The sequence below is a fragment of the Malonomonas rubra DSM 5091 genome (assembly GCF_900142125.1).
GTDB classification, from domain to species: Bacteria; Desulfobacterota; Desulfuromonadia; order Desulfuromonadales; family Geopsychrobacteraceae; genus Malonomonas; species Malonomonas rubra.
Genome location: NZ_FQZT01000011.1, coordinates 1 through 115,343, shown reverse-complemented (window position 1 = coordinate 115,343; position 115,343 = coordinate 1). Strand labels below are relative to the sequence as shown.

At 48.8% G+C, this 115,343-nt stretch carries 106 protein-coding genes (1 of these 106 running past the window's edge); 56 read left to right on the top strand and 50 right to left on the bottom strand.

All coding sequences use genetic code 11. The features are described 5' to 3' along the window. A protein-coding gene (locus BUB13_RS14085) for an ATP-binding protein (protein ID WP_072909409.1) crosses the window boundary here: on the top strand, positions 1-1,080 show its final stretch. Its footprint begins 1,212 nt before the window's first position; only the last 1,080 of its 2,292 coding nucleotides appear in the window; its start codon lies off the left edge, out of view; the stop codon is at positions 1,078-1,080. 198 nt (positions 1,081-1,278) lie between these two features. Here BUB13_RS14085 and BUB13_RS14080 read toward each other — a convergent pair whose 3' ends face one another. Further along, the gene (locus BUB13_RS14080; RefSeq protein WP_072909408.1) at positions 1,279-3,006 is read right to left on the bottom strand and encodes a methyl-accepting chemotaxis protein; all 1,728 of its coding nucleotides are present in this window, start codon (positions 3,004-3,006) and stop codon (positions 1,279-1,281) included. 667 nt (positions 3,007-3,673) lie between these two features. Here BUB13_RS14080 and BUB13_RS14075 point away from each other — a divergent pair. From BUB13_RS14075 to BUB13_RS14065, 3 genes are read left to right on the top strand one after another with little or no spacing between them, the layout of a single operon-like run. After that, positions 3,674-4,411 (top strand): membrane-associated sensor domain-containing protein, encoded by a 738-nt coding sequence (locus tag BUB13_RS14075; RefSeq protein WP_072909407.1) that lies wholly within the window; start codon positions 3,674-3,676, stop codon positions 4,409-4,411. Further along, positions 4,411-6,315 carry a sensor histidine kinase gene (locus BUB13_RS14070; RefSeq protein ID WP_072909406.1) on the top strand — a complete coding sequence of 635 codons (1,905 nt, stop codon included), beginning with the start codon at positions 4,411-4,413 and terminating at the stop codon, positions 6,313-6,315. The genes BUB13_RS14075 and BUB13_RS14070 overlap by 1 nt, the downstream gene beginning before the upstream one ends. Then, entirely contained in the window at positions 6,305-6,964 is a 660-nt protein-coding gene (locus tag BUB13_RS14065; protein ID WP_072909405.1) for an ANTAR domain-containing response regulator, read from the top strand. The genes BUB13_RS14070 and BUB13_RS14065 overlap by 11 nt, the downstream gene beginning before the upstream one ends. A gap of 194 nt (positions 6,965-7,158) precedes the next feature. On the opposite strand, the gene BUB13_RS14060 is transcribed toward BUB13_RS14065, so the two are convergent. Next, positions 7,159-7,845, bottom strand: a complete 687-nt coding sequence (locus tag BUB13_RS14060) for an SOS response-associated peptidase (protein ID WP_072909404.1) — start codon at positions 7,843-7,845, stop codon at positions 7,159-7,161. 415 nt (positions 7,846-8,260) lie between these two features. Here BUB13_RS14060 and BUB13_RS14050 point away from each other — a divergent pair, with 415 nt between their 5' ends. Next, the gene (locus BUB13_RS14050) at positions 8,261-9,133 is read left to right on the top strand and encodes an ArdC family protein (RefSeq protein WP_072909402.1); all 873 of its coding nucleotides are present in this window, start codon (positions 8,261-8,263) and stop codon (positions 9,131-9,133) included. A 265-nt stretch (positions 9,134-9,398) separates the two neighbouring features. On the opposite strand, the gene BUB13_RS14040 is transcribed toward BUB13_RS14050, so the two are convergent. Beyond that, a complete protein-coding gene (locus tag BUB13_RS14040; RefSeq protein ID WP_072909400.1) occupies positions 9,399-9,599 on the bottom strand; it encodes a hypothetical protein in 201 nt (66 codons plus the stop codon). Between the two features lie 170 nt (positions 9,600-9,769). On the opposite strand from BUB13_RS14040, the gene umuD reads away from it, so the two are divergent. From umuD to BUB13_RS14010, 6 genes are all read left to right on the top strand, one after another. Continuing rightward, the gene (umuD, locus tag BUB13_RS14035; protein WP_072909399.1) at positions 9,770-10,201 is read left to right on the top strand and encodes a translesion error-prone DNA polymerase V autoproteolytic subunit; all 432 of its coding nucleotides are present in this window, start codon (positions 9,770-9,772) and stop codon (positions 10,199-10,201) included. Then, positions 10,198-11,457: a translesion error-prone DNA polymerase V subunit UmuC gene (gene umuC / locus BUB13_RS14030; RefSeq protein WP_072909398.1), complete on the top strand. Its 1,260-nt coding sequence runs from the start codon at positions 10,198-10,200 to the stop codon at positions 11,455-11,457. Before umuD ends, umuC begins: the two co-directional genes overlap by 4 nt. A 103-nt stretch (positions 11,458-11,560) precedes the next feature. After that, complete coding sequence (locus BUB13_RS14025; protein ID WP_072909397.1) at positions 11,561-12,028, top strand: mobile mystery protein A; 468 nt, start codon at positions 11,561-11,563, stop codon at positions 12,026-12,028. Then, positions 12,028-12,612 (top strand): mobile mystery protein B, encoded by a 585-nt coding sequence (locus tag BUB13_RS14020; protein ID WP_072909419.1) that lies wholly within the window; start codon positions 12,028-12,030, stop codon positions 12,610-12,612. The genes BUB13_RS14025 and BUB13_RS14020 overlap by 1 nt, the downstream gene beginning before the upstream one ends. Before the next feature lie 268 nt (positions 12,613-12,880). Further along, on the top strand, positions 12,881-13,843 hold the full coding sequence (locus BUB13_RS14015) for a type IV toxin-antitoxin system AbiEi family antitoxin domain-containing protein (protein ID WP_072909396.1): 963 nt from the start codon (positions 12,881-12,883) through the stop codon (positions 13,841-13,843). 5 nt (positions 13,844-13,848) lie between these two features. After that, positions 13,849-14,730, top strand: a complete 882-nt coding sequence (locus BUB13_RS14010; RefSeq protein WP_072909395.1) for a nucleotidyl transferase AbiEii/AbiGii toxin family protein — start codon at positions 13,849-13,851, stop codon at positions 14,728-14,730. A gap of 69 nt (positions 14,731-14,799) precedes the next feature. Here BUB13_RS14010 and BUB13_RS14005 read toward each other — a convergent pair whose 3' ends face one another. From BUB13_RS14005 to BUB13_RS19000, 9 genes are all read right to left on the bottom strand, one after another. Continuing rightward, positions 14,800-15,084 (bottom strand): integration host factor subunit alpha, encoded by a 285-nt coding sequence (locus BUB13_RS14005; protein WP_072909394.1) that lies wholly within the window; start codon positions 15,082-15,084, stop codon positions 14,800-14,802. 685 nt (positions 15,085-15,769) lie between these two features. After that, positions 15,770-17,104 carry a hypothetical protein gene (locus BUB13_RS14000; RefSeq protein ID WP_072909393.1) on the bottom strand — a complete coding sequence of 445 codons (1,335 nt, stop codon included), beginning with the start codon at positions 17,102-17,104 and terminating at the stop codon, positions 15,770-15,772. Positions 17,105-17,151: 47 nt separating this feature from the next. After that, complete coding sequence (locus BUB13_RS13995; RefSeq protein ID WP_072909392.1) at positions 17,152-17,877, bottom strand: DUF2726 domain-containing protein; 726 nt, start codon at positions 17,875-17,877, stop codon at positions 17,152-17,154. 22 nt (positions 17,878-17,899) lie between these two features. Next, complete coding sequence (locus tag BUB13_RS13990; protein ID WP_072909391.1) at positions 17,900-18,481, bottom strand: hypothetical protein; 582 nt, start codon at positions 18,479-18,481, stop codon at positions 17,900-17,902. A 23-nt stretch (positions 18,482-18,504) separates the two neighbouring features. Beyond that, entirely contained in the window at positions 18,505-19,581 is a 1,077-nt protein-coding gene (locus BUB13_RS13985; protein ID WP_072909390.1) for a PDDEXK family nuclease, read from the bottom strand. Between the two features lie 3 nt (positions 19,582-19,584). Further along, complete coding sequence (locus tag BUB13_RS13980; RefSeq protein ID WP_072909389.1) at positions 19,585-19,818, bottom strand: hypothetical protein; 234 nt, start codon at positions 19,816-19,818, stop codon at positions 19,585-19,587. Between the two features lie 18 nt (positions 19,819-19,836). After that, the gene (locus BUB13_RS13975; protein WP_072909388.1) at positions 19,837-23,121 is read right to left on the bottom strand and encodes a type I restriction endonuclease subunit R; all 3,285 of its coding nucleotides are present in this window, start codon (positions 23,119-23,121) and stop codon (positions 19,837-19,839) included. Positions 23,122-23,190: 69 nt separating this feature from the next. Next, positions 23,191-23,781 (bottom strand): toll/interleukin-1 receptor domain-containing protein, encoded by a 591-nt coding sequence (locus tag BUB13_RS13970; protein ID WP_072909387.1) that lies wholly within the window; start codon positions 23,779-23,781, stop codon positions 23,191-23,193. Positions 23,782-23,809: 28 nt separating this feature from the next. Further along, complete coding sequence (locus BUB13_RS19000) at positions 23,810-24,187, bottom strand: TIR domain-containing protein (protein WP_072909386.1); 378 nt, start codon at positions 24,185-24,187, stop codon at positions 23,810-23,812. A gap of 612 nt (positions 24,188-24,799) precedes the next feature. Between BUB13_RS19000 and BUB13_RS13960 the strand changes: the two genes are divergently transcribed. Further along, the gene (locus BUB13_RS13960; RefSeq protein ID WP_072909385.1) at positions 24,800-25,966 is read left to right on the top strand and encodes an IS4 family transposase; all 1,167 of its coding nucleotides are present in this window, start codon (positions 24,800-24,802) and stop codon (positions 25,964-25,966) included. On the opposite strand, the gene BUB13_RS13955 is transcribed toward BUB13_RS13960, so the two are convergent. The 8 genes from BUB13_RS13955 to BUB13_RS13920 form a co-directional block, all read right to left on the bottom strand. Further along, positions 25,955-26,275: a TIR domain-containing protein gene (locus BUB13_RS13955; protein ID WP_084092149.1), complete on the bottom strand. Its 321-nt coding sequence runs from the start codon at positions 26,273-26,275 to the stop codon at positions 25,955-25,957. The genes BUB13_RS13960 and BUB13_RS13955 overlap by 12 nt on opposite strands. A 2-nt stretch (positions 26,276-26,277) precedes the next feature. After that, positions 26,278-27,717: an SIR2 family protein gene (locus BUB13_RS13950; protein WP_139249392.1), complete on the bottom strand. Its 1,440-nt coding sequence runs from the start codon at positions 27,715-27,717 to the stop codon at positions 26,278-26,280. A 65-nt stretch (positions 27,718-27,782) separates the two neighbouring features. Further along, the gene (locus BUB13_RS13945) at positions 27,783-29,057 is read right to left on the bottom strand and encodes a restriction endonuclease subunit S (protein WP_161947658.1); all 1,275 of its coding nucleotides are present in this window, start codon (positions 29,055-29,057) and stop codon (positions 27,783-27,785) included. A 44-nt stretch (positions 29,058-29,101) separates the two neighbouring features. Further along, positions 29,102-30,025: an Abi family protein gene (locus BUB13_RS13940; protein WP_072909383.1), complete on the bottom strand. Its 924-nt coding sequence runs from the start codon at positions 30,023-30,025 to the stop codon at positions 29,102-29,104. Further along, positions 30,015-30,206 (bottom strand): hypothetical protein, encoded by a 192-nt coding sequence (locus BUB13_RS13935; RefSeq protein ID WP_072909382.1) that lies wholly within the window; start codon positions 30,204-30,206, stop codon positions 30,015-30,017. The genes BUB13_RS13940 and BUB13_RS13935 overlap by 11 nt, the downstream gene beginning before the upstream one ends. Continuing rightward, entirely contained in the window at positions 30,203-32,539 is a 2,337-nt protein-coding gene (locus tag BUB13_RS13930; RefSeq protein WP_072909417.1) for a type I restriction-modification system subunit M, read from the bottom strand. The genes BUB13_RS13935 and BUB13_RS13930 overlap by 4 nt, the downstream gene beginning before the upstream one ends. 183 nt (positions 32,540-32,722) lie before the next feature. Then, positions 32,723-33,229, bottom strand: coding sequence for a DUF6933 domain-containing protein (locus tag BUB13_RS13925; RefSeq protein ID WP_072909381.1), 507 nt, complete (start codon positions 33,227-33,229; stop codon positions 32,723-32,725). A gap of 21 nt (positions 33,230-33,250) precedes the next feature. Further along, positions 33,251-34,363 carry an AAA family ATPase gene (locus tag BUB13_RS13920; protein WP_161947657.1) on the bottom strand — a complete coding sequence of 371 codons (1,113 nt, stop codon included), beginning with the start codon at positions 34,361-34,363 and terminating at the stop codon, positions 33,251-33,253. Positions 34,364-34,777: 414 nt separating this feature from the next. Between BUB13_RS13920 and BUB13_RS13915 the strand changes: the two genes are divergently transcribed. Together BUB13_RS13915 and BUB13_RS13910 are read left to right on the top strand one after the other, a co-directional pair. Further along, positions 34,778-35,641, top strand: a complete 864-nt coding sequence (locus tag BUB13_RS13915) for a ParA family protein (RefSeq protein WP_072909379.1) — start codon at positions 34,778-34,780, stop codon at positions 35,639-35,641. Beyond that, positions 35,638-36,777, top strand: a complete 1,140-nt coding sequence (locus BUB13_RS13910) for a hypothetical protein (RefSeq protein ID WP_072909378.1) — start codon at positions 35,638-35,640, stop codon at positions 36,775-36,777. The genes BUB13_RS13915 and BUB13_RS13910 overlap by 4 nt, the downstream gene beginning before the upstream one ends. Positions 36,778-36,909: 132 nt before the next feature. Here BUB13_RS13910 and BUB13_RS13905 read toward each other — a convergent pair whose 3' ends face one another. Continuing rightward, positions 36,910-37,269 (bottom strand): hypothetical protein, encoded by a 360-nt coding sequence (locus BUB13_RS13905; protein WP_072909377.1) that lies wholly within the window; start codon positions 37,267-37,269, stop codon positions 36,910-36,912. After that, positions 37,262-37,912 carry an AAA family ATPase gene (locus BUB13_RS13900; RefSeq protein WP_072909376.1) on the bottom strand — a complete coding sequence of 217 codons (651 nt, stop codon included), beginning with the start codon at positions 37,910-37,912 and terminating at the stop codon, positions 37,262-37,264. Before BUB13_RS13900 ends, BUB13_RS13905 begins: the two co-directional genes overlap by 8 nt. Positions 37,913-38,766: 854 nt before the next feature. Between BUB13_RS13900 and BUB13_RS18960 the strand changes: the two genes are divergently transcribed. From BUB13_RS18960 to BUB13_RS13815, 18 genes are all read left to right on the top strand, one after another. Beyond that, on the top strand, positions 38,767-38,928 hold the full coding sequence (locus BUB13_RS18960) for a hypothetical protein (protein WP_153305043.1): 162 nt from the start codon (positions 38,767-38,769) through the stop codon (positions 38,926-38,928). 1 nt (position 38,929) lies between these two features. Then, positions 38,930-39,181, top strand: coding sequence for a hypothetical protein (locus BUB13_RS13895; RefSeq protein WP_072909375.1), 252 nt, complete (start codon positions 38,930-38,932; stop codon positions 39,179-39,181). Positions 39,182-39,217: 36 nt separating this feature from the next. Next, positions 39,218-39,619, top strand: a complete 402-nt coding sequence (locus BUB13_RS13890) for a DUF6908 domain-containing protein (RefSeq protein WP_084092145.1) — start codon at positions 39,218-39,220, stop codon at positions 39,617-39,619. 49 nt (positions 39,620-39,668) lie between these two features. Further along, positions 39,669-40,079 (top strand): hypothetical protein, encoded by a 411-nt coding sequence (locus BUB13_RS13885; RefSeq protein ID WP_072909374.1) that lies wholly within the window; start codon positions 39,669-39,671, stop codon positions 40,077-40,079. A 24-nt stretch (positions 40,080-40,103) separates the two neighbouring features. Continuing rightward, entirely contained in the window at positions 40,104-40,769 is a 666-nt protein-coding gene (locus tag BUB13_RS13880; RefSeq protein ID WP_072909373.1) for a hypothetical protein, read from the top strand. A gap of 94 nt (positions 40,770-40,863) precedes the next feature. After that, complete coding sequence (locus BUB13_RS13875; RefSeq protein ID WP_072909372.1) at positions 40,864-41,253, top strand: hypothetical protein; 390 nt, start codon at positions 40,864-40,866, stop codon at positions 41,251-41,253. Positions 41,254-41,281: 28 nt separating this feature from the next. Further along, entirely contained in the window at positions 41,282-42,034 is a 753-nt protein-coding gene (locus BUB13_RS13870; RefSeq protein ID WP_072909371.1) for a ParA family protein, read from the top strand. Continuing rightward, the gene (locus BUB13_RS13865) at positions 42,027-42,983 is read left to right on the top strand and encodes a ParB/RepB/Spo0J family partition protein (RefSeq protein WP_072909370.1); all 957 of its coding nucleotides are present in this window, start codon (positions 42,027-42,029) and stop codon (positions 42,981-42,983) included. Before BUB13_RS13870 ends, BUB13_RS13865 begins: the two co-directional genes overlap by 8 nt. A gap of 65 nt (positions 42,984-43,048) precedes the next feature. Further along, positions 43,049-43,207: a hypothetical protein gene (locus BUB13_RS18955; RefSeq protein ID WP_153305042.1), complete on the top strand. Its 159-nt coding sequence runs from the start codon at positions 43,049-43,051 to the stop codon at positions 43,205-43,207. A 604-nt stretch (positions 43,208-43,811) separates the two neighbouring features. Then, positions 43,812-44,177, top strand: a complete 366-nt coding sequence (locus tag BUB13_RS13860; RefSeq protein ID WP_072909369.1) for a TSCPD domain-containing protein — start codon at positions 43,812-43,814, stop codon at positions 44,175-44,177. Positions 44,178-44,179: 2 nt separating this feature from the next. Then, a complete protein-coding gene (locus tag BUB13_RS13855) occupies positions 44,180-44,389 on the top strand; it encodes a hypothetical protein (RefSeq protein WP_072909368.1) in 210 nt (69 codons plus the stop codon). A gap of 335 nt (positions 44,390-44,724) precedes the next feature. Beyond that, a complete protein-coding gene (locus BUB13_RS19070) occupies positions 44,725-45,114 on the top strand; it encodes a hypothetical protein (protein WP_072909367.1) in 390 nt (129 codons plus the stop codon). A 637-nt stretch (positions 45,115-45,751) separates the two neighbouring features. Continuing rightward, positions 45,752-46,270, top strand: coding sequence for a plasmid mobilization relaxosome protein MobC (mobC, locus tag BUB13_RS13845; RefSeq protein ID WP_072909366.1), 519 nt, complete (start codon positions 45,752-45,754; stop codon positions 46,268-46,270). Then, positions 46,263-47,255: a relaxase/mobilization nuclease domain-containing protein gene (locus tag BUB13_RS13840; RefSeq protein WP_072909365.1), complete on the top strand. Its 993-nt coding sequence runs from the start codon at positions 46,263-46,265 to the stop codon at positions 47,253-47,255. Before mobC ends, BUB13_RS13840 begins: the two co-directional genes overlap by 8 nt. Next, positions 47,252-47,692: a thermonuclease family protein gene (locus BUB13_RS13835; protein WP_072909364.1), complete on the top strand. Its 441-nt coding sequence runs from the start codon at positions 47,252-47,254 to the stop codon at positions 47,690-47,692. Before BUB13_RS13840 ends, BUB13_RS13835 begins: the two co-directional genes overlap by 4 nt. Positions 47,693-47,852: 160 nt before the next feature. Next, complete coding sequence (locus BUB13_RS13830; RefSeq protein WP_072909363.1) at positions 47,853-48,089, top strand: helix-turn-helix domain-containing protein; 237 nt, start codon at positions 47,853-47,855, stop codon at positions 48,087-48,089. A 7-nt stretch (positions 48,090-48,096) separates the two neighbouring features. Further along, entirely contained in the window at positions 48,097-49,356 is a 1,260-nt protein-coding gene (locus BUB13_RS13825) for a type II toxin-antitoxin system HipA family toxin (protein ID WP_072909362.1), read from the top strand. Positions 49,357-49,518: 162 nt separating this feature from the next. Continuing rightward, positions 49,519-51,080 (top strand): IS3 family transposase gene (locus BUB13_RS13815; protein WP_139249391.1). Its coding sequence is split into 2 segments (ribosomal slippage): positions 49,519-49,999 and positions 49,999-51,080, totalling 1,563 coding nucleotides; the frame shifts between segments, so codons are not numbered across the junction. Positions 51,081-51,141: 61 nt separating this feature from the next. On the opposite strand, the gene BUB13_RS13810 is transcribed toward BUB13_RS13815, so the two are convergent. The 16 genes from BUB13_RS13810 to BUB13_RS13735 form a co-directional block, all read right to left on the bottom strand. Beyond that, a complete protein-coding gene (locus BUB13_RS13810; protein ID WP_072909359.1) occupies positions 51,142-51,855 on the bottom strand; it encodes a hypothetical protein in 714 nt (237 codons plus the stop codon). A 596-nt stretch (positions 51,856-52,451) separates the two neighbouring features. Further along, positions 52,452-54,872: a PocR ligand-binding domain-containing protein gene (locus BUB13_RS13805; protein ID WP_072909358.1), complete on the bottom strand. Its 2,421-nt coding sequence runs from the start codon at positions 54,870-54,872 to the stop codon at positions 52,452-52,454. A gap of 334 nt (positions 54,873-55,206) precedes the next feature. Continuing rightward, entirely contained in the window at positions 55,207-56,232 is a 1,026-nt protein-coding gene (locus BUB13_RS13800; protein ID WP_072909357.1) for an LPD7 domain-containing protein, read from the bottom strand. A 29-nt stretch (positions 56,233-56,261) separates the two neighbouring features. Further along, positions 56,262-56,597 (bottom strand): TrbM/KikA/MpfK family conjugal transfer protein, encoded by a 336-nt coding sequence (locus BUB13_RS13795; protein ID WP_072909356.1) that lies wholly within the window; start codon positions 56,595-56,597, stop codon positions 56,262-56,264. A 44-nt stretch (positions 56,598-56,641) separates the two neighbouring features. Further along, positions 56,642-58,516: a type IV secretory system conjugative DNA transfer family protein gene (locus BUB13_RS13790; RefSeq protein WP_072909355.1), complete on the bottom strand. Its 1,875-nt coding sequence runs from the start codon at positions 58,514-58,516 to the stop codon at positions 56,642-56,644. Continuing rightward, positions 58,482-59,501, bottom strand: coding sequence for a P-type DNA transfer ATPase VirB11 (gene virB11 / locus BUB13_RS13785; protein WP_072909354.1), 1,020 nt, complete (start codon positions 59,499-59,501; stop codon positions 58,482-58,484). The genes BUB13_RS13790 and virB11 overlap by 35 nt, the downstream gene beginning before the upstream one ends. A 2-nt stretch (positions 59,502-59,503) precedes the next feature. Continuing rightward, entirely contained in the window at positions 59,504-60,736 is a 1,233-nt protein-coding gene (gene virB10, locus BUB13_RS13780; protein ID WP_072909353.1) for a type IV secretion system protein VirB10, read from the bottom strand. Continuing rightward, positions 60,737-61,546: a P-type conjugative transfer protein VirB9 gene (gene virB9, locus BUB13_RS13775; RefSeq protein WP_072909352.1), complete on the bottom strand. Its 810-nt coding sequence runs from the start codon at positions 61,544-61,546 to the stop codon at positions 60,737-60,739. Next, positions 61,543-62,295 carry a VirB8 family type IV secretion system protein gene (locus BUB13_RS13770; protein ID WP_084092141.1) on the bottom strand — a complete coding sequence of 251 codons (753 nt, stop codon included), beginning with the start codon at positions 62,293-62,295 and terminating at the stop codon, positions 61,543-61,545. The genes virB9 and BUB13_RS13770 overlap by 4 nt, the downstream gene beginning before the upstream one ends. Continuing rightward, complete coding sequence (locus BUB13_RS13765; RefSeq protein WP_072909351.1) at positions 62,285-62,488, bottom strand: hypothetical protein; 204 nt, start codon at positions 62,486-62,488, stop codon at positions 62,285-62,287. Before BUB13_RS13765 ends, BUB13_RS13770 begins: the two co-directional genes overlap by 11 nt. Before the next feature lie 47 nt (positions 62,489-62,535). Beyond that, the gene (locus BUB13_RS13760) at positions 62,536-63,534 is read right to left on the bottom strand and encodes a TrbL/VirB6 family protein (RefSeq protein ID WP_072909350.1); all 999 of its coding nucleotides are present in this window, start codon (positions 63,532-63,534) and stop codon (positions 62,536-62,538) included. 4 nt (positions 63,535-63,538) lie between these two features. Next, on the bottom strand, positions 63,539-63,757 hold the full coding sequence (locus tag BUB13_RS13755; protein WP_072909349.1) for an EexN family lipoprotein: 219 nt from the start codon (positions 63,755-63,757) through the stop codon (positions 63,539-63,541). A gap of 12 nt (positions 63,758-63,769) precedes the next feature. Then, on the bottom strand, positions 63,770-64,435 hold the full coding sequence (locus tag BUB13_RS13750; RefSeq protein WP_072909348.1) for a TrbJ/VirB5 family protein: 666 nt from the start codon (positions 64,433-64,435) through the stop codon (positions 63,770-63,772). A 4-nt stretch (positions 64,436-64,439) separates the two neighbouring features. Next, the gene (locus BUB13_RS13745; RefSeq protein ID WP_072909347.1) at positions 64,440-66,869 is read right to left on the bottom strand and encodes a VirB4 family type IV secretion/conjugal transfer ATPase; all 2,430 of its coding nucleotides are present in this window, start codon (positions 66,867-66,869) and stop codon (positions 64,440-64,442) included. Continuing rightward, the gene (locus tag BUB13_RS19535; protein WP_072909346.1) at positions 66,870-67,184 is read right to left on the bottom strand and encodes a VirB3 family type IV secretion system protein; all 315 of its coding nucleotides are present in this window, start codon (positions 67,182-67,184) and stop codon (positions 66,870-66,872) included. Beyond that, positions 67,184-67,489 carry a TrbC/VirB2 family protein gene (locus tag BUB13_RS13735; RefSeq protein WP_072909345.1) on the bottom strand — a complete coding sequence of 102 codons (306 nt, stop codon included), beginning with the start codon at positions 67,487-67,489 and terminating at the stop codon, positions 67,184-67,186. Before BUB13_RS13735 ends, BUB13_RS19535 begins: the two co-directional genes overlap by 1 nt. Before the next feature lie 206 nt (positions 67,490-67,695). Between BUB13_RS13735 and BUB13_RS13730 the strand changes: the two genes are divergently transcribed. From BUB13_RS13730 to BUB13_RS13715, 4 genes are all read left to right on the top strand, one after another. Beyond that, positions 67,696-67,932, top strand: a complete 237-nt coding sequence (locus tag BUB13_RS13730) for a hypothetical protein (RefSeq protein ID WP_072909344.1) — start codon at positions 67,696-67,698, stop codon at positions 67,930-67,932. A gap of 1,126 nt (positions 67,933-69,058) precedes the next feature. After that, the gene (locus BUB13_RS13725) at positions 69,059-69,562 is read left to right on the top strand and encodes a nucleotide exchange factor GrpE (RefSeq protein WP_244151882.1); all 504 of its coding nucleotides are present in this window, start codon (positions 69,059-69,061) and stop codon (positions 69,560-69,562) included. Positions 69,563-69,633: 71 nt separating this feature from the next. Next, positions 69,634-70,599 carry a DnaJ C-terminal domain-containing protein gene (locus tag BUB13_RS13720; protein WP_072909343.1) on the top strand — a complete coding sequence of 322 codons (966 nt, stop codon included), beginning with the start codon at positions 69,634-69,636 and terminating at the stop codon, positions 70,597-70,599. A gap of 50 nt (positions 70,600-70,649) precedes the next feature. Further along, positions 70,650-71,033, top strand: a complete 384-nt coding sequence (locus tag BUB13_RS13715; protein ID WP_072909342.1) for a chaperone modulator CbpM — start codon at positions 70,650-70,652, stop codon at positions 71,031-71,033. 552 nt (positions 71,034-71,585) lie between these two features. On the opposite strand, the gene BUB13_RS13710 is transcribed toward BUB13_RS13715, so the two are convergent. Further along, positions 71,586-72,392 carry a mechanosensitive ion channel family protein gene (locus tag BUB13_RS13710; protein ID WP_084092135.1) on the bottom strand — a complete coding sequence of 269 codons (807 nt, stop codon included), beginning with the start codon at positions 72,390-72,392 and terminating at the stop codon, positions 71,586-71,588. A 496-nt stretch (positions 72,393-72,888) separates the two neighbouring features. On the opposite strand from BUB13_RS13710, the gene BUB13_RS13705 reads away from it, so the two are divergent. After that, positions 72,889-74,064: a diadenylate cyclase gene (locus BUB13_RS13705; protein WP_072909341.1), complete on the top strand. Its 1,176-nt coding sequence runs from the start codon at positions 72,889-72,891 to the stop codon at positions 74,062-74,064. Between the two features lie 30 nt (positions 74,065-74,094). Next, entirely contained in the window at positions 74,095-75,441 is a 1,347-nt protein-coding gene (gene nhaA, locus BUB13_RS13700; protein WP_072909340.1) for a Na+/H+ antiporter NhaA, read from the top strand. A gap of 180 nt (positions 75,442-75,621) precedes the next feature. Here the strand turns inward: nhaA and BUB13_RS13695 are convergent, their stop codons facing one another. The 5 genes from BUB13_RS13695 to BUB13_RS13675 form a co-directional block, all read right to left on the bottom strand. Beyond that, positions 75,622-76,254: a hypothetical protein gene (locus tag BUB13_RS13695; protein WP_072909339.1), complete on the bottom strand. Its 633-nt coding sequence runs from the start codon at positions 76,252-76,254 to the stop codon at positions 75,622-75,624. A gap of 146 nt (positions 76,255-76,400) precedes the next feature. Continuing rightward, positions 76,401-77,684, bottom strand: a complete 1,284-nt coding sequence (locus tag BUB13_RS13690; protein WP_072909338.1) for an ATP-dependent 6-phosphofructokinase — start codon at positions 77,682-77,684, stop codon at positions 76,401-76,403. A 147-nt stretch (positions 77,685-77,831) separates the two neighbouring features. After that, positions 77,832-78,800 (bottom strand): zinc transporter ZntB, encoded by a 969-nt coding sequence (locus tag BUB13_RS13685; protein ID WP_072909337.1) that lies wholly within the window; start codon positions 78,798-78,800, stop codon positions 77,832-77,834. 251 nt (positions 78,801-79,051) lie between these two features. Next, positions 79,052-82,939, bottom strand: coding sequence for a translocation/assembly module TamB domain-containing protein (locus BUB13_RS13680; protein ID WP_072909336.1), 3,888 nt, complete (start codon positions 82,937-82,939; stop codon positions 79,052-79,054). Further along, the gene (locus BUB13_RS13675) at positions 82,936-84,681 is read right to left on the bottom strand and encodes an autotransporter assembly complex protein TamA (RefSeq protein ID WP_161947656.1); all 1,746 of its coding nucleotides are present in this window, start codon (positions 84,679-84,681) and stop codon (positions 82,936-82,938) included. The genes BUB13_RS13680 and BUB13_RS13675 overlap by 4 nt, the downstream gene beginning before the upstream one ends. A 192-nt stretch (positions 84,682-84,873) precedes the next feature. On the opposite strand from BUB13_RS13675, the gene BUB13_RS13670 reads away from it, so the two are divergent. The 15 genes from BUB13_RS13670 to BUB13_RS13600 all read left to right on the top strand — a co-directional run bounded on the left by BUB13_RS13670 (position 84,874) and on the right by BUB13_RS13600 (position 102,596). Beyond that, positions 84,874-85,758: an LOG family protein gene (locus BUB13_RS13670; RefSeq protein ID WP_072909334.1), complete on the top strand. Its 885-nt coding sequence runs from the start codon at positions 84,874-84,876 to the stop codon at positions 85,756-85,758. A gap of 161 nt (positions 85,759-85,919) precedes the next feature. Continuing rightward, positions 85,920-88,181 carry a mechanosensitive ion channel domain-containing protein gene (locus BUB13_RS13665; protein ID WP_072909333.1) on the top strand — a complete coding sequence of 754 codons (2,262 nt, stop codon included), beginning with the start codon at positions 85,920-85,922 and terminating at the stop codon, positions 88,179-88,181. A 38-nt stretch (positions 88,182-88,219) separates the two neighbouring features. Next, entirely contained in the window at positions 88,220-89,086 is an 867-nt protein-coding gene (locus BUB13_RS13660) for a mechanosensitive ion channel family protein (RefSeq protein ID WP_072909332.1), read from the top strand. Between the two features lie 56 nt (positions 89,087-89,142). Beyond that, positions 89,143-90,204, top strand: coding sequence for a mechanosensitive ion channel family protein (locus BUB13_RS13655; RefSeq protein WP_072909331.1), 1,062 nt, complete (start codon positions 89,143-89,145; stop codon positions 90,202-90,204). 216 nt (positions 90,205-90,420) lie between these two features. Continuing rightward, the gene (locus tag BUB13_RS13650; protein WP_161947655.1) at positions 90,421-91,551 is read left to right on the top strand and encodes a phospholipase A; all 1,131 of its coding nucleotides are present in this window, start codon (positions 90,421-90,423) and stop codon (positions 91,549-91,551) included. 60 nt (positions 91,552-91,611) lie between these two features. Then, a complete protein-coding gene (locus tag BUB13_RS13645; protein ID WP_072909329.1) occupies positions 91,612-94,173 on the top strand; it encodes an amino acid permease in 2,562 nt (853 codons plus the stop codon). A gap of 63 nt (positions 94,174-94,236) precedes the next feature. Continuing rightward, the gene (locus BUB13_RS13640; RefSeq protein WP_072909328.1) at positions 94,237-95,049 is read left to right on the top strand and encodes a hypothetical protein; all 813 of its coding nucleotides are present in this window, start codon (positions 94,237-94,239) and stop codon (positions 95,047-95,049) included. A 13-nt stretch (positions 95,050-95,062) separates the two neighbouring features. Then, positions 95,063-95,953 (top strand): mechanosensitive ion channel family protein, encoded by an 891-nt coding sequence (locus tag BUB13_RS13635; RefSeq protein ID WP_072909327.1) that lies wholly within the window; start codon positions 95,063-95,065, stop codon positions 95,951-95,953. After that, the gene (locus BUB13_RS13630; protein WP_072909326.1) at positions 95,953-96,927 is read left to right on the top strand and encodes a calcium/sodium antiporter; all 975 of its coding nucleotides are present in this window, start codon (positions 95,953-95,955) and stop codon (positions 96,925-96,927) included. The genes BUB13_RS13635 and BUB13_RS13630 overlap by 1 nt, the downstream gene beginning before the upstream one ends. 55 nt (positions 96,928-96,982) lie before the next feature. Further along, on the top strand, positions 96,983-98,002 hold the full coding sequence (locus BUB13_RS13625) for a DUF21 domain-containing protein (protein ID WP_072909325.1): 1,020 nt from the start codon (positions 96,983-96,985) through the stop codon (positions 98,000-98,002). Positions 98,003-98,111: 109 nt separating this feature from the next. Then, complete coding sequence (locus BUB13_RS13620; protein ID WP_072909324.1) at positions 98,112-98,564, top strand: phosphate-starvation-inducible PsiE family protein; 453 nt, start codon at positions 98,112-98,114, stop codon at positions 98,562-98,564. 40 nt (positions 98,565-98,604) lie between these two features. After that, positions 98,605-99,105, top strand: a complete 501-nt coding sequence (locus BUB13_RS13615) for a GNAT family N-acetyltransferase (RefSeq protein ID WP_072909323.1) — start codon at positions 98,605-98,607, stop codon at positions 99,103-99,105. A 2-nt stretch (positions 99,106-99,107) separates the two neighbouring features. Next, a complete protein-coding gene (locus tag BUB13_RS13610; RefSeq protein ID WP_072909322.1) occupies positions 99,108-100,229 on the top strand; it encodes a M20 family metallopeptidase in 1,122 nt (373 codons plus the stop codon). An 80-nt stretch (positions 100,230-100,309) separates the two neighbouring features. Further along, entirely contained in the window at positions 100,310-101,671 is a 1,362-nt protein-coding gene (mgtE, locus tag BUB13_RS13605; protein WP_072909321.1) for a magnesium transporter, read from the top strand. A gap of 334 nt (positions 101,672-102,005) precedes the next feature. After that, positions 102,006-102,596 (top strand): DUF2179 domain-containing protein, encoded by a 591-nt coding sequence (locus BUB13_RS13600; protein WP_072909320.1) that lies wholly within the window; start codon positions 102,006-102,008, stop codon positions 102,594-102,596. A gap of 140 nt (positions 102,597-102,736) precedes the next feature. On the opposite strand, the gene BUB13_RS13595 is transcribed toward BUB13_RS13600, so the two are convergent. From BUB13_RS13595 to dnaK, 5 genes are all read right to left on the bottom strand, one after another. After that, the gene (locus BUB13_RS13595; protein ID WP_072909319.1) at positions 102,737-103,264 is read right to left on the bottom strand and encodes a DUF6691 family protein; all 528 of its coding nucleotides are present in this window, start codon (positions 103,262-103,264) and stop codon (positions 102,737-102,739) included. Further along, positions 103,261-103,791, bottom strand: a complete 531-nt coding sequence (locus BUB13_RS13590; RefSeq protein WP_153305041.1) for a YeeE/YedE thiosulfate transporter family protein — start codon at positions 103,789-103,791, stop codon at positions 103,261-103,263. Before BUB13_RS13590 ends, BUB13_RS13595 begins: the two co-directional genes overlap by 4 nt. 224 nt (positions 103,792-104,015) lie before the next feature. Further along, positions 104,016-105,857, bottom strand: coding sequence for an SLC13 family permease (locus BUB13_RS13585; protein WP_208610176.1), 1,842 nt, complete (start codon positions 105,855-105,857; stop codon positions 104,016-104,018). A 145-nt stretch (positions 105,858-106,002) separates the two neighbouring features. Continuing rightward, a complete protein-coding gene (gene htpX / locus BUB13_RS13580) occupies positions 106,003-106,890 on the bottom strand; it encodes a protease HtpX (RefSeq protein WP_072909318.1) in 888 nt (295 codons plus the stop codon). Between the two features lie 242 nt (positions 106,891-107,132). Continuing rightward, on the bottom strand, positions 107,133-109,049 hold the full coding sequence (gene dnaK, locus BUB13_RS13575) for a molecular chaperone DnaK (RefSeq protein WP_072909317.1): 1,917 nt from the start codon (positions 109,047-109,049) through the stop codon (positions 107,133-107,135). Positions 109,050-109,410: 361 nt separating this feature from the next. Between dnaK and BUB13_RS13570 the strand changes: the two genes are divergently transcribed. From BUB13_RS13570 to BUB13_RS13560, 3 genes are all read left to right on the top strand, one after another. Beyond that, complete coding sequence (locus tag BUB13_RS13570) at positions 109,411-110,628, top strand: RimK family alpha-L-glutamate ligase (RefSeq protein WP_072909316.1); 1,218 nt, start codon at positions 109,411-109,413, stop codon at positions 110,626-110,628. 148 nt (positions 110,629-110,776) lie between these two features. Next, positions 110,777-111,808 carry a succinylglutamate desuccinylase/aspartoacylase family protein gene (locus BUB13_RS13565; RefSeq protein ID WP_072909315.1) on the top strand — a complete coding sequence of 344 codons (1,032 nt, stop codon included), beginning with the start codon at positions 110,777-110,779 and terminating at the stop codon, positions 111,806-111,808. 42 nt (positions 111,809-111,850) lie between these two features. Continuing rightward, complete coding sequence (locus tag BUB13_RS13560) at positions 111,851-114,835, top strand: NAD-glutamate dehydrogenase domain-containing protein (protein ID WP_084092131.1); 2,985 nt, start codon at positions 111,851-111,853, stop codon at positions 114,833-114,835. A 298-nt stretch (positions 114,836-115,133) separates the two neighbouring features. On the opposite strand, the gene BUB13_RS13555 is transcribed toward BUB13_RS13560, so the two are convergent. Next, a partial coding sequence (locus BUB13_RS13555) for a type II toxin-antitoxin system RelE/ParE family toxin (protein WP_072909314.1) occupies positions 115,134-115,343 on the bottom strand: 210 nt, incomplete at its 5' end.

Below are 115,343 nucleotides of genomic sequence, written 5' to 3'. Positions count from 1 at the left end.
TCAATCATCCTGGGGAATTTAGAGCTGGCACAACTTAAATGCCGGTGTTCGGAGCAGGTTCAGGATTTTTTGGCAAACGCAAAAATGGCTCTAATGCGCTCAAGAGATCTGATTCGGCAGGTTATGATCTATTCCCGCACCAGTGGAAGCGATTTACGCACCGTTCCGGCTGTGGACATATTGGAAGAGACCATGAAATTGCTCGCACCGACGATTCCGACTTCAGTCACTTTCAAGCAGGAGGTTTCCCCACTCGTCGGCAGGTCCAGAATTATGGGGGACTTTACCCGGATCCAGGAAGCCCTGATCAACCTTTGCAATAACTCTATTCAAGCCATGAACGAAATGGGAGACCTGACAATCAAACTGGACTGCGTTCAGTTCAATCCCCGTGATCCCATCGCCTACCCCGACGCAAAAGCGGGAACCTATCTTTGCTTCACGGTAAGCGACACAGGAGGAGGCTTTTCCGAAGCTGTCGCAGAAAAAATCTTCGATCCTTTCTTTACAACGAAAGAGGCCGGGGAAGGCACCGGCATGGGCTTAGCCACTGTCCGCGGAATCGTTGATTCGCATAATGGATTTATCAAGGTCAGCAGCGCAATCGGCCAAGGAACCATTATCCAGCTTTACTTTCCTGAGGGATTGGAAGATGAAGATGTTCCTTTAGAAGAACAAAACAACGCTATCCCAAGGGGAACCGGGAGAATAATGATTATCGATGATGATGAAATGGTTCTTGCGACGTATCAGAATATTCTTGAAGAACTTGGCTATCAAGTAACCGCCGAACCGAAGCCACTCAACGCCCTGAAGATGATTGAACAGAATGCAGACAATTTTGATCTCATCATGACCGATCAGACCATGCCCGATTTGACCGGCAAAGATCTCGCTCAGAAGATCAAGAGTATCAGGCCTGACTTACCGCTGATTCTCTGTACAGGCTACAGCTCCCAAGTGTCTCCCAAAGATGCTGAACAACTGGGGATCAGTGCGTTTTGTGTGAAACCACTGGGAAGAGAAGAACTCGCGCAGGTCGTTAAAAATTGTATAATAACAAATCGAACCAACGCCTAAACTATAAACCACGAAAGACTAGGCGAGATATCGAGCCTCATATCCCGTGAGTTGTAAGTTTCAGAACGTAAAAGGCTTAGATTCCAACAACTAAGCCTTTTATATAGTCAAGTCAAGCCACTCACACGGCTATGTAGAGAATGGATTTACCTATTAGTATTTTCCAAATTCGCTATCATCCAATTTGATGTTAAGTTCCTAACTCATCCCACCCCAACCAATTGCTTGATGTTCATTCTGGACCCCCTTGGGTGGCGCTTGAGAAGTTCTATTCGATTCTGGCATTTTGGGAGCAGCAACGTCAACTGTTCCACCAGTGATACTGAAGCAACTGAGCATTTTCTGCAAATAGTTCGTCTGTCCCGACAGTTCTTCAGAAATGGAAGCAGTTTCTTCTGCTATGGCAGTTGAGTTCTGATTGACAGAGTCAAGCTGATTAAGGCCCTCGTTCGCCTGGGCAATCCCTTGAGCCTGCTCATTGCTGGCCGCCGCAATTTCATCGACTAATCCAGAGACCTTAACAACACCGTCGTAAATTTCGCTTAAAGCCTTAGCCGTTTGATCCGCAATCTGTGAACCATTTTCAGTTTTCTCAACTGAGCTGTTAATCAGATCGGTTGTCTCGCTTGCAGCCTTGGCACTACGCGCGGCCAGATTTCGAACTTCTTCTGCGACCACAGCAAAACCTTTCCCGTGCTGTCCGGCACGAGCAGCTTCAACTGCAGCATTAAGCGCCAGAAGATTTGTCTGGAAAGCGATTTCGTCAATGACTTTTATGATTCTGCTAATATTGTCACCAGATTCCTTAATTTCTGACATAGCTTTTACCATCGACTGCATCTGGTCGTTTCCGCGTTCTGCAGACTGCTTTGCCTGTGCGGAGAGAGTACTGACCTGACTTGCATTTCTGGTGTTATTTTCAGTCTGTTCATTCATCTCAGTCATCGAAGCGGAAATCTCTTCCAGCGCGGCGGCCTGTTGGGTTGCACCATCGGCAAGCTCTGTGCTGGTTGTAGCGACCTGGAGAGAGTCAGCAGCAACTTTATGACTTACAGACTGAACGGCTTTAATTGTTTCTGAGAGTTTTTGATTAGCTTCAGAGAGGGGTTTGGCGATAAGCCCTTTCGCCTGGAAAGTAAAATCTCCGGTAGCTAAACGATTGAAAGCAGTCAATATCTCGCTTTTAAGATTTTCAGCAAATAAGTCCATTGCGGTCGCCAGTTGACCAATCTCATCGTTTTGCTTCATGTCAAGACGCTTATCCAGGTTGCCTTGCTCCATCCCCTTCACCATCTCCACCACGTCTCTCACCGGTCTGACAACTTTGCGATTTATGGCAAGCCAGCAAAGCAGGGTAACTATCAGAGCAATCAGCCCCCCAGCATAGAGAACTGTTTTCAACGTACCAACTTTTCCCCGAGAGTGCTTTTCATACATCCCGACTGCTGAGTTCATCTCTTTGAGCAGCGGCACATTGTTCTGCAAGATGTATTCTGCGGCCACACTACGAGCAGCTTCAGTACTTGCAGGGTTAACGAATGTATCGATATGCGGAGAAAAATTGTCCCATAATACTTCGACCTGCCGCATCTGACTTAGAATTTGAGGGTTTTGGGTCGGAGGGAGGTTGAGCTTTTCATCACCATTAATCAGTGAATTTAAACTGCTCGCAAAGAGATCGGCAGTTTGCTTTAGGCTGTCACGGTTCGACGAAACTTCTAGCCCAGCTGCAATAGAGAGAGCCTCTTTTGACATTTTTTGACTAAGCATGCGTTGCCGACCAGCAATGTTGACAACTGTCGAATCATCTTTCTGTCCATTAAGAACGAAAACCGAAGTAAAGACGAGTGCCAGTGTTACAAACGTAATGACTGCAATCGAGGCAGTCAGTTTTGCGCCTAGGCCAAAAGCAGAGGGTCCGTTCATGTCTTCTCCATAATCGAGTAAGTCCACAATAATTAATAAGAGCAAATATAGGGCAACATGTGGTCAAAATCAAGCAAAAATGAGCAATACAGTCATAATTACCTCTTTCTTTTGTAAGCAAGAGGAGGGAACTAAAATACCAACTAGAGATTATCGAACTAACCACCTAGAATCATTAAAGAGATAATTACTGAGTTAAATGACGTATGCCCCTGAAATTTTCAGAGGCATTTCTTATTCAAAGATAAGCTTTGTCAGTAGGCCGATTTTGCCCGTTTTCAGGGCCAAATCTAGTGGTAGGACATCTGAAACGCGCAGATCCTTCAGACTCAGAAACCTAAATACCTGGAATCACAACCAACCAGGCCAAGCTATTCGCATATCTCCTGCCATAGGTCACCGCTCAATCCAGCTTGGCTGTTTTCGGGTATTTACAAGCCGCTCAAAACCCTGCCATAAGTCGGCGATTTTTGAAATGTGGATCTTGAGCGATTTGCCTTAGCTTGCCAATATTCTAAAATCCTAAAATCTCAATCCCCATAGTCTATCCGGGTCGGCTGCAACGACTTTCGCAAAAAAAACCGATAAATGAGGTGACAAAAGTGTCGCAATATACGGGAGAATGGATTAGGGTGTACCAATATATCTTGTTGGAAGTTGAGGAACGATGGAAGCTATTCAGGAAAAAACTTTATTTAAGCTTGATGTCGCGATTCTGCTCGCAACTCTGGGTTTGTTGTTTTTCAATTATCTTGCCTTCCACATCACGGTTGAGTTTCTGTGCGCTTTTTTCGCCATGAATGCTGGTGTTGTCGTATTCCGTAGTGAACAGTCTCTGCGTAGCACCTTCTGTAACATCTTGGCGGTCACTCTCTGTGCGGTTGCTTTGGTTGATATCATGCATCTGCTGGCGTACAAGGGTATGGACCTCTTGCCTGTCCACGAGGCCAACGCTGCAACTCAGTTCTGGGTTATTGGCCGTTATGTGCTCGCTCTAGGTATTCTCGTAGCGACCTTGTGTCAAAAACAGTTGCCAATCGCTGTGATCATTGCTGCCACTGGTATTGTCACAGGCATAGCCGTTGCGGGAGTTTTCAGCGGGCACTTTCCCGATGCTTTTATTGATGGCTATGGTCTGACCCAGTTCAAGGTACTCTCCGAATATGTGATTATCAGCATGCTTATCATCAGTATTTTGCTGATCTCTTTTCGCCAGCAGATTTTTTCAGTACGCGGGCATTTCCTGTTTATTAGCGCCCTAGGCGTAACCATCCTCAGTGAACTGATGTTTACCCTCTACCAGGACGTTTATGGAATTTTTAACGCTGCAGGGCATGTTCTTAAGCTGATCGCTTACCTGCTTCTGCTTCACCTGTTTCATTTTTATTACAACCGGGGGAGCTGATGGCAAAAACACAAAAACGCAGTATTTTGGTTTATTTTTTCAGCATGTCTATCGTGCTGATGTTAATTGTGTTGATTTTCAGCAGCCTTTCCCTGCAGCGTCTTTATAAGGACTATGCTCAAGCCAAAAGCAATAAGGATGCGTTAGTAACCTGTTCAGCTATTTTTCAGACGATTCGCCACTATGGTTTTGAGCGGGGCCGGGTCAACGTGGTCATGAATTTTCGTGGCGACCCGGAAAAGATGCAGAAATCGATCGACTTTCTCAGCAAGCATGGCAGAGATGGAGATCTGGCGTTTGCAGAAGTATTGAGGGACACTCAACCATGGCTTGAAACTGATCAGCCTGAACTCGCGAAAAAAATTGCTGCAACCCTAAACAGGATAAAGTTGCTGCGTGATGATTACCGTGAGCAATTTCAGCTGCCTTTTCAGCAGCGCAATCTGACACTTGATGATCTCTGGTTCAATGCCATGTCAGAGCAGATTGGGCATCTCAAACTTATCCTTTACAGTCTTATGCAGAAGGAACGTTGGTTGCCAGAGCAGCGCCCTGTGGCTGAGGCCTTTTTCTTGCTGTCACAGTTGCGTGATCATACCGGCCCGGTTGTTTCCTACCTGAAAGCGTCTTCCTTCAATATCAGCAGTTTGAGTTCTGCCAGAATGGCGGAGATCAAAAGAAGACGGGCGGCGGTTGAGGTTTATCTGGATAGGCTTGGTATTGTTTCCAATGTCAATCTAGGGCCAGCCCGGCAGGATGAAATCGATGATTTTAAGCATCAGTATCTGGGCCGATTTTACTCTGTCGCAGAATCCTTTATGAACGAATATGATCGAACCGGGATTGCCCCCGTACTTGCTAAAGACTATCTGCCGCAAGGGGTCAAAAATCTAGAGAAACTAAACCTGATTAGCCAAGCATTACTTGAAGATTTTGAGGTAAAAAGCCAAAAGGCAATTGCGGAAGAAAAAAATAAGCTGTGGGTCGGAACCCTGACGTCATTGACATTGCTTTTTCTGATTCTTTTCAGCCTCTATCTCGCCTACCATAACATTTACCGGCGGATTATGCTGAGTTCAGGGATTCTTGAAGAACTGACTCGCGGGAATCTTGATATCGATATTCCGGAACCGAAACTCAATGATGAGATCGATAATATACAAACTGGTCTGCTGCGTTTTCGAGATAACCTGATCGAGTTGAACAACTCAAATCATAAGCTGCTCGCAGAAATGGAGCAGAGGCAGGCGTCGGAAGAGCGACAACGGGGGCTGTCGGAAGAGAGGGGTTTGCTGCTTAAAGAAGTGAACCATCGAGTCAAAAACAATTTGGCTCTCATCATCGGTATGCTCAATCTGGAGGCAAAGAAACGCCAGGATGAAAGCTACTCCCTATTCATTGATGAAATTAAAAGTCGGGTCAATGCTTTGAGTATCCTACACTCACTATTATCAGCCAATCAATGGCAACCTATTGGGCTTAAAGATCTTTGTCACCAGCTTGTTGGAAATACTTTACCACGGGACATTCCACCCCAGATCATCATCAATGAATCAGACTTTGTCATCGAAGCAGCTCAAGCCCATAATGTGTCTTTGGTTATTAACGAGCTTTCGACAAATACGGCAAAATATGCAGCGGAGAACTCACAGATTGTTGTTACCATCCATATTGAAGCCACTGCGGATAACGGAGTTCATCTGTCTTATCAGGACAATGGACCAGGCTATCCACAATCTGTGATAGATGGATCTTTTCCGGACAGTGGTATTGGTATGCAGATGATAAATGGGATTGTAGAGATGAGTCTCTCTGGAAAGTTTAAGATCAGTAATCATGACGGTGCCAGGAGCGATATTTTTTTCCCGATTTTAAGCGTGAAAGAAGAACCACATGAAGCCTGATGCTAAGTTAAGAGTTGTCATAGCGGAAGACGAGTATCTAATCTCGCAGGATGTTGAAAACAAAGTATCTTTAGCTGGTTACGAGCCCGTTGCATTGGCTGCAAATGGTAAGCAAGCCCTGGAACTTATTCGCAAGCATAAGCCCGATGTTACTATTTTGGATATACAAATGCCTATCATGGATGGCTTAGAGGCAGCCAGAACCATTCGTGATGAATTTCAGATTCCTGTCGTATTGATGACAGCTTACGAGTCACCTGAATTTCTTGCTGAAGCGAAAAAGGCAGGTGTGGGGGCGTATCTAGTTAAGCCCCCTGATGTTTATCGGTTGCAAAGAGCGGTTGAACTTGCCGTGGCTCGCCACGATGATTTGATGGAACAGAGAAAATTAGTTCAGGAATTAAGGGCAACCGTAGCAAAGCTTGAAGCGGCAAAAGAAGAAATAGCAGAGCTGCGCGAGATAATTCCAATTTGCTCTTATTGTAAAGATATTCGAGATGATCAGGGTTATTGGCTAAGAGTTGAAGGATATATTGAGGCCCATTCCAACTCTACATTATCACATGGTATCTGCCCTGAATGCATGGAGAAGCACTTTTCAAAATATAGCGACAGGATAAAGGCTAGGCTAGACCCTCAAAAACCGTGAGTTTTTATTTAAATCCGGAAATTTCTAGAGGCAAGTATTTTGTCAAATCTTAGCATTTGTGAAAAGCCAAAATGGCGACCATCAAGTCAGGCCCCATCGTTCCCAAAAGTCCTGCCAAATAGGGCTTGCATATATTCTTAGGATTTTTGATGCGCAAAAAAGTTGGCACTTATCACAGCTACCGGGTCACCGATCTAAAATAAGGTGTCTTTGCCAAAGTAGGAGACAGGCTCAAGACACCGCTCCCCTTCATGACGGGCATTATTGACATAATCGGACACTTGGATTGCCTCAAAGCCATCCCACTCATACGGCAGAAGCAGTCGCATTAAATGCTCAGAATCGCCTGCCAGCCATTCATCGTAGTGCTTTTCCCCAACTATCACCGGCATCCGGTGATGGATCGGCGTCAGCAAAGAATTACTATCGGTCGTAAGAAGGGCACAGGATTCAACAACCTCACCAGAAGCCTTGTCTGTCCAGCATTCCCATAAGCCCGCTACGGTAAACAATGAAGAATCAATTTTCCTGATATGAAATGGAATCTTCTTCTTTTCAGACCGTTTCCACTCGTAAAATCCTGTAATTGGGACCAAACACCGGCGCGATTTGTAGGCAACACGAAAAGAAGGTTTTTCGGAAACCGTTTCAGCCCGTGCATTGATCATTTTGTAAGAAATAGATCGATCTTTACTCCAGGGAGGAATAAGTCCCCAGAAGAGTAGGGCAGGGGCGCGCTCTCTGTTCTCATTCAATCGAATAGCAAGAATGTTTTGCCCTGGAGCAATATTCCAGCGAGGTTTTACTTCAGGAACGCCCGAGACCCTAAGGATCTGGGCAATCGCTTCCGCTGTTGAACCAAGAGAAATTCGACCACACATGAATACAGCATAACTTGGATTGAGATTTGATGTTGAGCCGATTATTAACTTAACGTGGTTTTTCGTTCCATTGGGTTTTGACCCTTCAGAAGAGGAACGGCAATAAGTTCCAAGTCAATGCCTACTATTTTAAAGCCCATCACCAAATATACTGGGCTGGGCTTTTGTTTTATCTCAAACGACCACCATCTCCCCTGAGTTACCGAAAATTGTATTCGCTTCGTCTCACCGGCAATAAAAAATACGGTTTCCAGCTTCGCTAGACCCTCCGCATTTTTAACCGCTCCGCTTTGCCTTTGCTCCTCTGGCTTCTCCTTCTTTTCTCTCAACCTCAGGGGATGAGGTTTTAAACAACCAACCCCCTACAACCTATTAGCCGACATCTACGGTTCGGCCAAACCAAAGGAGAGAAGAGATGAGCCAGGAAATCTATCAAATGATTACCGATCAAATCCTCACTAAGCTCGATCAAGGTGTAGTGCCTTGGCGTAAACCTTGGAACGCTGAAAGCGGCTCCCCTAAGAACCTGATTAGCAAGAAGCCCTACCGTGGAATCAATCCACTTATGCTTTCTTGCAGCGGTTTCGCCTCTCCCTGGTGGCTTTCTTTCAGGCAAATTAAGCAGTTAGGTGGGAAAGTCCTCAAGGGCCAGAAAGGTACTCCCGTCGTTTTCTGGAAGTTCCTGGATAAAGAAATTGAAAAAGAAAACGGTGAAGCCGAGATTCGGAAAATCCCGATGTTACGCTATTACTTGGTCTGGAACCTTGAGCAGACAGAAGGCATTAACCCTAAAAAGATCCCAACTGCTGAAACCAGAGAGGATATGGACCCCATTGAGGCAGCTGAGGCCATCGTTGCCGGTATGCCTAACGCTCCTGAAATTCTTTTTATGGGAACTCAAGCATGCTACTCACCGGGCCAAGATCAGGTCTGGATTCCCAAAGCAAAATACTTCCACACTCAGGAAGAATACTATTCCGCAATCTTTCACGAATTAACCCATGCAACAGGCCACGAGAACCGCCTTAATCGTCCTGGGATCACCGAACGTATTCAATTTGGTTCAGAAAACTACTCAAAAGAGGAGCTTGTGGCCGAGATGGGAAGCGCTATGCTTTGCGGTATTGCCGGTATCGAAAACTCAACTATCGACAATTCAGCTGCCTACATCGATGGCTGGCGTAAGAAGATCTCCGAAGACCCCAAGCTTGTAATCCTCGCTGCCGCACAAGCTCAAAAAGCAGCCGATCACATGCTTGGACGAGAGTTCCAGGCATCTTCAGAATAATTTGATAAACAAATGGGGCAGGGGACCTAATTCCCTGCCTCAAAATTTTCCGGGGCTGCGCCCCGGCGTTGGATTACGATTTGAGTTTAGTGTCAACGCCCTTTACTTTGCCCAGACACTCGGTTAGATTCAACGTTATCAGGAGGGGCGTTAGCTCCGAACTGAAGAGACCAGCCTCGCATCCCCCTCCGCTTGGCTGGTCTCTTTTTTTCGTCTGTTGTAAATCCTTAGCGTACTTTTCCGTTCCATTGGGCTTCAAGTCCATTTAACTGGTAACGTAGCGCCACGACCTGATGGAATCCTCGTCCGATAACAGTTCCTGAAGATAGTTCTCTTCGACCGCCGTAAGCTGTTTAACATCCTCTTCTTGGACAACGTCTGACAAACCCAACTCGATCAACCCCTCGGCGATACTTCTTCCTGTTGCTACTGAAAACGCATGAACCAAAACTTTTGAATATTGCATAGGAATCCCCTCCTTGATTTTCTAATGATAGAGAGGAATCCTGACAGATCTCTGATTGAAGGGGAGAGCTTTATCAAAAAATCTTCCAAAGACCACAGCATAGAATCGTGACATTATCCGACACAATGGCGTGTTCAATTCTGGGAAACACACACCATGGAGAGTTGATTATGCATGCAGTCTTGCTCGGCAAGTCAGATACATTTATGTCCCTGTCGATCCCTTTTTACCTTGATGCCGTTCCTGCTGGATTTCCATCTCCTGCAACAGACTATTGTGAAAAAACTCTCGACCTGAATGAGCTATGCATCAAACGGCCAGCTGCGACTTATTTTGTCCGCGCGCAGGGAGAATCCATGCTCGAAGCAGGGATCTTCTCCGGCGACATTCTCGTCGTGGATCGATCTTTAACAGCCCGTCACGGGGATATTATCATTGCAGAGCTCAGTGGCGAATTGACGGTTAAGCGGCTTGAATTGAAGCCAGCGCTGCGGCTTGTGCCGATGAACAAAAAACATTTGCCGATAACCATTCCAGAAGGGGTGGATCTGGAAATCTTTGGTGTTGTCACAACCGTTATCCACTCGGTCCGCAAACCATGAAAACTTTTGCCCTCGTAGACTGCAATAACTTTTATGCAAGCTGTGAAAGGCTTTTTCGGCCGGATCTAAAGTCGCAACCTGTTGCCGTTCTCTCGAACAATGATGGCTGTATTGTTGCCCGTAGCCAGGAGGTCAAAGACCTCGGTATCAAGATGGGGGAACCTCTATTCAAAGTTCAGGATCTCCTACAGCAGCATGGAGCGCACATTTTCTCTTCAAACTACACACTGTATGGAGATATCTCATCCAGGGTGATGCAGACCCTAGAAACATTCAGCCCACACGTTGAAATCTATTCGATCGATGAAGCGTTTCTGGATCTGTCCGGTTTCCGCGAACTGACAGCTTACTGTGGAGGGATCAAGAGAACAGTCTTCCGTCATGTCGGCATTCCGGTATCAGTCGGGACTGGACCAACCAAAACCCTTGCAAAGCTTGCCAATCACGCCGCCAAGAAACTGTTCCCAGAAGAAGGGGTGGTGGATCTTTCCGATCGCCTGCAATCCACGAAAATCCTTCAACGGGTCCCCGTTTCAGAAGTCTGGGGAGTTGGCCGGCAACATACAAAACGACTTAAGACAATAGGGGTCCACACGGCGTATGACCTGTCACAACTTCAGCAAAAATTTGTCAGAAAACATTTCTCGGTTGTAATGGAACGTACAGTACGGGAACTAAACGGAGAATCTTGCATCGAACTGGAGGAAATTTCTCCGCCCAAAAAACAGATCATCTGTTCTCGTTCGTTTGGTGACAAAATCACCGAATATAGATTGATGCGAGAAGCCATCTGTGAATTCACTGCGCGTGCCGCAGAGAAGTTACGCAGAGAAAAACGGATCGCTGCAGCTCTTACCGTTTTTATCAGAACCAGCCCGTTTGATAACCTGGGGACCTATTACGGCAACGCAGCAACCCAGAGTCTTTTTCAGGCGACCTCAAATACCCAAAACCTGTTATCTCTCAGCACCAAACTGTTAAAAGAAATATGGAAAGATGGCCATCGATACACGAAAGCAGGCGTTATGCTCAGTGACTTCTCCCCAGAAAAGCAGCAACAACTATCTTTGCTCCATGACCCAGCTATCGGCCCTGAATCAAAGAGCTTAATGGAAGCAATAGATCTGATCAATCAACGGGCTGGAGGCATTTGGTTCGGCGGACAAAGGCCGAAAAAAGATTGGTTCATGCGACAAGCACGGCTTTCACCAGCTTATACAACTCGCTGGGATAGTTTGCCGTTTGTAGAATTCTAGCCTGTCTTGATCATTTTTATAATCTATATATTATTTATTTGCTTATATTTTATAACATATGTATTATCAAAAAAGTAAATATAAATAACTTAAAGGTTATATTATGCAATCTAAGCATCGCCGCATTATGCGAGAGCAGCTGGACGCAACTTTCAAGAAGCTAAGCGTTATCAGGACAAGCCAGCCCCCAGTTAAAGGCTGGCTACGCTCAATTCGTGAAGCCCTGGGAATGTCCGGAAAGCAAATGGGCGAACGAATGGGAGTCAGCCAGCCGCGCATTGTGCAGATGGAAAAGGATGAAATTTCCGGTGCCATTACATTGAAGAGCATGCGTCAAGCTGCAGAGGCAATGGACTGTGTTTTTGTTTATTCCGTTGTCCCTCGCGTCAGCCTGGAAGAAACTATTCGAAATCAGGCCCAAAAAGTTGCTGAAAAGCGCTTTTCCCGCACCTCTCATACGATGTTGCTCGAAAATCAGCAGGTCTCAAGTGAGGAACGTCAGAAAATGCTTCAGTCCAAGGTAGATGATCTGGTACGCGACATGCCTAGGGACTTCTGGAGGAAAGAATGATCGATTTTGAGTATCCCGAAGGGGCTACACCAATAGATCCAGACGAAGCAGAGGGCCTCTTGCTGCCGCACATCAGGACCAGAGCTGAGCTTGATCGCTGGGAACAAGAAAATATCCATGAAGCAGAAGACACCGTTTTCAGACGCAAGCAGAAGGATATTTTAACTGAGAAGTACGTTTGCTCGCTGCACAAGAAAATGTTTGGGCATGTCTGGCGGTGGGCAGGCGAGTTTCGCCGCAGTCAGAAAAATATCGGTATTGAATGGGTGCAAATCCCAATGGCTCTACGTCAACTATTTGATGATGTCAGTACCTGGCTGGAGTTTGATACCTATCCGCCGGATGAAATAGCAGCTCGCTTCCATCACCGACTGGTTTCCATTCATGCTTTTCCAAATGGTAATGGCCGCCATGCTCGCCTGATAGCCGACATTGTTCTGGTTCATTTACTAGGGCAGGAACGTTTCAGTTGGGGGCAAGAAAATTTAACTAATGCTGGCGACTGCAGAAGGAATTACATCAATGCACTTCGTTCTGCTGATCAGCACACTTATGACCCCTTACTGGCTTTTGTTCGTTCGTAGCAGGCGGTATGATAGTTGGCCCTAGCAGAAAATCCTGAATGTATCGTGATATCTTGACATGCAGTTCATTATCTTTTATGCTTGCTAGCAAGCATAAAAGATAATGAACTGCAGTAAACTCTCGGCAAGCGCTACATTTCCATCCACAATTTCTTTCTTGTAAAAATGCATTTTTATTCCGTCACTTGACATCAGTGCTTATATCGAATATGCTTGCTAGCAAGCATATTCGATATAAGCACTGATTACCGATATTCAAAGAGGGTCAATGCCAGATCACGCGCTCCCCAAGCAATGGGATTTATTTCTTAAAGAGTTTTCCGACAGGCTAGTTGCCCCGTCTCAAGGAATTCCGTCAACGCGCTGCCTCTCTCGCAATACCTTAGCTTCAATATTCTCTGCTATAAAAAAAGAAAAGCAGCTGCCATCTACATTTCCAAGTGGTCTCAAGATCTTAGAACTGCTGACCTCAATGGGCCTTGCAACTGAAATACCGACAGAGAAAAAGGAGAGCAGCGCTCCCTCCAAAGAGTTCTATCTAATCGGCCTCAGCGCCTCACATGACAAGACCACAGACCCTTTTGAAATGCTACAAGCCCACAAACCCGACGGGGTGATTTGCTACTTCAGCGCGATTTCCTATTATGAGATGTCCACTCAATTTCCAAGCCATCACCACATTGCTACGCTAACCAAATCGCCCAAACCAAGCAACCCCCAAAGTCCTCATCAGGTCATTGATTCTAAACATGAGGACACGCAACCTGAGGCGTCCAAAAAAATTGGCACGCTCAGCTTTTCCTATCAAGGCGTCCCTTTTTACACAACAAAGCGAAATAGCAATACAATCCCAGGAATCAAGACGCGCATCCTGAACCCAAGAACAACTATCAAAATAACCTCTAAAGAACAAACACTGCTCGACACCTTAAGCTACCCTATCCACTGCGGCGGGGCAGAAGTAGTGTTCGAGGCGTGGGAGAACTATATCGACTCAATAGACGAAGAGGCCCTTCTCGATTTGCTGAACAGCATCAAATCCGCTTCGCTCAATCGCAGGCTAGGGGCCTTGCTTGACTTTATTGGCTACCAGCCAAAGGCTGAACTGAACCGATTCCTGGAAAACACAAAAAAAGAGGCAGAAACCTCAGCGGACCAAATCACCATCCCCCTATTAAAGGGACACGCTTTCCAACGAATTAACCCTAGCTGGAATATTTTTATCCCGTAATAGCCATGGAACAAAATTTAATCAACCTATGGAAATATGAGGCCCTCTCCCAAGTTCTTTCAGCCCTGTCAGAAAATGCTGAGATAAGGGATGTTCTGATCTTTAAAGGTGCCCTTATCCTTAATCGTCGGCTAGGAACAGACAGGCTTTCTCTCGACATTGATAGCAACCTGGACACCGACTTCAGCCTACAGGTCCCTGATCGTAGTGATCAGAAGAGCTTTCTAGAAACACACATTCCACTTGCCGTATCAAGATATTTTGAAAAGCAGTCCCCCGTTCGCTTTGAGGTCAGTCGAGTAAAAGTCGATCTCAAACCGCGTGTCGAACACCCAAAGGGCTGGAATGCTTTCCAGGTAAAAATAACCTTGATTGACCATCAGCTGGCTGGAGTTCGAGGGCTACCAGCACTTACAATCGATGTCGCAGCCCCTGAAACCCTTACAGAAGATTCAATTGATGAAATACAATGGAACGGCTCCACCATCAGAGCCTACACTTTGGAAAGAATTGCCGGCGAAAAAGCTCGAGCATTCCTAAGCACTTTACCGTCTTATAGGGAAAAGATGAAAAAGCCAGGGGAAGCGATCAGAGTAAAGGATTTATATGATCTCACCCGGATTTTAGAAAACAAACCCATAACGGACGAAACATTCTGGGCGACAGCAGGAAAAGAATTTCAGTTGGCGTGCGAATCTCGCTACATAGACTGCCGGGGCGGCATCAGCTTTAAGGAAAGCTGGAGCGAAACAAAAGCGGCATTTGAAAATGAATCGATTATCCCTCGCGGCATTGATTTTAAAACCGCCGAGGAAGCGCTTGATTCAATAGTTTCTCTTTGGGAGCAGCAGGGGGTTATACCTTTTGAGTTCGCTCTACCGACATAACACCGTGACCACATAGCTGCGATATGTGCCAACTTTCACTTCAGACAACAATCAGCCCTTCAGGGGAAGTCAGTCTTCGTTAATCTCGTCCCGAAGGCTCATGCTAGGCTTAAATGACACGATCTTACGGGCTGAGAGCTCAATAGCTTCTCCAGTCTGAGGATTTCGTCCAGCGCGAGAATCTTTCTGTTTAACCGTGAAGTTCCCAAAACCAGAGATCTTCACATTCTCCCCAGTCCCCAGGGTGCACTTAATGGTTTCAAAAACTTCTTCGACAATCCCAGAGGATTCTTTCTTCGAAAACCCTGTAGTCAGGTAGACATGTTCAATAAGATCGTTCTTGGTGAGTGACACAACTTCCTCCTTGGCAAAAACTTACCGCCATTATGCACACCTTTGAAATTACTGTCATTCTCCTTCTTTTCAAATAATCATAGTGCCGGCGCTTAGCTTACGATAATTCCACAAAAAGGGGGCTAAATCGTATGAAATTGATTACTAATACGTTAAATCAAGGCTTTTAGTCGCGTAATCTTTTCATACAGTATGAAATTAGTGAAGAAAATAGCCTTCCGATGAGTGGAAGACTGTTTTTGTATGAAAACATTTAAGAGCCGGATTATTACGAGTCCCAATCGGCAACCGGTGAAAAACCTCGGAACCAGCGGACCAGGCCCTCGGGTTTGACAATCTGTAAAAAATTCGAGGAAAGCATCCGCGATGAAGTATACCTGGGTGGGTTTTGAAACAGTGAAAGAGAAAACCGTCCTAGGAAGAACAAAAATCCGCTATCAAAGCACTCCATCCAACCATAATCTTCCAGCACCGCACCCGTTTGTTTTGAAACTATCTGCCAGGTGATCCATAGTGGAGTTTTAACGTAGGGTCAGGCTTTTGCTCTTGCAAAGTTTACATAACCTATCTTATGCGACGGTGAAAAAACATGTGAATTTGCCCATGGGCTAGCTAACAACGTCTCTCCACCGTTCCCTCAAAGCCCGAAAGTCACAATTATATATAGACTCACAAATCTTCAAATCTATTCTTCTTCAATTTCCCCAATCCACTTCCGAGCCAAGCAGACTTCCTTAGTAAATAATTCTCCCGTTGAATATTTCAAAAATGCTTGGAAATCTTCTACAGCTTTTTTTTCATCACCCTTTATCTTCCAGTTAAAAAAACCTAAACAATAGTAAAATTGATATTTATCAGGTTCTTCTTCAATAATCCAAACCAAAAAACTTTCAACCTGGGATATGGTGATAGCGGCAATATCATAATTTGAGCATATCCTATATTCTCTTATTGCTTTTGCAAGGTCACCCTTATAGGCATGAAGAAAAGCAGAGTTGAAATGCCAGATAGGGTCATCAATTTTTTTACACTTTTGAACATATGACAAAGCAAGATCGACATCTCTTGAGCAAAGAAAAACCTTTATACCCTTAAGCAATAAGGTCCCATAATCAGATTCCGCAGAATCATCAACCTTGTCTAAACTTGATATAAATTTTTCTAGCTCATTTTTATCATGTGTTTTTCTCCATTCATTAAGAGATATGTTTGATCTAGCCTTATTTATTTCAGTAATTCTTTTGGGTATTCTATTTTTAAGTTTTTCAAAAACAGGAAAGTCTGTTTGTTTCACTTCTAGACTTTGTTGGACATCTTTATATAGTACTTCTGCATAATCCAAATCGCCAGAAAGAGCAGAAGCAATCCCAATAACATATTTAGCAACAACCTCTGTCCATTCTGTAGTAAAATTAAATGAAAAAAGATCATTTTCAGATTTTATATTAACTCTTCTTGGGAAAAGTTCTCCAAACTCATTTGCTAGTTTTTCACTAACTTCTTTTGGCAAATCTGCATGTGAAACTATCCCTTCTAATTCTAATATATTGCAGTCATTTCCATCTATTTTTCTTATTCTTATCCTGCCATATATAAGAAACTTAGCTTTTGTTTTTGCTCTAAGCAACTGTGCATCATCAATATCATTAATTTTTGAAGAAATGTTTTTTGATATTTCAATAAAATCAACGTTTTTACCGAGAGGACCTCTTTTAAGAAGAGATCTCAGGTTATAGATAAAATCATCACTAATTTTTTTCTGTTCTGCATCACTTGTCCCTCTTATGCTTACTACAAATCCAAGTTTTCCTTTTTCAGTTTTAGGACATAGATTTGCAAAATACCAAACGAGAGAAACAAGGATCGCTGTAAATAAATATGCTATTACAGAGATAAGATCCGTTGATTTAAGTTGTCCTAAAACGACTGAAAGGATCAGAGACGATGCTGCTATTGATAAGAGCAAACCTTTCCATGTGTGCCAGTACTCTTGTGCTATTTCTATAATTTTATCGGACAACGCCCCGCACTTCCTTTCTTCGAAGAAATGACAAATCAAACTCAATTTCAATGATTACATTTAACTACCAAACATTCAGTACAGATCGGAACCTTAGAACAAACCCATTCTCTCCCCTCTCCGTCACCAATCAAATTTGCCTCCATTATGCTTCCACAAGATGGGCATAGCGGCTTGGACTTCGCAGAATACTGAAATTTGGGAGAATCATCAGGCAGCTTGTGGTCGTCACCAAAAATAAAATCTTGGTCGATCTCTTCTGGCTCACCATCTGTCCCAGTATCCAAAATCTGAGATAGTACTCTTTGAACATCCGCTGAAGTATAGCCTTTTTTCGCGGGAACCCGGCCCAAGGGCAAACCTGCCACTTCGAAAACTTGGTTTACAAATTTATCCCGAGCTTTCCTCTTGGCGTGCGTATGACTTTTATCATCCAACTCAATAGCCGCTAACACCTCAATGCTTTCAGGGCTACAAATGACAAAATCTATGTGCTTCGCTGAAATTTTATTGAAAGCTCTCAACTTGTCTTTGTAATCAAGCCCAGACCTGACCTTGAACAGATCGCCAAGCCGAACCTTTGTAAAAATCCGGTATGAATCACCGGTCGCTTGTTCCAGAACGCCAAAGAATGAACGCTCAGCCGGACTGAGGAGCCTAGCTTGCTTTTCATATGGAAAGTTTCTGAGATTGTCATTTTTACGGGAGGAGAATATAACCGTGAGAATTTTAATGATGACCGCAATAACTACAAGAAATATTAGGCCTTCCATTTTCCCCCCTAAAAGTCACCCATCAGAACTTATTCGAATCCTGCTGGACAAAACCATGCTTCTGGTTTTTAGCCTTATACCCCATCTGCTTCAAAGCATGGTCCTTCAAATTGGCATCGACATAGGACAGAACCGGGAAGGAGTACATAGTCAGAATGATTTGATCCCCCTCAGCCGGCTGCCAACGATATGTTTTCCTTAGGCTCAGCAAAGCTTTATTCGGCTGACCATACTTTCCAGCTAGCATTTCGAGTAATTCCGACTTGAACTCCTGACTGCTGCTTTTTCCCGCAAATCTGATTTCGATCTCATAAACTCTTCTTGGCCAGTCGGGGTGAATTTTCAGTACGACTTTGGCTCCCATGCCCAGAAGGTTGGTTACGTACACAACCTCTTTAGCAGACCAGAATCTCTCGTTTAGAAAACTCTTGTCGAAATTCTTATTCGGAGAATGAACACCGGACTGACGGATAGGGACATTGTGCTGGCGAGCGATCTCGACAACATCGGTCAGTGTCATGCCCGTTTCCCATAGATCGAACTGAGCAGACAATACAGTGTCGGGAAAAAACAAAATCATAAGAACAAGATATTTCTTAAACATTGACGCCCCCCCTCTAACAGCGACTACTCCACACCAAAAAGTTTCCTCAACCGCTCCACCGTGTGGTTCCATTTCGTTGTGCGTGGTTTGCAGGCTGAATTCTGATTACCAAAGAAACCAACCTCTGAAACCGCCTGATTGATCGGCTTAGTTTCCAGCCATTCAACCGGAACAAAATATTCACTATTCTCCTCATCCTCGGCATATTGTCTATGATAGCCAGCCTGAGCAATATCGAGAAAATGTTTTCGCTCTCCATCTGCGTCGACCTGAAACTCCGTAGCACGGACGGATTGGCCTGTCACCTTACCAATGCCCACATAACCTTGTCCTGGGACATTGACCCAAACGCGATCGCCTGGAGCCAACTGCGACAATGTTCGTGAATACCAAGCCCCTCCCCCAGCACAAATAAAACCGTACTTGACCGCCTCAGACCAATCACGCTCCGCACTATGTCCGAACGATACATAATACTCGCCGTTCCATTCGCCACGCTCACCAGACTGTACGGACGTTGCACGGATCTCAGTTTCAAAAGGATCGATTAGCCAGGCACGGCTGAGGTACTGACGATCTTCATCTTGGAACACCTGGAAGAAGATAACGTTGATAGCAATGTCCATCCCATTTAGATAGTTTACGATCCGTTCCGTACTAGGATCGAGGGAAGAAGCAACAACGACAATCTGATGAGAACCGTTCAGCTGCTCTTCGTCGAGCGTTTGATTGAACTTCAGCTGAAATGCATCGTCAAGTGCACCACCACCGGAAAAGCGATCATAGATATGTGCGATCTCGTCCGAGGTTAAATTTTTCACCCAGGAAGCATAATCCAGAGCTTGCGCAACCACTTCGCGCGGTGTCTGGTTACGCTTCAACTCAACAACTATCAGCTGGCCGTCTTGGTTAACAGCCAGCAGATCAATAATGCCACCATAGTCTGTTCTGACCTGCTGACCGATGAGCAACCAATGTGGAGAGAGAATGTTGGGATCAGCAACGATCATCTTCTCCAGAAAGGCCTCGCTTTCGAGAGAAACTTCCCTCAATGGCTGTGGTTCCGAAGCGACTTTCCAAACAGCATGGTTAATAGGCATAGCTTATTCCTCGATAGTCACATCTTCAGGAGTCTCTTTGTAAAAATCAGCTCCACACTCCGTACATTTCCAAGCAGGATCATTCAAGCTGACACAACATCCACCCAGCACTACACGGCCACTGTCGAGATCAGCCTGTAATTTCTTATCATAAGCAGGCATGCCGTACATGATGGAGGCAATTCTGCTAGAGGCGCACGCAGGACATTTTCTGGGTTTCTGCTTAAAACTTTCCATTACTCCACCAACAACCGGCTATTCTTTCCCCACCAGCAAATCAAACACCACTCGCGCAAACCCCTTTGCCACTTCCGGGTTAGACAAAACCTGCATCATCTGATTCTGGTGCGCTTCGCTGCTGCTTAGCACCGCGTCATCAAGCGCCTGCGGAAAATCGCCAAGCATCGCCTGTTCCGGGGTGTTGTTGCGGATTTGATCCATAACGCTCTTGTTCTCACGTACTTTGTCGCGAATGGTGTAGGCGTAGTTCACAAGGTCTTTTTCAGTCAGGTTGTCGGTCATAAACAGCTCGTTTAACCGCGCCAGGATCTGCGACAAAAACTCTTCCTTCTTGTCTTTTGGCTTGGCGGTACCTAAATCGCTGCCTGGCTTGAGACCGTTGTCACCTTCAGACTCCATCACCAGGTTCAGCTCGCGCTGTTTGGAAAGCCGGTAATGACTCAGAGCAACGTTGCTCAGATCGATCTCGTCCTCGTCATCCAGCTTTTCCCGCAGCATCGGCCGCAGGTGGCGAGCGTAGAGGGCGAGCTTTTCCAAGTCCTTGCTATCGTAATCAACGATCTGCGACATGAACTCGTAGAAACGGGTAAAGCTACCGAGATCCTTCTTGAAGATCTCCAGCCGGTCTTTTTCTTTACGGCACTCTTTGAAGCTCTTTTCGGCATTGGCGATCAAAACCGCATTGCCAGTCTTTTTCGCTTCTTCGAAGATTGTTTTGGAGTCCCTATAGGCCTCGACCGCCAGTTTATAGCGCCCCTGCCAGCGCTCGACCGCAGGTTTGCAGATATTGCTGATCGCCGCACTACTCTTGTTTTTGGCGAAGAAGGCCACGACGAATTGCTCAACCTCCTGCCAAGTGAAGATCCCCTCGGCACGCAGTTTGTCGAACAGATCGAAAACCAGGTCAGGGTCGGACACATATGCTAGTTCGGCAGTCTGGTAGTAGGGTTGGAAGGAATCGAGAACATCCTGCGGATCGTTAAAGAAGTCGAGCACAAAGGTGCCGCTTTCGGCCTTGCCCGGGTAGGTCCGGTTCAGACGGGAAAGGGTCTGAACGCACTCGACGCCATAAAGTTTCTTGTCCACGTACATGGCGCACAGTTTCGGCTGATCGAAACCGGTCTGGAACTTGTTGGCGACTAGCATCACCTGAAACTCATCAGTGTCGAACGCCTTGCGCATGTCGCGCCCCTTGAGACCGGGGTTCATACTGTGCTCGGTGAACTTTTCCCCCACCAGCCCTTCGGCATTCGGATCGTTGTCGCTGAAGCTCACCTCGCCGGAGAAGGCGACCAGGGCGCTGATGCCGCTGTAGCCCTTGGCGGTAATGTACTTGTCGAACTCCTTCTTGTAGCGCACCACTTCCTTGCGCGAGCTGGTCACCACCATCGCCTTGGCCTGTCCGCCGAGCAGGCCCATGATGTTGTCCTTGTAGTGCTCGACAATCACCTGCACCTTCTGGGCAATATTGTAGTCGTGCAGCCGCACCCACTGGTTGAGCTTCACCGTCGCCTTCTTACTGTCAACTTCTTCATCCCTGGCCTGAATCTTCTGCGCCAGCTGGTAGGCGACCTTGTAGTTGGTGTAGTTCTTCAGCACATCGAGGATAAAACCCTCTTCAATCGCCTGCCGCATCGAATAGATGTGGAACGCTTCCGGCTTGTTGGTCTTCGATGGCTGCTGACTCGGATCGGGCAGGCGACCGAACAATTCCAGAGTCTTCGGCTTTGGTGTCGCGGTGAAAGCAAAATAGCTGAGGTTGTCACTGCCACGCCGGGCGGCGATGGTCGCATCAAGGATATCCTCAGAAGTGAACTCAACATCGTCGCTTGTATTCTCAGCCAGCAGCACCTCTTTCAACTGCCGGGCAGTAGCGCCGGTCTGTGACGAGTGCGCCTCGTCGGCGATGATCGCATAGCGGCGATCCTTGAGGCTGACGCTGTTCTCTATTGCCTGGAGCACAAAGGGGAAAGTCTGAATGGTGACGATGATGATCGGCTGCGAGCTCTCCAGGGCTTTGGCCAGCTTTTCCGACTTGGAACCATCCCCTTCCTTGCGATTAATCCGTCCCACCACGCCGTCGGCATGTTCAAACTGGTAGATGGTGTCCTGCAGTTGGTCGTCGAGCACGGTGCGGTCAGTGACGACGATCACCGAATGGAACTGCTTATCCCCTTCGGCTGTATAGAGGGATGAGAGCTGATGGGCCGTCCAGGCGATGGAGTTAGACTTGCCCGAACCGGCGCTGTGCTGGATCAGATATTTCTGCCCCGGTCCTTCCTCGCGAGCAGCGTCAAGCAGACGGTTAACCACCTCCCACTGGTGATAGCGGGGAAAGATCATCGTCTCTTTCTTGTACTTTCTCCCCTGCCAATCTTCCTTTTCTTCAATTTGGAGATGAACGTAACGAGCAAGGATCTTGAGCAGGTTGTCCGGTAGCAGCACCTCGTTCCAGAGATAGCTGGTGGCATACTCGTTCGGATTCTCTGGGACATCGTTGCCAGCCCCGCCTTCTTCAGTTCCTTTATTGAACGGCAAAAAGACGGTGTCGCCCCCCTCCAGCTTAGTGGTCATGTAGACCTCGTACTGGCTGACAGCAAAGTGAACCAGCGCCCCGCGCTTGAAGGTCAGCAGCGGTTCTGGCTTCTTAACTATTAGGTCTTTTGGCAGTCGGGTGCGCTTGTATTGGTTGATGGCGTTGTCGACCGCCTGCTTAAACTCCGACTTCAGTTCCAACGTGGCAATCGGCAAGCCGTTGACAAACAGCACCAGGTCGATGCGCCACTTCTTCGCTTGCTTGCCGGTTTCAAGTAGATGCTCTTCAGTGGCATAGGGGCTGTAGACCAGCTCCGGCACGATGCGCAGTCGATTTTTCTGATAGCGGGCCAAAGTGTCAGGGTTAAGGTCGTGTTCCGGCTTGAACTGACAAAGTTTGAAACGGGCTCCGCGATCCCGCAGTTCGTGACGTAGCACACCGAGGGTGCCGAAGGTTCGCAGGTCTCGGTCGGCGGCGTTGGGATCGGCTTTATTGAGCTGACTTGCGACTTTTTCGAGGAGATGTTTTTCTGGATTTTGCGGATAGAGTTTGCAGTATTTTTGCCACTGTTCGTCCTGGGTCTCCTGCACGAAGCCGAGCAGATCTCCTTCGCATAGGGCCAGTTCACGGTTGTAACCGTCCGGCGTGCCGAGCAGCCAGCCGTTAGCAACCATCTCGGAGATGACGTCACTTTGGTAGTACTGCTCGTTCGATTTATTTACCACCGCTGTCCCTCCAGACAAAATTAACAGCTCATCCGACATGGCTGCTGTTACTACTGAATTATAAATCAACTGAATCAAAAGGCATTAAGCCCCCGAAACCACATACGCTTAACTATATTTACTTAAACCTGTCTGCCCTTTTGCAAACTTAGCTAATGTAGTCCAGCCTACACCGCTGCTTTCAATGAAAACATCTTCCTTACCAGACTTGTATTTCCCCTTCTCAACTGTCGGATAAATACTCAAATACTCTTGCCCCTTAAAGGCAGAGTATGATTTTTCCATCAAAGGCAAAATTGCCACGCTTCCACTACTAAACCCATCAAAGTACCCCAATTCCCAAGGCATCCATTTCGAATCAGTCGAACTTTCTGTCGCAATATAAATCAATGATTTTGATTGTTTCATTCGTTCTCGTATAAGTTTTGCGGTCTCTCTGTTCACCTCATCGCGAGATAAGTGTGGATCAACAACCCAATCGACATACACCTTCAAGCCTTGATCCTCAAGAAGACATTTAACACCGAGAACTAATTCTGCGTCGTTAATCGAATGAGACAGAAAAACATCAAATTGTTCATAGGAGCCAGCTTTAATCTTTGCTTCAGAAAGAGTTTGACTTGCGGTCTTGGCCGAATAACTTTTTCGTAACATTCCTTTCGCGGCTAGCCTGGCCTCGTCCTTTGTATAGAAACTCATTTACTCCCCCCTCAGCACCTTTCGCTGCTTACCCTAAAATCTTCTTTAAATTTGCCCAATCCCAACGATATAGACGCCCGGCATTTGGCACCGCAGTATAGTCACCATTACGATAACCAATTACTTGCACTATTGGTTTGCCCTCGTCCCTAGCCATGCCAACTTCAGCAAGGACTCCATGTGCCTTATGTGTTTTGGGACCAACCATCACAAGAACAATGTCAGACCTCCTAATTGCTGCTCTCGCTTTATCTTTCCAGTTTCTTTCAGGAGCAGCCTCTTTGAGGCTGTGATCCTCGATAGAAAAGGGAGAATCTGCTAGTCGAGACTGTCCAATAATGAAATCTTTCAATTTTTTATCATTGTCGAAATCAAAACTCACAAAAACTCGCGTTTTCTTTCTCATCCCATTTCTCCCCATAGCGCTTGCAAAGAGACCCGTAGTACCGCCGACAACCAGACCACCTATACCCGGCGCAATAGCATGGCCAACTAAAGCACCAATCCCTATCGAGAGGCCCGCACTCTTCGATTCATTCCTTTTATGGACAGCACAATAATTGGAGCCACTTCTGGCAAGGTTTCCACAACGCTTTCCTGTCTTAGTTTTTGCTTTACATAATGCCACTATTTGCCACCCTTAAATTCACCACGAACGTCCTTACCGGCCAACGTCCTTGGCCGCGGCTTCTATCCACTTTGACAAATTGTTGTAACCATCGCCGGAAACCCAGTCATATGTTTTATATAAACTTGAAAAATATACTTTCTGCCCATCCCGTTCGACATACCAATTATCAAATGGGTTGCTTCCCTTAAAGTCAGTGCCACTCTGTGGATCCTTTACATTGTGAATATAAATTCCCACAGTGGCGTCCCAACGTTAAATCAAAAAGTCCCTATAACTATTTGATATAAATGAGCTATTGAGAAAAAATGGCTGTTATCGACTTGAAACAAAATCCGCTTCGGCATCATCCTGCGTATGGTTGCAATACCTCACGACAGGAGCTGCCTTATGGCCACCGGCAAGCTGGTTTTCTCTCAAGTCATCGACCATCTTCCTCTGCACACCTTTCGGCAGTGCGTGAAGCGTTATCAGGGAAACCGCAAGGTCAAGTCATTCACCTGTCTCGACCAGTTTCTCTGCATGGCTTTTGCTCAACTGACGTATCGCGAAAGCCTGCGCGATATCGAAGCCTGTCTTCGTGCCCAGAGCAACAAGCTCTATCACATGGGCATCCGCAGCCAGATATCGAGAAATACTCTCGCCAACGCCAACAAGGTGCGCGACTGGCGAATCTATGCCGACTTGGCTCACAGCCTCATTCCGGTGGCGCGCAACCTTTACCAGAACGAGGACTTCGGCATCGAACTCGACCAGACAGTCTATGCTCTGGATGCAACGACAATCGATCTGTGCCTGTCGCTGTTTCCGTGGGCCGAGTTCCGGCAGACCAAGAGTGCTATCAAGCTACACACCCTGCTGGACCTGCGCGGCAGCATCCCGACGTTCATCTACATCTCGGACGGCAAAGAGCACGAGGTCACAGTTCTCGACGATCTGCCTCTCGAAGCGGGAGCCATCTATGTGATGGATCGTGGCTATCTCGACTATTTTCGTCTCTATCGGATGACCAAGGCTCATGCCTTCTTTGTCATCCGGGCCAAGAAGAACATGGCCTTCCGGCGACTCTATTCCGCTCCCGCAAACCGAGAAGCCGGATTACTTTGCGACCAAACAATCAAGCTCACCGGCTATCACTCGGAACGCGATTACCCGGAAAAGCTGCGTCGGGTCAGAGTGCGCGACTTGGAAACCGACAAAACCATCGTCGTTCTGAGCAACAACTTCACGCTCCCGGCGGAATCGATTGCACTGCTTTATCGTCGCCGTTGGTACATCGAGCAATTTTTCCGCTGGATCAAACAGAACCTGCGGATCAAAGCGTTCTACGGCACCAGCGAGAATGCGGTCAAAACCCAGATCTGGATTGCCGTGACCGTTTATCTGCTGGTGGCAATTATGAAAAAACGGCTCAAGATCGAGGCCAGTCTCTACACAATTTTACAGATATTGAGCGTAACCTCGTTTGAGAGAGTACAATTAAATCAGCTACTTGCAGATTCGAATTACACAACCGCAGCAACCGAAAACGATAACCAGCTGTTTTTATTCAACTAAACGTTGGGACACTACTGAAATTCCCACAATTCCCTTGCCGAGCTCATAGCTTCTTTTGATCTCATATCCAACCCATTCTCTTGATGCTGTTTCAGCACCAATCAGCACAACAGTTACAGAAGTGCCTTTAAGCTGCTTTTCAATCCAGTTTTCAATTGATTTCTTCCCTGAACGCTTGATGGTTTCCCAATCTGCTTTGTCTAGAAATGGCTGGGATTCTCCAGAATTTCGCACAACCCATGAGTTGCGAACCTGAACAACACGTCGGATATCCTTACTGTAATGAAAACTAAAAAAAACCTTTCGCACGCTCACCCCTCCTTCGTCAAAACATGGACAAGATCAAGTATTATTTGAATTAATTCATTTGGATGTGAAACTTCCACTCCGAGAACAGAAAATGCCTCTCTAAAACCATCAGGCGGGTTTGGATAGAAAGTATCAAAATCAGAATCAACCTCAGTCCATAGCTCTTTTGCCATGTAACCACTTGCCCCAATTGGGACAACGACAAGGCCATGCTCCCTTGCTATTTCAAATTCTCTACGCACACCGTTTGCCAACACTAAATTGCCATCCTGATACTTATTACCCAATAGAAATAAAGCTATTCCAGCCCTGGGTATCATGTCTTGCCGATAATCTTCCCACACAGCACCTATGTCGCTACCGTATGGCAAAACTAAAGGGAATGGACGCATGCTGACCCTATCATCAATCCTGCAATTTATAGTTCGTGTTCCATTGATTGCCCCTGATACAACTGCATACCCAATACCCCGGCCTACGCCCGTTACCATTTTATAGTCTTGTTCAATAAGAGCACTGCACAGATGAAAAAGGAATTCTTCAGTTGCCTGCTGACCCCAGGGGTCATAAACATCTGCACTGCCCGAAATAAAAATCTTCCGGCGCTTATACAACCCCTCGATATAACTTAAAATATCGGTAATTTGTTGGAAGTCGTCTATAAGGATAGTCTTTATATTGAAACGTTTGAGATCCTCAATAACCAAGCGCTGTCGAATTTCGGCTTGTTTAAAATCTTCATCGCTCTCTCCTTCTAACTGAGAACGCTTTCTAAATATACAATAGTGACGCCGTTGATTTTCTCTAAAAGTTATTCTGACCCTGCTTAGAATGTAATCAAGATTAGGATCTGTAAAGCTAAACCCTAAAAACAGAAATGTTTTTGAAACAAGATCTCCAGACAATGCATTGATGTATGCTCCAAAGTTATTAGAATATTTTTCATAATCGTCTTTTGTTATGACTGCTGTATCAGGGTGGTCAATGTCGCCATGCATCTTATAGATAACAGCATCTCTTTTTGGTTTTGTGGTCGCAAGCTGAGGAACCGTATATTTAACATCAGGCACTTTTCCTTCACTTCTCAGTGCTGTTTCTATGAGCTTGTCATAATTTGTTGTCCAGTATGTACAAATAGGAAGACGAGCAAGAATTTTATGGTTATCTGTGGGGTGATCACCTACTGACAATTCTTCAAGCAAGAGTTGGTTGATTTTACTTCTATTCCCTCCATTCTCGTTACAATGAAATTGTGCAAGCGTAACGAGATCATATTCCTTATCAATATCTAATCCGAGCTCATCAGCCAAAGGTTTCAACAGTGATTTCCAATCAACCGCGCCTGCAGGTACAGATAAACCTGTACCTGCAAATATTGCCGCGTTATCCTCTTCTATCTCCTTTAAATATTCCTTTATAAATAGCTCTATTTCACTGTTCAAAAGAACCTCCATTTTGCCCACTACAAAAGGCCAGTGTCAGTAAGCACTTGAGAAAAAATACTATTTCATCGCCGTTCAGGCTTCCAGTTCCGAACGTCTATCTTTCCAGTGACTGCTGCGGAGATAAGGGCAGTTCTACGTTCTTGTAGTAAATCAATTTGCTTTTCCGCCAATTCAACAAGCCTTAGATACTTCATTTCAATGGCATTAATTTCTCTTACAATCGAAGAGCGTTCAGTGCTTGGTGGGAGAAACACTTTAAGTTTTTCAAACTCCTCCAAATCCAATCGCCATTGGCTTGGCCGTATTCCTGTAGATATATTTCTATAAACATCGGGCATGTGACTTGCTCTAAACCAATAATGAAGATACCGGTCGGCAAAATCGTGCAGAGGCCTATATACAGCGTAGTCAGGACTAGTAATCCCTTGGTGCTGCGAGATCCCCATAGATCCCTGCCAAGCTTTCATTTTGTTGATTGCCAAGTCGCCCTTATTGACGAGTTGATAAACAGAAAGGTTCTCAGGGGTCTTATTGAAGTTGTCGTCCCTCGTCGACTTAACAATCACCCCATGTTCTCTATAGACAGAAAGTACTGTTAAATCTTTATATCCTTGCCTTTTGGCAAATTTATACAGTCGCTTAACCCTGACTTCCTCCCAATGCTCCGGCATCTCCCCCAACCACTCAACACCGGAATCTTTCAACGGCGCATCGGGGTTCAGGCCTTTGGTGACGGCATGGCTGATCACCGCCTGACGCTTTTCTTTCAGCAGCGTGATCAGTTGTTGTTGCTTGTCGATCAGGGAGTCGATTTTGGCGGTTTCGTGGTCAAGGAAATTGGCGATTTGGATTTGCTCTTCATATTCCGGCAGTGCTACTAAGAAATTGTTCAGCACATCTGATGGAACTCGCTTGAGACCACCTGCCCCCGACATAGATGACGTAGCAACCTCCATGAATCCATCATCCTGAAGTCGGTAGAATAGATATCTGTTATTGGCCTTCTGATTTGATCGAAGCACATAAATTTCGGACGAACCGAACCCAACTCCGTTCACCATGTCCTTTGCGATAGCAATATTTTTGTTCTCGAAACACGGCGTCACCTTCGCCATAAGAATGTCATCGTCGACAAAGTATGTGTATCCTTCGTACACATCAGCAATAGGACGTATTTCGTCGAGAACAAGGGAGTCGGTCTTCAGCTTTTCCATTGGCACAAAACTGCACTCATCGCCCTGTTGGTACCGAAGCTTGGACTTTGCTGGATTGAGCGTACTGACATGCTTGATGGCACAAATTTTCCACTCTGATGGAATATCTCCAAGCCACTTCACATCAGTGGATCTATATTTTGGATATGCTTGATACCTCCCTACCATCATGCTACCCCCACCCAAGGCTCCCGTTCCAGCCAATCCCCGGGAAAGCCCATTGCCATCAAATCACTCTCCGAAACAGTCCCGAGAAGACTCATCAACTGTGACTTCCATTGCCCCGTTGGATTGATGACACTCTTTAAATATTCGATGATGACCAGATAGTTGAATATGCGATGGCCCAGCCTATTGGGAGCATTATTCGGCACGACCCTTTCCCGCAATCGTTTTATTTCCGGCAGAGTCATCGGAAACTGTCGATTCCACAACCTGCCATGGTGGGCAGCAGTGTTTCGCACTGGCGTCAATGTATGCATAACCTTTTCTAAAACCTCAATCGTAGGGAGCTTCAGGCTCTGCATGACCTCTTTTTTAATCTCTGTACTTTTCGTGTTGGAAAACCAATAAGACAGCTGTCCAAAACTCATCATCTCGACAGTGGCCCAAATGGGTGGAAGGAGGGGTTTTGAATACTGATCCAGGTAATGCTTGATAAAAACCTCACTACTCTTTTCTATTTCACGGGAAAGCGCTGCTAAGTCCCGCTGGTGCTGCCACGGATCTTTAAAAAGTTCCGAATCCATGTGGGCATGTGAACCGTGACGCATTGCCATTGCATTTGCCCAACACGTCCTGATAGCGACTTCAATCCGTTCAATGGCATTCATCACCAACAACCGGAGCTTGCGGTCAAAGTCGTAGAGGTCCAAAACCCTGTCAAAGGTCGTACCTGCTTCGAAATTATGGTTTCGGCTGTTTGGTTCTACAGGAGGTTGTTCAAAGGGGAGCCAATAGGCACTGAGGCGATAGTAGCCGATATGAGTGAGGTAATGCTTTAGTCGTTCAGGATTTTCGCAGACCAACCCACGCTGAGTTAAACGAGTTACCTGCTCATCAATTGAAAGAGGGGGCTTACTATATTGCATAGCCTAGCCCCCAAAAAATAAACCCTCCGGTTTGAGCATTCCAGCGGCGAACCGCCTGAGAGGCTTGGAGGGTGTTTTTAAGGTTAATCGCCGAAGCGATATGAAAACAGTACCCTTCACCAACAATACCGTCAAGTACTTTTTTAGACTTGCTAATCATCTGGAGAGCAGAAGTTTTCACGAATGAACCTCCCGCAAAAGGTCCATAATCTCTTTACTCACCACATCCAGGTCCGCATCAATCTCCTCCAGCGAACGCGGCGGCGTGTAAACATAGAAATGCCGATTGAAGGGAATCTCGTAACCGACAATCCCCAGCTCCCCGTCCTTCTCATCCCGCTTGTTCTTGTCGATCCATGCATCCGGCACATGGGGCGCAACTTCGGCGTGGAAATAGTCTTCCACGGTCTCGATCACGCTGCGTGACGGGTCGAGAGGGATATTCTCGTTGTCACGCAGGTCGCCATCGGTCTGAAACTCGACCGTTTGTCCATCAACACTGAATAGACCGTAAAGCGGATCGGCCTTCTTGGTGTGGATTTTTTTTATCACCCGCACAGCCTCTGGATTCTTCCAGCTCACCGCATCGAGAAGCTGCTTCTTTTCCTTGGCGTCGAGCTTCACGCCGGTCACCTTAAGCGCCTGCTTCAGTTCAACCTCAAAACGGTTGAAGTCATCGCACTGGCCATCAACAATGGCATCAGTTCCCATTCGCTGACCGAGCTGCCATTGCAACACCTGCCCCTTCTCCAGCAGTCCCTTCTGGAAGCGCCACAGCTTCTTATCGAGAAGGTCTTTGATCTGTTTCTCTTTCAGGTCACTGAAGTTCGATTTGACGTAGGCACGTACCTCGACCTCGACATCCGAAAAATCACCGTATGTTGCATCTGTCCAATTCTGCCCAAACTGCTTATAAGCCCATTTCATCACCGCATTAAATGGCTTGGGGGCAAAGCGCAGCTCTTCCAGCCGTTCATCACTGAACTGCACCGAAAGGCGCAAGGGGCGCTCAACAGTGATGCGCCGGTAGCCGAAATCAGTGGTGGCGAAAATCTTGCTCGAAAAGGTCTTCGGCTCAGCAGCTTTTGGGTTCGCGGATTGACGCCCCCGGTTGCTCTTCACCTCTTCCGGCTTGTCTAGCGTCAGAGTATCGATCTGCTCGAACTGCCCGAAGGCGCGGGTGATGGTGGCTATATCATCATCACCCATGACATTGCGCTTGGAGCCAAGAGACTTGCGCATCTTGCCACACAGGTTGACGCCGTTGATGAGCTGCACTTTCCCCTTACGCTCGGCATCTTTTTTGTTGGAGAGCACCCAGACATAAGTTGCGATGCCGGTGTTGTAGAACATATCGGTCGGCAGGGCGACGATCGCTTCCAGCAGATCGGCCTCTAAGATGTAACGACGCATCTCGCTTTCACCGCTGCCCGCACCGCCGGTAAAGAGCGGCGACCCGTTGAGGATAATCCCAATGCGCCCGCCACCATCCTTAGCATCACGCAACTTGCTCATCAGATGCATCAAAAACAACAGCGAACCGTCCGAAACACGCGGCAAACCAGGACCGAAGCGACCGTCGAAGCCCTTGATGGTGTGCTCGTCCTTGACGTCCTTTTCGACCTTCTTCCAGTCGACACCGAAGGGTGGATTGGAGAGCATGTAATCAAACTTGTCGGCGTAGAGCTGATCGTTACTGAGGGTGTTGCCGAGCTTGATGCGGCTGACATCCTGCCCCTTGATCAGCATATCGGCCTTGCAGATGGCATAAGACTCAGGATTGAGTTCCTGTCCGAAGGCACGCATCACCGCATTCGGGTTGAGTTCGGTCACGTAATCCATGCCGCTGGAAAGAAACCCACCGGTCCCCGCCGTGGGGTCATAGATAGTGCGGATGATCCCTTCCTGGGTCAGCACCTCGTCATCTTCCATGAACACCAGTGAAGTGGTCAGACGAACTATATCTCGCGGGGTGAAGTGTTCCCCAGCGGTCTCGTTGGAACTCTCCGCAAAGCGGCGGATTAGCTCCTCAAAAACCAGGCCCATCTCGTAGTTAGAAATCCGTTTGGGACTCAGATCGGTATTGGCAAACTTCTGCACCACCTTGTAGAGCAGGTTGGCGTCATTGAGTTGGGCGATGAACTCGGCAAACTTGAAGTATTCGAAAATCTCCCGCGCATCCCTGCAAAAAGCCTGAATGTAAGACTCCAGGTTATCCTTTATATCCGCCGCGCCAAGGGTGGAAAGATCCATCGACGAAGTATTGAAAAACTGCGCTTCGGTCTCCCGCAGCAGCATCTTCTCCGACACCTCTTCCGGCAAGTTCATTTTGCCGATTTCAGCCTGTTTCTTTACGACCTTCGCCTTGTCCTTTGCTAGAACGCACTCAAGACGCCGCAACAGGGTAAACGGCAGAATGATCCGACCATACTGACTCTGCTTGAAATCACCGCGCAGCAGGTTGGCAACCGACCAAAGGAACGCAGCGGTCTGGGTAAAGTTGGGTGTCATCATCAAACGAACTACCTTTACAGATTGTGGCAACAAAAAACCGCCGCACCATTCCAGGCGCAAAGCGGTCTCTTTAGTTAATATTTTCCTCTTTTTTCATCACATCCCCCCGGACAATAAATATCGAATTACCATAGCGAAATTACAATGTTTTTTCTATAGCATTCTTGCTGGGCATAGGCGATACTAACTCTGCCTTTTCAACACCTCCCCTACCCTCTCCACACTGAACCCATAATCCAGCGGCTTTATCGGCATCCGGTTTAACTTCGAATTCATCTCATCAATATCGACATTCAAAAGACCGCCAGCATCATAAACGGCCCACTTGATAATATTCGCCATATCATTCATGGTTCCCAGCACACTGCGATCACTGGTCCGGGTAAAGGCAACCTCCTGAACCTCTTCCAGCGCCCTTTCGATCTCCTGTTGTCCAAACCCATCCAGGCGCATAGACCGAAACAGCTTCTGCCGAAAAACCTCTTCCAGATTTTTAATATCAGGCTTTTTCAGACCGGGAGCCAGAAAGGAATAGCGGGTTAAATCATTGGTAAAAAGGGCACACTTGCGCCGATCGAGTAAAAGCAGATTGGCATGCCAGCAGCCGAGCGGGTAAGTCGGGATAATGGCCTCTTTGTATTCTTGGCCTACTTCCTTCAGCAGCTTTTGGGTGCATTGAATGGCAATCATTTCAAAGTCCTCCCCTGCCAACTAACCAAACTGGTTCCGCAGCCAAAGAGCTAAAACCGGATCCACAACCCGCCAGATCTCTTTAGCATCCTTTTCAATCAGGTCCATCGTCACCAACTTTTTCACCGAGTTTTGAATCGCGCCCTGTGATCCAAGGTCATGTCGCTTCATATACTCCTGAGAGTACAGGGACGTTGTAGGATCAATGGCCAGGGCTCGCAACAAAGCCACCTGCTTGACCGGAATCTCTGCCAAGGTTTCCTCAAAGTTCCGGCCCCTTTCCTTGATAAGCATCTGAATGCCCATCTCGACAGCCACCTGATCAACCACCTCCCCTTCGGCGGTGTTGAAGGAAAAAAAAGCCAATTTCTGGGCGTACAAGGGATAGCAGTTGACGGTATCGACGATCAGCTCTGCGTTTGCGCGGTCACACAGTTTTCCGGCAGAGGCGCAAATTTGTTCAATGAATGCGGCGAATTCTTCCCGTGGTAGTGGCGCGAGCTCATAGTTCAGCGCGCTCTGGTAAAAGGGCCGCTGCCGCTCGTTAAACATACTGAGCAATAGCGAGCGCCGGCTGCCGACGAAGAAGTAGCTGGCATCGTGCCTTTGGATATGTTGCCGCATCACCCCTTCAACCTGAAGGACTTCCGAGAGCTTGGTGATCTCTTGGAACTCGTCCAGGACGATATGGACCAGCTGATCGCTTTCGGCAATGAAGGTGCCGAGGGCGTCTAAGGTCTCCTCCAAAATATCCAGACCGGGGCGGCTTTCATGTAAGACCTGCAGCGAGAGCGAGAAGCCGCTCTTCTCATCAGGGCGAGCAACCAATGAGGGCCGGAAGGATTTAAACGTCCGCATGGCCCGATTAAACAGGGAGTCGTTTTTCGAGGTGACCTTAAAGACGGCTTTGGCCAGAAAGGCGGCCACATCAGCAATCGAAGAAACACCATAGAAGTCAGCGTAGATGGTGATGGCCCCCTCCTCTGCCAAGGAATTTTGGACGCGATCAACCAGGGAGGTTTTGCCATAGCGTCGCGGCGAGAAGATCACCACGTTGGTTTTGGCCAGAGCATAACTTTTCAGCTCTTGCTGCTCTTTAACCCGATTACAAAAAGGGGCATCTGCCGCGAGCACTTGAAACTTAAATGGAGAAGACATTTTTACCCTTGAAAGCCTGATTATGGTGACATAATTATTGATGTACCATAATTGTAGTTAAATATTTGATAATTTCAAGTCATTTCAGAGGCATTTCGCTAAAAAGAACGTGCCCTTCTCAAGCTGTGAGAATTTCGTGAAGCCGCAATATCATGATTGTTTCTGGCTTTCTGGGGCAACTATTGAGACTGGGGCTGACGTCTGCTTGGTCTCTTAAAGGAATATTTCCTACCCCCCTCCCCTTTCCTCGACCCACAAAAAACAAGGTCCCGGCGGCACCACAGACTAAAACCATCTTTCCATTTTACTGTTTCCTATCTACTAAATTTGTTGACTTCCAGTTAGTTAGACGTATATTCTATCTCAACTATAGTGTACAGGAGGCCCTCAATGCAGCCCATTATTATCGCCATTGTCAACAACAAGGGAGGGGTCGGCAAGACGACTCTCGCCACCAACCTCTCACACGCACTAGCAAATAAAGGGCACAAAGTCCTCGTAGCGGACCTGGATTCCCAGTCCAACACCACGCATTTCTTCCTGCCTCCACAGATCAGTAACTATCTTTCACTCTACGACCTACTGAAAGATAACACACCAAACAAACCAGAATCTGAACTGCGCAGATATATCTACCCGACGGAATACGAAGGTGTCGACCTGCTCCCCAATGTCCAACGCAGCGCAGGACTGGAGCCGGTCCTCTATCAAGACGTCGAAGCGGCCTACACAGCCCTTCGCAATAATCTTCGTGACTATGCACTTAAGCATTATAAATTCTGTATCATCGACTGCCCACCAAATATTGGCGTTTGGGTCATGATGAGCCTTTTAGCCAGTGATTGCGTCATTGTCCCGATCGAGTCCGGCTCAGACCGCTCCATCGATGGGCTCGATCTTGCTATCGACACGATCAACCAGGTCAGCGAAACGGTCAATCCAGACCTCCGCTTTCTTCGCCTGCTGGTCAACAAGGTGGATAAACGCAAAACTTCAACCAGAAACATGCTCTCTCGTATGGTCCAGGACTATGGCCAAGAAAATATGTTCAGCACCACCTTGAGCGAGTCAGATATTTATAAACAAGCTGAGTCTGACAATAAAACTGTCATTCGGTTTCAGCCCCGCTCAAGCGCGTCAAACCAAATTCGCAGCTTGGGGGCTGAGCTATGCAACATCTTAGATGAATACGATCTTGATCAATCCCAAGGGAAGCTCTTCTCTGAACAAGCGGCATTGGAGGAAGCTGAATGAGCGATAAAGTTTCAAACGGTACAAGCGAAGACCTGGCCGGACTGGGGAGTATTTTAAAAAACATCTCTAGCCGCCCTTCTGCCAGCAAGACTCGCGAAAAGATCATTGCTATTAACTCAAGAGCACAGAAAAGTTCAAAAAAGCAGTGGGAAAATGACCTGTCCTCCGGACCAGTGGTTATGGGCACTGGCCATGAGGATCGGTCGAAAGACCAGTCCACATTACCAGTGCATATTACCACTCCTACTTACCAGTCCTCTCCAGGTGCCAGCGTTATGCTCCCTGGATCTTTCAAAGCCCTGACCAGCAATCAAAAAGCGGTTTTCGAGTGGCTGAAACAACACCCAGACGTCATTACTCAATATGAAGAAATCGCAAATAATACTGGGGTTAAGCGCGAAACTGTAAGGAAGATTATAGGTGTCTTCAAAAAGTACGACTGGATCACAACTGAACGCGCCAATAAGGCAGCCGTACAAGGAATTCACATTATAAGCAACCTTCCCGAAGGAGAGCAGTGGGAAAAGGGACTGGTAATAAGGACTGGTAAAGACATCCCTCTAGATTATAGAGATAGAAAGACTCTTTCTTATAGTGATGAACAGACAAAAACCAAGACCAGCTATGAGAGCTTGCGGCAATTAACTGACGAAGATATCGCCGAACAATACCCCCATCTCTTTGCTGGTGGCTTCGGTATGAGTGAAATCCGCAGGTTGATCGATCACTGGAAGAAGTTTGACACCCAACCTATTAATTTCTATCAGAGCCTCAATCATGCTGATTGGGCCTTTGAGCATAAGCTTAAAGACGCAAAAGGAGAACCGATCGGTGTCGGCTATGTTTTCAATGCTCTAAAGCGCCATGGAGCCTATGACCGTCCTATTGGCTATAAATCTCTGGTTGAAAAGATAGCTCAACAGACTAAAGAGGAAAAAGCGCTACTGGAACAAATAGCAGATCAGGACAAAGCGGAAACTGCAGATAACGAGTTCCAGGAGTGGTTGACCTCTCTTGCTGGACAGGTCGATGAAACAGTTAAAGATGTCATTCGGAAGTACCCTTTTATGGAAGGTATGAACCAAGATAAACTGCTACGGACGTACTGGGATCTCTCCAGAATGGAAGAATCTTGAGGGAGGCTAGGAATTGTACCTCTCTGATGACGCAATACAATATGCTTCAAATCAGGAAAACGTGTTCAATTATAAGTCCTGTTCACAAGGGTGAACATTAAAGCTACTGTTTTCGGCGCCCTCCCCCCCTCTCTATCCTTTGGCTTTTTTCAAGCGACTTGCGATTTCTTTCTTGATTCCTTCAGCCATAATTGAGTTTTTGGATTCTCCACGGAGAGCGTAATTCTGGTCATACTCTTCCAGCATTTCTGCGACCGATTCCGGAATTCTTACCCCGACAAAAACCACCGGCTCTTTTGCAACCCGCTCAGTTTTTTTCCGTGGTTTTGGTTTCGGAGCTGCCACAGGAGCTTGCTCCTCCTTCACCTTTTCCGGTTCAGGCTTTTCAACCGCCCTCCCCTTCTCTGCATTCGTTGCAACAGCACCACCCATAAAATCTTCCGGTGAAATGATTTTGCTTCCCTCAACTTTTTTGGGAGTTGGCTTAGGCATCGAAAACCTCCTGGTACAAATTGAAGACTTCCATAAGGGCTTTATGGTTTTTGAACTTGCCTGGTAACTCATGGACAGCTAGACCGAGTTCTGCTGCTTTTCTGTAAGCGAGTCGGTAATAGAGTTTTGACTTCAGCAGCTCGATCCCTTCAAGCTCAGAGATCGCATCAACAGTTTCATCGACCATCGAGATGCCTGGATGGGTATCGGCTTTGTTGATAAACGCACAAGCGCGAAGTTTTGGATTGTTGATCCGGGCCATATCCAGGATCTCAGGCAAGGATTCAGTTTCCCAGTAATCGAACTGTCCAGGGAGTACCGGAACCAATAAAGTATCCGCTACTAACAATGAGGCTCTGAAGCCTTCTGTGTCCCGACCACCTGTATCGATGATAACGTCATCGAATTTGTCCATCAGTTTTGGAATCTGTTGATAAACAGCTTTTCCGGTCAGCGAAGTGCAAGTTATCGATGGCTCTATTTGCTCTTCTTCGCGGAGCATGAAAAACTTCACTGACGATGCTTGTGGGTCAGCATCAACGAAGAGAACATTTTTTCCGACCGAAGCTCTTTTAATGGCAAGGTTGATTGCTGTTGTGCTCTTCCCTACCCCACCCTTCTGATGGCCGACACAGATATTCATTTTGTCTCCTTCTGTCCATACGGGATTTGATATTAACGTAAAATAACAGAGCGGATCATAAATTACAATAGCTTAAAGTAACAAACCATACGTTATCTTATGATAACAGATGTTAACATATGAAATGAAAACATATGATAAGCTATGAATTCATTTGTTGGGGGGAGGGCTCCCCCTCGCTGCAACCACTGCGCGTTTTCCGCGACCCCCTCTGCGGGAGATTCCCCCGCAACGCCCCCTTGAAAAGTCATTTCCATAAAAGAGGCATGAGATCCAGGTCTCGGTTCACAGAGGACGGAGTTATTTCTGGTTTTTCGTACTTACGAAATTTCTTAAGCGTCACCAGTTCACACATAGCGAAACGGGCCGCTTAAAGATCGATCGTCAGGGGGGCAGGGGAAACCGTGCGCTGTGGTGTGGCGCTTTCCCCCTTTAGCTCGTTCCTCGCGTCCTCTGTCGATCGATCAGCGACCCTGCGGCACACTCGTTTGTTGCACTATGGATAATCAGGTGCAGGTCTGGGGCCTCCTCTCGCCTCTGCGCTTTCGGCTTGATGCCAGCTCAAGCCTCAAAGCAGCACTCAGACAGCACGAGGCTGCCTCAGTGCAAAAGCAAAAAAATGAAAGCGGCATCAATCGGGAATAGGGCGGACAGCTGCGGTTGGTATTCGGATCAAGGAACGATGCGTTCGCCAGCTCCCGGCGAGCTGGCAAGTCAAAGCCTGGCTAATAAGGGAAGACAGCATTCTTCGTGCCAGATAAGTATATGAAAATAAATAACTTTTCCGTAGTTTGTGCTTGATTTGTTAGCATATAATAGTTTATTATATGGGTATAGAGAAAAGGGAATGACGAATGAAAACAAATGTTGAACGCCAGTTGATGCTGGAGGCGCTGAAAGCTGCTGAGCAAGCGCTCAATGAAATTGCTAATACTCGGCTAACCGGAAGCTACAAGAACAGTTACGAGGTCGCAGCTTTTGTTAGCCGGATAATCCGTGAGAGTGAAAGGAAATAATGTGATTATTGAGAAGGGTATAGACGCCTTGGATTATGGGTGGAGGATGGAGAAATATATCATTCAGGTAAGCAGGGGAATTGACTTTGAGGTATTTGTCCATACGAAGAAAGGTGAATTTGATTATGTGACGCTGTTCCGAATTCCAAAGGGGATGCAGTTGGCTGGGTATGGCAAAACTTTTCACTCGAAAGATGAAGCGATCAACGCTTATAAATCTATTCGTAGTGATCTGGGAGCTGTTTTGATTTAGTTTTATTATATAATAAAATAATATATGGAGGAAGAAATGAAAGCGATTAACAAGAAGGCAAAAGCAGTTTTTGAAAAAATGACCGAAGGCATGACAACAGTTTGCAGTCACAAAAGAATTGATAACGCAGGAGGTGTCTATATGGCGGCGATTGTTGAGTGCATCAATGAATGTGATTGGGGCCTGATCTTCTCGATAGCTCACTACTATGAGCAATGCGGGGATTTGGTCAGCGACCCGGAGATGACTTTTCTGCAGGGCAAAGACGGAAATGTTTATCCGCTCAGTTTTCAGCAGGCGGGTTTAGGGATCTATCAGGAATCTGTGCTTTTCGGTGGCGATGGGAATCCAGACAAAATCAATGTGCGGCTGCAAAAAGATCATGCGGTCTTTGCTGGTCAGTGGCTCGTCAATATCAAGGAACAGCAGGGGCTGTGATTATAAAAGAGGGGAGGGGGGAACCCCTCTCCTCGACCAGGGGGACATGATGCGGGAAGAGAATGCAGTAAAGGTCCATCCCAGCAGGCTGGCAAGAAGCTGGGATGGATGCGACGCGATAGATGGCGACATCGTAAGGACCTACAGTGCTGACCTTATTTCAGAGAGCAAAAAAATACGAGGAGTTTTTGAGTGGCAGGGGAGGGCGTTTGTTTGTGTTTCAGTCTTTCACCAGAAGGACGGGGTGAAGTGGTGCGAAGCGGTTGAAGTTGTTCCAGTTGGATTATTCAAGCCTGAAAGAGATTCACTGGAAGAGGCTGGAAAGCCGGGAGACTGTTTTTATTACGGAACCCAGGTGAAGAAGGGAAAAGAAGCAGTTGTTCTCGGGGAGGCTCTGACCTTTATCCCGGACCAAAGCTGCGACTGGGCAGGCCCGGAAAAACAGCAGGAACTTTTCTAGATAGTGAAACAGGGAGAGGGAAAAATGAAAATTATCAGCAAGGAACAGAAGATGGCACCGATCGATATTTGTAACAGCTTCGAGGAGCTCTATTTTGAAGAGCAGCAGGTCAAAATGAAGCGGTCCCAGGGGCAGGTAAGAATCACCGATCTAAGCGAGGCGATGAAATCCGGGAGGCAGTGCCGGTCATATAGCCTGAACGATACAGAAGAATGCGGAGCTCTTAACTGGCTATCTTCGCGGTCCTTCGATTGGCCGTTGATCTTTGCAGGACTAGGGGCATTGCCATGGGCCGATCGCTTTCGGGAGTTTGATGCCATCGAAGTTGAAGGCGCAAAAGTCTATATGGAAGATGTGAAAGCGATTCGGGTTTATTCACCCTTCAACCTGGCCGTTATCAAGCCCTTAAAGGAAGAACCGAAAAAATGGACTCTCCGGCACGTGCTGCGGGCGTTGCTGAATGGGCAATTTAAAGAGCTGCGATGTGATGGCCAATATTCGGATGATTACGCCGGTGACGCGGCGCGTAACTTTGGCAGAGGCGAGATCGCGAACGCCAGGGCGTTTGCAAGACGGATCATGGAAAGCCCTTCGGGGTGGTGGACGCATAGCGGAGAAAATTCAGTTTCTGTGTGTTGCCATCACTTCGACAGCAACAGTTTCGTGTTCGATCTGATGGGGAAAGCATGAAAATTATATAACCGGCCGAACCGATCTTTTTTGTGAAGCTCCTCCATGCCTATGTTATAAAACGTTTCATTATACGGTATGGAGGAGCTTATAGATGCAGATTGATATGGCTTTGCTGGAAAAGATCAAAACTCAGATCCTTGAAGAGGGCAGAAGCGAAAAGAGATACCACCCGGTCAGCCTGCCTCAGGTGTTAATAGAGCGGTTTCAGGAGGCAGCTGACGCAGAAAATGAAGGTGACTTTTCCAGTTTCCTGGAAATGGTTTTACGGCTGTACCTGGCTGATCCGCGAAGTTTCCCGGTCTGCTGGGTGAAGGTCGGCGAGGGGGCTTCGAAGAATAAGCCGGTGTCTCTCAGTAGTGAGATCATCAAGGAGATAAAGGAAGAAGCGAATATGATGACAGGCGGGGTCTTTGCTCGCCTGGTACAGATTGTTGTTCGGGGTTATCTGGTCGAAAGAGGATATTTGAAAATCCCCCGCTGATTGATGAAATTTTTATGGAGGGCGAGAGATGAAAACCGTTGCCGTTTCAAACCAGAAAGGCGGAACGGGGAAGACCTGTATTGGTCTGCATTTGGCGATGTATTTAGCCGAAGCAGGGCATTCGGTTCTCTTTGTTGATATAGACCCGCAAGCCAATGCCAGCAAGACGCTGGCCCCACATAGCAGCCAAGAAGTATCAAGTTCTTTGTTTGCGGCTGAGCCGATCGAGGTGAAGAAAAACGGGGGGATCACCTTGATTTCCGCTGACGCGAAAATGGCTGATATGGAACGGGCCAACCCGCAGGTTGTCGGGCATTTCCGCAAGAACATAAACAGCTTAAGCGGAGCATTTGATTTTTGCGTCATAGATACGCCGCCGAGTCTGGGGCTGCGTATGACATCCGCTCTGGTCGCTGCCGATTATGTTCTGTCACCCATCGAGCTTGAAGAGTACAGCATCGATGGGATCAAGATGATGCTGCAGACAATTTTCGGGGTGAAGCAGAAATATAATCCGAAGCTGGAGTTCTTGGGGATGCTGCCGAATCGTTTTAACTCGCGGTCTGAGAGACAGAAGGCGACCTTTTCGGAGCTGGTTAAAAACTACTCCGAGCTTCTTGTTCCGGCAAAGATCGGCTTCCGGTCTTCCATTCCGGAGGCCCTTGCCTCAGGGGTGCCGGTGTGGAGCCTCAAGAAGACGGCCGCAAAGGAGGCGGGCCGTGAGTTTAAGGCTGCATTTAAGATCGTATTCGATCGGGTTGGAGGGGTAAGCGATGAGTAATGGAGTCGATTTAAGCGGCCTGGATCAGTTCAATTCCGCTGCTTTCTTGGAAGACAATCTCCTTGACGCAGCGAACAGCGGGCATCCTCTGCTGGTTTCTCTGGATCAGATTTCACCTGACCCGGACCAGCCCCGCCAGGACTTTAACCCGGAGCGGTTGGAGGAGCTTGCCGCATCGATCAAGGAGCGTGGCGTTAAGAGCCCGATTTCGGTGAAGCCCGCGAATGAGGACGGAGTTTATTTTATCAATCACGGGGAGCGCCGCTGGCGGGCCGCCCGACTGGCAGGTCTTGCGGAAATCCCGGTTTTTATTGATGACGATCATACCGGTTACGATCAGGTGATTGAGAACATCCAGAGGGAAGGCTTGACTCCTCTGGAGATTGCTCATTTTGTTGAGAGGCGGCTTGAGGCGGGAGATAAAAAGGGACAGATCGCCAGGCTGCTCGGCAAGCCTGCCAGTTATGTGTCCGATCATGCGATCTTCTTCCAGTTGCCCGATTGTGTGCGTGACCTTTATGACAGCGGGCGCTGTCGGACGATACAGGCGCTGGCCTCCCTCTATCGGCTTTATAAGGATTTCCCGGATGAGGTCGCGTCCTTTTTGCGGGGTGAGCGGACAATTTCCAATAATGAGGTCCGCACCTTAGCTGCGGAGCTGAAAGAGCGGAAGGCGGTTGCTCCAGTTGAAATGTCTGAGACGCTTGTGGAGGCGGAGGGCTCTGTCGAACCTGTTGCTGCTGAGGATGAGGAGAAAGGGAAGTCCTTGGTTCGTTCTGACGCTTTGCATGAGGCCGATTCCATAGATGACGCGGGGCCAGACCTATATCGTCAGTTTGAGGCACATTTGCGGCCGCTTATTGACTATCTTGAGGCTGTGACCGATCCGGATTTTCGGGAGGCGGCAGGTTCCAGGCTGTTTAAGCTGGCGGAGAAGTTTGGGGGGTAGAAGGGCCGGTCATTGTTCTGGTTGTTCGGCAATGATGTTGTCTGACTATCTGGGAGGGGGATTTCATGATTAAGATGTTCATCGCTTTTTGTGCCGGTGGGATTTTGGTCCTGCAATATCCTGATTCAGCTGATTTCTTCAATTCAGTCTGGCGGGGTGTTGTGCGGTTTGTCACTTACTATGCGCCAATGTTATTGGATAAGCTTGGCAGTCTGATTGCTTAAGCCTTTTAAGGGCAATATGTAGCAAAAGCAGAAGATTCGGGTGGGGGGAGGTCTCCCCCTGGCTGCAACCACCTCTGGCGTTTTCCGCGACCCCCTCTGCGGGGGATTCCCCCGCAACGCCCCCTTGTTTTCTAAAAGAGAGAGACGAGAACCAGTTCCGGGTCCATAGGAGCCGGAGTGTTTCTGGTTTTTCGTACGTACGAAATTTCTCAAGGGTCACATCAGGCAAAGGGGCCGCTTAAAGGTTGATCTGCGACCCTGGGGATTCCTCTCGCCTCTGCGCCTTTGGCTTGATGCCAGCTCCAACCCAAAATCAGCACTCAGCCAGCACAGGGCCGCCTCAGTGCAACCCCCAAAAGCAAAAGTACTAATGCGGTTTGAGTCGGGACGCGGGCGGACAGCTGCGTTTGGTCTTCGGATCAATGGTCGGTGCGTTCGCCAGCTCCTGGCGAGCTGGCAAGTCAAAGCCTGGCTAATAAGGGAAGATCGCATTCTTTGTGCCAGATAAGTAGCTGAAAATAAATATCTTTTTCGTGGTTTGTGCTTGACTTATTGCTGTATAATAGTTTATTATATAAATATAGAGAAAAGGGAGGGAGACAGCGTGACACCGAAACAGTCCAGGCCACAGAAAACCGACAGCAGGACATTGGAACTTCCCTGCCCGTGTGGGCGCATCTATATCACCATCACCTTTCACGAGGGTCGTCCTTTTGAGATCTTCACCCGGCTTGGCAAGGCTGGCGGTTGTACCTCTGCCACCACCTCCGGTGTTGCGGTTGCTTCGTCTCTCGCTCTTCGCAGTGGTGCTGATCCATTGGATGTCGCAAAAGGCTTGGTTGGGATTTCATGCCACAAAGCGCCGGTATATGACGGCGGTATTGAGGATAAAAATAAGGTTCATTCTTGTGTTGATGCGATCGGCCGCGCAATTCGCGAGCTGTCATCGAAAGAGGAGAAGGAGGAGTAGGGATGCCAGGGATTACGATTGAAGATTTGCAGCTTGATGATCTGACAAGGGCGAAAGCTTTAGAGCAAAGACTGGAAACAACAATTGTTGATGACATTATCATTGCAACCGCTCACGGGCTGCAGCTACCCGAAGAGCTGAGTCATATCGAGCTTTACCTGGAGCGGTTGAAGCGAGTTCGGCTCGAAATTGCAGCCAGCCTGGAGGTTTAGCCGATGGAACATATCACTTGTTTGAGATGTGGTTCCGGATGTCGGTCGCTGCTGATCGAAGGCCCGCCGAAGGTTCACCGGGTTATGTGCAAGAACCGGAGGTGCAAATGTGCCGCAGAGTATTTTCAACAAGATGGGCGGGTCGTCACTCAGGAAATTATTCCGAGCTGGTAGGCTCATTTTTGGATGGGAGGAGGAGAGATGAACAAGCAAGTTGTGGTGATCGTTAAGCGGATCGATGGAATTACGACCAGGATCCATGTAGAGCGTCGTAAGCCGAAGCGTATTTTCTTTCGATAGCTTTATTATATAATAAAACAACATAGGAGGCTGTTTTGTTCACAAACTATTACCGGCATGAAGACTGTGGGGCCGAGTGGCAGGATGATTGGGATTGCACCTGCAATGACAGGTGCCCTGTGTGCAATGTAGAGATCGAGCCCTATAAATCTTTTGACTACAAGGCGAACGATTATATTTTTCATGGTTACGAAGAGCCGCGCGGGCGCAGGGAGAGTGCGGTGGCTCTAGTTGCCAAGGGTCGAGTTCACTTCACCTTTGATAAAATCGACTCTTGGCAGAAGATCGAAAACGATTCTTTCAAGGAGATCGAGCGGGTCTTGTTGGAGATTCATCCCAAGGCGCACAATCTTTCCAGTATGAAGCAGCTCCGCCAGTGTGGTGTTTGCGTCGATTATCAGATCGAATTCAACGTGACCGATTAAGGCGAGGCACATCGCAAATACCTTCCTCACTTCTGGACAGCAAATTCCAGAAGTCACTTCTCAGCCTGGGTTGTCGCTCTTTGTCCGGTTTGCTTTATGTCGGGAGCCGCACCTCAGGCTGTTTTCATCTCCAGCAGATCGCGACGCCGCTGGAAACTTTTCCCCTCATTGCTTTTTTTGAATGTTTCTGGTTTTTACCTGCCCGTGGGGGCAGGAGTGCCGGGCCATCCACAACCAAACGAGCGGAAGCGAGTAGAACCGCAGATATCCATGAAGAGTGTGAGCGAAGCGAACCAGGGGGAGCCGCGCCAAGGTGGCGCGTAAAGGCTCCCCCGGCTCTTTGTGGGTATCTGTTTGCGGTTCGTTTGATTGTGGATGGCCCTGGCCGGATGCAAAGAATTTGCAGCCGTCAAAAGCTCGGCAAGGTCCAGCCCGCGACAAACTCGTGGACCATAACGGCCCCCGACCTCCCACGCCCATTTGGGGCAGGGGAGGCGGAAAATTTTCGTATGTACGAAAATTTAGTGGGGAGGGGGTAATAGTGCAGGATTCGCTTGACAGCATAAAAAAGTACATCTAGTATTTTTTCAGCTCTTCCCCCTCCCCACAAGGGAATTCATTCAAGGCGAAAAAGAAAATGCCGATCATCAAAGCCGAAGTCGATAAAGAGCAGAAAACAGCCTTCCGGAACCTCGCCAAAAGCCAAGGCATGACCGAAACGGAACTGTTACGCCAAATGATCAACCAAGCGACAGATGCAGCGGTTGTTGATTCTGAAGAAAAAATTGAACGCAACAACAGAACGACCATCAGCTTCACCGAACAGGAGTTCAATCGACTGATACAACGGAGCCGGGCAGATGGGTTCAGTAAACACACCGCCTGGATTGTCGGCTTGGTCAGGACTGTTCTCTTTCGTCAACCAAGCTTCTCTACAAGCGAAATAGACGTGCTCAGAGAATCAAACAGAGAGATCGCTGCGATCGGCCGCAACCTGAACCAGATCGCCCGCGCTATAAATGCAGACTTTCGTGATGAGAGTCGGATCAAACGAGCAGAGATAAAAGCGATAGCAGATAGCTTTGCTGTTCACAAAAAACAGGTTTTCAGGCTGATTGATCAAAGTTTGAACCGTTGGAGCGTTGACGATGAGTGATAAAGCATTCGGCCTGGCAGAGGGGATTCTAGAAGGCGATCCAAAGCTCAGCCGTCAGAAGCCGAGAGATCTGAATATCATTCGACAGAGAGTCGAACGGGTCGTGAAACGTAGGCCGGAGGTCATGGTCAAAATCACCGGCAACACGAAGGGCGAAGCACACCTGAAAACCCACCTTGATTATATAACCCGAAAGGGAGAGCTCGAGGCAGAGAACGAGCGTGGTGAAATTATCGACGGACGGGCAGATGTTGCAGAGGTCGCAGAAGAATGGATGCTGGACGCTGGTCGACGAAAAAAGAACACGCGCGACAGTACCAATATCGTGCTCTCGATGCCGCCTGGAACAAACGCAGCAGCGGTAAAGGATGCTGCGCGGGAGTTTGCACAAAAGACTTTTGCTGAAAATCACCAGTATCTTTTTGTCCAGCACCAGGACGAGAAGCATCCCCACGTGCATTTAACTGTCAAAAACCTTGGCTATGATGGGACGCGGTTGCACGTCAAAAAAGGAGATCCTCAGATCTGGCGCGAGGCTTTTGCCAAACAATTGCGGAAGCATGGCGTCAAGGCAGAAGCAACGTCTCGTGCTCCTCGTGGGGTGGTAAAGAAGTCGGTTAAACAGGCAATTCAATCAATGCGCAAAAGAGGTGTGCGGTCAGAGGTTGATCAAGCCAAGGTTCGGGCTGCAATCACGGAGCTCAAAGAAGGCGTCAAAGAGAGCAGGCCCTGGGAGAGCAGAATCAAGGAACGTCAAACAGGCATAAGGCAGGGCTGGCTGACTGTCGCAAAGGAACTGGCAAAAAGTTCGAACGCTGAGGATCAAACGCTTGCAGAAGACGTCATGAAGTTCGTGAAGACGATGCCGCCCTTGCAGACCGAGCGGCATGAGATCCAGGCAAAGATTGCGGGGCAAGTGCGTCAGACTCAGACGCCACAGCAAGCCCGCAATAAAAACCAACCGAAACCGGAGCTGAAACGATGAAACTGAAACTCACCCTAACCTTGTTGCTGATTCTGATGGTTTCGTCCTCCTCCTTTGCCGCCAGCATCAAAGACAAGGTCTTTGGATCGATCTTTGTCGATGAAATCACCAGCGTCTACGATGGCGATACCTTCAGGTGCACGATCAAAGAATGGCCACCGATCATCGGGGAAAGAGTCGGAATTCGTGTAGATAAGATCGATACTCCGGAAATGAGGGATAAGCGGCCAGAGATCAAAAAACTGGCCCAACAGGCAAAACAGTTCGTCGTCGAGCGGCTGAGATCGGCAAAAACGGTCGAGCTGCGCAACATGCGGCGGGGGAAATATTTTCGGATTGTCGCTGATGTTTATTATGACGGTCAGAGCTTATCTCAGGCTTTGCTTGATTCAGGACTGGCAAAGCCATATCACGGAGGAACAAAGCTGGAGTGGTAAATGAGTTTATTTCCCGTACGGTACAAATTAGCCTGATTTGTCTTCCCTTCTTTGAAAATGTCCTGTACGGGAAAACTTTCTTGCTTGGTACCGGGACACCTGTTAGTATTTTCCCGAACGTGAAATAAATCGTCAGCCAGTAGATATTAAGGATGAGTTGATGCCATTCGTCGGCCCCAATAATGAGCCCATAAAGGACACTTTCGAGATCGGAAGAATCCTCCGGAAAAAAAGAAAGTCCCAGGGACTGACACTTGAGCAGGTGTCACAGCATTGTGGTCTGAGCATAAGATTTATTTCTGAGGTTGAAAGAGGGAAGGCCACTGCTGAAATCGGGAAGGTCCTTTTTTTGCTCCATACAGTTGGTGTTGACCTGTACGCGAGCACCAGAGAGTGAAGAGTAAATGATCGATAAATTATTTGCTTATAGAGACACTCAAAAAGTGGGGACCCTCTCAAGAGAGGGCGAGTCCTACTTTTTTTGTTACGATCCGGCATGGCTTGCACAGGAGTCGCCAAGCCCTCTCTCTCATTCTCTGCCTCTCCAAGGAGAACCTTTTACGGCCAAAGAAACAAAGCCATTCTTCTCTAACTTACTGCCTGAGGGCCAATTCCGAGATCACATCGCCAATAAATATCGCGTGTCCGCTGAAGATGATTTTGCGTTACTTGCCGCTTTAGCAGGCGACTGCGCCGGAGCAATCTCTTTATATTCAGAGGAGCAGCTTCACTTATCCCAGGGGAGTCGCCACGAGTATCGGCACCTCTCGGGGAACGATAAGAAAAAGCTCTTCGAAGAAGCTTTTATTATGGACCTTTCTTTTCTCGGTCCCGAAGAGTCAACCCGCCTGTCCTTGGCCGGCGTACAAGACAAACTGCCCGTCATGGTAAAAGACGGCGAACTCTACCTGCCGCTAGATGGAGCCCCCAGCACCCACATCCTTAAACCACAACATTTCAAATGGGATGGTCTGGTCGAAAACGAGGCATTTTGCATGTCCCTCGCAAAAGAGATGGGACTGGATGTGCCGGAAGTCTTCATCTTAAATGGCCAAGATAATGCCTATATCATTGAGCGATACGACAGGGCATTTGATGAGGAGGGCAGGGTCGTTAGGATTCATCAGGAAGATTTTTGCCAAGCCCTCGGCTATTCATACAGGGAGAAGTATGAAGAAAATGGAGGGCCTGGGCATAGGGACTGCTTTAATCTGGTAAAGACTTTCAAAAACCCTCTTGCCGACAAAATTAAGCTCATCAACCTAACCGTATTTAACTGCCTGATTTGTAATTACGACTGCCATAGTAAAAATATTTCGCTGATCTATGACGGCGGCTTGGCTCCTTCACTTGCCCCGTTCTATGACCTTGTCTGCGTCGGCGTATATAGCCTGCCCAGTCGTTTTGCAATGAGTATTGGCGGTGCATTTGAGCCGAAAGAGCTTTCTCTTAGCGTCTGGGAACAATTCTCAAAAGATATCGGCGAAGGGTCTTCAAAGCCTGTCGTAACAACAGTTCAGAAGATGGCTGAAAAAATCCCGGTAGCAGCTCGCAGGATTGCCAGGGAAATGAGTGAGTGCTATGGCGAACACCCCATCTATCAGGCAATAGTCGACCAAATTACCAATAGGGCAGAGATTGCATTGAGGCAAATCAAGACTTAGCTGTAAAAGTCTGAACCTGACCTGACAGACAGTGTCGGATTTAGTCGTAACTAATTTTCTTCAAAACTTACTATTTTTGAGACCTTGTTTCCCCCTGTGTCAGCATAGTTGTCGCCTCTAACTGAACTCCAAAACAAATCACTGGGGGCAGGTTGGAGGAACATGTATTCTAAAGCGTATCGGGCCATGGTGATTCAGAAGGCGACCGGCCCCAATGCTCTTTCTCTTGAAGACCTGATAAAAGAGTTCGATGCTTCTCGTGCTTCTATTTACAGATGGTTGAAAGATGCCGCTACGGTAGAAAGCGGGTCTGCCGAACCAGATGCTGAACCACTTTGCTTACCAAAACCGAGTAAGATGAAACGACCACAAGACTGGAGTCCCGAAGAGAAACTGGCGGCGGTTTTAGAAGCAGCCTCTTTGCCCGATGCAGAGTTGGGTGCGTTTTTGCGCAACAAGGGGCTGCATCAGACCCATTTGCAGCAATGGCGCGAACAAATGCTGGATGGGCTGAAGCCGGTTCCGGTGCAAAACAAGAATAAAGCCTTAGAAAGCGAGCGCGTCCGAAAGCTGCAAAAAGATCTCAGACTCAAAGAAAAAGCCTTGGCTGAAACGGCGGCTCTGCTGGTTCTCAAAAAAAAAGCCCAGGAAATCTGGGGGGACGAGGACGACGGCACGGGCAGTTAGAGCGACAACGGGTTCTTGAATTGATCGATGATGCTGTTGCTCAGGGCTCCAGACTGAACCCTGCTGCCCGGATTCTGGGGCTGACGGCTCGGACCATTCAGCGCTGGCGTTTGCAGAAGGATGACGGGCGGCATGGCCCGTTGACCGTACCAGCAAACAAGCTGAGCCCCGAAGAACGGCAACTGGTCCTGTCAGTGGCAAACTCTCCGGTGTATCGGGAGATGTCCCCTAAGCAGATTGTTCCCCGTTTGGCTGATCAAGGCCAATATATCGCTTCGGAATCGACCTTTTACCGGATCTTGAGGGCGACGAATCAGCTCACTCACCGGCAACGGAGTCGCCCGGCCACACACCGACGTCCAAAAGAGAAAACGGCAACTGGGCCGTGTCAGGTGTGGTCCTGGGATATTACTTATTTGCGCTCCTCAATCAGAGGTCAGTTCTTTTATCTCTATCTGATCCTGGATGTCTGGAGCCGCAAGATTATTGCGGCAACTGTGTTCCCCAAAGAGTCTGGCCAGAACAGTGCTCTACTTTTTGTTGAAGCATTCCACCGGCACGGTGTTGATCCGAAAAGTTTAACCCTGCACTCCGACAATGGGAGTCCAATGAAGGGTTCAACGATGCTCGCAACACTCCAGCGACTCGGCGTGGTTCCATCATTCAGTCGGCCTGGAGTCAGCAACGATAATCCGTTCTCCGAGTCGCTGTTCAGAACCTTGAAATATCGACCAGAGTATCCCTCTCGGCCGTTTGCTACAGAGCAGGATGCCCAGAAATGGGTTGATGCCTTTGTTCACTGGTACAATACCGAGCACCTACACAGCGAGATCCGCTTCGTAACACCGGATGATCGGCATTATGGGCAAGACACTGCAAAGCTGAAGAACCGTAAGAACGTTTATGAGCAGGCGCGGGAAAAGAATCCAGAGCGCTGGGCAAGGCATACCCGCAACTGGACACCAATAGAAATCGTTCGACTAAATCCTGAACGAAAACGGCCCTCCGAAGAGGGCCTGAAATCAGAAGCTGCTTGAAAAGATCGAGGCGACAACTACCTTGACACCCGCCGGTTTGCTCGTGGGGGTTTTTGCGTTTTTAAAGGGGTGATTTGGAAGATTTGTCCTTTTCTTTATCTCTTTCAGGTTGTCCTTCATTTTCCCCTTGATTGTCTTCTAATTTTTCCTTCCATTTATTAAGTCTCGCCTGTTCAACTTCTCCTTCTTTCATCCTTTTCTCATAATCAGGATGATCTGGATTTGGCCCAACCTCATAATGGGTAATCCCTTCTGCATCTGTGTAGCTGTCTTCAATGGTAAAAGGCACATAAGCAAAAACCATCCTCAAAAAACGCAGATCCAAAAAGAAGCTTATAACGATCAATAAACAAATGACTGCAAAGAACGCCAACGGTAGTTGGCCGATTTGGGAAAATTCTGGCCCAGCAAAACCAAGAGGGTTAATAACTGAGAAGCCTGACAAGGTAAAAAAAGCAATATATAAAAGGCCAGCAATAAGAAACCCCCAAGCCTCGGAACTCCAAATAATCGGAACGGGAGAACCGGTGGACCTTTTTCCAGTGAGGGACATTAGGGCGAATCTAATAATCAAAATTACGAACATCAACAGCACTGAAATTATAAAATATCCAATAATCAGCCCAACAAAACTACCTGTCAAAAACAGAACTAACTTACTCGATCTGCTGACAAATGATGCCGCCAAAACAAAAATTGTTAAGCGGGCTATGTAGAGAGTAATTATGTAGTCTAGATTTGCCAAATTCCATCGTCTGACATCATTATTCTGCATCATGTACTCAATTGTACATCTCGTCATTGAATAAACGCACAATATTGAGAAAACAACCTGAAGTGACGCCCCTTCTAGGTTTACGTTCTCCAAAATGCCGATTGATGTGTTTGTAATGTCGAATTGGGCCGCTGACCAAGCGAGTCCAACACCACATATTAACGAGGTATTTCTACGGGAAGCTCTATAAGCTGACGATAATTCGATCACCCTGCCCCCAAACAAAGAGATATTAAAGGATATGAAAAAGCCATCTGCGCGACTGCGGATGGCTTGTCAATATTGTTCAATGTTTCCCCCTGGTTCTCAGAAACCTACATGTGAAAGACACTAGCCAATGTAGCGGAATTATTGCAGTCGGTCAATTCTGGGAGTTTCCCTTAATTTGTGTCATTGATCTTCAGGGATAACAGTCGGCTGACTCAGCTTGTGGGTTTAGATATTCCGTATTCCAATGCGACCTGACTGCTTCATCGTTTCAAATCTATGGAGTGCTGAAACACGAAAGCCGCTGGAAATGCTCCAACGGCTTAATCGTTAAGTCACGATTTAATAGACTTTGAAGAATCTATTTTGATTGATGCTCCTCACACCCGCTATTGGCCGTCGATTGGCGATTCCAATATTTTTCGTATCTCGCTGTTTAGCTCTTTACTATTCAAAGGCTTCATCAGTAGTGCCTTCACACCTATTGCCTGAGCTTTTTCGGCATTCAACACGGCGCTATGGCCGGTACAAATGAGCACTGGGAGGTCGGTACGTATCAACATTGCTTTTTGGGCCAAAACATCTCCCGACATTTCTGGCATCGTTTGGTCCGTAACGATCAGATCGTAGTTATCGGGATTGGCTTGAAAAAGTTCCAGCGCTTCATTGGCGGAAGTTGTGGCGGTCACTCTGTAGCCCAACGACTCAAGGGTCTCTTTTCCCAAATCGACCAGCATGGCTTCATCGTCAACCAAAAGAATGTGCTCTGATCCTGGTTGATTAACCGATGCATCGTAAGAAGTTTTCTTGCCGTTTGGAATCTCAGAGGATAGAGGGAAAAACACATTGAAGGTTGTTCCATCTCCCACGGCGCTCTCTACACCGATGGCACCATCGTGGCTCTGTACAATACCATGAGTGACGGCAAGCCCCATACCCGTCCCTTCTCCTTGCTTTTTGGTCGTAAAGAACGGGTCAAAAATCCGGGTCATTATCTTTGGGGGCATCCCAGAGCCGTTATCTGAAACAGTCAGTTGCCCATATCTTCCTTGGCGCAGGTTTGGATATTTCGCTGCAGTAACGGCGTCAACATCGACCTGGTCCAATTTGATTGCGATTTCGCCGCTTTGCTCCGACAGAGAATGGTAGGCATTGGTACAAAGGTTCATGACTACCTGATGGATCTGGGTCGAATCGCCCCGCACTGTTCCAGTTCCTGGATCTATATCCAGCCGAATGGAAACTGTCGTAGGAATGGTTTTTCTCAGCAGCCTGATCGCTTCCAGTACCACCGAGTGAAGCTCAACCAGCTCAAGGTTTTTCTCGCCTTTACGACTATACATGAGAATCTGCTTGACCAGTTCTCTGGCTCGTTCAGCAGCGGAGAGAATGTGTTTAAGATTTTTTCTACTTTTGGTGTCGCAGTTCGGGTTACGTAAGGTCAGTTCCGTGTAGCCGAGGATTGCAGAAAGAATGTTGTTGAAATCGTGAGCAACGCCTCCGGCCAATGTGCCGATAGCCTCCATTTTTTGCGAGTGGCGTAATTGCTCCATCAGTGCATTTTTATCTGCTTCGGCTTTTTTCAAGACAGTAATATCTTCAACACTGGACCAGATGTGCTTTTCACCGTCCCTGACGACAATCATGCCGTTCAGACGCACCGGAACCAGGTGTCCATCTTTGTGACGATACTCCTTCTCGTAGGGGCCGTAGTGTCCGGTTGCCTCCAGCTGCCGTAACTGCCGCTGTTCATCCGGGGCATATTTTTTCGGCGTTATGTCCCAATAGGTCAGCCTTAAAGTCTCTTCGATGCTGTAACCGAGAATCTTAGCGTAGGCAGGATTTACCGAGACAAGCGAACCGTCCATGGCACACAAGGCAAGGCCAATAGGCGATTGCTCGATCAACTCGCGGAAACGCTTCTCGCTCTCCTGTAGAGCATTCTCGGCCTGTTTTTGCTCGCTGATGTCGCGAAATTCGATGACCCGAACCTCTCTTCCCTGGTAGGTCACATTTTTGCCCCTTATTGCCAGAGGATAGATAGAGCCGTCGTTGCGAACACCTTCAACTTCATAAGCTTCTGCATAACCGTTCTTGATATTGTTTAATACCAGATCGAGCGAATCAGGAGCGATCAGCTTAAGCCCGTCCATGCCAATAAGTTCATCATGGGAAAAACCTGTGATTTCCGACAGGCTTTGATTGCAATCGAGTATCAGGCCTTTTTCATGAATAATGACCCCACCAAAGGATGCGTCATGTAACGCTCGAAAGCGATCTTCGCTCTCTCTTAACAGTTTATTCTGCAGCCCCTCCTCGGCGAGCATCAGCGTAAGCCGATGAATAAAATTCAGATTCTTACGCAGGGTTTCTTCAGTAAAATAGGGAACCTTTTTCATCGCTGCCAGGTATTCAGGCACGTCAAAACCGTATTGACGTGCCTGGTTGGCGAAATAGGCTTCCTCCGGCGGATCGATGAAGAGCTGTCCGGTAAAAACGTTGCCGAGATGATTCCCTGCCACGACGATTGGCATCGCAGCATCGACGAGCCCCATTGGGCAGCGATAGATAACTTGAGGCATTTGTTGGTTTAGGTCGGACTCGATGCTTCGATCGCTCTCAATGCACTTTTTTTCTGTTTCCGGATTGATGCGATGGAATTTTTCGCAGATATCCTGCCACGCCGTCGCTATAAGAATGTTGCCATCGATATCGATGACGGCGGAGGGCATGCTGTGGAGTTCATCTAGTGAATCCAACAGGTCACGTAATTTGGGAATATCTAGAAGTTCTTTGAGTGAATATTCCATGGAGTTTTGCTCGCACAATCGGGTTAACTGATCATCTCAGAAAAAGAATGCTTTAAACTGCCTGGATGATAGACGATTAAACATGTCAAATAATAGCAGAGATTTCAGGAGGTGCATAAATAGCCCGTATGAAAATGCTAAATTCCAGAAAAGAGTTTGTTTCAAAAGTATGGAGTTTTCAACACTTCATCAGCGCCCCCGTTCTCGCTGATCCGCGCTTCGCATAAGTTGCTTCAAAAAGGATCTCATATGTTCCTTGAACTGATGAGACAGGAGCTAATCTGACCCTGACTGTCAGATCAAGTTTGAGCTACTACAACTTAGCGCTTCACATTCAGCGTTTTTGTATCTGGGAGACTTGGGCTTTTTGCATCTGCCGAACCTCGCGGACTTTGATCTGCGGGCTTTGCTGGCCCTTCTCAACCCTATCCGCGACCCGATTTTTCACTTGGCTCATAAAGCGCTTCTGATCGGCTTTTTTCGGGAACCGCTCGGCGATTTTCTCAGCGATCTTGACTGTCGCGGCTTCGTTTTTTAAGTCCGGGTAGTCTTTGACCAATTTCTCCGGCCGTGAATCTCTTATAGCCTTTGCTTTGGTTGATCGTTCAGGATGGCCAACCGGCTGTTCTTTCTCTATGCCGGGTTGTTTAACCGGCAACGCCTCTTTTTCTTTTAGTTCGGTATGGTCGATCGGCTTTAACCGCTTTGCCAATACCGCAAGATCAGATCCTTTCGGCTCATACCCTTTGACTTCTAGGCCCTGCTCGCTTGCCTTTAGCCAAATATTACGGCGGAAATCATCAGAACCACGAACTTTTATTTCCGTCCAGCCTCTCGCTTTTGCGATCTGGATCAAAGAAGCGGCGATCATTGCCCCGCTCGATTTCGTTAGGAGCTTATGCCCCTTATCCCGAAATGCTAACTGGTCGGGGTGCTTGTCATAGAAGAACTTGTCCCCCACCTGCAGGTAGTGCTTCTGGATTGAGGCTGGTAGGTCCGTACTTTTTCGGTAACTCTCCGGGACAGCCTCTTGGGTCTCGACCTGTTGCGCCCCGGTTTCCAGGTCGGCAGTATTTTTGCCGGAATTTTTCTGCTTTGCTGCAGGAGCAATTTTCTCTTTGTTCAGATGGCGCACAGCCTCTACAGAGTTTTGTTCCTTCTCTTTAGGTTGTGCGCCTGATAGCTCCGCCGCTCGTTTGGCATCGGTCGCAGAATATCCTCTTTCCTTTTGCAGAAAGGCTGATAGCTGCTCTTGATCTAGGGGAGTTTTCCGAGGCTTTCCGCCATACTCATACCAGCGGTAATACTCTGGGCTATCCCAATGGAAATACTCAAGCGGCGGACGCGTCTCTTCTGACATGATTTTCTCGCTTTTAGTGACCAGAGAATTTAGGGCTTGCTTGGAAGATAACCATACCGAGCCATGATTTCTTCTTTTACTTGCCTGTTGCCGCTCCGACATTTGTAGAGGTATTTTCTGCGCTCTCTATAGGTTCTCGATGCACTAAAGTCTCCATGCTTTTTTTTCTTGATCTTAAAATAGTTGTTTATTGGTTCATTGCAGGTCTGAGCGTGTTCAGTCGCAGTCTCATAGTCCGAAAGGCAAAGTTCAGACGCACAAGCATCGTCAGCGGAGCTCGCATAAGTGAGGTTGCTTGTGGCAAAAGCCCCAAAACCCACCACAGCGCAAATGAGTAAGATCATGTTTCTCGTTTTTTTCGACATTTTGCCTCCTTTAGAGTGAAAGAAATTTCGTACGTACGAAATCTTTAAACACTGGCTTCTATTTCGTTAAAAAAGCGATCAACGATTTTCGTCATTTGTTGATCGGAAATTTCCCCTGTAGGGACTTCCACAGATGAAAAATCACAGGAGAAGTCTTCGATATCAAGCTGGTCAATCTCAGCGATATCTTCTGCCTTGATCGCGCGCTCTACGGTCATTGGTTCAGGGCTGTTGCCTAGCATAGAAAACCCAGGGAAGTCCCTCTTTCTGATTTCAAGTTTGCCAATATCTGGAGGATTGAGCAGCCGGTGTGTAAAGGTCTTTTCTTTGTAATAACGGATCTTCCGGCAGAGGATCGGTGGGCAGTTCTCGGCGATAATGATTTGGTTGTCCTGGCCCAGTCCTCGCAGCTCTTGCGGTAAAAGCAGGGCGCGGCGCTGATCGGATTCACTGATGCTTTTACTGTCGCGTCCACCAAAGTTGCGGGAGCGAGTGCGCCCTTTAACTGTCGTGTCACCGAGCGTTTCGGAAATATCCTTAGCGTCCTTATTGCCCTTTGGCGCAAAGATCACGCGCAGGGCGTGATTGTCCATGAAGCTCTCGGCGGCATCGACACCGTATATCTCGCGAATCTGTGCAGGGGACTGGATGATCGGCAGCAGGCGAAGCCCATAACCGGCAATGAAGGACAGGCCACGCATCAATATATTTATCCGTCCGAGGGCGGCAAATTCGTCCATAAGTAGCAAGACTTGATGCTTTAGCTCCGGGTTTTGTTCCGGGAGTTGGCGGGTGTTCAGTTCGATTGTCTGCTGAAAGAAAAGATTCAGCAGCGGGCCAAGCCGATCAAGTGCACCAGGAGCAACGCCGAGATAGATTGTTTGCCGCTTTTTTCGCAGATCGCGTAGGTCAAAATCGTTCTCAGACGTCGCGGCATCGATTATCGGGTTAAACCAAAGCTCCAGGGAGCTGGTGAAGGTTTTGCGGATTGAAGAGCGGGTTGAATCGCTGGTGTTAAGGTAGTCGCTCAAAGCGGCAACGCATTCACCGGACAGGGGCTGTCCTTGTTCGTTTCGTTCTGTGATGATGGTTGAGAAGTGCAGATCATCACCGGAAGTCGCTTGACGTAAAACCTCACCCAACGACACCGGCAAACCTTCTGTTTCGAGCAAGTAGAGAACAATACCGAGAAAGAACGAGCGGGCCGAGGCTTGCCAGATCGGGGCTTCCCGGTCGTTCTCCGGGAAGATCATGTTGGCGATCGCCTGAATATCGGTAATGCGAAAGTGCGGATTGTCGGAAATATAGTGCAGAGGGTTCCAGCGATGAGAGCGGTAATCGCGGGCCTCCGGATTAAACAAAAAACAGTCCTGGCCGTGCTTGGATCTGAAACCAGAGGTTATATCCCAAAGCTCTTGCTTGGTATCGAGAGCGACAACACTATCGGCCCAGTTAAGTAGGTTTGGAATAGCCATACCGACACCCTTGCCGGAGCGGGTCGGTGCGGCCATCAATACATGCTCTTCACCGCCAAAGATCAAATAGCGACCTTTGTTCTTGCCAACGATAATCCCTTTCTCTGCCTTGAGCTTTGCCTTTCTGATTTCCGACTCTGTAGCAAAGCGAGCCTCGCCGTAAAGAGAGCGGCGTTTAGGGATGATCAGGAGCGCTAAAGGCAGCGCTGCAACTAACGCGGAAAAAATGGCGGACAGGCTAAGCCATGACCTTATTTTTTCGTCCTGGGCGTAGTGATACCAGTAGCTGTAAGCGGTCATAAGGTCGGCGTCTTTGAATTCCCCGCCTGTAACCGCAAGAAAAAATCCGCCGGTCAGGTAGACCCATAGAACAGCACAGACCAGGGTAACCACTACAAACAGCAGCGGTTTAAGCCATGAGTTGTCGTTTAAAGAGAGGGTCATAATAGATCTCTGTGACAATGCGTTTGCGACCGATTTTTTTGATCTGAACAATCACGTCAACGCACATGAAAATAAGCTGCTTAATATCTTCACGGCTCATGGTTGAACCGCTGGCGGATTCTTTCAGGAACAACACAAGCTGCTCGATAGCAAGTCGTGCATTGTTAGCGTGCATCGAGGTAATAGAACCAGGATGGCCGCTATTGACGTTGCGCAGGTAATAAAAGGCCTCATCGCCCCGGATCAGCTCGGCCAGAAAAACCCTGTCCGGTTTCATACGCAGGGCGCTTTCGATCAAATGTTGCTGAGTGACGTTAGCGACACCTTGACCGCCCGCGCTGTAAAAGAGAGATACGCTGTTCGGGTGTGATTCGTGGAGTTTCAGTTCGTCCACATTCTCGATACTCAAGAGGCGCTCATCAGTTGGCACCAAGCCGAGGAGGGAACGCATAAGCGTAGTTTTACCGGAACCGGTAGAGCCGGACACGATGATGTTCTGCTTTTCTTTAACGGCCAGTCCCAGAAATTCTTTAAAGCGGCGTTGCTTTTTTAGCTCTAGGAGAGTTTCTTCATGCTCCATGATGTCTGAGGTTGTATCTTTGACGTTCTCAAAAGCACCGGCTTTCTCGTAATCATCGAGAGTCATAATGACGTTGGCCGGTCGCCGGATCGTCAAGCTAACCGTACCGGGTCTGACGGCAGGGGGGATAACAACCTGCACCCGCTCACCTTGAGGCAGTGTCGCAGAGATAATCGGGTTTTGCTGGTCGATGCTTTGCTGTGAGAAGGTTGCAATCAGCTTGGCGAGCTGAGTACAGCGCTCAAAGGTCATGCCCGGAGCTTCATGGAAATTCCACCCCTCCCGGCCTTCGGTCAGGATCTGGCCAGGAGAGTTGATACAAACTTCTGTAACGTTCGGATCGTCCAGGTATGAGCGCAGCGGTTTTAAATATTCAAGGAGTGGCGCTGCTTTACTTGGAGTCATGATTATTCCTCATACATAGCTAGGTCGTAGACCGGGCTAAAATCAAGATCGCGGGCAACAAAGATGCTGATGTGTTCGCCTTGGTTCTTATAGAGAGTGGGAGGAATATTGATCGAGTTTTCGAGAGCTATTGCTGCTGCTTCCTGGGCTGTTCCGCTGGTACTGCCGACAGTAATGGGTGTGTCACCGTCAGCGGCTTTTGCGGAGGCATAACTCCCCAGATCGTCAATGACGCTCAACATGATTGCGCCACCAAATCTTTCCCAGAAGTGTGTGTCGATGTGTCCGCCATGGCCAGATCGACCGAGCGCGTCAGTGCCTGGAGAGTCGAGAGAGACAATAACTCCGGAAGGGGTCTCCACTCTGTTCCACAGAGCGAAAATCCGAGCTTTGCCGCGCTGTAAACCCCCTTGATACTGACCGACAACACGAGAACCGCGATCGATCAGCTTTACATTTCCGTTGGTACTGTAAACGTCACGGGTCACCCGGCAGCTCGTAAAGCCGGGGAGGTCGCTGCTGATAGCTGTTTCCAGTGCGCAGTCGATGAAAGCGCCTTGGGTCACCAAGAAGTTGCGATCAGGAAGGATGGCTGCTTGTACTGTTTCCATGACCGTTGGCTGCATCTTTTTATCCAGGTTGCTTTTAGGGCTTTTCGGTCCAGAGCCAAACCCACTTGGAGCTGATGGTGCAGGAGCGGCAGCAGAATAACCAGGCAGCCCTGAAATGATGTCGGCGTAACTCGGTGTAGAGGCGGTATTGATCTGGTTTTGAGATTTTCTTCCGCCACTTTGATCGGCGAAGACTCCAGGCAGCATCCGGCGTTCTTCGGGAGTCAGAACTTTCTTTTTCTTCTGGATCTTATAGACAGGCTTCACGGGTTTCGCGGGGGCGATAAGGCCCGTGTTGATGACCTTTGGTCTGACTGGTTCCGGTTTAGGTTCAGCGGCGGGCACCCCGACCTTTTTCTCCGGCTCTATGAGTTCCGGCAGGTTTGAGGCAACGATTTTCTTTCGTCTTTCCTCGGTTGCTGGATCACCGGGGCGAGCGGTTTTTTCTTCCTCCGAGAAGACGCCATTCACGGCAAGAATGGCAACGAGGGCCAAAACGCCTATGAAAACCATACCGATGCGTGATAATGCGCTGTTTCTCTTTGCGGAGTTGACTGGCGGTAGGCCTCGCTCTCCTTCGACTTCATGGTTATCGGGAAGCTGATTTTGGTTGTTCTCGTCCATTTAAATCTCCCCCTTAATTTGTCGTTTTACTCCTGGGATTGTCGTGCCGCGTTCGTTGGTGACGCCGTCTTCATCGTATGATCGGTTGTAGACACAGGCGACCAGCAGGCCTTTGCGCAGTACAAATTTTTCAGCCACCTTGTGGAGAATGATCACATCCCCTTCAACATGTGAATTAACCAGACTTTCCGTTCCGTCCGGGTTTTCAATGTAGATGGCAGGCATCTCTTTGTTGTTGGCAAAGGTCAGGTAGGTAAAGCGTTTATCGTCATAGGCCTTATTGGGCGAAAGAGTTTTGCTCCCTTTTGTCCAATAGTTGAAATTTTTCGGCTGGGATTCGTCGTTTTGGTTCAGCATGTCACGCAATTTTTCTTTTTCAGCGACACGCTCAGCGGCGCGGGCAGCTGAAGCCGGATACTCAAATTTGACCTGGAAACACATATCGTTCGGTTCCGGATGGGCTCCACGTTTAGAAGCATGCGCGTTAAGCTCAAAATTATAGACACGATAGTTGGTTAAGACCGTCATGTTGGTAATGGGCTGCTTTGCAATAGGCTTCAAGAACAAGTGATTGTTTTGTTCGCTGATGTCCCAGGCCTTGCGATCGCCAATTCCGATTTTTACGATTTTCTCTCCTGGGGCAAATTCAATGTGGGTAGAAAAGCCGTAATGCCCCATGATTCCGACAACCTCTGCGGGGTTATAGGCGATAAACTTAATTCGCTGATCAAATTCTCCGCCTGCTGGGATTTCCAGGGCGTTAGCAGTCCATGGGAGAAGAAACAGGAGGATAATGATTGTCCTTTTCATTTTCTGCTCTCCGATACGGTTTCTGGATCGACTCTATATCCCCGCTGAACTTGAAAACCAAGCGGGTTAATACGGCGATCTTTCTCTTTCATGGGTGCTGATATGTAGGTGAAGGGAACCGTGGCAATCCAATGCGTCGGCAAGCTTCGCTCGCCCGCTCGCTCGACTGTTTTGCTGAAGCGAACCATAGCTACAAGATCATTTATGAAACTGATGTTTTTGACCTTTACTCTGACTTCAGCCGCATCACCGTAAAGAACCAGGGGAGAATTGGGATTGTTTCTTGCGCTCATGCTTTCTGCATAACCTTCTTGTTCTGTTGGAGCGCTGAACAAGCCGACTTTGTAATAGTCTTCCCTGTAGGTTGCGTGTAACCAATGTTCACGCAGAAGGACATACTGATTAATCCAGTATTTGTTAATCGTTTCCTCATAGCTCGTTTCGCCTTCTTTCATGGCGGTTACGATATCCACCATGCCGGTGCTGTTATCTACGCGGACAACAAAGGGCTCGACCTCTTTAAATGGTGCGAGAGCGGCGACAGCTCCAACTGCACAAACAGCAACAAAAACGGCAATGCTGGCCACGATCCAAGCAATCTTTGTTGATTTCTTGGCGGTAAGGATACGGTCAGTTTCCCAGCCGGTTGCCTCATCGAAGTATTGCCGATCGAGAGATTTCTTCGGTTTCGGATCTTGTACCGGTGCTTTCGGTTGCTGAGCGCTTTTTTTCTTACGCTTAATTTTCATGGAATGTCTCCTGGTCGTTCAGCGCAGCTAGGTGTTCATCCTGTTTTTGTTTCTCCCAAGCGGCCATTTGTTCTGTGGTCACATATTCGGGGTTAATGGGCCTCATACCTTCCGCTTTGTTGTTGCAGCAGGGTGGCTTCGGCGCACAGGCGCATATTCCAAAAAATAAAAAAATGGTAAGTAGCTTTTTCATTCAGAACCCTCTCTCTATGTGAACTTTCATACGTACAGAATTTTCTGTTATTGACCTGTGATGCTGTTGCCACCGAAACGGCGCCGATACAGATTTCCGGCTGAAGCAGTCGCTGCTAAAGACCCGGTTTTTACTGCCCCTGCAGCCCCTCTTGCAGTGGCTTTCGTGGTTCGATTAAGCCAAGACAGCATCGGACTTCGCTGAATTATTGTGCTGATAAAGCCTTGAGTTGCTAGAGCGATGCCGCCACCAAGAGCCATAGAAATTTGGGGTGCCTGTCGAAGAACCAAAAAGTTCAGCGCAGCAGTTGCGCCTATTGCCATTGTGTCTCCAATGCCTATAGGAATCCCTGATGTATTAACTTGGTTCAGCACGCTCGTGAGATGCGCCTGAAAAATGAAAAACATAAGATCGATCAGGGAAACAGAAATGATGAGGACAAGGGCGTAGTTGAAGACCTGCCCAAGCCAAAGCTCGAAAAACCGTTGGGTTGCTGAAAACAGCAGAAACACAATGAATATTGGACCAAGGGCCAGCAGAACAACCATTGCGAGCTTAGCAAAAAGTAAAAGAAAAGCTGCATATGTGACTGTAACTACGGTAAAAACCCAGATTATAATGCCGACGAAAGACTCTAATGGATCAAGAATTCCTCCTGCATCCCATGCTGTTTTTCCGAGTGCAAAGCCTTTATTTATAAGGTCATCGAGAAGGGCTGATGTAGGAGCTGCCGTTGTTACGACACCGCTTATTTGCTCTGGGGCACCAATCAGAAAATCAGCGATAATACCGCTATACATGCCAACATTTAGAGCAAAAGATAAGACAATAACAACCCGAAGAAAGCGACCAAGTCCATCCTTTAGAGGTTCTTGAATAGTTCCTCTTATGTGGGCGATCCCCCATAGTGCAAGATATATAATCAAGAGGCTATTAACTATCGGATTAATAAAGGTAATTATATCTCCTACAGTATTGACGATATAGTTATCAATAATAATTCCTAGCTTTTCAAACAGCCTCTGGAATACGTTTATATATGGCATACTATTACCAATCAGTTACAGGAGTCTCAGCACTGTTGTTGTGAGTGGCAAGCTGCGCATTTTTACAATCTTGAGAAATAGTTCCTTTTTGAGCGCACTCGTTTAACTTTGCAATTCTTTCTTTAGAGTGGGTTTCATACCAATCCACACTTTTAGCTTTTTCTTCTGAGCAGCCTGCAAGGGTGGTTGCAAAAAGCATAAGAGTAAGTGCGAGTGTTTTCATTTTAAATTTCCTTTACCAGTCTGTAACAGGGGTTGAGGTTCGGTTTAAGTGTTCTTGCATTTGGTTTTGGGTAAGTAATGCCTGCTCAGCTTTTGCTTGCGATTCCATCATTTGCAGCTTTATCGCTTCGTTCTGCAGCAAAGCGTGCTCGGCTTGGATTCTGGCCTGCAAATCAAGGATGTCCTTTTGCTCTGGGGCTGCGTTAACCTTTTGCACTAGTTTTTCGAGTTCGTTGAAACGCTCGATAGCTTGATCGATAAACTTGTCGGATCGGCCTTTCCATTTGCCTGCGGCATGGTTCTGCCTGTCAAAAAGCTCTGCGGCTGTGTCGGTCAAATCGAATTCATTTGAGGATAAAATGTCTGCGGCCTCTAAAGCGTCCTCGTAATCGACATCCATGTCGTTGTCATAGATCGAGCCAATAATCCCGCCCATGTTTCGAACATTGGAAATGCTGCTCAGCTCGTCTTTAGCAGTATCGAGCTGCTTCTTAGCGGTTTCGACCTGTTCTTTAAGCGCCATGACTTGCTCAATCATCTGAAGCAGCTGCTGGATTGATTGGGCCAAGCCTGCAATGTCGATAACCGGAATCCCCGAAGCCGAAACGGGTAGGGGAGCACTAACAGAAAGTAAGACCAACAGCAGGCAGCTGCTAACAAATCCCTTGAGCTTCTTCATGTCTTTATTTCCTTTGCTCATGAAACAACGGAATCCAGTTGGCAGGATCGTCACCGACGATCTGGATCAGACGATCGACCAAATTGACGTTATCTGTGGTCCCGGAAATGATTGCCAATTCATTGTCGAAGCCCTGTAGGTTCAATTCTGCGACAACACTGCTATGCCCCTGCTTGATCAAAAACCGGCGAGAGCCCGGCGCAAGTTCTTCTTTAATAATTTGGTATTCTCGATTTGTCAGCTTGAAGCCATCGACATAATCTTCTTTGGCGGCTTTCGGATTTGGGAAGAAGAGCATGGTTGCGCACTGCTCAATGATCGAATGGGCGATTTCTGATTTTAGGACATCGTTAGCGCTCTGAGTCCCGAAGACCAGGAAGCCGTTTTGTTTTCGAATTGTCTTTAGCTTGTTCTGAGCCAGGTCCTTGAAATATTCGTCCAGGAGCAGTTTCCAGAACTCATCCATGAAACAAATAAAACGGCGGCCGTCGATGAGTGATTCCATTCGGTGAAACAGATACATGATGATCGGAGTTCTTACGATTGAGTCGTCTAAAAATTCCGTTACATCGAAGCCGAAAAGGGTCTTTTCGGAGAAGTTAAGAGTGTCTTCTTCGTTGTCGAAGACCCATCCAAGAGGGCCACCGACGCACCAGCGGGACAAACGGGCACCGGCTCCCTCAGGGTCTGTTTGATCCATAAAGGCCAGCAAAGACGATAGGCGCCGGCTGGCTGGCTCCAAGCCGGTCATGACCCCGCGTACGCCATCAGAGATTTCATTCAGTTCCCTGTTTGAAAGTTCGCCATTGGCTGGACTTGCCAGCTTGCGGGTTAGATCTTCTAGGAACAGAATGTTTTGCGGGGTTGGCTCCAAACCTCGGAAGGGGTTGAAGCCGGTCGGCTGACCGCTCAGAAGTGGCGAGTAAACGCCATCCATTGCGCGGACAAAAAGCTCCAGGCCTCGGTCCTTGTCGAAGATAAACGAGGTAGGGGCAAACTTCTGGGCCTGAGCCAGCAAGAAGCCTTGGGCAACAGTTTTCCCGGAGCCAGAGGGGCCGATAATGACTGTGTTTGCGAGAGCCTTTTGTTGTTCCTTGTCCTCAGTTTTTTCCGGAGTTGCTTTCTTCTCTCTCAGAACCTTGTCGGTCGGTTCGTGAAAGTTGAAGTAATAAGGGGCGGCGCTGCTGGTTTTAAGCAGTGTCACAGCTGGTCCCCACTGGTTTCGTTGACGACGGCCAGAAGGGTAGTTGTGTAGCGAAGCGAACCCGGCAAAGTTTCGGGAGGTGATCGGCGCAGGCCTGGGGCGAAAACGAAAGTTTGTGGGAAGTTGTGCCCAATAGGCAGCTTCCAGCGCCAGATCTTCACGAGCTACGACTAGGGCGCAGTCTGACAGTGCAGCCCTAGCTGCGCTCAGGTTGTTTTTCAGTTCATCGGGGCTGCGCGCTAAAATACTTAAATTCAGGTGATGCTCGCCCATGACAAAGCGACCTGCTGCGAGATCGTCTAAGGCGTCGCTGATCGCTTGTATTTGAGATTCGGCCAAGTCTCCGGCATTAATCATCCTCGACTGTTGGCGTTTGAGCATTTCAATCGCAACGGGTCGGCTTAAAAAGGTAAAGCTCTGTGTGAGAACAAGAGGGAAAGGGGCCGATAGCAATGCGTTCAGGTAGCCTGCTTCAGTTGTTTCCGGGTATTCTTTGACAGCGAGCATGGCCCCATATGTTTCATTTGTTGCAGAGCGAAGCTCAAAAACTTCCCGCCCGAAAAATGGTCGAGAGGTCGGGAGGGCTTGAGAGAGTGGGGCTCGCGGTAGCGGGAATGGCTGCCATTCTCCATTGACGAGGAAGGCCAGAAATTCCAGCACCTCAGAAAAGAACATCCCTTTCTCTTCATAGCAGCCGAGCCTGTGTGGGTTGTAACGATCCAGGCCTTGCAGGACTATCGAAGTGATCTCATCGAGCTTCTCAAGTGCTGCTTTCTGATCATCGATTTTTTCTTTGTCGCTTTTTCTATCCAGTTTCGAAAAGAGGCGGACAACCTTAACCGGGTTAGGCCGATAGATGATGGTGACATAGAGCTTATTGACCATCATTTTTGATTTATCGAGATGTGCTTTATATTTCTGGTCTAGTGCGGCGGCGAATCCAGGTGAAAACTCACCGTCTGGATGGTTGTTTTCTTCCATTCGGATAGTGTGTGTCCAAAGAGCGATGTCGGGAGCGGCAATATTCTTAATAAGTTGGTTCAGCTGCTCCGCGCAGATGCTTATGTCTTGATCGTCGGCGCTTTCGTGAGCAAACCCTCCCACGCGGATGACTTGTAGATAGTCGCCTGCATCGGTTCTGACCGTGTTCTGGTCAACCTGAGCCGAGAAAGGAATAAAGTCTGCGAGAGAATTCTCTCTTTGCCAAACATCACGCTTCTGGACAGCCATTCACATTTTCCTTTTTTTGTTTCGGGTGTTTGGGAGAGGTGTTGCTGTACTGGCCTTCCAGTAAACTCGGCTAACAGATCGTCCTTTGGTCTGCATCCAGAGCGTTAAAAAGCGAAAGGCGCGTGGATCTTTCAGGCAAATCAGGAAGGCTACAGCATGAACTGGTACGCACAGCAGTAGCCCCCAAATGCTCCCAGTGCCGATGAAAACCACGGATGTCAGCATCCCATTGAAAATGCATGCATCGTAGGACACGCCCCAGACCATAGAGGGGCGAGTCAAACCAGCAAACAATGGGTCGCTGTGTGCAGGCATTAGGACACCGCACCAATAACCAAGTCGGTAATTGCAGCGCCACCAAAAACCAAAACGATGCCGCCAATCCATTGCCCGGCACGACCCCAGGTCAGACGACCAGCCCAAGCCATGTAACCCAAAACAACGATGCCGATGATGGCCAGGCTGCGGGCGATGCCGTTAGTCAGCAAGTCAAGGAGCCAATCAACTCCATCCTCAATCGGACCTGCAAAGGCAAGACTTGGCAGTAGCACAAAAGCAAGAGCCATAAGCAGGACAATTGTGGAGGTGTTTGATGTTTGTGGTGTTGCCGATTGATTCATTTTCGTTCTCCTTTTAGGTAATAGATAGCGAGGAGTAATCCTCTTTGATTGCATCGTGTAGTTCTTAATTCCCTAAATTCGTTGAATTTTTTTTAAAACAGGGCTAAGGTTTTTTTACTTTCATACCTCAGTTTTTGCAGTAGGTACGCCAGTGGGTACTATGGTACATACTGCATGGTGTGCTGTCAACAAAAGGAACGTAAATAATGTCCCGCGCCAAAACAGTCAGACCGAATTTTTCCATTGCGAGCGGCTTTCTGGAGAAGATTGATGACGAGTTCATCCAGACCATTCGAAATGAAAGTGGTTACAATTTGTCTCGATCAGAATTAATTCAGATTCTCTTCGAGCTTGCTTTAGATGGGCGTGAGTCCATTCAAATGGAAAATGTCTACGATAGAAGTTCGCTTAAAGAAGAAATCAAAAAAGCCATAAGCAAATAAATTCCCCTCCTGGATTGTCTTATTCGATGGGTAGTTGTTTTGAAGGCTTGGTCTGAGCGATGTCAGGGCCGTTTTAAGATGGGGTAGGATTGTCTTTTGAGCAGACAGGGCGGCAATTTCATCCAGCTTAGCACCTCGCCCCTGAATTCCCTCCCAAACAAAAATCAAATCACAAAAGCATGACATGGTCCCCTCCAAGTCATCTGTCCCTTCCACGGGACGTGGCTATTAGTGCAGCTTACAAACCACCAGAATCGCTATGGAACGATGTGGTAAAAAGTAACGGATCGAATCATAGAGGCTTAAAATCTAATTAACAAGCACAAAATAACATTTTTATTAATTAAGTAAACACCGATAATAAACGTGTGTTTAGCTGCTTAATAAACAACTACTTGAAGAATAAAAACCAATCATAACCATGCGGGAATTTCTATATATCAGGAGGTTTTCAATTATTAGAATATGGTTTGGAGTTGAGCAGATCTTTGGGGTGAGGGTGGTGATCGGCGAAAGGGCAATGGCCCGCTGACTGCAAAAATACCTGTAATTGAAAATCTGCTGAAATGACCAAAAAAACCTTTTCCAGAAGTGAAAACCTGATTTTTAATAAGCCATTAGATAGATGAAAAGTGTACCAACGGTATTTTCTGGTTACACCGACATCTATTAATCGCTGTAACCCTTCTTGCTCCACTTTCACAATGGCCAAATAACATTAGGTATTTGTTGTAGAATTGCACTTGTTGAGTTTACTTCTTCGGCCTCTCTGTCGTCTATCAACGTTGACAACGCGTCGACTATATTTTTGGCGGGTGGAGCGTCACCAAACATAGTCATATAGCAGAAAGTTTTAGCGAGTGAAATATTTGTCGGGACAAGGATTGAATTAGCGACAAACCCTGCGAAAATGATGTAATAATCAATATTTAATCGAAGAGAGGGACTAATTCCCCGAAGCTTGCTTCGATGAAGTTTGAGTTGTAAGTCGTGAGCTATGCTCACGGGTGGAAACTTAATGTTTTCGATACCCCGTAGCTTGCTGCGGGGTTGTTCATTCCAAAATGAAACCTCCGGTTTTTCCAGGGGATTCTTACTCTGATAAAAACTGGCAGGAAGAGGTGTGATGATGCCTGATGATATTCAAATAAATGCTAGTGCCTCCGGGGAGAGGGATATGACAATTGATAACCAGTCGCCGGATGATATGGCTGCCTGGAAGGAGCGATATCTGCGCCTGCTAGCAGATCTTGAAAATACTAAAAAGCGGCTGACACGGACCTCCGCCCTAGAAGTTGAGGCGCAGAAAGAAGCTTTACTGAGAGATGTTTTACCCGTAGCTGACGGTCTTGATCTGGCCTTGCGGCATACATCGCAGGATGAGGACAGCAGGAATATTTTGCAGGGGATCGAAATGAACCGGGGCCTGCTGGAGAAATTTTTTGTCAAGTATGATGTTGCTGAGATCGATGCTTTAGGCCAACCATTCGATCCCAATTTACACGAAAGCATAGGGATGGTCCCATATCCCAGTGTCGCGCCCAACACTGTATTGAGGGTAGAACAAAAGGGTTATCTGCACAGCGGCAAGCTGTTACGTCCGGCACAGGTGCTGATTGCATCGAGGTGATTCTACAATCTGGGCAGGATGAGAAAAACTACGGATGGGTATGAAAGCGAACCTGTCTGAATGGAGACCGCATGGAGTATAAGGATTACTACAGTATCCTGGGAATAGATCGCAAGGCAGAAGCGAAAGAAATCAAAAAAGCCTACCGCAAGTTGGCCCGAAAATATCACCCGGACGTCAATCCGGCTAACAGTGATGCGGCGGCGAAGTTTCACGATATCAACGAGGCCAACGAAGTACTGTCCGATCCGGCAAAACGTCAGCAGTACGATCGCCTGGGTTCTCAGTGGCAACAGTACCAACAAGGCGGTGGAAAGCCCGAAGACTTCAACTGGGGCGAGAGAGCGGCAGCAGGCAATCAAAACTACAATTATCAAACCGTTAACCCCGAGGAGTTTGAAGAACTGTTCGGTGCGGGCGGTGGATTTTCTGATTTTTTCACTAACTTGTTTGGTGGTGGCCAGCAATCACAAAGTCGTGGCGGAGCCGGTGGTCAGCAATTTTACCAGCAGGTGCGACCCCGGCAGGGAGGGGACCTCGAACATTCTCTTCAGGTGAGCCTCTATGAAGCCTACCAGGGGAGCAAGCGATCGTTGCAATGGGAGGACGGGCGCAAAATTGACGTCAAAATTCCTCGTGGGGTAAAAACCGGATCGCGGGTCAGAGTCAAGGGAAGGGGCGGTTCTGGTGCTGAAGGAGGGTTTTCGGGGGACCTTTATCTGACCATTGAAGTGTTACCCGACAAACGGTTTCTGCGCGATAATGATGATCTGAAGCTCACGGTTTCTGCAGATATTTTTACCATGTTGCTAGGCGGCAAGCTCTCGGTATCCGGCATCGACCGCACGGTAAATCTGCCCATCCCACCTGAAACCAGTAATGGCCGAGTTTTCCGGTTGCGTGGTTTAGGAATGCCCCAAATCAAGCATCCTGACCAACGCGGAGATCTGTATGTCACCGTGGAAACTGTTTTGCCACAAAAGCTGTCCACACAAGAGAAGAAACTGCTCGAAAAATGGAAAGCTATGCAGGGCTGATAGTTGGCTGCTGGTCGTGGAATTTCTGCCCAACAGAAGAGGAGCAGGCGATGAAGAAGTACCCTATTTCACCTTTCTACGAAGATCCAGAGGCTCGCTTCGAATATCGAATCGTCGCCCGTATGACCAGGGTCTCTGAGGACTTCATCCTCCTATGTGAGAAAGAAGAGTTGGTCACTGCACATACGATGCTGCATGGAGTAAAGGGCTTGAGTGCTGCGGATATCAGCAAACTTAAACTCATTCGCTATCTGCATGAAGAGATGGGGCTGCCCTTGGAAGCCATTGATTTAGTACTACGCTACCGGGAACGAGTCAAGACGATGGAACGTCAGCTTGATGAAATGGAACAACGCCTTCGAAAAAAAGAGCAGGAACACCAGACTGAGGTTCTGACGCTTTGCCGACGGATGACAAAGTTGCGGGGTGAATAGCGCACTTTTTACTGGAAGCAAGTCTTGTTTTTCTCGACTTATTGGACGCTCATTGAGGATGAATTTCTTCCCCAAAAAACCGATCAATCGAAAACGTGTTGAAAGTTATTCTGGATAAATTACAGGTTCGCAAGTCGTCCAATCGATCTATTACTGTAAATCGCCATTTCCGGTTATCCCGCCAACCAGGCTAGTCATCTCAAAAGTCGACACTTGCTGGAACAAGTGGCTGTCATGCCGGCCGAAACTTACTGTTTTTGAACACTGGAAAATGTCTATTTGGCTAGTGGAAAATCAATTTGAACTTATTCCAACCTGATTTTGAGCCTTGCTAAGCACCTCTGCCCTGATTTTTGGCAACTTGTCTGCATAATTTCTATGAAGAAAGCTCAGCAGTTTTTCCCTTACCTCGCACCTTAGCTCCCAAGCATTTGAAGAGTTAGTTGCACTCATCAAAGCTCTCAATTCAACTGTCTGATCAGTTGCATTGGTGACATGGAGTTTCCAAACTTTCCCATCCCAATACTGACTGCTCTTTAAAATTTCGTGTAATTAATTTCTGACGTTTTCTACTGGGATGTTGTAGTCAACATGAATTGTAGCATTCGCCAATAAATCTGCGGATGTGCGAGTCCAATTCTGAAATGGCTTTTCCAGAAAATAGTTGGTGGGTACCACCAAACGGCGTAAGTCCCAGATGCGAACAACAATATAGGTCAGGGTGATTTCCTCTATCTGGCCCCATTCCCCTTCAACAATGACGACATCATCTATTCGGATAGGCTGGGTGAGAGCGATTTGCAATCCAGCCAAAAGTGTCGCGATGGAACGTTGTGCAGCAAAACCAATAACGATGCCGAGAACACCAGCTGAAGCTAAAATGCTGGCACCGAATTGGCGGATGCTGTCAAACATCATAATGACGGAAGTGGATGCCAAGATAATGATGATAATTACAGAGATTTTTACCAGAACGTTAACTTGGGTATGAACAGTTCGAGCATCCAAGTTGTCACTGACGCTCATGTCATATCGGGTCAGAATAAAAAAACGGCCTAGAAATACAGCAGATAATGCAATCCAGGTAGCTGAGCAAATAAATAAAATGCCAAGAAAACGTCTAACCACAGGAAGGTTTTCCGGAGAAACTGGAAGTGTGGGCGCTACTAAAATAATTGCGGCAAGTGGAAGCAGGACTTTGAATTGAGTGTGCCAAAATTTGTTGTATTTAGTTTCTGAAAGAGGAGTAAAGCCAATTTTGTTTTTTACTTTTCGCGTAATTAGAATATCGAGGGTAATACCTAAGACCGCCGCAACCGAAATCAAAATAATTGGTGTGAGCATAGTTGATGTGATCATGTTGTCAGCTCCAATGTTATTTGCAGGATGATTTTAGGGGGAACCCATGTTCATTGAGGCAAATTATTGAAATTTTACCGTGTTTCTGTGGTGATTCTACTTAAGATGATAAGAATCGCCCCGGCATATAAATATTATATAGACTCAATATCAGTTGTTTTCTTCAAATAATAAGTGCAACTTTCCTTCTAAAGGTGTATAACCCGCCCGCTTTTTTCTGTTGATCAGCTATTATTTGAGTAAGACGTTGTAATCATGAACAAAATGTTGATTGGCTGGCGAGAAAGGTGCATTTTGCCTGATATAAAAATTCCGTACATCAAAGCTAAGGTTGGTACGGGAGCAAGCTTTAAAAGCTCCATAGATTTAAGACAGCCTACCCGTCTTTTTCTTAATAGATGACCTTCCTTTTTTTGACTCTAAATCCATAGATTGGAAGCTATAATTATTTAGCGATGGTATGTTTTGTTCGTATGAATTTTAGGGGAACCTGTCGATGATCTGGAATTATCTACAACTTTTTTACGAACTGGGCTGGGGTGATATTCTCGATATCAGCTTGGCGACGCTGCTGATATCGGTCGGTGTTCATGTCTTGCGTTCGTCGAGAGCCCGAGCCGTGTCGGTTGGGATCATTTTTTTCGCTGGGATATTTTTCGTTGCGAACCGCTTGGAACTGAAATTAACCAGCTGGATGCTGCAGGGTTTGGCGGCTGTATTCGTATTGATCCTGATCGTCGTTTACCAAGAAGAGATACGACGGTTCCTGGAGAAATTTCCGAATCAATTGATCCTCGGCAAAATAAAGAAACGAAAATTTCATACCGGAGTATCAGAACTACTGGTCGAAGCACTCAAAGAACTGTCATCAAACAGTCAGGGTGCGCTGATTATTCTGCCTGGTCGTGAATCGGTTGATAGCTTGATCAGTGGTGGCGTATTACTTGACGGCAAGCTGAGTAAAGCACTGCTATTGAGTGTTTTTGATCCAAATTCGCCGGGCCATGACGGTGCCCTGATTGTGCGTGATGATCGGGTTTCTCAATTCGGGGTTCGCCTTCCTCTTTCAAAGCAGCTGGAACAGTTGCGAGATCGTGGGACCCGACATGCCGCCGCGCTCGGTCTGACCGAGCAGAGTGACGCCCTTGTCCTGGTGGTCTCGGAAGAAACCGCGCAGATCTCAATCGCAGAACAGGGACGGCTTCAGGTTGTCTCGGTGTCGGATGCTCTGGCCAAACGTCTGGACGATTTTCTACAACGACATGCAGGAGAGAAAAAAGAACCTAAGCCGCTTGTCAGACTGTATGGAAGTTACGGTCTGGATGCGATCCTCGGCTTGTTCACAGCGCTGCTTCTTTGGCTGGTGCTGGTGCCGGGGTCAGTGATTGTTGAAAGTGTCATCGAGCTTCCTGTCATGGTGCAGAATATTCCCGAGGGCTACCGTTTTGTCGAGGTTACACCAACCAAGGTGACGGTGACCTTGTCGGGTGAGAGGCGGGCTTTGTTTCTGCTCGATCAGCGTAACCTGCAGATTCGTCTCGACGCGACCCTGAGCCGTTTTGGACGGAAAACCTTTTCTATCAATAAGAGCCACTTGCTCTTGCCTGAAACGATCGACACGCTGCGGATCGAACCTGAACAGGTTCGGGTAAAGGTTGAGGAGTTGAAGTGAAATTGCAGATAATAGCGAGGCAGGGGAAATATGGATTTTGAAGATCTGGCCAAAGGCTTGGCCGAATTGAAACGGCCCTTCGAAAGTTTCTTACGACGTCAGGCATCCGGTGGGATCGTGCTGCTGGCAGCGACTTTTCTGGCACTGGTGTGCGCCAACTCGCCGCTGCGCGACAGCTACCACCATTTCTGGGAAACGACTATCAGCATTGGAGCTGACAGTTGGGGAATCAAACAGTCCCTTCATCACTGGATCAACGATGGCCTGATGGCGATCTTCTTCTTTGTTGTTGGATTGGAGTTAAAACGTGAATTTCTTGCTGGCGAGTTGAACTCGCTACGCAAAGCGACCTTGCCGGTTTTGGCCGCTCTGGGGGGGATGCTGGTCCCGGCCCTGATCTATATCTTGATGGTTTCGGAGTTGCCGGAAGCAAAGGGGTGGGGGGTGCCGATGGCGACCGATATCGCCTTCGCCCTCGGTGTTATTGCACTGCTTGGCAAGCGGATTCCGCGCAGCCTGGCTATTTTTCTGACCGCCCTGGCGATCGTCGATGACCTCGGCGCAGTGGTGGTTATCGCCCTGTTCTACAGCAAGAATATTTCCGTGATCAGCCTGATGGTTGCGGGCGGACTCTGGGCCGTATTGTTTTTCGGCAACCGTGCGAAAATTCAGCATCCGGCCTTTTATGCTCTGATCGGGTTCGGACTGTGGCTGGCGATGTTGAAGTCGGGAATCCATCCCTCAATCGCTGGAGTCATGATCGGCGCAACCATCCCGATACACCCGCGCTATTCACGTCAGCTCTTCCTGGAAAAGGCGGAGCATCTGCTGGCCCTCTATCGAAAGTTGCGAAACACAGAAGGCCCCTTTGTGCATGAGCGGAAGATTGGTACTCTGCTGGCGCTGGAGTCACTCTGTCACGACGCATTAAGCCCATTGCAGCGGATGGAACACGAAATGCACCGCTGGGTGATTTTCGGCATTATGCCGCTATTCGCCTTTGCCAACGCAGGGGTTTCCCTGAGCTGGGCCGAGCTACAGATTTCGCTGACTCAGCCGGTGACCCTCGGTATAATTGGCGGACTTTTCATCGGCAAGCCGCTTGGTATCTTCCTGTTCTCTCGCCTAGCTGTTGCATTAAAACTTGCCGAACTGCCACAAGGAACCAGTTGGTATTCACTGCTCGGAGTCGGCATCCTCGGTGGTATCGGTTTCACCATGTCGATCTTCATCACCAATCTGGCCTTCTTCCGGCCGGAACTGATTTCGCAGGCCAAGGTTGGGATTTTTATCGCCTCGCTATTGGCTGGGGTGGTCGGATACCTGTTGCTGAGGCGTGTTACGGTGAAAAAAACAGTTTCCTCTATTGATCCTTAAAATCCGGCCCTGAGTGCCGATGGAGAGGGGGATGTCGTTCACCTGGGCATAGACCCGTAGCTGATTAGGGTGTATGGCAAAATAAAACCGCCATTTCATTCATAGAAATGACGGTTCAAAATAGACTCGTTAATCTAAACGCCCCAATAACGGGGCGTGCACTCCCAAGTGCAAAAGGTTTTAAATCCGGCGATCCTTGCGCATCTGTTTGACCAAAGCGTTGGCCAAGTCGTCGACGTTCGACTTGTCGTTGTCCAAACCGTCGATCTCAACCAATGCCGACCAGAGAACATTCTTATCTCCTTGCTGGTAGAAGTTCGCTTCTAGGTTCGAGATGACATAGTCCGTATCGTAAGTACTTATCGTTGTTTCCCAGTAGCGATAATCTGCATGCCACCCGCGCCCATCAAAGCGGGCAAAGTATGGATTCATCCTGAGAGGTGGAGTCTTCTCGACATAAGTAGTTTGGGCGACGCGCTGCTTGATGGCTTTTGAATTGATGACTTTAACCACGACGACAGACTGAATATTCTTTTCTTTAAGAAAAGCGTTGACGTCCGGCTCCTTCATCTCATCTTTGGAGAATGCCGTATAGCTGGGGATGGCCCGAACTCCATGAGCCTTGAGTTTTTTGGCCAGGGTTGTCTCGAAAAGTTGCCTACGCCCCTTTCTGATAGCGACGCCAACGACGAGGATGCTGGTGGTTTTTTTATTGTACTCCTCCTGTTTCCAGGCATTTTTTATCTTGGCGGACGAGCACCCACTCAGAAACAAAACGATCAACAAAAAAAGAATCGTAAAGTCAATTTTCATCTGATTACTCCATAAACTGTTTTGTTAGCCGAGCGGCTGAAAAGCAGATTCAATCCACTTGTTTTAGAGAACTTCCATTTTTTGTCCTCGTAAGCCTATAAGGTCATTAAGCTTAACAAGCCTGATCCGATTTGCACATGTAGCTGTTAACCTGTGACTTCTAAGACTCGTTGCCAGGTTTCGTCATCCAATAGTCGCCTGCGGCCCACGACCATTTCCAACGGGACATGGGTAAAGTGTCCGTTCCAATGGCCGACCATCATGCCGGTCTTACCGGCCATCCCAGCGTGGGAAGCATGTTGGCCGAGAACCATGCAAAAAGCTGAATCGAGAGCATTGGCCGGCAAACTGCGAATGATGTAGCTTGGGTCAATATATTTAAGGGTCACGTCCAGCTTTTTCTCTGCACAGGAAGAGAGAATTTTCTCTTGCAGGAAGGAGCCGATATCCCTTAAGCGGACATTTCCCGACCTGTCTTTATCACTTTCATCCCCATCAAACAGCAGATCTTGCCCCGCGCCTTCGGCGACCACGATGACGGCATGATGTTTTTTCAGTAAACGCAGTTCAAGTTTGCGGAGCAGGCCATCTTCTCCCTCCAGGATAAACTGTTTTTCCGGAACCAGACAAAAATTGACATCGCCACTGGAAAGAGCTGCATGCGCGGCGATAAAGCCAGAATGGCGTCCCATAAGCTTGACGAGGCCAATACCGTTCATTGCGCCGCGTGCTTCCACATGAGCGGCGGCAATCGCCTTGCGCGCCTCTTCCACAGCGGTTGTAAAACCGAAGCTGCGCGTGACATATTCCAGATCGTTGTCAATCGTCTTGGGAATGCAGACAATGCCGATATTGAGTTGACGACGTTCAATTTCTTGCTTTATCGCCGCCGCTCCTTTCATTGTGCCATCACCGCCGATAACGAATAGAATCTTGACCTCTGATTTTTCCAGAGTGCGCACCATCTCGGAAACATCTTGCGGGCCACGAGAGGAACCCAGACAGGTCCCGCCATCTTCGTGGATATGTTTGACAGTCTCTGGGGACAGGGCGATCGAAGAGGCTGTTCCCTCTGCGGAGAGGCCCCAAAAGCCATAGCGGAAACCGATGATTCTAGGCACTCCGTAGCCGTGACATAAAGTCATCACCAAAGAACGGATAACATCGTTCATTCCTGGACACAGGCCACCGCAACTGACAATGCCGCAGACTGTTGCAGCCGGCTGGAAGTAGAGGTTTCGGCGTGGACCGGCCATTTCAAAACTGAACGGGCCTCCATCGTTTTGTTTCTTTAATTCCCTGACTGTCGAAGCCATCAGGACCTGTTCACCGTCATCGACGAAATAATATTTTTTTACTTCCAGTGGCGATGGCGTCTGCGCCGGTCCAAGCTGTCTAATCTGTATTTTATTGATCTGGTAAGAGTCCATTGTATTCCCTCTCTTATGCCGCAGGTGATTAAGCGATGCACTTCAGGGATCGGTACTAAGGCCTCATAAATTGATACTTTTCATTCCAGCCAGGCAAAAGAAGCAGTGTTCTGTAACCAAAGCGAGTAAGTTTCGCTATTTAAAACATTACACCCAGTGGACCCGTTTGAAGATGAACACCTGACCGACGACAATTGCTAACAGGAGCAAACAAACAAAAACGAACGCTAGGGGATTTTCGCTGCCAGGGATGCCACCAACGTTGATCCCCAGCAAGCCGGTGATCAACCCCAGCGGTAGAAAAGTTGCGGTGATGATTGACAGAATGTAAAGAGTTTTGTTCATTTGCGCACCGATGCGGTTTTCTAACTCCTCCTGGCAGACGGCGGCCCGATCCTTGGCCGAGTCGAGGTCTTCGACATAGCGGGTAATGTGATCAGCGATTTCGCGTAGCTGAATCCTGTTCAGTTCAGTGATTACCGGTGATTTTTCGGTCTGCAGGCGGGTCATTACTTCGCGCTGCGGCGCAAGGTAACGTCTGATTCGGATAATCTGCCGGCGCAGGTTGCTCAGCTTACGCCGCTGCTCAAAAGAACCCTGTTCCAATACCTCGTCCTCCAGCGCATCGACTTCGTCGTCGATTTGACTTAATACGTCTCCAATCCGGTAAGCCAGCCCCTGAGTCAGACGGAAGAGAAAATCACCAGCATCGATCGGGGCATCACCCTCAAGAACATTTTTTCGAATATCGTCAACTGCCATCACTTTGCGATGGCGGATCGAAATGATCCGCTTCGGCTCCAGCCAAACCCGCAGCGAGATCATATCATCCGGATCGGCTCCTGGGTTAAGGTTGACGCCGCGAAGAATCACCAACAGCCCGTTAGGATAAGAAAGACAACGTGGCCGGGTGTCTTCCGCCTGCAGGGCTTCAAGGGCAAGTGGGTCGAGCCCGCTCTCGCCTTCCAGCCACTGCTGGGTTTTTTCCAGTTTGAGGTCAAGGTGTAGCCAGAGAAGACCTTGGTCGGCCGACCAGTTGTGGATCTCTGCCCAGTCAACCTCTTTACCGCCCCCCTCGCCATTCAACAGAAAACCTGAGATCAGTGCTGATTCCATAAACTCTCCTATATCTGAAGAACAAAGCCGCAGCCATCCGGGAAAATGAATTTTAAAAGCAAAACAAATGTCTGTCGCTTTGCTAACATGATTTTCGGTCTGCGTTAGTAAACAGATGCTTTATTTCTAAACTTCAATCTGAAGTTTTGCATTTGTTGTTTAATTGTCAAGGATCGCTTCCAGATGCGCCAAGCGCTTTTGTTTAGTTGCTATGTCCTTATTTTGTCGCTCAGGAAAAGAGACTGTTCCGCTTAAGGAATGTCGATCTTGTAAAATAGGTCTGCGCCGCTCTCGTTGCCGAAGTTCGACTCCACCTCCCAGCGGGGTGAAAGGGTGTAGCGTAGCTTGACCTCATTGCTGTTGTTGAACAGCGAATAACCGAAACTGACATAGAGGTCGGGACGCAAATACTTACCGGTGGTAATCACCGACGATTCGGTGTCGCCATTGCCGGCGTTGATATCGAGCACGTCGAGCCCCAGTGTGCCTTTCAGTTTCTCCTGCAACACGACCGACTCCCCCTGTGAGAGGAGAGCGCCAGCGGCGGACATCAAGACACTGCTCTGGTTGCCCTGGGCACCGACCGGTCGCCCGAGGACGATGTAGGAGAGGATGTCGGTTTCCGGCAGCATCGGTTCAGAATAGAGCTTCACCTCTGGCCGCTTCGGGGTGCCAGACACCTGAACCCCGGCCTTGACCTCACCGGCAGTGCGCAGTGCCAGAATGTCGAGCAGCGGTTGGTTAAGCGGCCCGCCGTTAAAAATCAAGTTGCCACGGCTGATGTCGAGGTTGACGCCGTAGCTGGCATAGCGGCCTTTGACGACACGAATCTCCCCAAACGCCGCCAGCATCTGCTGGGGCGTTGACTCCATCCGCAGCCCTCCCTCCAGGCGAGCATCAATGCCGGAGGTTTTGAGCAGCACCTTTTCTCCCAGTAGCAGTTGCAGATCGATCTGGGGCTGAATTCGCAGCGGTTTGGTCCTTTTTTCCGGAGCATCGACGACCACCAGGTCGGGGCTGTTTTCGGCCAAAGCAGTTTTCTGTTGGCCCTTGACGAACAGCTGAGGAATCCGCAGGATTCCCTTTATGTTGACCTGCTTGAAATCGCCGTCGATGGTCAACTCGGGGCTGACATCGGCCTGCAGATCGGGGAGGTTAAACAGCTGAAAGTCGTTGCCGGTCAGAGACAGCTGATAGCGTTGCGGCTTCCATTCTGCCAGCTGCAGACTCCCCCTTCCGGACACTAAGCCGTTGCCGGAGCGGAGCTGAAAACTGTCGAGCGAAAAGAGCTGCCGGTCGAAGCGGCCAGACAGCTCGACATCATTCAGTTGAATGCCTGGGCCCGGCAGGTAGGCCTGGGCGTCGAACAATCGGACATCCCCCTGCAGCTGTGGCTGCTGCCAGAACCCGCCCAATTGCAGGTCAACCTTCAGTTGACCGCTGCTTTCCTGCAGCTGACCCGGAAACAGTATCGAGAACAGTCCCAGTTCCTGTAGGCGGGCAGTCAACTCGCCACTGAGCGGCTGATCTGCCATGCTTGTGAGCGGCCAGCTTGCCGAGATCGGCAGGGTCATCTCGGCATCGATCTGACCGCGCTCTTCGAGCTGCAGTTCGAGCTTGCCGCTGAGCTGTTGATGCCAGTGCCAACGCAACTGCGCGGTCGATAGCTCGGCACTGATGATCTCCTCGTCCTCCCGCCAAAAGCATTTCCCAGCGCTGATTTCGGCCAGCCCGGAGAGTTGCCACGGTTGCTCAGCACTCCAGTGGCCGTCGCTCTGCAGGCGGAGCTTTCCGGTCAGGTTCAGACCCGGCAGCAGCCAGGGTTGCACGCGCTGCAGGGCCAAATTCTCTCCCCGTAGTTGAAACTTGAGCCGGTGCGGTCGATGGAAGGCAAAGGGGTCATCGCTGCTGAGCTCGGCTTCAAGTCGGCCGCCATCTGAAAATTCAAATTTGAGATTGCTGTCTAATCCCAGTTCAGTCCATTTACTCTGCCAGCCGGCGTGAACAAAGGAGAAAGTCTGGCGCCGGGTCTTTAGCTCCCCTTGCCAGTCAACCTGCCCTTGCAGGCCGGTCTGCCGAGGCTGCAGCGTGAGGCTGCCGTTGCTGGTTCCGCTCAGCTCGACTTCCGGCAACCACGGATTGAACAAACCAAGGTCGAGTCCCTGCCAGGCGAGTTGACCTTCTCCCTGCTGTGCTGGTGGCAGGTAGTTCCCCTGCAACAGGATTGAGCCGCCACCACTGCCGGCGAACTGCAGCGTGCCGAACTGCAGTTGCTGCGCTGACAGCAGCAGGGTAACCGGTGATTTTGTCTGCCACCGACCGAGGCGTGAGTCTTCGAGCCGCAGGTGGGTCAGGTTCCCTTGCCACTTTTGTCCATCCCATCCGCCTGTCAATTGCCCATTCAGGCTGCTTTCGGTTTGCGCGCAGTGGAGTTCGATACTGTGCTTCTGAAGATTACCATCGGCGGCTAACTGCAGCTGATCGAGGGAGATGCCTGATTTAGAATTCTTCAGCTCGTGTCCGGAAAAGGCCAGCTCGAACTGTTCAGAGGCGCTCATTTTTCCTTGCAGCTGCCAGCTGGCGAGGGTCAGGTCATCGAAGCTCAGCTGTTCACCGTGGCTGGTAAAGTCGGCGTTGACGCCTTCCGGAGCCAATGACAACTTGCCTGTGCCGCGTATTTTTCCACGCAATCCGGAGATCAATTGGTCAAGCTGATCTATCTGCCAGGAGAGCTGAACACGATCGGCCAACGCGCCGTGACCCTGCAGCCCAAAGCCGTTGCCCTGCAGGTCGAGCCGGCTGATTTCCAGCTGTCGCTGGTTGAGCTTGAGCTCCAGCAGCCCGGTCAATGTCTGGTTCTGAAGGACGCTCTCATCCAGCGTTACAGACAGCTGCCCGGTCGCTCCTTGACCGTTGTCGACGACCGCAGCGTTCAGGTTGAAGTTCAGTTTGCCCAAAAGGCGATCATGGATCTGTTGTGGGTCAAGCTCACGCCCGCTGAACGTCGCGTTGACCTGCCAGCCCTGTTGCCAGTCGGCCTGCAGCTGCCCATTCAGTTGTCCCTGCAGCCAGACGCCTGTCAGCTCACTCAAGCTAACTTGCTGTCGGTCGCCGCTGAAGTTGCCGGACAGTTGCGCTGTGAGCGGCGGTTCTGCGCGGCTGGCGAGGGTGAAGTTGCCACGATAACTCTCCAACTGGCCGTTCAGTTCGATCGCGCCGGAGAGCTTGAGCGGCTGTCCGACTTCCGGCTGCAGGTCGAGTTCGTTCAGTTGCAGTTTACTGACTAGCCCGGTTTCGGACGATGCCAGGTTCAGCTTACCGCTGAGCAGCAGGCTGCCGGCGCGGCGTTTACTGTGCAGCTGCAAATGCTGAAACTGCAACTGTTCAGCGCTCAGTGCAAACTCACCGTTGGCAGCCAGCCAGGGCCCCTGAGGGTCTGCGAGAGCGACGCTGATCGGCCCGCTCAGCAAACTATTATCATCTGCCTGCAGCGAGCCTTTGAGTTGGAGCTGCTGCCAGGGCTGCTCCGGCTTCCGGTTGTCGGCCTGCAGCTCCAGCAGTAGAGCAGCGCGGCCGAAGGAGGCACGGATATTTCCGGCCAGCGCAATGTCCGGGGTGCTCAGTTCGAGTGTCGTTACCTGCAGCTGTTTGTCTCTCCAGTGACCACTGGCGCTAAATTGTTCGATCTGGGTCTGTCTGTCAGCCTGCTGGAAGACACTTTGCTTCATTTCTAATTGTTGCAGCTCGACTTCAAGCAGATCGAGCCACCAGGGGATGTTCGGCCAACGCACCTTTGGAGGGGGGGCGGGTGTCGCTGCGGGCTGGCTGTTCAGAGACAGCCCCGTTAACTTCAGGCGTTCGATTTTAAGCCGCAGAGGAAACAGTCTGCTCAGGGCTGAGTTCAGCTTTATGCTGTCGCAGGAGATTGTGGTTGTCGGTTGCTCTATCTTCAGACCTTGCAACTGCAGTTTGCCGAGCAGGGTTCCCTCGACGGAAGCGAGTTGACCGCCACTGGCCGCAGCAATTCGGGGCAACAGCCAGTTGGCCCCGGATTCGGTATAAAGTAACCAACCGAGCCCACTGCAGAGCCCCAGCAGGAGCAGTAGAAATAAAAATATACTTACTCGCCAGAGTTTCACCAGTCAAATCCTATGCTCAGGTGCAGCCGCCAGCGCGGTCTGGATTGCCCGATCTGACGAGCCAGGTCAAGGCGGATCGGTCCGATCGGGGTGTAGCGTCGAACGCCGATGCCGGCGCCCTGCGCCAGGTCGTAGTCGGCGAAAGAATTGAAGGCATTGCCAAGATCGTAAAAGATTGCGCTGCCCCACTTTTCCGTCAGGCGCTGTTCCAGTTCAAAATTACCGACCAGCAGATGCTTACCGCCGACCACGTCGCCGTCAGTATCTTCTGGGCCGAGTGCCTGGTAGCCATAGCCGCGCACGCTGCGGTCGCCACCGGCAAAAAATCGCAGCGAAGCAGGCAGTTCGCGCAGTGGGTCATTGTGCCAGGTGGTTCCCCCCTGTAACCGGATCAGCGCAAACAGAGTCTTGCTTATTGGGAAACGGCTGCTCGCTTGTGCCTTGAGCTGCAGCAGGCTGGTGTCGGACAGCAGGCTGTCCTGGGCCCCCTTGAGTTCGACACTGACATACACTCCGGGCTGTCCGGCTTGTTGACTTTCCCGGCTGCGCCATTGTAGACGGACTCCCGGCAGCAGCATCTGGGCGCGGGTTTCCTCTCCGCCGATCTCTGAGTATTCCTGGGTCAAGCGGATAAACAGGGCTCCGAGCAGGCGGTTTCTGAGTGCTCGCTGGTACTCAGCTTCGCTAAACAGCTCTCGGCTCAGATAACTATCACTCTCTTCCCGGTCAAAACCGACGCGCAGCTGGGTTTGACTGTCGAGGCGATCGAGATCGGGGATGATGTAGGTGGTGACCAGCGATTGCTGATATTGCGCCAGCAGCAGGTCTCCTTTTAGCTCGTGGCCGTTGCGGAACAGGTTCAGATCCCGGTACCGCAGGCTGACCCTGGCGCCGCTGTCGGTGCCGTAGCCGATACCCGGCCGCCATTGGTGCCGCGGTGCCGGTTGCAGGTCGATTGAAATCGGGATCTGTTCTGCAGTCGCTTGCTCGCGCTGCGGAGAGACGGTGACCTTCTGAAAAAGGTCGGCGTTGATCAGGTTGAGTTGGGTCTTGCCGAGTTTTTCGTGGGAGAACGTTTCTCCTTCCCGATGGCTGAGGAACCGGGACAAAAACCGTTGTGGATAGCTGCTATCGCTACTGAAGCTGGTCGGCCCGAAAGTGTAACGCGGGCCGGTTTCCAGGTGTAGAGTGATCTCGGCCTGATAATCTTCAAGATGGACCCGAATCTGGTGGGCAGTAAAGTGTGCATCGAGAAAACCATGTCCGACGATATCTTCGATCAGTAGAGCTTTGCCCTGCTCGTACAGATCCTGCCGCAGAACATCGTCCGGTTTTAGCGGAAATGCCTGCAGCAGCGTCAAAACTTTTTCATCCCCCGTTCCCGGCCCAGCCATTTTCAGATCGAGCTGGCTGATCCGGATCGGCTCACCGGCGCTGACCTGGACAGTGAGGACCTGCTGGCCGGGGCTCGGGTGTGTCATCTGCGAGCCGGTTTTGCTGTTGAAATAGCCCAGCGGTTGCATGATGTCCTCGACCAGCTGAGGCAATTGTTTCTGGTAGTATCGGAGCCAGCGTTTGTTTGTCTGCTGCTCGGTAGACAGCACTTCAGGCGCTGTCAGGCCGGTTTCCAGAAATTTCTGTATCTCAGGCTGATCGGCTTCGATTATCAAAGACAGGCCTTTTGCCTGTGCTTGTGACAGCGAAAAGCAGACGAGACTAAAGATAACGATCAGTAGTTTCATGTCACCCTTTGTATAGATCACCCAGCCATGATGCGGCAAAACGTCCGCAAAGCAAGCTGAAAATTTTTTTGTGGAAGCTTTTGCGCCTTTCATTTCAGAGCCGGTCGGTTAGAATTGTACTCTACCTATGAATGCTTCATAACCCCGGTATTTTTCAATTTTTTATTTGCAAATCTGTTTTCAGGAGGTCAGATGACCGCGAGTGAAAAGACCGGCCCCTTCCCATCTGCCAAACAGGACGCAACTGCCGCCGAGCTCTGCGTCAGCAGTTCGCAGACCGAGTCGGTGGCGTACAGGCTGGCCTATCTCGACGCCGATTTCATGATGAGTGATGAGCTACGGCCGGTACGTTTGCAGCTGGAATTGCTTAAGCCAGAAATAATCCAGCAGGATGCAGGGATTGAAAGAACTGTCGTTGTCTTTGGCAGTGCGCGTATCCCTGAACCGAAAATGGCGCAAGCAGAACTCGAAAAGGCGCTAAACGCAGCTGAACAACGTCCGGATGATGCGGAACTGCAGCGTCGTTTGGCTAAAGCTAAAATGGCCGAGCGGTATTCGCATTATTACACGCAGGCGCGCCAATTCAGCCATATGCTGGCAAGTTGCGCAAAGAAAAACGGTGAGAAGGAGTGCGTCGTTATTACCGGCGGCGGACCAGGCATAATGGAGGCAGCAAATCGGGGTGCCTCTGAAGCCGGAGCTAAGTCAATCGGTCTGAATATTGTTCTGCCGATGGAACAGGCACCGAACCCTTACATCTCGCCTGAATTATGCTTTCAGTTTCACTATTTCGCCATTCGGAAAATGCACTTTCTTATGCGAGCGGTTGCTTTGGTTGCATTTCCCGGTGGATTTGGCACCTTGGATGAACTGTTTGAAACATTGACCCTGATTCAGACCAAGAAGGTCAAAAAAATTCCAGTTTTGTTATTCGGTCGTAGTTATTGGCAGCGGGTTATTAATTTTCCGGTAATGGTCGAAGAAGGGATGATCTCTGAAAATGACCTTGAGATTTTCCATTTTGTTGAATCGGCTGAAGAGGCCTGCCAAATAATTAGTACGTCTTGCCTCAATTGATTTTCCAATTAACAAGATGTTTTTCACAGCAATGATTCCGATTGCTGAAGCTAATTTTAAGAGGTAATAGGAAATATTAAATGCCCCAGCCGGTTTTTTCCGGTTGTTTTGAGGGGAGTAATTTAAGCAAACCTATTATTCTGATCGTAACGGGGGAATAGATGTCTTTCCATAAAACCAAGGGGCTGCTGTTATTCTCGTTCGGATGTCTGTTGTTTCTTTGCTTTGCCTGCGCGACCTATGCTCAAGAACCACCTGTAGAGGAGCAAATACCCGCGACGGAGATCGAAGCGGTGATCAAAACACTGGATGATCCCGTCGCTAGAGAAAAATTGATCCAGCAGTTAAACGTATTGCTTCAGGCCCAACAGCCGTCCATCCCTGAAAGTCAGGTAAAAAGTGCAGCAAGTCAAACCTTGCTTGGCATCTCCCAACGACTGAAAGCCCTCACCGAGTCCATTGTCGTCTTGACCGGGAATATCAACAATCTTCCTGAAGTTATATCTTGGGTTCAAAGCGAACTAGCAGATCCACAGGCCCGACAAATTTGGGGAGAGGTTCTGGTCAACCTCGCACTGACGCTCGGTCTTGGTTATCTGGCGTTTCTTTTAAGTCTTTGGGGACTCATACGATTCAAGCGTTCCGCGGCAACAAAATCGGTAGGAGAGCATTGGTTAGCAAAGTTAATGCAGTTGCTGGCCATTTTAGTCCTCGATTGTTTGCCTATCCTGGTCTTTGCGCTGACCGCGTATCTGACCCTCGGTTTGGTCGGCCCGCGAGAGTTAACGCGCCTAGTCGCTCTGGCCTGGATCAACGCCTTTATCATCGTTCACGCAATTGTTGTTATCTTATATTTCATCTTTGCCCCGTTATCGTCAGGACTGCGTTTTTCAGGTCTCAGCGATGAAACCTCCAACTACCTGGTTATCTGGGGAAAGCGGCTGTGCTACGTCTCTGTTTATGGATATTTTTCTCTTCAGGCCGCGCTTCTTCTCGGCTTCCCGTCGCTATTTTATCAAGTAATATTAAGATTGTTGGGCTTGTTGGTGGCTTTTCTTGTCATCGTCATGATCTTGCAAAACCGCAATGGGGTGGCAAGTTATCTGCTGTATTGGCCTGCTGAAAAAAATGATCAGTCGGTCATCCGAAATTCAGGTGTGCGCTATCGTTTGACCGGAATTTGGCACCTTGCGGCGATATTTTATGTCGTTCTGTTCTACGGGGTCTGGGCCCTTCAGTCCGAGGGTGGCTACCTCTTTATGTTTCGCGCAACCTTCCTGACCCTGCTGGTCCTGGGATGCGTCAGGCTGCTCCTACGTGCGTTTACGCTTTTGTTTACTCGGGGAGTTAAGGTTGACGAAGATCTTCAGTCCCGTTTTCCTGGTTTGGAAGAGCGATCAAATCGCTACCTGCAGACTCTGCTCAGAGCATTGATTGTGATCATATATCTGCTCGGTTTGTTGGCAATCCTGCAAGCGTGGGGGATGAATACATTCGGTTGGTTGTCCAGCGACTCGGGGAGAATTCTTGGTGGGACCCTCTTAACGGTTTTTTCTATCCTTCTGGTCGCCTTTGTCATCTGGGCAATTGCCTGTAGTTTAATTGAGGGACAGCTGGCGAACAAAATAGAACAGGGCACGCAGTCTGAAGTCAGCGCCCGTACGAGAACCCTGCTTGCCGTGGCCAGAAAAGCCCTCGCTATCGTGCTGATCGTGGTAACTACCCTGATGGTGCTCGCACAACTTGGGGTCGAAATCGCACCACTCCTCGCTGGAGCAGGGGTGCTCGGCTTGGCGGTCGGGTTCGGTTCTCAGAAACTGGTTCAGGATGTGATTACCGGAATTTTTATCCTACTGGAAGACCAGATTGCTGTGGGGGATGTCGTCAATGTTGGCGACAAAGGTGGATTGGTTGAGTCTGTTTCGATTCGTACTGTCCGCTTGCGCGATTTGTCGGGCACAGTGCATACCATCCCGTTTAGTGCGATTAACATCGTCAGCAACCTGACCAAGGATTTTTCCTACTATCTCATGGAGGTTGGAGTCGCCTATCGGGAGAACCTTGACGAAGTGATGCAGGTATTGCGTGATCTCGGTGCAGAACTGCAGTTGGATGAAGAATATGGACCAAATATCCTCGACCCCCTAGAGGTTCTCGGCGTTGATGCGTTTGCCGATTCGGCCATAATAATCAAGGCGCGGATAAAGACCATTCCGATCAAACAGTGGTGGGTCGGTCGTGAGTTTAACCGGCGGATGAAAAAACGTTTCGACGAACTCGGCATTGAGATTCCATTCCCACATACAACTGTCTATTTTGGAGAGAATAAGGGAGGCGGCGCCCCGCCGGCCCTATTGAAAATTGAACCTGTGGCTGACGATAAAATATTTCCTCTCAAATCAGCAACAGATTGCAGCGAATGATAAGTGTGCGAGGTGGTAGGAAGGGGTTGGGATAATTTATGATTGATATCTTGACGGAAAATCTGATTGCATTATGGCAGGATGTCATCGAAATCGCTCCAAAAATTCTCATGTCACTGTTTGTCTTGATTCTGTTTATTTGGATTGGACGGTTGTTGGCAAGGGGCGTAGCTGGAGTTCTACTGCACAGTGCGAAATCGAAAACCATTGTTCAATTTGTAAAACAGTTGACCATCTGGCTGGTCAGTTTGCTCGGGGTGATCCCGGCCCTTAATATTCTTGGGTTGGGTCCAGTTGCAGTGAGCTTGATGGCTGGCGGCGGTCTGGTCGCGGTGGTTTTTGGCTTTGCTTTTCGGGAGGTCGGGGAGAACTTTATTGCCGGGTTTTTTCTGACTTTCAGCCGATCCTTTGAGGTTGGTGATTATATTGAGTCCGAAGGCCTGAAAGGAGACGTCAAGACGATTGAATTGCGCCATGTCCATATCCGTACCCCTGATGGGTGCGATATTTTCATTCCCAGCGCGCAAATCTTTAAATCACCCCTGTTTAATTACACGCGGGATGGTTTGCGCCGGCCAAGTTTTGTGGTCGGCATCGATTATGCTGATGATCCCGGAGAGGCGGTGGACGTATTACTGGCTGCGACCAATAATACTGTTGGAGTGTTAAAAGATCCTCGGGCCATTGTGGTGATTTCTGCCCTGCAACCCCTGTATGTCGAACTCCAGGTAAATTTCTGGGTGAATACTTTCGAACCAGGCTTGACCTTACTGGAAATACAGAATCACGTTATTGAAAACTGCTGTAGAGCCCTTAAAAACGAAAAGTTTACCTTCAGCTCTGATTGTTCCAGTAACCTTAATTTGTCAGCCGGGTCAACCTTTCGCATAACCCATGACAGTTAAATTCAGAGTCCTGGGCCCTGCTCGTTAACGAATTACCCATTGGATGGTTGCTATTTATGAATCTTGAATTACTCGCTAGGTTTCTTGGACCTTTAGTTGTTGTGGCGCTGCTGGCCGGCATCCTGATTGCTCTTAACTGGGGGCTGGGTCGACTCATACAAAGGCATCCGGAGAAAAGTTTCCAAAAGCAACTTTTCATGCTGATTATAACGCTTCTGATGGTTGTCATTGCTGTTGTCCTGCTACCAATCAGCGACAACTTGCGAGGCCAGATCCTGAGTCTGCTCGGGATTCTTCTCAGCGCGACTATTGCCCTTAGCGCAACGACCTTCCTCGGTAACGCAATGGCCGGAATCATGCTTCGCAATGTGCGAAGTTTTAAAATTGGAGATTTTGTTTACATAGAGAAATACTTCGGCAGAGTTTCGGGACGGGGGCTTTTCCACCTGGAAATTCAGACTGAAGACCGCGACCTCCTCACTCTCCCCAACCTCTACGTCACCAACAATCCGGTCAAAGTGACAAGAGAATCGGGCACCATCGTGTCCACCGAAGTTTCCCTCGGTTACGATGTGCCAAGGGGCCGGGTAGAGGAGGTCTTGTTGCAGGCGGCGAAGGCTGCCGGACTGGAAGAACCCTTCGTTTACCTGGTCAGATTGGGTGATTTTTCCGTGGTCTACCAAGTCAAGGGACTGCTCACCGATGTCAAGTTGCTGCTGTCGGCCCGTTCGCGGCTAAACGGCGAGGTCCTCGATGCGCTCCACTGCGCCGGGGTCGAAATCGTTTCCCCCAATTTCATGAATACACGTAACGTCGAAAGTGCCTCCTTCATCCCCAAGGTCCTGGTTGAGGGTACGGACGCTAGGGTTGAAAGCAAACCGGAGGATATCATTTTCGACAAGGCGGAGCAGGCCGAGACTCTGGAAGAGCAGAAAGATGCCCTCGTAGAAATTGAGAGCCGGCTGCAAGATCTAGGAAATAGCGAAAAGAAGGATACCCAACCCACTGGCAACCTGAAACAGCAAGAGGAAAGATTGAAGCGGCAGCACGCCATGCTCAAAGACAGAATTGACCAGGCATCTGAAGAATTAACCGCCGAAAAACAGGCAGATAAATAACCCGGGCTAGCCGATTCCGCTAGCGCAGGAAAAACCACATCCGATGCAGAAAAAGAAAGGGTGATCCCCTTGATGCAGAGATATTTTGTAGCGATAAAAAATTTATTGAACAGCACAGGAGGAGCCTCCGCGAATTTTCTGAAACTGGTCATGCTCTTGGTTGCGATTTTTTGCTACTTTTCCCCGCCTGCGGCCGCCCAAGACCCCCTTTCGCTGATGCTGAAGTTTCCCGCAGTGCGAATCCAGGCGGGTGAACCGCTGACCCTGAAGGTTTATTTCTACAACGAAGCTCAGACCGGCTTTAGCGGAGCCCTGCCAGAGAACCTGTCGATGCGTCTGCGGTCTGCGGATGAGAACGCCACCCTGGTAACCGCCGTCGAAACCGGGGAGAGCACTCCGACCGACATTGCACCGGGACAATTTACTGTCAAGGACTACAGCCTGGAAGTGCCGGCAAGCTTTGCCGGGCCGGTCGAGATTTTCCTGCTGGGGCATCCGGAATCGACTCTATTACTCAATACCGTTGCGGCTCAGCCGGTTGCGCAGAAAACTGAAGCCGAGCCGGACCATGCTGCGGCGCCGGAATACTACCCAACCCTGGAGAGCCTGTTCAGCCTCTATCAGCCGTACGTGGTCAACTTTTCCGCTTATGAACCAATGTATTTTCTGGTTGGCACCGATCCGGCAAAGAGCAAGTTTCAGATAAGCTTCAAGTACCGACTTTTCAACCCTTCCGGTTCATTGTCGCAAGCTTTTCCTTGGCTGCGTGGTTTACACTTCGCTTACACTCAAACTTCATTCTGGGATCTTGCCTCCGACTCAGAACCGTTCGAAGACACCAGTTACAAACCGGAACTGTTCCTGCTATCGAGCAACTGGAAGAACCGCCCACGCTGGCTGCAGGGGCTATTTTTCCAGGCGGGTGTCCAACATGAATCGAATGGTCGAGGGGAAGGGTTTTCTCGGAGCACAAACACGGCTTACCTTAAACCGATCCTGGTGTTCTATCATCCAGGCTCTGCCTTGGGCTTACAGCTCAGCCCTAAGCTGCTGACCTATTTTAATAACGACGATGCGACCAACCCGGATCTGGCAGAGTACCGTGGCTACAGCGAATTTGAAATCAAGTTTGGGCAGGCGACTGGACTAGTATCGACAACTCAACTGCGCTTCGCAGCAAAAGGCACATCGCTACAGACCGATCTGACCTACCCAATCTCCAAACTGCTGAAAAGTAATTTCGATATGTTTTTACATATACAATACAGCAACGCTCTCGCGGAAAGTCTGATCAGCTATCGTGATCGCTCCGAATCTTTGCGACTCGGATTTTCGTTTGTACGTTAATCGTTTGGTGGAAGAAAATGAGAAGAGATGGCGCGTGTTGTCAGTGTTAGGGAGGGAATAATGCAGAACACCCAGGAAGGCTTGGAGAAAGGACAACCGGCAAAAAAACTGGGGACTTTCGCTGGAGTTTTTACTCCAAGCATTTTAACTATTCTCGGAATAATTCTGTTTATGCGGCTCGGCTATGTGGTTGGTGCGGCCGGACTGTGGCAAGCCCTGCTAATCTTGTTCATCGCAAATTCGATCTCAGTTTTGACCAGCATTTCCCTGTCCGCCATCGCGACTAACCTGACAGTCAGGGGGGGCGGAGATTATTACCTGATCTCCCGGACTCTTGGTTTGGAATTTGGTGGTGCCCTCGGATTGGTACTATTTCTCGCCCAGGCGGTCTCGATAGGATTTTACTGCATGGGTTTCGGCGAAGTCGTGGCGGGCTTGTTCGGCGCTTCACACGTAGCGGCGCAACTGATTGCCCTGCTAGCGATTTCGGGTCTTTTTATATTGGCATGGAAAGGGGCGGACTGGGCAACCCGCTTTCAGTACGTGGTCATGGTGATTCTCGGCCTTGCTCTGTTGTCGTTTTTTGTTGGCGGCCTACAAAGTTGGAATTCACATCTGCTGAATCAAAATTGGACTCCAGCAGCAGACAGCCCTGGGTTCTGGGTACTATTTGCAGTCTTTTTCCCAGCGGTAACCGGTTTTACCCAGGGAGTAAGTATGTCCGGCGACCTGGAAGAACCTGGTAAAAGCCTGCCTCTTGGGACTTTCCTGGCCGTCGGCGTGTCAATACTGGTCTACTTTGCCGCGGCTTTTATTTTTGCTGGCAACCTGCCCCAGGAAGCGCTCACCGTTGATTATCTGGCAATGAACCGCGTTGCCTTTATTTCTTTGTTGATTTCAGTCGGGGTGTTTGCGGCTACCCTTTCTTCAGCAATGGCATCCTTTCTCGGCGCTCCGCGTATTCTACAATCTCTTGCCAGTGACAAGATTTTTCCGTTCTTGAACTTTTTTGCAAAAGGGGCGGGACCACAGAACAACCCCCAACGCGCCGTACTGCTGGCCGGAGTTATCGCTGTCGCTACTGTGGCTCTCGGTGATCTTAATCTGATCGCCGGGGTTGTTGCTATGTTCTTCCTGATCTCTTACGGGCTGCTCAACTATGCAACCTATTTTGAAGCGCGTGCCGCCAGTCCGTCGTTCCGACCCCGGTTCAAATGGTTTAACCAGCACGCCAGTCTGGCCGGGGCTCTGGTCTGCCTTGCGGCGATGCTGGCAATTGACTGGAAATCGGGAGCGCTGGCAGTCGCGGTGCTGTTTATCCTCTATCAGTATCTGCAGCACACAGTTCCGCAGAGTCGTTGGGCCGACAGTCGCCGTTCATATCATCTACAGCAGGTTCGGGAGAATTTACTGAAGATATCCAGGGAACCTGAGCACCCGCGAGATTGGCGGCCACAGATTCTGGCCTACAGTGACAGTCGAGAGCGTCGGAAACGTCTGCTGATGTTTTCAAATTGGCTCGTCGGCAAGAGCGGATTGACCACCTTGGTGCGAGTTGTCGAGGGCAGAGGTGCACAGCGGAGCCTGAAAAAGCACGAGGCGGAAAACGAGCTTTACAAGGATATTGTGGACAGCGGCGTTCCTGCTTTTCCGTTGGTTGTTGCTGCGACCACTTTTGAAATCGGCAACCCGTTGCTGTTGCAAGCGTTTGGCTTTGGCCCACTAAAAGCTAATACATTGCTGCTGAATTTCCACAGTTCCTATTCTCAGCAGTTTTTCAGCGAACAACGGAATAACTTCGGCCGTAACCTTCGGGCAGCATTACGGCTCGGCTATAATTTAGTTGTGCTGGACGGGCAGGATGATGAATGGAGCCATATTGACGCACTGGCTGCTGAAAGCCGTCGGGTTGATGTCTGGTATCAGTCAGGGAATAGCGGATCACTGATGCTGTTGTTGGGACATTTGCTAACCCGTACAGAATATTGGCAGCAGGCTCAACTACGTGTAGTGACGCCGGTTCAGAATGATGATCGGGAAGCAACGCAGGAAACATTAAAGAAAGAGCTGGAACTAGCTCGCATCGAGGCAGTCATAGATGTTGCCGATGATTGTCGTGCCGCGACGGTGGTACAAAATTCGGCGGACGCCAGCTTGGTGTTGTTGCCGTTGCATCTCAAAGGCGGTCAGATCGTCGATAGCGAGGGGGGGATGGTTGAGCGACTGTTGCAACAGCTACCTTTGGTCGCACTGGTTGTGGCTGCACAGGAAATTGACCTTGATGCCGAACCGGAAGAGGGGGTAGCCGGGTTGCTGGCCGAGGCTGAGGACGCCCTCACTGCGGCACGGTCTCGTCTGCAGAAGGCGGACAAAGAGGTTCAGGAACAAAACCAGCTGATCGAAGCAAGCCTGGAGAAAATGCTTGCTGCCAGTGAAGAGTCTGACAACCAGACTTTGGCAAACATTCATGCCGAATTACACCAGTTGAGGTCACAGCTAGATAAGATGACCCGGCATTCGGCAAAAGCTGAAGTCAAAGTCGAACATGAAAAGCTGCGGGTCGAGAGACTGCGTGAGGAACATCGCCTGGGGGCCTCTTCGCCAGAGGGAAAAATGGACTAAGAATAGAAGGGGAGACCAGGACCGCCTTGAGTGGGCTGTTTCTGCTCTCTAAGAGAGATGTTTATGGCAAATGATAATATTATGTTACAGCCTGTTAACTGGTGGGGAGACTTTCCGCTGCCGGTCAATGAGTCGTTACGTTGGACAATAGGTTCCTTTTCTCTCCAGGTGCTGCGCCGGGAAAAAGAGTGGTTGATCTGGCATCAAAAAACAACTGAAACTATCGCTGACCACGAAGTCTGGCAGATAGAGAAAAATAGGGACCTTGATCTGGAATCTGGGGATGTTCAGCGGCACATTTTCAGCAGCACGGAAAACCAGTTTTCAATATCACCTAGACTGGCGGACCGGGCAATCATCGTCAAAACCGCCAAACCACTCAACATCCAGCCGAAGCAGCAAATTGATATTTATGTCAGCACCCCGCTGTGGTTTGCCGTGACGGTCCATAAAGCCAAGATCGATTTGCAGGAGGTGCCAATCATTCGTCCCTCCGACACCTGGTTCGGATCATCAACCCTTGCCGGCGAGCTCTGCTACGCCAGCACCACCCAGGGGCGACTCTATTTGAGCGATCTACCCCAGCGCCCACACCGGGCGATTTCTCCGGTCAGAATCAAAAACCAGGCTGAAAAACCGCTGCTGCTGACTCAGTTCAGCTTACCGACTCCTTACCTGTCACTGTTTGATACCGATCAAGGCGGCTTATGGACTGAAGCGATCACTCTGCTGAACGACGATGACACCGATATGGCCAAGGTTTCTTTTTCTGACAGCCCACTCACCCCTTACGCCAAAGCGAAAAAAATCTGCAAGGCGCGGGAGAAAAAAGAACGCAATATGTTGCTGAACACCTTCAGCACCCTGTTCAGCTGATCGGAGTTCACTGATGGATTGGCTAAGTTACATCAATAAGTTTAGTAAAGTTGTTGAGACAGAGACCCTGCTTAACACTGCTCAGGCACTGCTGATTCTGCTGGTTGGCTATGCTGTCGCCAAGATTGCCTCGAAATCGATCGGCAAGCTGGTAAAGAAGCATGCCTCAACCCACCAGCATATCCTGCTACAGAGGGCGGTCTTCTATTTTCTGTTTCTGTTTTTTCTGATCGCTGCACTCAACGAAATGGGATTCGATCTTTCGGTCCTGCTTGGCGCCGCCGGGATCCTTTCGGTGGCGATCGGTTTCGCCTCGCAGACCTCGGCTTCAAATCTGATCAGCGGACTGTTTCTGCTAGGTGAGCGCCCATTCGGTGTCGGGGATATCATCAAGGTCGGGAGTACAACCGGCGAAGTCTTGTCGATCGACCTGCTGTCCGCCAAGCTGCGAACTTTCGACAATCTCTTTGTCCGGATCCCGAACGAAACGATGCTCAAGTCGGAGGTGACGACTTTGACCCGTTTTCCGATCCGCCGGCTCGATCTGCAGATCGGCGTTGCTTACAAAGAGAATATCGAGAAGGTACGTGAGGTGCTGTTCGCCGTTGCTGAAAAAAACCCGCTCAGCCTGGAAGAGCCAAAACCATTGTTCATTTTTCAGGGTTTCGGCGACTCTGCCTTGAACCTGCAGTTTTCGGTCTGGGCCAAACGGGAGAACTTCCTCGACTTGAAGAACAGTGTTCAGTACGAGATCAAGCTGGCATTCGACGAACATCAGATCGAGATTCCTTTTCCCCATGTCACCCTTTATACCGGGAGTGTGACAGAACCATTTCCGATCAGGATGGTATCTAACGACCAGCAATCGGCAGCTTCAGAAAACCCCTCAGAAGGGCCGCCCTGATGCTATTCCCGACAATTGCGGTTGTTTTTGGATTAATTCTTCTGGTTTGGAGCGCTGATCGTTTTGTCGAAGGGTCAGCCTCTGTTGCCGGTCATTTCGGTATGCCACCGTTGCTGATCGGCATGCTGGTCGTCGGTTTTGGCACCTCAGCACCAGAGATGGTTGTTTCCGCGCTCTCGGCCTCTCAGGGAAACCCTGGCATCGCTCTGGGCAATGCCTATGGTTCGAATATCACCAACATTGCTCTGATTATCGGTTTAACTGCGTTGATCAGTCCGATAACGGTTCACTCCCAGGTGCTGAAAAAGGAACTGCCTCTGCTGACACTGGTTTCGGCGCTGGCTGTCTGGCAGGTGTGGGATGGGCAAATCAGCCGTTTTGATGCAGCGACTCTGCTACTCTGCTTTTTACTGTTGGTCGTCTGGGCTATCTGGCAGGGGATGCGAAAGAAAAGCGATTCATTGGGGCAGCAAATGGAAGTCGAGCTTGATCAGCGCAGTATGCCGATGAATCGTTCGGTGTTTTGGTTGATAATCGGTTTATTGCTGCTGGTTGCCAGTTCCCGAATGCTGGTCTGGGGAGCGGTTGAGATTGCCCAGGGGTTTGGCGTCAGTGATTTGGTTATCGGGCTGACGATCGTCGCCGTGGGAACCTCCCTTCCAGAATTGGCCTCCTCAATCATTGCGACCCGTAAGGGGGAACACGATATTGCCCTGGGTAACGTCCTCGGCTCAAACTTGTTCAACACTCTGGCCGTTGTCGGAATCGCCGGGATGATCCAGCCGTTGGCAACACCGGCGGAGGTGCTGTCGCGGGATATGTTGACCATGTTCCTGCTGACGATTTCGCTGTTTGCCATCTGTTACGGGTTCAAAGGGCGGGCCGGCCGGGTAAATCGTATTGAGGGAATCATTCTGTTGGCCGCTTATCTGGGCTATTCGACTTATCTCGTGGCCAGCGTCATTAACCCCTGAATTTATCTTTTTGACGGTTTTTACCCGTTAGTCGATCTATAGAATTGGAGCGATTGTGGACGTATTGTCATGGTTGGGAATTCTCTTTTGTATTAGCCAGTCGGCCATGTTTTCCGGCCTGAATCTCGCTTTTTTCGGCATCAGTCGCTTGCGGCTGGAAGTTGAAATGAGTCACGGCAATCTAGCTGCGACCAAGGTTTTACGCCTGCGGGAAGATTCAAACTTTTTACTGGTGACGATTCTGTGGGGGAATGTCAGTATCAACGTTCTGCTGACCCTGTTATCCAATTCTGTGATGACCGGGCTAGTCGGTTTTCTTTTCTCAACTTTCGTCATCACTCTTGCCGGAGAGATTGCACCACAGGCCTATTTCTCACGTCACGCACTACGTATGGCTGCTCTGCTCAGTCCGGCATTGAGGTTCTACCAGTACCTGCTTTATCCGGTAGCGAAGCCCTCCGCAATGTTGCTCGACCTCTGGCTTGGAAAAGAGAGTATTCAGTATTTTCGCGAAAAGGATATCCGGGAAATTCTGCGCCGCCATGTTGCGTCTGATGAAACGGATGTTGAACCTGTCGAGGGGATTGGCGCAATGAACTTTCTTGCGATCGATGACCTGATGGTTATCGATGAGGGGGTCGATATTATCCCGGAGAGTATTCTGCGCCTTGAAGACCGAGATGGCAAACTCATCTTCCCGCAGTTTGAAAAAACAAAGGATGATTCTTTTATTCAATCAATTTCCGTCTCGGAAAAAAAATGGGCCGTTTTGACCGATACCCACGGGAATCCCCGTTTCGTCTTAGACACAGACAAATTTCTGCGGGGAGCTTTGCTTGGGCCAAGTCACTTTAACCCCTGGACCTGTTGTCATATTCCGATAGTCGTTAAAGATTTGAAAATCTCTTTGGGAGAAGTCATTCTGCAGTTGAAGGGAATCTACAGCCATACGAGCGATGAACCGATTGATAAAGATGTCGTCCTTGTCTGGGGAGAGAGAAAACGGATCATTACAGGGGCAGATATTCTAGGGCGGCTGCTTAAAGGGATAACTAAACTGAAGCCATCTCCTTGAATCACAACAAATGTTCTAAAGTCGATATCCCATGCTAAATTATTCACTAGACTATAGAATTTTGGGGATAGTTAAATATGAACCCTTTCAAATGGGAAGATAGAAATTTATGAAGTTTGATATTAATCATATTTTCAGCAGAGTCAGTAATGTTGTCTTTGGGGCAATTTTACTAGTGCTTATCCTTGCCATGTCGATTGGTGTCGTCAAAATGTTTCTGAATGTTTGGAACACTTTTCTTGTTCCGGGGGTTACCGGAAAGTATCTGGACTTAATCACTGACGTTTTGACGCTTTTTGTGCTGGTAGAAATGTCAAAATCACTTGTGGATTATTTCCATACCCATCGCTTAAGGATGACGTTCATCGTCGATGCGGCAATTGTTTTTTTCATTCGCGAAATAATGATAATGGCTTTTCAGCATAAAACTTCCCCCGCTGAGCTATATGCTTTCAGTGCGTTGTTGCTGGTTCTTACAATTCTAAGGATAGGTTCTATTTTTATGTTCCAGAGAGAATTGCAGATCATTGCCGCTACCGATGAGAAGATTCACGCTGACTAAAGCCAACTCACTCCTTAAGGGTAAACAGCGATGGTGTTATATGGCTAAAAGACTCGTCTCTGAAGAGATTGTCATCCGCGTGATGACCATAGATGACCTCGCCGCAGTATTTCATCTCGGCGAACGACTTTTTACCTCTGAATATTCGTCAAGTATGTACCGGACCTGGGATGAATATGAAATCACCACTCTGTTTAATTCTGATAGTGAGCTCTGCATCGTCGCAGAACTGAATGGCGAGGTCGTCGGTTTCGCCCTGGGCACGACGGTGGAAAAACAGCACTCAGCTTGGAAATACGGCTACCTGGTCTGGATCGGAACCCGGCCTGGCCTGCAGAAATGTGGCGCTGGAAAGGAACTGTTTGCTGAAATCAAGGCCCGGATGGTCGAGCAGGGGGTGCGAATGATCATCATCGACACCGACGCCGACAACGAGGCCGGCATCAATTTCTTTAAAAAGCAGGGGTTTGACAACATTCAGCAGCACGTCTACATGACTCTCAACCTTTCCAAGTCGCGTAAAAAACGCCAAAAGGCCTGAGCATGAGCAAGCAACTTGAACTTGTCTGGCATGCTATCAATCCAGATCGACTGCGTCATACGTTGATGGAGATGATCGACATCTACTCCCCCTCTGGAAAAGAGGAAGATATCCAGCTCTACCTCGAAGAACGGCTTACCAGTACCGGGATCCCAGTGCAACGGCAGGTGGTCGAAGGTGAACGCTACAACCTGGTTGCCACTATGGGACAGGCAGATCCGTCGCTGTATCTGGTCGGGCATGTTGATACGGTTGCTGCATGGGATATTGAAGAGTACGCCGCGGTCGAAGAATGGGGGATTGTCCGGGGACTCGGCAGCGCCGATATGAAAGGCGGTTGCGCGGCGATGGTCGAAGCCTGGCTGGCACTGGCAACCCTGCCTGAGAAACAACGCCCCTCACTCGGTCTGCTACTGGTGGTTGGAGAAGAGGAGAATGGCGATGGCAGTGCGCGTTTTTTGCAGGAGATCTGCCCCGAACGGGTTATCATCGGTGAACCGACTTCAATGTTGCCAGCCATAAACCATTTCGGCTACATGGAGGTGTCGCTGATCACCCAGGGCCGGCGTATTCACTCATCGTTACCGGAACTGGGACACAACGCCATCGAATCGATGTTGCGGGTTCTGCTGCAGATCGAGCAGTCTGCATTGCTCGATCCGACATCCTCGAAACTGGTTTATTCCATCCGTGAGATGAGCTCCTCGCGGGCTGGATTTGTTGTCCCGGATCGTTGCGAGGCAATGATCGATTTGCACCTTTCGCCCGACCTTGACCCTGCGGTGGTGCGGCGCAAGCTGGAGACAGTGCTGGTCAAGGCCCGGCGGGCAATCAAAGATCTTGACCTGGAATTCGCTTTCGCTTTTGAAGCGGCCGGCTACCAGCTTGAGCCGGATGACCTCCTGAACAAAGTTCTTGATGATGTCTATCCGCGTCTCAACCTGCCGCTGGAATTCGTTCCCTTCCGCTCCCATTCCGATGGTAACCTGTTCTTCCAGGCGGGCTGCAAACCGGTCATCCTCGGGCCAGGCTCGCTGGAAACGGCACACACCGCTGATGAACAAACCAGCCTTGCAGAAGTTAAAGCTGCGGCAAGGGTTTACTCTGCACTGGCCCTCGGCTAGCGGCCAATTCAATCGATCCTGCAACGAAGCGGCAGAGTCCGCCACAATGCTTGTCGTAAACAGAAGAACAGGACCGTGTTATGCACCCCATTGAAAGTAAAAAGCTCTGGGAACAGTTGTCGGAATTGATCAATGCCGATGAACCGGAGCAGATCAATGCCTTTTTGAACAGCATCAACCCGGCGGATACCGCACTGGCTGTCTCGCGTCTTAATTCTGCAGAACAAAGTCGCTTGCTGACGTTGCTCCGCCCCGAAGAAGCTGCCGAAGTGATCGAAGACATCTCCGATACCCAGGCCGCCGATCTCATAGAGGAGCTGCCTCCGGAGCAGGCGGCAGCCATTCTGGAGGAACTCGACAGCGACCACATCGCCGACCTGCTTGGTGAACTGGACCAGGACGATGCCAATGCGATTATCGAGCAGATGGACCCGGAGGAGGCGGAGGAAGCGCGACAGTTTTTAACCTACGCCGCCGATACTGCCGGTGGATTGATGCTGTCGGAATATCTCGACTTTCGTGGCGACCAGAGAGTTCAGGATGTTCTCGATGACCTGCAGGAAAATCGTGAAGACTACGCTTACTATGACGTTCAGTACCTGTACGTGACCGATGATGAAAATCGTCTGCGTGGGGTGCTGCGAATGCGCGATCTGCTGTTCCCGAAACGGACCGAAAAACTCAGTAACCTGATGATCAGCAGCCCGCACAAAGTCAGCGTTGATGCATCGTTGGAAGATTTGCGCAACTTTTTTGAAGAACACGCCCTGTTTGGCGTCCCGGTGGTCAATGACGATGAGAAATTGCTTGGCATCGTTCTGCCTGAAGCGGTTGAAGAGGCGAACCAGAAACAGAGCACCCAGCAATTTCTCGGCCTGTCGGGTATTATCGGCGGCGAAGAGTTCCGCTCCATGCCTCTTTTGGCTCGCTCGGGGCGGCGGTTGTCCTGGCTGTCTCTGAACATTGTTCTGAATATCATCGCTGCCAGCGTGATCGCCCTGTACCAGGACACCCTGTCTGCGGCAATTGCTCTGGCGGTTTTTCTGCCGATGGTCAGCGACATGAGCGGCTGTTCCGGCAACCAGGCGGTCGCGGTCAGTATGCGCGAGCTTTCCCTCGGGCTGGTGCGCCCAACAGAACTACTGCGGGTACTGGGCAAGGAGGCCAGCGTCGGTGTCATCAACGGGCTGGCACTTGGGGTCCTGCTTGGCGCTGTCGCTTATCTCTGGAAAGGGAGTCCGTTTCTCGGCCTCGTTGTCGGTGGCGCCCTGGCGGTCAACACCATTGTGGCCGTTTCCCTCGGTGGCGCAATTCCGCTGCTGCTGAAGCGGGCAAAACTCGATCCTGCACTGGTTTCCAGTCCACTGCTAACCACGGTCACCGATATGTGCGGGTTCTTTTTCGTCCTCAGTTTTGCAGCGTTGGTTCTGGATAAGCTCTAGTCAATTGTCCGCTGGCGAATGCAACTAAATCCGTGGCGAACCGGATAAAAATACAGGATGCGATTTCGCTGTTGACAGCCTGTAAAAACAGGAGTAAAACCCGCATCCACAGAGCCCTGCTCACTCTCGGGAACGCGCAAGACGAAGCATAGAAAGCGGTCGCTTTTTATCGCCATAGCCCCAGGCACCCGGTAACACTAAACGATCTCGTTTGTAGATTATTCATCCGACCAATAAAGGGTTATGCTTATGCCTGCTCTCGTCGTCTCATCAGAAGACTTTTCTGCGGAATCCTGTTTCTGTCATACCTCTTCACGCCTGAAAGAGGCTGACAATGCTTGAGGTTGCCGTTCCTGTTTCTTCAGGCATTGATCAATTGATATTGCTGTTTTTGATTTTCTTTGCCCGAATACTGGATGTCAGTGTCGGCACTTTGCGGATCATTTTTGTATCCAAGGGTCTGAAATACTGGTCTGCAATCCTCGGTTTCGCTGAATCGCTGATCTGGATACTGGCGATCAGTAAAGTGATGCAGAACCTCGGGGATTGGCAGACCTATGTTGCTTTTGCCTTGGGGTTCGCCGTCGGAAATTTTGTCGGTATTGCTCTTGAGGAGCGGATTGCTCTCGGCAGTTTGCTTATCCGTGTCATCACCAGGGCTGAAGCACCGAAGTTGGTCAGCAGTTTACGCACCGCTGGCTATGGGGTCACCAGTGTTCAAGGGCAGGGCGACATTGGTAATGTCAAAGTTGTTTTTACTCTGGTAAAGCGGAAGAAGCTCGCTAAAGTCATAGCTGTTATCAAGGAGCAATGCCCGAATGCCTTCTATTCCATCGAGGATGTCCGCTTTGCCAGTGGCTCAGTTTTCTATCCCCCGATCCCGTCGCAGAAAAGTCCCGTAATCGGGACGCAGCAGAGGAAGTAGTTTTAAGGCGAAAATTTCATTTTCTAGAATAATTATTTATCGCCAAATGATTTCTTCTAAATCAAATAAAAACAAAGGGTTCTGAGTTCGAGCCCAGTTGGGTTATTGTGCCATCCGGATTTTCCGGATGGCACAATAAGTTATAATCCCTTACGTTCGAAGAACCTTAGAAGGGCGAGGCCACCGATAATTGCGAGTACGATAATTATCCAATGATTTATGCCCAAAATTGCTGGGAGTGTAATTTTTCCAAAGTCCCCCCAAGTCAGGACAGTTTTCTTCATAAACGAAAATGTTTCAGCAAAAACCGCTGCTCCTGCCAACATTCCCAGAATACCCCAAAGAGCATCCCATCGGCCCTCTGCCAACGCGCCGGCTGATGTGCCAGGACAATAGCCCAGCAGCCCCCAGCCAATACCAAATATCAATCCACCGACAATGTTTCCGCCCAGTACCGTTGCTTTGATACTCAGTTTCGCAAGTTCAAAATCAACCAACAAATACACTCCAACCATCCCAACCAAGACGCTAGAAAGCATAAATTTGATGATTGTCATATCCTTTAAAAGGAGTGCGCCAAGTTGTTTGTCGTAACGCAGCACGCGGCCTTTTTGAAGAAGAAAACCGAATGCTATACCTGTAATCATTCCATATGCCAGCATTTTCATAATGGCCTCCTCCCATAGATGATATGTGCGATAAGCATCCCACCGATGAAGAAACAGGCCAGAGAAATAAAACCGCTGATAGCTAGCTGGAGCGAACCGCTCAGCCCGTGACCGCTCGGTCAGCCGTCAGCCAGGCGTGCTCCGTACATCGCAATGGCACCACCCGAAAAAGCAAAAATCGCTCGTTTGGCTTTGCTCTTTGGGCCGAAGCGTTGCTGCCATAAATCTGGCAAACCTTCCCATCGAAAAGAGTTTGAAGTTTTTGCGGCGATTAGTGCACCAATAAAAATGCCAACAACGAACATCCACTGCCAATCAATCTTTGGGGTGGTTTTGATGAAATACTCCATTTGTCCAACTCGCTCGGAAGAAAAGAGTTGCTCCAACAAGCCGACTGAGCGAACAAATGTCGTTGAGGCTCCCAAAAACTGCCCAGCTATCCAAACGGACAAGACCGATACAATTCCTGAAAGAGAACCCGCTAAATAGGGATTCCACCCTTTGTCTTCGAGCAGTTGTTTTGACATTGAACTACCTCCCTAGAGACCGCTGTTTATTTGGAAAAATATCTTTTCAGACTTTATTGTACGACAAGCTACGAAAGAATCAATGTGCCCCGCAAGAGAAGTTGCTAAATAGATTTCTAGGAGGCCTTTGTCTTGATAATGGGAACTCCATTACATGCTGGGAAATTATCTATAGAAACAGCCCATCTGTGGGGTAGACGTTGTTGAAAACGAAGAGCTTTTTGTCAAATGCCATAGAGGTTTGGAAGAACCCAGGAAAGTGTTGCCCATAGAATCAGAACCAACGGTATCCCAATGCGAAGAAAATCGTTAAAGGTATATTCCCCGGCATTCATAACCAAGAGGTTCGTTTTATAGGCCATTGGCGTGGCAAAACTCATATTTGCCCCGAACAAGACCGCCAGGACAAACGGCTCGGCAGGCAGATCCATCTGGGCTGCAATGGAAATTGCGATAGGAGTACCCATGACAGCAGTGGCATTGTTAGAGACAACGTTGGTTAGAATTGCCATCAAAAGCATAAGCCCACTGAGCATAAAAGATGGTGACGCGTTCCCACCAATGGCCAAAAACAATTGCGCTAAATATTCAGCTCCTCCTGTTTGCAGCAACGCAGACCCAAGAGCCAAACTGGAGACAACAATCATAACAACCTGAGTACTTAATGCCTTGGTGGCGTCTCGCCATCCCAAACAGCCAAATATTATCATAATCAGGGCGCCACATGATGCGCTGATAGCTATCGGTAAGAAGCCGAATGCTGTTGTTACAATAATAGCCAGCATAATGCCAAGGGCCAAGGGAGCTTTTTTCGTGAAAGGCAAGTCTACAGTGGCGTCGAGCACGAGGATTTCTTTCTCTTTTTTCAGGCTGGTAATTTGTTCGCGTGGCCCTTGAACCAAGAGAATGTCCCCGACTTGAAGGCGGGTTTCACTTATCGTGTCGAATCCCTTCTTTAGATGTTTTCCTGCTCTGTGGATGGCCAGGACGATAACCCCATAACGATCGGCAAAGTGGATTCCATCTAAAGTCCTCCCTTGTAGGTGTGAGCCTTGAACAACCGCTATTTCAGCGACCTGCTGGTCTTCTGCCTTTAGCGGGTGGTCATCATCGATCGGGCTGCCCAGGGTCTCGTCCTGGTAAAGTGTTCCGTTCAATAACTGTTCGATTTCTTTGAGGCGCTCCGGCGTGTCATGAATGATCAGTTGGTCGCCACTTTTCAGAACCACGCTGGGAAGAGGCATCGTGAAACTGTCAGTCCCGCGCCTAATGCCTTTAATCTTTATCCCTCCATCCACAGTTTTTATTGCCTCTGCAAGGGTTTTTCCAATGCTGGAACTCTTTTCCAGAATTGCAAGGTGCGCAGTGAAGATCCTCGGAGATGTGTCTGCCAGGGCAAGTTTCCGTTCCGGCATGATCCGCGGAACAATTAGCCAAAGGTAGCCAATTCCTATTCCTGCAGCAATTGCCCCAGGAACAAGGAAGTCGAACATTTCCAGACGCCTGACTCCCATATCTGCTGCAACCGAGACAACTAAAAGGTTTGTTGAGGTTCCTATGGCGGTACAAGTCCCACCCAGTAAGGTCGCAAATCCCATCGGCATAAGGACGGAGGATGCTTTGACATTTGTTCGAATGGAGACGCTGATCAAAATTGGAAGAAGCAACACGACTATAGGAACATTGTTTACGAAGGCGCTTATGAAAGCGGCAACCAGTAGTGTGAGTAACAGGGAAACGCTCGGGCTGATTTTCCATAAACGGGCAAGCCCCCTGCCGACTGGTTCAAGGCCTCCCGTGCGAACGATACCCTGACCTGCAATCATCAGTGCACAAACCGCTACCAGTGCCTCGTGACCGAACCCATGAAAAAAATCCACAGCGTGCAAAACCGTATTGCCTGAATGAAAAGGATATATCTCGAATCCAATCGTCAGCAAAATCAAGATGGCAAAGCTTGAGGTTTCAAGAGGTAGATTTTTTCGGGTAAATAGAATCAGCGCGAAAAAAGCAAGGATAAGCACTGCTATTGCGTGAAGATTCGGAGGGGGAGGGAAGTTAATCATCAAGGTCTCCAAGTCTTATACGAATCACGATCGATGATGAAGGGTCTTGAACTCGACCATGACTCAGGCACTTTATTCATAAGCACCTGAGTCATGGTCGAGTATGTTACTGTCTTTCTTATTTGCACCCGTAAAAACTGCCAGCCTAATGTGCATTTTCCCTCAGCGCTTCAATCCGTTCCTCAAGAGGCGGGTGGGTCATAAAGAACCGCTTTAAGCCTTGACCAATACCGCCGGAGATGCCAAAGGCGGCCATTTGGTCAGGGAGGTGAGGCTGATCGGCATTACGCTTTAGTTTTTCCAAGGCCGCAATCATCTTTTCTCTTCCGACCAATGCGGCGCTACCGGCATCAGCACGAAATTCACGCTGCCGACTGAACCAGAAAACTATAATGCTGGCGAGGATGCCGAAAAGAAGTTGTGCCACGATAGAGGTGAGATAGAAAGCGGGGCCATGACCACGCTCAGTCTTGAACACGACCCTGTCGACCAGATGGCCTACAACTCTCGATGCGACGATGACAAAAGTATTAACGATCCCTTGGACGAGAGCAAGGGTAATCATGTCTCCGTTGGCAACATGGCTCACCTCGTGGGCTAAGACTGCCTCAGCCTCATCTCGATTCATCGAACGCAACAACCCAGTACTGACTGCGACTAACGCGTTATTCCGGTTCATGCCCGTTGCAAAAGCATTAACGTCCGCGGCTTCATAGATTGCGACTTCAGGCATTCCAATTCCCGCCAGTTCAGCTTGCCTGCTGACAGTTTGTACCAACCAGGCTTCAACGTCGTTACCTGGGGTCGTGATGACCTGGGCACCTGTCATACGCTTGGCGGTCCACTTTGAGATGGCCAGTGAAATCAGTGAGCCACCGAACCCGAATACGGATGCAAAAACCAGCAAGCTGTAGAGATCCAGGCCAACTCCCTGTTCATCGAGTATCTGTCCGACTCCGAAGAGACTGAGCACGATGCCGAGGACGAAAACAATGGCGAGGTTAGTTACTACAAACAACATCACTCTTTTCATGTCACTGTCCCTTAGTAAAAATCATGTCAGAGCCTTTGCAAGAAAGTATTGTCTACCTTTTAATTCTAGCATTACATCTGGCACAAGTTATAAACTTCTGCACTATAATCAGCAGCCAGATTGCCGCCGCAAATCCTCACCGGTTCTCCATAAACAGCCTGTTCTGCCTAAAATTTGAACCTTTAACGAGGATCTGCGGCGCATCTGGCTTTTCTTTCTGCCACCTGACAGATTTATGCTGCTCAGGCTGCGTTCTCTTTTTTGTTGGAGAGATCTTCAAACTCGGCGTCGATCACACCCTCTTCTGCGTTGCCGGTGTGAGGTGAACCCTGTTCCTGAGTATCAGGCTGAGCGGAGAGTCTCTCTGCCAACTTGGCCGATGCTTCGCTCAGTTGCTTGCTATTGGACTCGATCTCTTCCTTGATGTCTCCTTTTATGGCCGCTTCAAGTGTTTGGATCAACGCTTCAATTGATGCCTTTTCTCCGGCATCAATTTTGTCGCCAGCTTCTTCCAGCGCCTTGTTAGTGGAATGGACCAGCGCTTCTGCCTGGTTACGGGCACTCACCAGTTCGTGGAAACGACGGTCTTCGTCTGCGTGGGTTTCTGCCTCGCGGACCATCCGCTCAATCTCTGCTTCACTCAAGCCACTTGACGCCTTGATAACCACTGATTGTTCCTTGCCTGTCACTTTATCTGTGGCTGACACATTGAGGATGCCGTTAGCGTCGATGTCGAACTTGACCTCAACCTGCGGGACGCCACGTGGAGCCGGGTTGATCCCTTCCAGATTGAACTGGCCAAGGGACTTGTTGTGTTGTGCCTGCTCTCGTTCTCCCTGCAGGACATGTACGGTGACAGCCGCTTGATTGTCATCTGCGGTCGAAAATACCTGGCTGGCCTGCGCTGGAATGGTGGTGTTCTTTTCAATCAGCTTGGTCATCACGCCGCCCAGGGTTTCGATGCCGAGAGACAGCGGGGTGACATCAAGCAGCAGGACGTCCTTAACGCTGCCACCGAGCACACCACCTTGTACCGCTGCACCGATCGCAACCGCCTCGTCGGGGTTAACGTCCTTGCGCGGCTCCTTACCGAAGAAATCCTTGACCTTCTGCTGAACCAGTGGCATACGGGTCTGACCGCCAACCAAAATTACGCTATCGATCTCGCTTGCTTTTAGTCGAGCGTCCGCAAGGGCCTGCTTACAGGGTGCGATGGTTCTCTCGACCAGTTCAGTCACCAGCGATTCAAAACGGGCCCGAGTGATCTTCTGGTTGAGATGCTTGGGACCGCTGGCATCAGCAGTGATAAAGGGCAGATTGATGTCGGTCTGCTCAGTGGTCGATAGCTCGATCTTGGCCTTTTCTGCTGCTTCTTTCAGGCGCTGTAGCGCCATCTGGTCGCCACGAAGATCGATCCCAGATTCTTTTTTGAACTCGGCACAGATAAACTCAATCAGTTTGGTGTCGAAGTCCTCACCGCCAAGAAAGGTGTCGCCGTTGGTTGCCAGCACCTCGAACTGCTGCTCTCCTTCAACGTCGGCTATCTCAATGATCGAGATGTCGAAGGTGCCACCACCAAGGTCGTAGACAACTATTTTCTGGTCACCTTTTTTATCCAGACCGTAGGCCAGAGCTGCAGCGGTCGGCTCATTGATGATCCGCTTCACATTCAGCCCGGCGATCTCTCCAGCATCCTTGGTGGCCTGCCGCTGTGAGTCGTTGAAATACGCTGGGACGGTAATTACCGCATCAGTTACAGCTTCTCCGAGATAGTCTTCTGCCGACTTCTTCATCTTCTGCAGAATTTTTGCTGAAATTTCCTGGGGAGACAACTCTTTGCCTCCTGCCTTAACCCAGGCATCACCGTTCTTCGCTTTGACAATCTGGTACGGAACCATCCCTTTGTCTTTGGCGACCATAGGGTCGTCATGCCGACGGCCGATTAACCGTTTGATGGCAAATAGAGTGTTCTCAGGGTTGGTCACAGCCTGCCGCTTGGCGGTCTGCCCAACAAGAACTTCGTTGTCGGAAGAATATGCAACGACTGAAGGTGTCGTTCTGGCTCCTTCACTGTTCTCGATAACTTTCGGCTTGCCATCTTCTAAGATAGAAACGCAAGAGTTTGTGGTTCCTAGGTCAATTCCGATAATTTTTCCCATTTGCTTGTCTCCTTCGAGTTGTGATCTCCTGAAATTCGATGTCAGGATTTGGTTTATAAATCATCTTCCGTTCATTACTCAAAGGTCATGCCAATATCAAACTACCAGAAATAGGGCCTTTGTCGTTTGATGGGAAAAACTTGCGACGCTGCACCTGTCGCAGTAAGTGTCGCATGCGACAGTGGTTGCGACACTTCTGTCTACTGACTGATAAAAGAGCAGGAAATAGAATGCCCTATGCAAAAAGTCCCATGGACGTAAGGTTCGTGGTTAGGAGTGTTATACTGAGAGTCAATCTATTTTTAATTCGCCGAATCATCTGTTTTTGATTTTTAAATCATCCAGCTCTCAGAGAGGCAATATGAAACTTGGAATTCTATCGTGCAACCCGAGATGTTACAGCACCCGTCGGCTTCGTGAAGCAGCAGAGCAACGTAACCACAGCGTTAAAGTTTTAAACACACTCAAGTTCGCGATAGATCTTGAGCAGGGAGACCCGGACCTTTTTTATCGGCAAAAGCAACTTTCGCAGTACGACGCCGTTCTCCCGAGAATTGGTGCCTCGATTACTTACTTTGGCACTGCTGTGGTCAGGCAGTTTGAACAGATGGATGTGTTTTGTGCTAACTCCTCGGCAGGCATTTCTAATTCGCGCGACAAATTGCGGAGCTTACAAATTCTCAGTAGGCATCACATCGGTATCCCGCAGACGACATTCGTTCGCGACAAGAAAGATGTATTGCCGGCTATTGCTCGCGTTGGTGGCGCACCGGTCGTTATTAAGCTGCTGGAAGGAACTCAGGGAATCGGTGTATTGCTTGCTGAAACTGTAAAATCAGCTGAGGCGATCATTGAGCTCCTGCAAAGCCAGAAACAAAACATTCTGATACAGAAATTTGTGGCCGAGAGCAAAGGACGTGATGTTCGAGCTTTTGTGGTTGGTGACCGGGTCGTTGGTGCCATGCGCCGAGTTGCGCAAGGACAGGAATTCCGCAGCAATGTACATCGTGGTGGTGTGACTGAACTGGTTGAGCTTGATGAGGTTTATCGAGAAACTGCCGTACGGGCAGCTCAAATTATGGGCTTACACGTTGCGGGCGTTGATTTGTTGGAGAGTAAAAGCGGCCCGCAAATAATGGAGGTGAACTCATCACCTGGGTTGGAGGGCATTGAACGTTGCACTCAGCTTGATATCGCTGGTGCCATTATTGATTACATCGCGGCTCAGGTTAATTTCCCAGAGATTGATTTGCGACAGCGCCTGACCGTGAGTCGTGGATATGGTGTGGCAGAGGTTCACGTTCCTGAAGGTTCTGATTTTATCGGCAAAACGATCAGTGAATCGGGGTTGCGTGACAAAGATATTGTCGTTCTGACGCTTAGCCAAGGGACAAAAGTTATTCCGAACCCTCGCTCACAGAGGGTTTTAGAGGCCGGGGATCGGCTTCTATGTTTTGGAAAGCTAGAATTAATGCGTGATCTGATCCCTTCGAAAACGACCAAAAAGCGCAGACCGAAGGTTAAGTCTTTGCCGTCCTTGCCAGTAGCTGAACAAACACTCAAGATAGCAGATGAATAACTGGCTATTATAGTGACAGTCTGCAAAGTGTGGAGTACAAGGCTCTACTTCAGAATTCTGGGATGGCGACTTAAGTTCATAATCGCCGTCGATGGCGTATAAAGTGATCCTTTTCATATTTTTGTAGTCCTGGAACAGGGGGAAACGGATGAAACCAGCTTGCTCCTTTAAGTTTGGGGGTATTTGCCTAGAACCCGGTGATCGTACAGCCATCGAGTTGCCTATGGCTCGACTTTATACAAACAACGCCATGACAATGCCGGTTCAGGTTGTTCATGGGAAAAACAGTGGGCCTGTCCTATTTGTCAGTGCCGCTGTCCATGGTGATGAAATCAATGGCGTTGAGATCATTCGTAGGTTGTTGGACAGCCGGGCTCTAGCTCAATTGCGAGGCACATTGTTGGCCATTCCTGTTGCTAACCCGTTCGGCTTTATTCAGAGGTCCAGATACCTGCCTGATCGAAGGGATTTGAATCGATCCTTCCCCGGCACGGCAAAAGGCTCTTCAGCAGGAAGGCTTGCTCACATGTTTATGACTGAAATCATAAGCCGCTGTGATTTTGGTATTGATTTGCATACGGGGTCCAATTATCGCAGCAACTTGCCGCAGATCCGCGCCTGGTTGGATGATCCTGATACGATAGAATTGGCTTCAGCTTTTGGGGCACCGATTGTAGTGCCCTCTGAGTTGCGCGAAGGGTCTTTACGTGAAGTGGTTGCAGCGCTGGGGAAACCGGTATTGGTGTATGAGGGAGGAGAAGCACTGTCTTTTGACGAAACCGCCATTCAGACAGGACTAAAAGGGATACTCAATTCGATGTGTCATCTCGGCATGCTTCCCCCAGATCAGAATGAACAGCAGCGTTCCCCGATTATTACTGATCGGACCAGTTGGGTCCGGGCGAGTATGAGCGGAACTTTCTCACTGAAAGTTAAATTGGGAGATTTTGTTAAACAAGGGGATTTGCTTGGTGTTTTGAGTAATCCTTTCGGAAGTGATCAAGAAGAGGTTCATGCCCCATTTTCTGGGATGAATATCGGACAGCTAAACCTTCCATTGGCCCATGAAGGTGACGCCCTGATTCATCTGGCAAAATTGCCCTGTCCTGGTGAAGCAGAGTGTGAATTGAAGGAGCTTCAATCTTCTTTAACTGAAGAAGATTTTGGCTTGGTTCGATAAAGACCTTTCGCATCATAATTACTGGTAATTAAAGAGGCTGACATGGTTGGAGAAATAAAAGCTCGTTGGTTCAATAAGGTTTCAAAATCTATTAAATCACATTGTTTGGCTGCTGATGCAAATCTGCAATGGCTTCAGGAACAGATGCATCCCTACCTGTCGATCACTATGCACGATGAAGCCGAGGCGATTGGTTCTTTAGCGCTGCAACTGCAGAAGCTAGAAAACAATAAACGTCTGGTGCTCCGCGACACGGAAAAAACACTTATTCTGGCACGGCTGAATCAACCCGGTTCTTTATACGAGACACTGAAGTTCCTACGGGAACGGGAAATTTCTTATGCCCAGTTTACTCATTCGTATGCTCCCATCCCTGATGTTGGAAAAGAGCTGGAGTTGCAACGGTTTGAATTTGATCGTCGGACGGCTGAAGATATCGTTGTTGAGGATGAGGTTCGAATTCCCGAACGCTTACAAAAAGAAATACGCGCAGCATTGAAAAAGCGTTACCCACGCTACGATTTCAGCCGGTTTAAAAAAGAATTGAGAATGCTCTGGTTGAATAATGCAGAGTATGTGCGCCACTCTCCAGCCAGGCGGGTCGCTCAGTGCCTCTGGATTTATCATCAGGCGATTGCTCATGGTGGTGTTTATTTTGATATCGAGTCGGCAGAAGAAATTTTGGACAAGCCTGAGTACCGGGTCATGTTTGCAGCTGCGAATCCTCCGCAAATTGACTTTCTTGAGCAAACAATGGAGGCTTTCAAGCGTCTTGATTTGGGAGTTAAACGCGCCTATTGCCTGACCATTCATAACGGATTGCACCCATATTTTCTTGGAACATTTTATCTGGGCGGCGAGAATAAAACTCTGCTGGATCGCGATGGTTTTCTCTACAATGAACTTGAGCAGGAGTTGTTCAATACGCAAATTCTTTCGACTGAGATGGCAAATTATCAACGTTTTGTTGTGAAGGGCAAGTTGGCCGGCACAGATGCTTCGCTGGTGAATGCCTTCACGGCTTTTTGCCACACCTCATTGGCACACAATCAGCCAGACCGGTTTGATTATCCAGAAGTCGAAAGGGTTTTTGCCGCCGATTTGGAAATGACATTGCGGCTGGTGGCCTTGTTCCGCATTCGTTTTGAGCCACACCTGCCAGGACGTGAGGACGCTTATCAGCGAGATCTAAGAGAATTAAAAAAGTCAATCGCTGAATATAATACCGGAAATGCCTATTTGGATGGGATCAGAAAGACGGTTTTTAACTGCTGCTTGACATTCATTTCTCATACATTGAAAAGCAACTTCTTTGTCAGTGCCAAACACGCCCTGGCTTTTCGTCTTGATCCTGCCTATCTGGATGAGTTAGGGACAGAGTTTACGTCGGACCTTCCACCGGAAAGGCCCTTTCGTGTCACCTTCTTTTTTGGTCGCCATGGCTGTGGTTATCATATCGGTTTTTCAGATATTGCCCGTGGTGGATGGCGGACCGTCATGGCGAAAAATCGTGATGAATACATCACCAGTGCCAACACGTTATTTCGTGAGAACTATGTCCTGGCACACACCCAACATTTGAAAAATAAAGATATCTATGAAGGTGGCTCCAAGATGGTCGTTGCTCTTGACGCCGCCGACCTGAATGATCCTGAAACCGTAAAGCGGCGACTATACAAGCTGCAATACGGCTTTATTCAAGCCTTCCTCGATATTTTTATCACTGAGGAAGGAAAAGCCAAAGAACCAAGAGTGGTTGACTATTACGGCGAAGACGAACCAATCGAATTGGGGCCGGACGAAAACATGCACGATGAGATGATCGAATTGATTGCACGTATTTCTGAAAAGCGTGGTTATCTGCTCGGTCCTGGTGTCATGTCGAGTAAGCAGTTTGGCATCAACCACAAAGAATATGGTGTCACCTCGACCGGCGTCATCCGCTTTGCTGAAATCACCCTCGATAATCTTGGCATTAATCCGCATAAAGATCCATTCAGTGTCAAAATCACCGGTGGCCCGGGTGGTGACGTCGCTGGCAATGGACTGCGCCTGCTGTTGGAACGTTCCCCGAAGGTACAAATTTGTTTAATACTCGATGGAACCGGGGCGTTAGTTGATCCCATAGGTGCTGATCACCAGGCATTGCGGGACGTCATTTTGAAGAGCGATATTGATAAGTTCAACCCTGAGTCGCTACACGATGGCGGCATGATGATCTTTCGCAGCCAAACAAAGCGGGAAGGCCTGCGTGAACTGCATCGTAAAGTGACACGCCAGGGCAATAAATTGCTTGAAGAATGGATCACTGTCGATGAGTTCTATCGCTTATTCAATAAACTGGTTTTCGATGTTCAGGCAGATATCTTCATACCAGCCGGTGGGCGGCCGGAAACGATTCATGGAGGCAACTGGAAACAATATCTGTCTGACGGTAAGCCAAGTTCCAAAGCCATTATCGAAGGTGCAAATTCATTTATTACTCCTGACGCCCGAAATCACCTTCAGGCGGCCGGTGTGATTGTCATGCGAGATGCCTCTGCCAACAAATGTGGTGTCATTTCTTCCTCGTATGAAATTATTGCCAACCTTCTTCTGACAGAGAAAGAGTTTTTTGCCAACAAGGAGCAGTATGTTGGCGATGTCCTTGAGATCCTCGAAAAGCGTGCTGCCGACGAAGCAAAACTAATCTTCCGGAGGCACAAAGAATTCGATGGGACTCAGAGTTATACCGATATTTCGGTTGGGCTTTCGAAAGAAATGAATGAGCACTACGCACGGCTATTCGATTATTTCCAAAAACGTCCTGAACTGGGTAAAAAGAAACTTTATCGCAATGCCCTGTTGGCCCATCTTCCGAGAATTCTGCGTGAATCGCCACGCTATCGGCAACGCATCGGACAGCTTCCCCCCAAGTACCAAGCGGCGATCTTGGCCAGTGAGATTGCTTCGTCTTTAGTTTATCGGCAGGATCGTGACGCGGAATACGAATTGATGCTAAATGGACACCTGCGCCGGAATTTTTAGTTCTTTGCTCATTAGAGGGGAAGCGACTGCTAATTCTGGTCATTTTTAAAACTTAGCTCAGTCGGTAGGCCAAAATAGCCCGTTTTGAGGGTCGTTTTCAGTGACAGGACATTTGTAAAAGGCAATCGGCCCAAGCAACTACTTGGAATTACAGCGGATGTAGCCAGTATTTTCCCACAGGTCCTGCCGTAGTGACCAGGGCTTGCTGGTTTCGCTCTTTTCAGCCACTTAGCGGTGGAGGAAATTTCTAGTCAAAAGTCGGCGATTTTTGAAAACGCAATCTGCTGAGGGGGGGGCACTAAGGCAGTTTCATCAACCGCTCACTTCTCCAGACACGAACGATGGCAATCCGCTGTTCTCCTCGACGATAAACTATACGAAAGGGGGGATGGATTAACTCCCTGAGTGATGGTTGGTTGAATTCGGGAACCATCCGCCCTCGATCTGGATGGGTGGGCAACTCCTCTACCAGCGCAACTATTTCCCGTAAGAAGCGCTCGCCAATCTC

Coding starts and splice junctions, on each gene's coding strand:
- BUB13_RS13565 (WP_072909315.1), top strand. CDS start 110,777: ATGAAACCAGCTTGCTCCTTTAAGTTTGGGGGTATTTGCCTAGAACCC.
- BUB13_RS13830 (WP_072909363.1), top strand. CDS start 47,853: ATGCCATTCGTCGGCCCCAATAATGAGCCCATAAAGGACACTTTCGAG.
- BUB13_RS13670 (WP_072909334.1), top strand. CDS start 84,874: ATGACCGCGAGTGAAAAGACCGGCCCCTTCCCATCTGCCAAACAGGAC.
- umuD (WP_072909399.1), top strand. CDS start 9,770: ATGCATGCAGTCTTGCTCGGCAAGTCAGATACATTTATGTCCCTGTCG.
- nhaA (WP_072909340.1), top strand. CDS start 74,095: ATGGATTTTGAAGATCTGGCCAAAGGCTTGGCCGAATTGAAACGGCCC.
- BUB13_RS18960 (WP_153305043.1), top strand. CDS start 38,767: ATGAAAACAAATGTTGAACGCCAGTTGATGCTGGAGGCGCTGAAAGCT.
- BUB13_RS13810 (WP_072909359.1), bottom strand. CDS start 51,855: ATGCAGAATAATGATGTCAGACGATGGAATTTGGCAAATCTAGACTAC.
- BUB13_RS13675 (WP_161947656.1), bottom strand. CDS start 84,681: ATGAAACTACTGATCGTTATCTTTAGTCTCGTCTGCTTTTCGCTGTCA.
- BUB13_RS13750 (WP_072909348.1), bottom strand. CDS start 64,435: ATGAAGAAGCTCAAGGGATTTGTTAGCAGCTGCCTGCTGTTGGTCTTA.
- BUB13_RS14025 (WP_072909397.1), top strand. CDS start 11,561: ATGCAATCTAAGCATCGCCGCATTATGCGAGAGCAGCTGGACGCAACT.
- BUB13_RS13790 (WP_072909355.1), bottom strand. CDS start 58,516: ATGACCCTCTCTTTAAACGACAACTCATGGCTTAAACCGCTGCTGTTT.
- BUB13_RS13795 (WP_072909356.1), bottom strand. CDS start 56,597: ATGTCGAAAAAAACGAGAAACATGATCTTACTCATTTGCGCTGTGGTG.
- BUB13_RS13960 (WP_072909385.1), top strand. CDS start 24,800: ATGGCCACCGGCAAGCTGGTTTTCTCTCAAGTCATCGACCATCTTCCT.
- mgtE (WP_072909321.1), top strand. CDS start 100,310: ATGCACCCCATTGAAAGTAAAAAGCTCTGGGAACAGTTGTCGGAATTG.
- BUB13_RS13600 (WP_072909320.1), top strand. CDS start 102,006: ATGCTTGAGGTTGCCGTTCCTGTTTCTTCAGGCATTGATCAATTGATA.
- BUB13_RS13745 (WP_072909347.1), bottom strand. CDS start 66,869: ATGGCTGTCCAGAAGCGTGATGTTTGGCAAAGAGAGAATTCTCTCGCA.
- BUB13_RS13855 (WP_072909368.1), top strand. CDS start 44,180: ATGCCAGGGATTACGATTGAAGATTTGCAGCTTGATGATCTGACAAGG.
- BUB13_RS13980 (WP_072909389.1), bottom strand. CDS start 19,818: ATGGAAAGTTTTAAGCAGAAACCCAGAAAATGTCCTGCGTGCGCCTCT.
- BUB13_RS13650 (WP_161947655.1), top strand. CDS start 90,421: ATGCTGAAGTTTCCCGCAGTGCGAATCCAGGCGGGTGAACCGCTGACC.
- BUB13_RS13665 (WP_072909333.1), top strand. CDS start 85,920: ATGTCTTTCCATAAAACCAAGGGGCTGCTGTTATTCTCGTTCGGATGT.
- BUB13_RS13995 (WP_072909392.1), bottom strand. CDS start 17,877: ATGGAAGGCCTAATATTTCTTGTAGTTATTGCGGTCATCATTAAAATT.
- BUB13_RS13755 (WP_072909349.1), bottom strand. CDS start 63,757: ATGAAAACACTCGCACTTACTCTTATGCTTTTTGCAACCACCCTTGCA.
- dnaK (WP_072909317.1), bottom strand. CDS start 109,049: ATGGGAAAAATTATCGGAATTGACCTAGGAACCACAAACTCTTGCGTT.
- BUB13_RS13990 (WP_072909391.1), bottom strand. CDS start 18,481: ATGTTTAAGAAATATCTTGTTCTTATGATTTTGTTTTTTCCCGACACT.
- BUB13_RS13660 (WP_072909332.1), top strand. CDS start 88,220: ATGATTGATATCTTGACGGAAAATCTGATTGCATTATGGCAGGATGTC.
- BUB13_RS13905 (WP_072909377.1), bottom strand. CDS start 37,269: ATGCCTAAGCCAACTCCCAAAAAAGTTGAGGGAAGCAAAATCATTTCA.
- BUB13_RS13840 (WP_072909365.1), top strand. CDS start 46,263: ATGAGTGATAAAGCATTCGGCCTGGCAGAGGGGATTCTAGAAGGCGAT.
- BUB13_RS13925 (WP_072909381.1), bottom strand. CDS start 33,229: ATGATTGCCATTCAATGCACCCAAAAGCTGCTGAAGGAAGTAGGCCAA.
- BUB13_RS13890 (WP_084092145.1), top strand. CDS start 39,218: ATGAAAGCGATTAACAAGAAGGCAAAAGCAGTTTTTGAAAAAATGACC.
- BUB13_RS13645 (WP_072909329.1), top strand. CDS start 91,612: ATGCAGAACACCCAGGAAGGCTTGGAGAAAGGACAACCGGCAAAAAAA.
- BUB13_RS13710 (WP_084092135.1), bottom strand. CDS start 72,392: ATGATCACATCAACTATGCTCACACCAATTATTTTGATTTCGGTTGCG.
- BUB13_RS14080 (WP_072909408.1), bottom strand. CDS start 3,006: ATGAACGGACCCTCTGCTTTTGGCCTAGGCGCAAAACTGACTGCCTCG.
- BUB13_RS13615 (WP_072909323.1), top strand. CDS start 98,605: ATGGCTAAAAGACTCGTCTCTGAAGAGATTGTCATCCGCGTGATGACC.
- virB9 (WP_072909352.1), bottom strand. CDS start 61,546: ATGAAAAGGACAATCATTATCCTCCTGTTTCTTCTCCCATGGACTGCT.
- mobC (WP_072909366.1), top strand. CDS start 45,752: ATGCCGATCATCAAAGCCGAAGTCGATAAAGAGCAGAAAACAGCCTTC.
- BUB13_RS13865 (WP_072909370.1), top strand. CDS start 42,027: ATGAGTAATGGAGTCGATTTAAGCGGCCTGGATCAGTTCAATTCCGCT.
- BUB13_RS14060 (WP_072909404.1), bottom strand. CDS start 7,845: ATGTGTGGTCGAATTTCTCTTGGTTCAACAGCGGAAGCGATTGCCCAG.
- BUB13_RS19535 (WP_072909346.1), bottom strand. CDS start 67,184: ATGCCTGCACACAGCGACCCATTGTTTGCTGGTTTGACTCGCCCCTCT.
- BUB13_RS13760 (WP_072909350.1), bottom strand. CDS start 63,534: ATGCCATATATAAACGTATTCCAGAGGCTGTTTGAAAAGCTAGGAATT.
- BUB13_RS18955 (WP_153305042.1), top strand. CDS start 43,049: ATGATTAAGATGTTCATCGCTTTTTGTGCCGGTGGGATTTTGGTCCTG.
- BUB13_RS13875 (WP_072909372.1), top strand. CDS start 40,864: ATGCAGATTGATATGGCTTTGCTGGAAAAGATCAAAACTCAGATCCTT.
- BUB13_RS13975 (WP_072909388.1), bottom strand. CDS start 23,121: ATGTCGGATGAGCTGTTAATTTTGTCTGGAGGGACAGCGGTGGTAAAT.
- BUB13_RS13885 (WP_072909374.1), top strand. CDS start 39,669: ATGCGGGAAGAGAATGCAGTAAAGGTCCATCCCAGCAGGCTGGCAAGA.
- BUB13_RS13595 (WP_072909319.1), bottom strand. CDS start 103,264: ATGAAAATGCTGGCATATGGAATGATTACAGGTATAGCATTCGGTTTT.
- BUB13_RS13940 (WP_072909383.1), bottom strand. CDS start 30,025: ATGCAATATAGTAAGCCCCCTCTTTCAATTGATGAGCAGGTAACTCGT.
- BUB13_RS13685 (WP_072909337.1), bottom strand. CDS start 78,800: ATGGAATCAGCACTGATCTCAGGTTTTCTGTTGAATGGCGAGGGGGGC.
- BUB13_RS13985 (WP_072909390.1), bottom strand. CDS start 19,581: ATGCCTATTAACCATGCTGTTTGGAAAGTCGCTTCGGAACCACAGCCA.
- BUB13_RS13635 (WP_072909327.1), top strand. CDS start 95,063: ATGGATTGGCTAAGTTACATCAATAAGTTTAGTAAAGTTGTTGAGACA.
- BUB13_RS13715 (WP_072909342.1), top strand. CDS start 70,650: ATGAAGAAGTACCCTATTTCACCTTTCTACGAAGATCCAGAGGCTCGC.
- BUB13_RS13870 (WP_072909371.1), top strand. CDS start 41,282: ATGAAAACCGTTGCCGTTTCAAACCAGAAAGGCGGAACGGGGAAGACC.
- BUB13_RS14015 (WP_072909396.1), top strand. CDS start 12,881: ATGCCAGATCACGCGCTCCCCAAGCAATGGGATTTATTTCTTAAAGAG.
- BUB13_RS13805 (WP_072909358.1), bottom strand. CDS start 54,872: ATGGAATATTCACTCAAAGAACTTCTAGATATTCCCAAATTACGTGAC.
- BUB13_RS13825 (WP_072909362.1), top strand. CDS start 48,097: ATGATCGATAAATTATTTGCTTATAGAGACACTCAAAAAGTGGGGACC.
- BUB13_RS13770 (WP_084092141.1), bottom strand. CDS start 62,295: ATGAAAATTAAGCGTAAGAAAAAAAGCGCTCAGCAACCGAAAGCACCG.
- BUB13_RS13585 (WP_208610176.1), bottom strand. CDS start 105,857: ATGATTAACTTCCCTCCCCCTCCGAATCTTCACGCAATAGCAGTGCTT.
- BUB13_RS13730 (WP_072909344.1), top strand. CDS start 67,696: ATGTCCCGCGCCAAAACAGTCAGACCGAATTTTTCCATTGCGAGCGGC.
- BUB13_RS13835 (WP_072909364.1), top strand. CDS start 47,252: ATGAAACTGAAACTCACCCTAACCTTGTTGCTGATTCTGATGGTTTCG.
- htpX (WP_072909318.1), bottom strand. CDS start 106,890: ATGAAAAGAGTGATGTTGTTTGTAGTAACTAACCTCGCCATTGTTTTC.
- BUB13_RS14050 (WP_072909402.1), top strand. CDS start 8,261: ATGAGCCAGGAAATCTATCAAATGATTACCGATCAAATCCTCACTAAG.
- BUB13_RS13880 (WP_072909373.1), top strand. CDS start 40,104: ATGAAAATTATCAGCAAGGAACAGAAGATGGCACCGATCGATATTTGT.
- BUB13_RS13620 (WP_072909324.1), top strand. CDS start 98,112: ATGAAGTTTGATATTAATCATATTTTCAGCAGAGTCAGTAATGTTGTC.
- BUB13_RS13930 (WP_072909417.1), bottom strand. CDS start 32,539: ATGATGACACCCAACTTTACCCAGACCGCTGCGTTCCTTTGGTCGGTT.
- BUB13_RS13900 (WP_072909376.1), bottom strand. CDS start 37,912: ATGAATATCTGTGTCGGCCATCAGAAGGGTGGGGTAGGGAAGAGCACA.
- BUB13_RS13695 (WP_072909339.1), bottom strand. CDS start 76,254: ATGAAAATTGACTTTACGATTCTTTTTTTGTTGATCGTTTTGTTTCTG.
- BUB13_RS19000 (WP_072909386.1), bottom strand. CDS start 24,187: ATGAGAAAGAAAACGCGAGTTTTTGTGAGTTTTGATTTCGACAATGAT.
- BUB13_RS13690 (WP_072909338.1), bottom strand. CDS start 77,684: ATGGACTCTTACCAGATCAATAAAATACAGATTAGACAGCTTGGACCG.
- BUB13_RS13735 (WP_072909345.1), bottom strand. CDS start 67,489: ATGAATCAATCGGCAACACCACAAACATCAAACACCTCCACAATTGTC.
- BUB13_RS13705 (WP_072909341.1), top strand. CDS start 72,889: ATGATCTGGAATTATCTACAACTTTTTTACGAACTGGGCTGGGGTGAT.
- virB10 (WP_072909353.1), bottom strand. CDS start 60,736: ATGGACGAGAACAACCAAAATCAGCTTCCCGATAACCATGAAGTCGAA.
- BUB13_RS13765 (WP_072909351.1), bottom strand. CDS start 62,488: ATGAAAAAGCTACTTACCATTTTTTTATTTTTTGGAATATGCGCCTGT.
- umuC (WP_072909398.1), top strand. CDS start 10,198: ATGAAAACTTTTGCCCTCGTAGACTGCAATAACTTTTATGCAAGCTGT.
- BUB13_RS13910 (WP_072909378.1), top strand. CDS start 35,638: ATGAGCGATAAAGTTTCAAACGGTACAAGCGAAGACCTGGCCGGACTG.
- virB11 (WP_072909354.1), bottom strand. CDS start 59,501: ATGACTCCAAGTAAAGCAGCGCCACTCCTTGAATATTTAAAACCGCTG.
- BUB13_RS14010 (WP_072909395.1), top strand. CDS start 13,849: ATGGAACAAAATTTAATCAACCTATGGAAATATGAGGCCCTCTCCCAA.
- BUB13_RS13610 (WP_072909322.1), top strand. CDS start 99,108: ATGAGCAAGCAACTTGAACTTGTCTGGCATGCTATCAATCCAGATCGA.
- BUB13_RS14040 (WP_072909400.1), bottom strand. CDS start 9,599: ATGCAATATTCAAAAGTTTTGGTTCATGCGTTTTCAGTAGCAACAGGA.
- BUB13_RS13640 (WP_072909328.1), top strand. CDS start 94,237: ATGGCAAATGATAATATTATGTTACAGCCTGTTAACTGGTGGGGAGAC.
- BUB13_RS13970 (WP_072909387.1), bottom strand. CDS start 23,781: ATGAGTTTCTATACAAAGGACGAGGCCAGGCTAGCCGCGAAAGGAATG.
- BUB13_RS13720 (WP_072909343.1), top strand. CDS start 69,634: ATGGAGTATAAGGATTACTACAGTATCCTGGGAATAGATCGCAAGGCA.
- BUB13_RS13560 (WP_084092131.1), top strand. CDS start 111,851: ATGGTTGGAGAAATAAAAGCTCGTTGGTTCAATAAGGTTTCAAAATCT.
- BUB13_RS13800 (WP_072909357.1), bottom strand. CDS start 56,232: ATGTCAGAAGAGACGCGTCCGCCGCTTGAGTATTTCCATTGGGATAGC.
- BUB13_RS13630 (WP_072909326.1), top strand. CDS start 95,953: ATGCTATTCCCGACAATTGCGGTTGTTTTTGGATTAATTCTTCTGGTT.
- BUB13_RS14070 (WP_072909406.1), top strand. CDS start 4,411: ATGGCAAAAACACAAAAACGCAGTATTTTGGTTTATTTTTTCAGCATG.
- BUB13_RS13655 (WP_072909331.1), top strand. CDS start 89,143: ATGAATCTTGAATTACTCGCTAGGTTTCTTGGACCTTTAGTTGTTGTG.
- BUB13_RS13570 (WP_072909316.1), top strand. CDS start 109,411: ATGAAACTTGGAATTCTATCGTGCAACCCGAGATGTTACAGCACCCGT.
- BUB13_RS14065 (WP_072909405.1), top strand. CDS start 6,305: ATGAAGCCTGATGCTAAGTTAAGAGTTGTCATAGCGGAAGACGAGTAT.
- BUB13_RS13915 (WP_072909379.1), top strand. CDS start 34,778: ATGCAGCCCATTATTATCGCCATTGTCAACAACAAGGGAGGGGTCGGC.
- BUB13_RS13725 (WP_244151882.1), top strand. CDS start 69,059: ATGATGCCTGATGATATTCAAATAAATGCTAGTGCCTCCGGGGAGAGG.
- BUB13_RS14075 (WP_072909407.1), top strand. CDS start 3,674: ATGGAAGCTATTCAGGAAAAAACTTTATTTAAGCTTGATGTCGCGATT.